Genomic DNA, 94619 nt, shown 5'->3' on the forward strand with positions numbered 1-94619 from the left:
GACGTCGGCGCCATGAGCAACGACCCGGCCCGCCACGACTGGGACGTCACCTCCCTGGCCCAGGGCTGGGTAACCGACCCGGCCACCGGGCACGGTGTCGCCATCCGGACGGCCGACGAGACCGCCGCGCAGGAACGTTCGGTCTTCCTGTCCTCGGAGGCACCCGAGCAGCGGCTTCGGCCCAAGCTCGTCGTCACCTACGTGGACGAGACCCCGGAGTCGACGTACTACGCGCCGGCCACACCGGCCCGGATGACGCCCAACTCCACCTACACCGTCGACGTCACGCTCACCAACACCACCGACCAGCCGTGGACGGTGGCCGGTCACGAGCTGACCTACCGGTGGTCCCTGCCGGACGGCACGGACGCCACGACCGGCGGCAACCAAGTCCGCACCGCGCTGCCGCACGACCTCGCCCCCGGCGCCTCCGTCACCATCCCCGCGCAGGTCAAGACACCGATCAACTCCGACTCCGGCAACAAGCGCACCGAGTACACACTGACCTGGGAGGTCCAGGACGCGGCCGATACGGCGGCGGCGGTCACCGGCCTCACCCAGCACGTGGCCGTGGAGGACCCGACCTCCAACCAGCTCGGCCTGGAGAAGTTCTACTCCTACACCGGCAAGAACACCGGTGGCGGCGGCACGCTGATGAACAACCTGGCGGCCGGCAACAGCGTGTGGCAGTACAACGCGTTCTCCAACCCGGGGCGGGGCCTCACCACGTTCGCACGGTTCGTGTACAACTCGCAGGACACTTCCGACACCGTCCTCGGCCACGGCTGGTCCGCCCAAATCTCCGGGATCACCCGCCTGGGTGCCCCGCTGGACTTCCACCCCAACCCGCACCCCACCGAAGTCCGATTGCCGGACGGTGACGGCACCACACACGTCTTCCGCCTCCAGGACGACGGTACGTGGAAGGCGCCGGCCGGTGTGAACTACCGGCTCACCGCCAAGCCCGGCCTGGACTGCACCCCGGCCAAGGACCCGGTCCCGGACGCCTGGACCATGCTGCGTCCGGACGGCACCCGCTTCCTCTTCGGCTGCGACGGCTACATGACGTCCGCGGTCGACAAGAACGGCAACACGCAGACGTACACGTACGAGGAGCGCAAGTCCAACAACAAGCCGACGAAGTTCCTCCGGTACATCACCGACCCGGCGAGCCGACAGTCGCTGACCATCGCGTACTACAAGAAGGGTGAAACCTCCTACCAGTACATCGACGACGTGCAGAACGTCGCTACCGGCTCCAAGCTGAACAACTCCAAGATCTACGACCACGTCAAGTCGGTCACCGACATCTCCGGTCGCAAGATCTCCTTCCTCTACACCGAGGACGGCCTGCTGGGCCGGCTGACCGACGGTGACGGCTCGGCCCAGCCCAAGATGTTCAAGTTCCGTTACGACGCGGAGCAGGGCAACAAGAACGTCAAGCTGGTCGGGACCACCGACCCGCGGGGCCACAGCACGTCACTGAACTACTACTACCCGAGCGAGGGTGACGATCCCAAGGACCACTGGCGCACCCAGACCATCACCGACCGTCTGGGCGGACTGACCTCCTTCGACTACGTCCCGAACGCGGACAACGACAAGTTCACCGACACCACGGTCACCGATGCCGAGGGCCACGAAAACCTCTACGTCCAAGACGACTTCGGCCGTCCGGTGCGCACTGTCAACGCCAAGGCCCAGACCACGAAGCTGACGTGGGACGCGGACAACAACGTCATCGTGCACGAGGAGGCCAACGGCGCGAAGACCGCATACTGCTATGACCCCGGGACTGGCTACCCGCTCTGGCAGCGCGACGCGGAGAGCAACAAGGCCAGCCTGCCCGCGCAGGACGAGTGCGCGCCCGGCAAGAAGCCGGCGAACGCGGCTGTCTACGAATACCAGACCCGCGCCGACGGCTACACGGCGGACATCTTCCGCAAGACGTCCCCCGAGGGCCGTGTCAACCAGTTCGGGTACGACGAGTTCGGCAATCTGCTGACGGTCACCGACCCCAAGGGCGTAGCCACCGCTACCGAGGGCGACTACACGACGACGTACGAGTACGACGCGTACGGCCAGATGATCCGTACGATCGACGCCAACGGCAACCCGACCGAGAACAGCGACTTCGGTCCCACGGGCTACCCGGCCACCATCACCGACGCGCTCAACGAGTCGTCGTCGTACGTGTACGACGTACGCGGTCAGGTCACCGCGGTGACCGACGCACTGGGCAAGAAGACCACACAGACGTACGACACGTTCGGCCGTCCGCTCGTCTCCACCGTCCCGAAGGACCAATCGAGCGGTGACCTGATCACCACGCCCGCCCCGGTCTACGACGCCAACGACAACGTCACCAAGTCCACCGCGCCCAATGGCGCCGTCTCGACCGCCGTGTACGACGCGGCGGACCAGACAGCCTCCGTGACCGCACCGAAGGACACCGACACGTCGGGCGAGCGGAGGACGACGTACGCCTACGACCGGGTCGGTAACCTGCTCACCACCACGGAGCCCAAAGGCAACCTGACTCCCAGCATCGCCACGGACCACGTCACCACCAACCACTACGACGAGATCTACCAGGTCACCTCGGTGAACAACGCCGAGGGCGACACGATCCGTTACGAGTACGACTCCGTCGGCAACGTGGTCACAGTCGTCGACCCGAGGAAGGACGAGACCTCCGCTACCGACGACTACACCACCAAGAGCACCTACGACCTCAACCACCGTGTCGTCGCCACCAAGGACGCGGCCGGTCACACGTCGCGGCAGACGTACGACAAGGACTCCTTGATCGTCTCCGCCACCGACCCGGCTGGCAGCACCACGCTACTCACCTACGACGAACGCGGCCTGAAGACCGAGGCCAAGGTGCCGCACGACGGCTCCGGCGACTCGATCACCTACCGCACGACCAAGTACGAGTACGACGAGGTCGGCAACACCACCAAGGTGGTCACCCCGCGTGGCGCCGAGACCACCTCCGACAGCGCGGACTTCACCGCCCGCACCGAGTACGACGAACTGAACCGTCCGGTCAGGCAGTACCAGCCCTACGACCCGGACGACACCCGCTACCACGACCCCGACGTCTACACGCAGACCGAGTACGACGCCGTGGGCCGGGTCGTCAGGACGTCACTGCCGCCGTCCGAGGGGCAGTCGGTCCGCAACGCCACCACCGTCGACTACTTCGACAACGGCTGGGTCAAGTCGTCGAAGGACCCGTGGGGCATCGCCACCACCTACGACTACGACGACATGGGCCAGCAGACGGCCCGGACGCTGACGTCGGCCGGCGGTGACAGTAACCGCACCATGACCTGGTCCTACTACCCAGACGGCAAGCTCCGCGCCAAGGCCGACGACGGCGCACCCGTCGGGAAGAACGTGGTCCTGGCGGACAACTCCGACACCCAGAGCACCTCCGCCACCGGCACCTGGACCAAGGCGGACACCGAGGGCCAACAAGGCTACGACCACCATCGCCACGCGGCGGGCACCGGCACCGACGCCTTCACCTGGGTCCTGACCGTTCCCGTGGACGGCACCTACACCGCGTACGTGAAGTACCCGAAGGTGACCGGCGCGGCGACCAATGCCGAATACACCCTCAAGCACGGTACCGAGACCGAGTCTTCGGTGACAAAGAACCAGAACGTCGCCACCGGCACCTGGGTCGGCCTCGGCACCTACACCCTCAAGCAGGGTGAGGCGACCTCGCTGAAACTGGCCCAGAACGGCGACGGTGCCGTCGTCGCCGACGGGGTCAAACTGGTCCGCGACAACTCCGCAGACACCGATGACGAGCAACGCAGCTTCACCTACCGCTACGACGTCAACGGCAATCTCACCGACATCGACGACACCTCCTCCGGGCGCCGGTCCGACGCCTACACCGTCACCTACACCGGCCTGAACCAGGTGCAGCGTGTCGTGGAGTCCCTGGCCGGCGAGGAGCAGAAGGCCACGTCGTACACGTACGACGCCAACGGTCAGCCGCTCACCGTCAGCCATCCCGATCAGTACTCCGCGTACGCCTACGACACGCAGAACCTGCTCGAAAAGGTGACAGTCGGCGACTCCGCGGACGACACCGACCCCAAGGTCACCTCGTTCACCTACACCGACCTCTCGCAGAAGCTGAAGGAGACCAAGGCCAACGGCAACACCGTCGACCACACGTACTACCTTGACGGCCGGCTCAGGACGACTGCGGAGAAGAAGCCAAACGGCACCCTCGTCTCCACGCACACCTACGCCTACGACGCCAACGGCAACAAGGCGAAGGACGCCGCGAAGAAGATGAACGCCGACGACCACTCGGCGTACCTGGAGTCGACCACCACCTACGCCTACGACCCTGTCGACCGGCTCGCCAAGTCGGTCAAGAGCGGCAACGGCGCGGGCACCGACACCTACGTCCACGACGACAACGCCAACGTCGTCAGCCAGACGGTCAAGGGCACCGCCACCACCTACGACTACGACCGTAACCGGCTGCTGTCCGCCACCGCCGGCGGAGTGACAGCGAACTATGTCTATGATCCGTTCGGCCGCCAGGAGTCTGTCACCTCGGGCGGACAGGTCGTCGAACGCAGCACGTACGACGGCTTCGACCACGTCGTCAAGTCCGAGAAGATGGACGACAGCGGTGCGCTGAAGGCGACGACGTACACGTTCGACCCGCTGGACCGCACCGCCTCGAAGACCGCCGACGGCGAGACGACGGACTTCGACTACCTCGGTCTGTCCGAGGAGGTCCTGGGCGAGCAGGTGGCCGGCGAGCTGACCAAGTCGTACCAGTACAGCCCGTGGGGCCAGCGACTCTCCCAGGTCACCCACAAGGACGACGGCAGTGAGGAGGACGGCTACTACGGCTACAACTCCCACACCGACGTCGAAACCCTGACCGACGAGAACGGCGACACCAAGGCCACCTACGGCTACACCGCCTACGGTACCGACGACGAGACCGAGTTCACCGGCATCGACAAGCCGGAGGCCAGCGACCCGACCAAGGAGGAGTACAACCCCTACCGCTTCAACTCAAAGCGGTGGGACGCCAGGTCCGGTACCTACGACATGGGTTTCCGTGACTACAGCCCAGGGCTGAACCGCTTCACCACCCGGGACATGTACAACGGCGCTCTCGCCGACATGGGTCTCGGCAGCGACCCGTACACCGGCAACCGCTACGCCTTCACCAGCGGCAACCCGACCAGCAGTGTCGAGATCGACGGACACTTCGACTTCGGCGGTGGGCTGGGCGCCATCGGCAGCCTCTTCAAGAAGGCCGCCACCTCGGTCGGCACCAAATCGCGTGGCGGCCTTCTCTCGGTGGCGAAAATCTTCGGCGACGCCATAGGCTGGAACACGCCCACCGCGTCCGACGGGATCTCCTACGAGCCGGGGGACACCCCGAACTACGACCGGGGTCTGCTGGTCACTCCAGAGGCCACGAAGGAGTGGCAGCCGCAGGTTGCCATGTACCCGTTCACCAAGGACGACTGCTCCAAGGGGCAGAGCATGGTGTACTACATGCCGCTCGACGACCTGGGCCGCGCACAGGGTGTGGACGCCTGCCTCAGCCCCGGGGGGTACAACTACACGACCGGTACCAAGAAGAACCCTAAGGCGAAGTTCCCGGGAGTCGAGTCCGAGATCTGGGGCACTGGGACCGAGATGCCGCCGCCGTTCGGCACGGACCGCATGCCCCCCGGGTACTACAGCGGTGAGGAAGCCGCCAAGCAGGGCAAGCCAGTCGTGCAACGCGGTCACATGCTGGCGAAGTCGCTCGGCGGCAGCGGAACGGACCGCAGGAATCTCGTCACCCTGTACTCGAAGGTGAACAGCCCGTTCATGAGTACATTCGAGAGCGAGATAGCCAGGCGCGTCGAGTCCGGCGAGACGATATGGTACTCCGTCAGGGCACACCACACCGGCGACAATACGATGCCCGACAGTCTGTCGATATACTGGCAGAGCATGACAACGGGGCAAAGTGGTGCCATGCCCATCCCGAATGATCCAAACGACCCGAGATTGTAAAGATTCTCGGACCGCCCGGTAGAATTTTCCCCTTTTCTGCGCCACCCCGTTCGGGGTGGCGCAGAAAAGGGGTTGTATCGACACACATGAAAGGATTCTTGCGATGACCGACTGGGTGCGGCGCATCACCGATATCACGTCGTGGGAGCCGCTCGACGCACGGATCGACTGGCAACCGATGGAAGAACAACTGGGTTGCGTTCTACCCGAAGATTTTAAGGAGATCGCGGAGACCTTCGGCCTGGGAGAGTTCAGCGGCTACCTGAATCTCCTCACCGGGCAGGAGATGAACGACTTCAGCGTCATCGGAGTACTGACTGGACTGCGCCGTGTGCTGACTCGTGTCCTGCACCGCGACGAAGCCTACTCCCCATACAGGATCTTCGACGGTGATAGTGGAAAGGACAGCCTGATTCCCTGGGCCAGAGGTATGGAAGAAGCCGAGTTCTTCTGGCTGGCGGAGACCGATGACTCGAATCACTGGCCGATTATCGCCAGACTCGACGCTACGGAGGAATGGCACCGATTCGACATGAGTACGGCCGAGTTTGTTTTCCGGATGCTGAACGAGGATGAGGCGGTCGAGCCTTTCACCATCCCGGAGGAGTTCGGGGCGCCTCGTTATCTCGGGTACTGACGGTGTTCCTCCGTGGTCGCGCTTATGGCCGTGGACGCGGTCTATAGCGTCACGACCGTCTCACTGGACTTGAAATTCACCGCCATGGACCGGGCCTGTGCTGTTCTCGCTCGCCAGGAACCGGACCCCGAGCAACTTCTCCATGTTGGCCTCGACGATGCTCTGCACATCGGCCTCGGCATCAGCAAGACGCGGCGCGACCTCCGTCACGCCGCCATTCGTGTTGTAAAGCTTAAGGTCCGGCACCGCCCTTCCCGTGCAGCCAGTGTGACTGACGGTCAACAGCAGGGGCTGTCGAAAATATTTCCGGGTACGCCGCAGCCTGGCCCTGGAGACGTCCGGGACGCTCCAATTAAGACATGTAGGCCATCATGGTACATTTATAGATCACGGGACATACGCGGGACGGCGCGGCTAACATTACGTCAGGTACCCCGTTGACCTGCGAAAACGTGCGGGAAGTCGACGGCCTCCGGAGCCGTGTGCGCAGGTTCGAATCCTGCCGGGGGCACCCTGTATGAGGTGCCCAAAGACCCCGTCACCAGCGGAAACGCTGAGGCCGGGGTCTTCGCGTATGTGCAGCCATACGCCACTCTGAGCGGGCGTATGTCGGGGTCTGTGGACGAGGCGTGGACGGGATCTTTGGGCATCGCCACAGGTGAGGTCCATAAAAGGACGGAAGCCTGCACCAGCACCAGGCGCCGTTCCTTGACGTTCCTTACATGTGGAGGCGACTCGCCCCCACCACGGGACGGCCGGCGCTTCAGTGAGCCTTTCAAAGTAGCCACCGATCCGGTGACGCCAGGGAAGGGAGGGTGGCAGCCGCACGCACGAGACTCGCGCCCCATTAAGGGAGGTGCGAGGTCTCAGCCCATCGGGACAGGAACCTCAATTCACCTGCACCGCCGTCACGACACGGCACACGACGAGGACATACGCCGCCCAGGCGGAGGAAGGCGGGTGGGTGAACGGCCCGGCAACCGTCGGCACGGTACCCTCGGCCGTCAGAACGGCCCACAGTGCGTCCGCGTCCTCCGGGGTGACCAGACCCCTTCGCACGGTGGTGCACGACGCGCTCCGTCAGACCGACAGGCTAACGAGACACCAGTAGGCCGACCGGTCCGGGCGGGACATGGCCTCCTGGTCAGCCGCAGCGGGGGCCGCGTCGGAGCGCCTCGTGTCAGCCTGCCCGCCGGGCAAGCGGACTCGATGCGGCGATGCGCCGGTGACGTGACGGGAGCCGGTGGCGAGTGCCGAGTAGCGGTAGGACGACTGAAAGGCCGTCAACCGATCGGTACGACCGGCACCCCCGCCCGCACACCCGCACCGCCTACTCGCCGTCCCGCGGTCTGCCGGTCTGCCTCCTCTCCGGGCCCCAGCCCTTCGGCCCGCTGGTCCGTCCGGTCGGTCACAGGGCCGGCCCGGCAAGCCGCGCGGCCTCGTCGCGGAGGTCCTCGATCGCCGTCAGCGCCGCCTCACGCTCGGCGTCGATCCTCGCACCCCGCTCCGTGATGCCGTCGAGCGACCGCTCCACCAGGGCGATCCACGCGCTCACGTACCAGGTGCCGGCGTCGGTGAGGGCCTTCCGCTGTGCGCGTGCCTGCTCGGCGAAGTGGTCCCTGATCTCCTGCCGCCGCTTGTTGACCGCCATCCACTCGCCCTGCTCCTGCGCGATGCCCGCCAGGTCCGTCAGCGGCCCCATGACCGCCAGCGCCCACTGCACCTTGCCCGCGGCATCCGCCACCTTTCCGGCCGCCTTGGTCTTGCCCCACGGCTTGAACTTCCCCGCCCCGTCGGTGACTTTGCCACCGGCGTCAAGGATCTTCTGTCCCACCCCGAGCTTGCTGAGCTTGTCCACGACGGCGGCGGCCGCGCTTCCGGGCCCGTGGCCGCCGTCCTTGACCTTCCCGAGCCACTCGCCCGCCTTCGCGGCGCCTGCCTTCGCGCCCTTCTTGGCCGCCTCCTTGACCCCCTGAGCCAGCGGGGACGCTTCCTTCGGCGCCGCGACGGGGTTGGTCCCGATGGCTTCGAGGTCGTTCACCCAGGGATCCGGCTCCGGCACATGGGTTCCGTAGTCGGCGACCAGCGCGTCGAACGCCGTCCGCACCGACGAGGAGAACCGCGCGGCGAAGTCTCCTGCCGTGTCCTCCAGTTCGTCCCGCACGGCACGGGCGACGCGGTCGGGGACGGCGCCGTCCTTGTCCGAGACCCCGGCGGCGGCCCTGCCTCCGGCCGCCGTGATCCTGTCGGCGACGACGCCGCTCTCCCTGTCCAGGGAGCTCAGCACGAGCTCCCTGGCGGCGGTGACCGCCTCCCCGGCCTTCCGCGCGGACCGCGCGGCATCGAGATCCCCACCGGCCAGCTCCCACCGCCGCTCGGCGTCCGCCAGCACACGGAGGAGTTCGAACGCCTGGGCCCGGGGGCGGACACCGCCGACGCCCGGCGCGACGACGCGCCTCAGTTCGACCGCGAGGGCGTCGATGCCACTGTCGGTGACGAGAGCCGCACGATCGGCCGCCGGCAGGGAGGGGTCGTTGACGGCGTCGACGTAGTCGCGTGCGTCGGTCGGGACGACCGGGACGCGGTCGGCAAAGGGCCCGAGCCGTGCCCGGATCTCGTCGAGGACGACGTCGCGGTCGCTGTTCTCCGCGTTCATCTTGTTGACGACGACGACACTCCGGTCGGCGAACCCGTCGGGGCCGAGCGCCTCCAGGATCGCCCCGGTCTCCGCCTCGCCCGGCAGCTCGCTCGTCGTCACGATCATGAGCGCGTCCGCGCCGCGTACTCCGCGCCGGGCCGCCTCGGAGTGTTCGTCGTCGCCGGACAGGGTCCCGGGCAGGTCGACGAGGGTCGCTCCGTCCCACTCGTACGACGTCGCCTCGTGCGTCTTGGGAGCCGCGTCGACGAGTGCCCCGACGTCGGCCGCGGGAAGCCGGAGGAGCGCCGCGACGAGCGTGGACTTCCCCGCGCTGTACGGGCCGAGCAGGGCGATGCGCAGCGGGCTCGTGTCCGCGCGGGGCAGATCCGCGGCCAGCGGGCGGGTGCGCGGGTGGGCGTCCAGGACGTCCTCGGCTCGGGCACTCAGCGCGAGCACCCGCCCGCTGGGGCGGTCCTCGCTCCCGGAGGTGTCCACCAGTGCCGTGTCAGTCCTCACGTGGTCCCTCGTCCCTCTCGTCCCGGTCGCCATGTGGCACCTCGCCCTTCTCGTCCATGGAGTCCGGGCGGATCTCGATCCGCCCGGCGAGTACGTCCACGCAGCGGTCGCGCAGGCGCGCCCGTACGTCGTCGGTGCGGGACGGGTCGGTCCAGAGCCGGAGTTCGGCCCCGGGCGTCCGGCGTGCCCGGCGGACGGCCGCCGGGTCACCGCCCGCGAGGGCGAGGAGCCGGCGTGCCAGGACGAGGTCGATCCCGTCGAGGGCGGACCGCAGGGCCGGCCGCAGTCGGTCGAGCCGTGCGCACCTCTCCCGCGCGGCGGCGATGTCCGCGGACCGCGCTTCGAACCGGGCCTCGGCCTGGTCCGTCACCGCCTCCGTGAACCGATCCGACCACGCCGTCAGCTCGTCGAACAGCTCGTCGAGGCGGGCCGCGGCCTCGGTCGTGCTCACGTCCGCCCACCGGTCCTGCGCCCGCCGTACCCGGAGGATCTCGCCGCTCACCGCCTTCGCCGCTCCGGCCAGGGCCCCCGCCGCGTGGACCACCGCCGTTGCGGGAGGGGGAAGGGCGGACTTGGCGACTCCCTTGGCGGCCACGGACCCCAGGAGGGCCGTCGCCGCCCCCTTGGCAGCCGCCGTGCCGAGAGTCGCGGTCTGCGTCTTGAGGTCGGGACACGGCCGTACCCGCGGGCGCGCGGCGTCCGCGTGATCCCAGACGTCCGCCGCCGTGCGCAGGAGGACGCCCCGTTTCAGCGCCTCCCGCTCGCACGCGTCGGCGAGGCCGGAGAGGAGTTTGTCCACTTCCAGGCCGGTGAGGAAGTCGCTCCACGTGCGCGCGGCGTCCGCGCCGCCCAGGCCCCCGACCACGACCGGCAACCGCTCCCTGGCTCGGTGCCGCGCGGCTTCGAGCCGGTCGCGCGTGTCCCGGCCCGCCGTCCGGAAGGCCGTGAGCATCGCGGTCCGGTCGTCGTCCGTCGAGCGTTCGAGCGCGTCGAGCGCGAGACCGATCCCCCGGAGTTCACGGGCGAGCCGGTCATGGACGGCGGCGACCGGTGCCCGGACCCCGTCGGCCAGCCGGACGGCGCGCAGCGGAAGCGCCCGCTCGGCCAGCAGCCGGGTGAGGGACTGCTCCAGCTCGGGCAGTCGGCTGGCCCGAAGAGCCCGGTCGCCCAGCTCACGATCCGGCGTGGACAGCGCTTCGTGCGCTGCGCCGGAGTGGACGGGGAGAACGGCGGGCAGGGCGGACCCGGCGGCACGGCAGACCTCCTCGATCCGGGCAGTGTGCCCTACGACCTGCTTGAACTCCCTGGCCGGGTCGTCGGCGAAGCGCTTCAGGCGGTGCGGTTCGACGACCCGGCTCTTCACGTTGACGACGACGAGCAGCGGTTTCCCCGAGCGGAGCAGCTGCTGGAGTTCGGCGGACTCCTCGTCGCGCAGGGTGTCGGCGTAGTTCCATATGACCGCGTCGGCGTCGTTGCAGGCGGCCCGGGCGCGCGTGGCGTCGTGGTCGTCGTCCTTGGCCGCGACACCGGGCGTGTCGAGGTACGTGACGGAACCGACTCGGAACGCGGCAATCTCCCGCGTGGTGCGGTGTGCGCCTCGCCCGATGCCGTCCCGGTCCGCGTCGCGGATCAGGGCCTTGCGGAGCGTGGTCTTGCCGGACTTGGTCCGTCCGGCGACGGCGACCCGCAGCCTGCCTCCGGCGGCGGGCATGCTCCGTACGGCGTCGCGCAGTGCGCGTTCGAGTGCTCCGACGCGGCGCATCACCTCCACGAGTCTCCCGCTCTCGACAGCGTGCGGGGAGTACGGCGTCGGCGGCGAAGCACCCTCGGCCTCGGCCCCTGCCCCGGCCCGCAGGGCGGCCTGGATGTCGCGGTAGGCCGGCCGGCTCGGGTCCACCGCGCCGGGCGACGACGCGAGCCGGGCGACCAGGGGCGCGAGGGTCTCGCGGAGAGCCGGTTCGGTCCGCCACAGGTCCATGGCCGCGGCGACGCGGTCGAAGGACGCGAGGTTCTTCCCGTACCAGGTCTCGAAGGCGCGCAGCTCGTCGGTGCCGGTCCGGGAGGCGGATGCCAGGAGCCCCTCCGTGATCCGCGCAGTCGAAGCCGAGGGGGGCGCAGTCCGACCCGGGGCGGGCGCGGCCGAACCCTTGGCGGGCTCCGGAGTTGCGGCCTGGCGTGCGGGCCCCGCGGCGGGCCCGCGCACGAGCACCGCCCGCACGTCGGCGTCCGCGAGCATGTCCAGCGCATTCGCGGAGACGGCGCCGGTGTCCCGGGCCTCGATGACCCGGCGCAGGGCGTCACACCGCTCCGCGTCGAATCCAGTGCGCGCGTCCGGCGCGAGCCAGCGCCACCACCGCGGCCGTCCCGTCAGGAGCGTCTCGTACGCCTCCTCCGCCGCGACCAGGTCGCGCACCTTCTCCAGAAGTGGCACCAGTTCCCGGTTGCGCAGCTCACGGAGTGTGGCGGCACCGTGCCCCAGCACCAGCTCGCGTGCCCTGGTCGCCCGTCGGCTGCCGCGTGGCAGGCTCAGCTCGGCCGTCGCGGACTCGACGTCGATCTCACGGATCGTGGGCCAGACCCCGTCTGGCCACTCCCGCTCCGCGCGACGGCACGGCTCCAGTGCGCCGGGCAGATCCCGTTCCGCGACCGCCAACGCCGCGGCGTCCGACCGGAGCGCCTCCACCGGCACGCCCTCCAGGGCCGGCAGACGGGTCCGCAGTCCGTCGAGCCGTCTCAGCTCCCCGAGGTGTCCGTCCCCGTCCGGTGCCGGGATCCGTCCCCCGGCCGTCGTCAGGCGAATCAGTTCGTGTGCCTCGGCGCAGGTCGCCACCGCGTCGGACACCTGTGGGAGAGTGCTCCCGGACGCCGGCAGGTCGGGGCACCCCCGCGCCCGGGCGACCGCGGCCACGTCCTCGGCGAAGCGCTGGAGCGCGGCCGGGCCCGCCACGGCGTCCGCCCCCAGCGGTTCGAGCAGGAGGGCCAGCGTCCCGGCTCTGAGACCCGTTCCGTCGTGCATTGTCCTGTCGTGCACCGTCCTGCTGTTCGCCGCACCGTCGTTCAGCATGCCGCCGTCCACCGTCCCGTCGTTCCCCGTCCCGTCGTTCCCCGTCCGCGCTTCCCCGCGCTCGCCCGCGCCTCGTGCGGTCCCGCGTCCTTCTCGGGGACCGTACGCGCACGCCACCGGGCGGCGGCCTGCGGCTCGGTCACGGCCTTCTCCGCCGGGCGACGGTCTTCTTGGCCCTCCTCGCCGGGCCCGTCCCGGTCGCGGTCGCGGACCCGGAGTCCGCGGGCTCCGCGTCCAGGACCTGGGAGGCGAGCGCGAGCCAGGCCCGGGCGTCCGCGCCGTCGAGGTCGTCGGTCCACATCAGGGTGCCGTTGGGGCCGCCGCCCTTGTCCCACGGCTCGATGCCGTTCCTCGCGTACCACTCCTTCTTGCGCTCCCACTTGCGCGCGTAGTCGGGCAGGTCGAGCATGCCGGCGTGTTCCCAGAAGACCGTGCGGCCGTCCTCGGCGGCCACGGTGAAGTCGGGGCGGACGACGCGGCCGTCGGCGCCGGTGAGCGGCTCCTCGTAGAGCCACCGCCCCGGCGCCAGGCGATCGAGGAGACCCGCGATGATGACCTCGTTCTTCGAGGCCATCGGCGTCCCCCCGGCGGACACATGCATCAGTTTGCGGTCGAATCGGCGGGTCTGCCCCCGTACGTCGAGGGCGAACGGCTGCGGTGCCTCGAAGAGGTCGGTCAGCCGGCGGGCGGTCTCGGAGTTGCTCGGGTGGGCGAAGGCCCGCAGGTCCGCCAGGGTGCCCTCGTGGAGGATGACGACTCTGTCCTTCTGCCGGGTCAGCGCCGTGTACAGGAGTTCCCTGGGCAGGTTGGCCCTGGCGGGCAGGACCAGGAACGTCGTGCCGAACTCGGAGCCCTGCGACTTGTGCACGGTGACGGCCCAGGCCAGCTCCAGTGGCGCGTCGTCCTTGTCCGACGGCCGGTAGCTGTATTCGTGGCCGGGCTGGGAGGAGAACTCCACACCGAGCTTCAGGGTGTGCTTCTTCCCCTTGGCGGGGGGCGTGGGCCAGGCGAGAGCGACGCCGATCTCCCCGTTGGCGACGTAGTCCATCGCGTTCTCGCGCGGCCACGCCTTCTTGCGTGTGTTGGTCGTCTGCATGACTTTGTCGCCGCGCACGATCTCCTCGGGCCCGATCGGGAAGGGGATGTTCGTACGCCGGTACTTTTTCGCCCACTCGGTGTCGCCGGCCCGGTACACGCGTTTGATGTGGCGGTTCAGTTCGACCGTCCCGAAGGCACGGGACCGGGTGGGCGAGAGGATCTGCCACGCCTCCGCGCGGATACCGGCGCCGCGCTGCCAGTTGAGGTAGTCGCCGTTGACGCTGCCGCCGTAGGTGAGGGCGAACGCCCGCACGGGATCCTCCGCGTCACCGAGACCGAGGACCTGGCCGAGGGCGTCCGTGAGGGCCTGCACGGCGGTGCGCCCGCCCCAGGGGATGTACTGGAGCGTGGGAAGGTCGGGGTTGGCCGCCAGTTCGTCCCAGATGGCCTCGTCGCCGGCGCCGCGCGTGCCCCCGCCGAACCAGGCGGCGAGTTCGAGGTCGTGGCGGGTGCCGTGGCTGCCGTCCGGCAACTGGCGCCGGGGCACCTGCAACTCGACGTATCCGGCGGCGACCCGCACCGCGGTCGGGAAGTCGTCCGGGCGCAGTCTGTCGACCAGGTCGACGAACGGCCGTCCGGCTCCGATCGGGGGCAGCTGGCGGGGGTCGCCCACCAGGATCAGCCGTTTGACGCCGGTGAACGAGTCCAGCGCCGCGGCGAGCATCTCCTCCGTCAGCATGGACGCCTCGTCGATCACTACGAGGCCGTAGCCGCGCCGTGCGCGGGCCTCGCCCCACACCAGGTACCGGCCGCTCTCGGCGTCGTAGCGGCCGGTGGCGCTCAGGTGGGAGGCGAGGGTCTTCGCCGGCCGCCCGACCTTGGTCTCCAGCTGCACCTTCGCCTTGCCCGTGGGGGCGAGGAGCAGGACGTCCCCCGCGGCCACGCCGGGATAGTCGACGAGGGCCCGCAGCAGCGTCGTCTTGCCGGTGCCCGCGGGTCCGATCAGGACGGACAGGCGTGCGTCGTGCAGGGCGGCGAGACCCTCGGCCTTCTCCGTGCGGGCCCGCTCCTCCAGCTCGGCGGCGTGCACGGCGTCTCCTGCGCCATCCTGGTCGCTGTCCCGGTCCCGGTCCCGGTCCCGGTCACCGTCCCGGTCGAGTACGGCGTCGAGTACGGCGCGGGCGTCATCGATGCCGCCCAGCGGCGGGCGTGCCTGTTGCGCCGCCACCCAGTCCCGGACGACGTCCGCCGTCTCCTCCAGCCGGGCCAACTTGTAGGCGGGCGTGCCGTCGGCGAGGCGGACGGCGGTCAGCGGCGACCAGTCCGGGCAGTCGACGACCCCGTCGTGGTGGAGGTCGAGCCCGGTGAGGAGGTCGTGGTTCAGGGCCGGCAGTCCCGTGGGTGCCATGAGCCGGATGTGCTCCAGAGCCTCGCCGACGGGGATCAGAGTGTCTCCCTGGTCGCACTGCCGTTCCAGCACCTCGGTGAGGAGGGCTTCGACCCGCCGGCGGTCCAGGGGGTCGTCGAGGCCCGCCTCGTCCGGGACGGGCGGTCGCCAGGTGACGTGCGCCGGGGGGAACACCGCGCGGTCGACGGCGGTGAACGGGACGTGGAGGGGTTGGCCGTACGTGCAGGTCGCGGCGTAGTACGGGTTCTGCAGGAGTTCCTCGGTGCTCAGCTCGACCTCGGTGTCGCCTTCGAGCAGCATGCGCACCTGGTCCGGGCCGATGTCGAATCCGGACAGCAGGCGCAGAACCGCCTGACGCTCGGCCGGGATCCTGTTCCAGACCCGCGCCTGGATGGGGCCGACATGGGCCCGCAGTGCCCGCGGGGCGCGCGCGGGATCGGCGAAGACGCCGTGCAGCAGGTCCCACGGGTCGGTGGCCTCGCCGGCCTCCGTGAGCGCCGCTCGCGCGGCGACGTAGGGCTGCTGGACCCCGATGAGGGCGAGGACACCGGGCAGGCCGGGGACCGGACCGCGCAGCTGCCAGAGCCGTTCGGTCTGCTCGGTCAGCCAGGTCGTGGCGGACTCGGGGACGTCGAGGCCGAGTTCGCGCATGCCCTCGGCCGCCGACCGCAGCGAGGCCAGGGACTCGATGGCGGCGTCGTCGGAGAGGTGTTCCGTGACGTAGGAGAACTCGACGTCACGGCCCTCGGGCGCCCAGGCCAGTGCCCTGTCGATGTCGGCGCCCCCGTCCAGGAGCGGCACGAGCTCCTGGTAGGGCAGCAGGATGCCCTCCGTCATGCCGGGGCGCAGGGAGTGCTGCACGATCGTCTCCCACATGGAGGAGTCGAACGGCGGTTTCCCGGCCTGGTTCCACATCGGCGGCCGGGTCAGGCCCGTGACGTGTGCGGCCCCCACCAGCAGGCGGTCGGTGCGCTGCTCCTGGAGCGGGGAGTGCTTGAGGTAGACGAACACCAGGCTGTCGCGTGGCGCGACCGACTCGAAGAAGGCCTCGATGACCGCCTGTTGGTTGCCGCCGTCCATCACCCAATGGGCACGGGAGTTCAGGACGCTGTCGGTGTGGTCCTCGGCGAGCTGTTCGTAGGCGGGCACCCTGGCGTGGCCGATCTCGTCGTTCAGGGAGGTGCGGTTCAGCCAGCGGAAGGGGATGGCCTCGAACGCGTACCCGGGAACGCTGAGGGACGTGGGGAGCAGACTGCCGCGCAGCGCCTGGTTGTAACTGTAGGGGTGCTCCTTGACGACGGTGTATCCGACGGGCGACATGAAGGTGGCCCGCTCGCTCAGGCACGGCAGCCGGTCGTGGTCCAGGCTGCCGACGGGGGCGCCCGCGTGTTCCGCCTCGAACTCGTCGTCGCGGCCCTTGCCGATCGCCGCGAGCAGGGTGCACGAGGAGTTGCCCTTCGGGTCGTCGCAGAGGAACTGGTCCCAGGGACGGTCCCGCCACGGGATCCTCATCGACAGATGCTTCACGCCGCTCATGCTGGTGTCCTGTCGGCCGGGTTCGTACGGTTTCGGTTTCGGGTGGCGGAGCGCTCCGCGTGCGGTCGTGCCGGGTGGCCGCCGCCGGTCCGGGGCGCCGTCACGTGTCGCCCGTCCAGCCGGTCTGCCTCAGCGTCGGCATGAGGCGGGTGAGCACGTAGGCGACGACTGGTGTCTCCCGGTCCTCGTCCTCGAACACGATCGCGTGCTGGAACCGCTCGGTGTCCTGCGGGTCCGCCGGATCGAAGGACGGGCTGAGCGACACTCCGGGGCGGGCTACCAGCCGGCACAGGAGCGGCGCCCCGCAGCCCTGCGCCAGCTGCGCCGTGGTCAGGGCGCGCTTCTGCTTCGGCCGCCCGTCCGGCTGGGGCAGGGAGAGGAAGGCCGTGATCCGTCGGCGCTCCTCGGACACCTCGGTGATCCCGGCCCGGTGCCGGCCGTGCAGGTTGGCCAGTCCGGCCGGCATCTCCGGTAACAGCGCGCCCTGTTGCAGGACCACGTCCCGTTCGCCGCCGTCCCACCGCGTGTCGTGGATCGTCAGCCGTGGACGGCCGGCGGCCTCCAGGTGCCATTCGGTGGCGAACCCCGCGTCCTGGGCGCCGGAGGTCGTGGTGCCCTGCTTGGGGACGTAGTCGCGGGCGTGTCTCAGGGTGAGGGTGGAGCCGAGTACGGTCAAAGTGCTTTCTCCTGTGCGGAACCGAGGACCTGGGGACATCGCGGACCTGAGGACGTGCAAGGGCTGTTGACACTCGGAGTGTGTGATGTCGCAGCGCCCTGGGCCCCCGCCGTCGGGACGGAGCGGCCGGTGACCACATCCGTTCGTCCTGCATCGGATATAGCACCTGATGCGGGGAGTTGGCGGGGGAAGTGATGATCCCGTCGACGAAGCGTGACACGGTGACGAAGCGTGGGTCCTGGGGACCCGGCGGATGGCCTTTCCGGCCGGCCGGGCCGCGAGCGGAACCTGACCGGAACCGGCCGATCATGGCTACTACGTCCGTACACTGATCGACACGCTGTGTGCGTGGCCGGCGCGACGCGGCCGTCCGGGAACCGCACGGGCTCCCGAGCCGTTCCTCTGCCGCCGGCCGGATCTGATCCAAGGACGAGGGGCGGGGGGACGCGGAGCGGCATGCAGGCGTTGGACATGGAGAGGGACCCGGCTGTGCTGGGCCCGTTCGAGCTGCTCGCCGTCCTCGGTCAGGGAGGCATGGGCAGGACCTATCTGGCGCGCAGGCTCCGGCTGGAGGACCTCCCGCCGGAGCTGGAGGCGGCCTATCACCTGACGGACGTCGACCAGCGGCCGGACGGCGGTCCTGTGCTCGCCGCGGTCAAAGTGATCAAGCCGGACAAGCTGACGGACGGCAGCGAGCACTCCGAGCAGCAGGCACGTGCCCGCTTCGGGCAGGAGATAGAGACGATGGGGACCGTCGTCAGCGCCCGGGTGCCGTCCCTCCTGGCGTCGGACGCCGACGCGGCACGGCCCTGGCTGGCCATGGACTACGTGCACGGCCCGACGCTCCACCACCTCGTGCACGCCCGCGGTCCTCTGGAGGTCGGCCCGTACGCGGCGGTCGGTCTGGCCCTCGTCGAGGCCCTGCGCGCCATCCACGAGGTGAAGCTGCTGCACCGGGACCTCAAGCCGGGCAACATCGCGATCGGCCCGGACGGCCCGGTGGTGCTCGACTTCGGCCTGGCGGTGCTGACCGAGCGCGACAGCGCCGAGGCCCTGACGAAGACCGGTACGGGCTTCGGGACTCCGGCCTACATGTCCCTGGAGCAGGCGACCGACGCCAAGCACGTCCAGGAGCCGGCCGACGTCTACTCTCTCGGCGCGGTGCTTCACTACGCCGCGACGGGCCGGGTGGCCTTTCCCCACGGCCCCATTCCGGTGGAGCCTGGCTGGGGGCGGGTGCCGTCGCCCTTCGTGCCGCTGCTGTCCCGGATGCTGGTGCACGTCGCGGTCCAGCGGCCCCTGCTCGGTGAGATCGAGCAGGGTCTGGTGCAGCTGCTCGCCCAGCACGGCCTCACTCCGCAGGACGCCGCCGGACAGCTCCGGGCCCTGGTCGACTCGTCCGGGCTCGTGCCGGTCCTTCCCCCCGGCGCGCTCGCCGACGGGCCCGACCCCGAGGTGCGGCCGGCCGCCCAGCGGGCCGTGGACGAGGGCGACCGTCCGGACGCGCCGTGGGCGCCCGCCGACGACCTGTTCGCCGAGTTCCTGGCCGACGAGGACGCGGCGGAGGAGCTTCCGGCGGCGGCCGACCTCGCCGACGCCCCCGCGCCTGCGTCTGCCCCTGCGCCCGACGACGCTCCTCCCGCCGGGTACGTACCGACCGTCGTGGACGAGGAGGCGGGGCGGACACCGGAAGGCGGGGCTGCCGCCGGGGACCCCGCCAAGGTCACCAGCTACCGTCTGGCCCCGCCGAAGCCCGCGCCGCCCCCGGTGCCGGCGGAGCCCGCGGCGTCCGGTCCGCCGCCGGCCGCGCTCAAGGCGGCGGAGTCCCTGCGACGCGCGTACGCGCACAGCGGACGTCTGTGAGCGGGGTACCCACCCGCAACACCGGGGGCCGGTGTCCCCGACGACGACGCTCGCTCACGCCGGTCCCGCCGCCGTGACCGATTCCGGGGTGCCCGCCCGGTCGACGGGCGGCGAACGGTACAAAGGAACACTCACACCGAGACCGTGCCCGCGACCCGGGTGTCGCCCCGCGGCCTCCGTCGAAAGGAACGTCCGTCATGTCCGAGACCGCCTCCGGTCTTCCCTGCGGCGCGCCCCCGGCCGGGACGCTGATCGAGGTCCGGGACGAGGAATGGCTGGTACGCAGCAGCAACGAGCTGCGGGCGGGCGAGTACGCGATCGACGCGATCGGCGCCTCGGAGCTGGTCCGCGGGCACACCGCGCGGTTCCTGACGGCACTCGACGGCATGCCGCGGGTTCTGCTGCCGGAGGACACCAGGCTGGAGGTCGACAGGTCCGACGGGTACCGGGTCGGCCGGCTGTTCCTCGAAGCGGTGCGGCGCAGGCTGCCGCTTCCGCAGGGCGAGCAGGGGCTCGCGCTGACCGAGGGGTTCCTGCTGGACCGGCTTGACTACCAGCTGCGGCCCGCGGTGAAGGCTCTCGCCAACCGTTTCCAGCCGCGGCTGCTGATCGGCGATGTCGTGGGCCTCGGCAAGACCCTGGAGATCGGAATCCTGCTGGGCGAGCTGATCCGGCGCGGCCGTGGTGAGCGCATCCTGGTGGTGACGCCGGCTCCCGTGCTGGAGCAGTTCCAGCACGAGATGTGGACGCGGTTCTCCCTGCCCCTGGTCCGGCTGGACAGCGCGGGCATCTCGCGGATCGAGCGGAAGATCCCGGTGGGGCGCAACCCGTTCACCTACTACAAGCGCGTCATCGTGTCGATGGACACCCTGAAGAACAAGAAGCGCTACGGGCCCTGGCTGCGGGACGTCGAGTGGGACGCCGTGGTGATGGACGAGTCGCACAATCTGCTCAACCGGGGCAGCGACCGCCGGGAGCTCGCCGAGGTGCTGGCCCACCAGACCGACGCGCTGGTGCTGGCGAGCGCCACCCCGCACAACGGCGAGATGCGGGCCTTCACCGGCCTGGTCCGGCTGCTGGACCCGATGGCGGTGCGGGACGCCGCCCGTCCCAGGGCCGAGGAGCTGCACCACCTGATGGTGCGGCGGACCAAGGTGAGCGACGAGGTCGCACGGGTGCTGGAGGACAAGTGGGCACCGCGCGGTGCGTCCCGCCCCCTGCGGGTGAGGGCGAGCGAGCTGGAGGAGGAGGTGTTCGCCGAGCTGGCGGCGGTGTGGCTGGCCGACCCCGGGGCCGGCCGACCCGGCGCCCGGGGCGACGAGCGCCTGTTCCCGTACGTGCTGCTGAAGTCGTTCCTCTCCTCGCACCGGGCGCTGTTCGCGACGGCCCGCGAGAAGCTGGCCACGCTGGGGCACGCGCTGCCCGAGGGCCACAAGCAGGTCACGGACCCTTCCCCGGCCGGTCCGTCGGAGTCCCCGGCGGTGCGCGAGGTGTCGTCCCTGCTGCGGCTCACCGAGCTGGCCCGGCGCATCGAGCGGACGGCGGCGGACGGTACGGGCGCCACGGCCAAGCTCGCCGGACTCGTCGCCGAGCTGCGCGACGAGGTGAGGGTGGGGCCGGGCCGCGCGGCCCGCGCCGTCGTGTTCTCCGAGCGCCGCGAGACCCTCAACTGGCTCGGCACGGTGCTGCCGCCTTTGCTGGGCTGGACGGACCCGAAGGACGGCGAGGCGGCCGTCAAGGTGATGCACAGCGGGGTCTCCGACACGGTCCAGATGGGCTACGTCGACGAGTTCGCCCGCGCGGGCGGGGACATCCGGGTGCTGCTCACCGGTGACGGCGCCTCCGAGGGCGTCAACCTGCACCGCCAGTGTCACCACCTGATCCACTGGGACCTGCCGTGGAGCCTGATCCGGGTCGAGCAGCGCAACGGCCGTATCGACCGCTACGGCCAGACCTGCCGGCCCGAGTTCCGCGCCCTGCTGCTCACCAGCGAGGTCGAGGGGGCGCTCGACGACCGGACCGTCGCGGAGAAGGTGCTGGCCCGCGAGGCCAGGGTGCACGAGGTGCTCGGCGCGGTGGAGGCCGTCACCCGGGAGAACGACGGGGCCCGCGAGGAGCGCAGGGTCATGGAGGCGCTGCTGGGCCGGGCCACGTCCGAGGAGGCCGTGGCGGACCTGGAGGCGGTCCCCGTGGAGGCATTCGCGCCGGGTGAGGGCGAGGGGACACCGGGTACGGACGCCGCCGCGCTTCCGGTCGAGCGGCTGACGATGAGCGAGTTCGGCACCGGTCCCGCGCCCGTCGACTCTCCGGCCCACGTCGCCGCGACGGTGGCCGAGGACGGTACGCCGGACGGGAGCGCCTTCGGCTCCGCCTCCGACCTGGACCTGGACCTGGACATCGACCTGGACGACTTCGGGGACTTCGCCCCGCCGGCGGCCGGGGACGGGATGGAGGAGGACGGCGACGGTACGAGGGCGGGTTCGGGCACAGACTCGGGCGCGGGCTCGTCGGAGGCCCCCGCCTCGGACACCCCCACGATCCCCACAGTCGAGGAGCTGCGTTTCTTCTCCGGATCGCCCGAGCGCAACCGGCGGGAGTTCGTCCTGGCCGGTCTCGCCGAGCTGCCGGATCTCGGCGGGCTGCGGGCCGGGCTCACCGTCGCGGGCACCGACCTGAGCTTCGAGCCGCCGCGGGACCTGGCCGACCTTTTCGACGTCCTGCCGCCCGGCTACGTCCGTGACCAGGGCATCACACGGCGGATCAACCTCACGTTCAGCCGGGAGGACGCCGCGGACTCGCTGCGGCGGGCCCGGGAGGACGCCGGTTCGACGTCGCTGTGGCCGGACGCGCACTACGTGGGCGAGTTGCATCCGGTGGTGGAGTGGATCACCGACAAGGTGCTGATGGAGTACGGACGTCAGCAGGCCCTGGTGCTCCAGGTGGGGCCGGAGAAGGCACCGGACCCGGTGTTCCTGACGCAGGGGGTGTGGTCCAACGCGGAGGGCCGCCCCACCGCCGTGGCCTGGCTGGCGATCGACCGGCTCGGCTCCGCCACGCCCCGCGTCCGCGAGCTGACCCCCGACCTGCTCGCGGCACTCGGGGTGGGCCCCGGGATGCCGGACCACTGGACCCCCTCCGACGCCGCGACGACGCTCCAGCCACTGGTGCGTCCCGCCGTGGAGGAGACCCGGCGGGCGATGAAGCGGGTCAGGGAGGTGGCGGAGGAGCGGGTGGACGCCCCGCTGCGTGACCTCGAACGCGGGATCGGCGAGTGGCGGCAGCAGACGCTGCCGGGCTTCGAGGGCGGCAAGCCCAAGCAGCGGGAGGCGGCGGACCGGCTGGCCCGGATCGCCGCCCGGTCGCAGACGGCCGGCGAGCCCATGGTCCGGGTGCTCGCCGTGCTGGAGGCCGGCTCATGACCGGCTCCGCTCTCCGCCGCGCCGGCCCCATCACGGCCGACGCGCCCCCCTCCCCCGCCCCGGTGGTGTCGCCACCACCACCGTCCCTCCCCGTTCCGAGCAGTCGGCAGGAGCCGCAGGCATGACGTTCGACTCCCTGATCAACGAGAACGAGTACTTCCCCTCGTTCTATCTGGACGACATCCTGCCCAAGGAGCTGGCGAGCGGTCCGCTGAAGGAGTGGGCGGCGCTGGAGCGGCAGGGTGCGACCACGCCCCGGCAGGCGCTGCGCGACCTGACCCGCCCGTACATGGACGTACGGGCCGTGCTCGGTCCGGAGGCGGACAAGTACAACCGGCTGCCGTACGCGCCCGACATGGCCGCGCAGCTCGCGGCGACCGAGGTACTGCGAGCGGCCGGCCCCGACGCCGATCCTCCGGCCTTCCAGCCCGCGGAGCCCGTCACGGACGACTCGGACGACCCGGACGAGCCGTACGTACCGGATGTGGAGGACGAGTGGCGCGAGGCGCTGGACGGCTGGCACCGCCGGCTGCTGTCCGCCCTCGGGTTCACCCCCTCCCCCGGGCACTTCACCGTCCGTACCCCGACCGGGCCCGTCGCCGCCCCCGTCGCCCACCACGAGCCCGGGATCGTCGTCCTGACGGGCGGGTTCGCGGAAGATCTGGACGCCACCCGGGGCGACGGCACCGCGAACCTGCTGCCGGTGCCGGTGCGGGTGTCCGCGTCGAAGACCCTCACCACCGTCCGTGAACTGGCGTCCTGGCTGCTCAACGCCGAGAACGCGCCCCGCTACGCGCTGCTGCTCTTCGGCGGCGTGGTGGTCCTCGCCGACCGGCACGCCTTCTCCCGGGGCCGCTACCTGGCGGTACGGCTGGACACCGCGCTGCCCCGCAAGGCCGCCAAGGGGGCGCGCGCGAACGAGATCGACCTGATCGCGGCGGTCTTCGCGGCCGATTCGCTGCGGCCCGGCGAGGGCGGCGCGGACGACGGCATCGCCCGGCTGGTCGCCGCCTCCCGGGACCACTCGGTGGGGGTCACCGCCGAACTCCGCGTCGGTCTGCAGAAGTCGGTGCAGCTCATCGCCAACGAGGTCCTGGAGCGGGCCCGTACCGAGCACGGCGTGCATCCCGAGGACCTGCCCGAGTGGCTGCCCGACGAGCTGCGTGAGCCGGGCGACCTGCCGCGCCTGCTCACCGAGGAGTCGCTGCGCTACCTGTACCGCATCCTGTTCCTGCTGTACGCGGAGGCTCGGCCGGAGCTGAACATCCTGCCGGTGAAGTCGGAGGCGTACGCCACCGGTTACAGCGTGGCCCGGCTGCGCGAGCTGGCCGTGCCGGACAAGCTGGGCAGCGCCTCCCGCCGCCGCCACCATTTCCACGAGTCGCTCGCCCTGCTCTTCGACCGGGTCTACCACGGCCATCCGCTGGCCGGGACCGTCACCGACCGTGCCTCGGCCTCCGTCCTCGCCGAGGAGGCGCCGGCGCTGGCCGACGACGACGGCCACGACGACGTCCGCGTGGAGGCCCTGCGCTCCCGCCTGTTCGACCCCGAGTCGATAAGGCTGGTCGGCCGCCGCGTCCCCTACCCGGACCGGGTGCGCCCCGACGGCTCTCCCGCCCCGGCGAAGCCGCTGGACCTGCGCCTGCGCAACGAGGTGCTCCACCAGGTGCTGCGCCATCTGACCCTGGTGGAGGGCAAGGGCAACAAGGGACGCGGAGGCTTCATCAGCTACGCCAACCTGAGCATCGACCAACTCGGCGCGGTGTACGAGGGCCTGATGGCGTACTCGGGTTTAGTCGCCACCGAGCCGCTGTACGAGGTCGCCAAGGGCGGCGACCCGGAGGGCGGGAGCTGGCTGATCAATCAGGCGCAGGTGCGTTCCGGACTGTATCCGGACACGCCGGGTGACAGCGTCTTCGTCAAGGCGGACGGCATCAATCCGGAGACCGGCGTACCGGACTCGGTGGTGCACCCGGTGGGTTCGTACGTCTACCGGCTGGCCGGCCGTGAGCGGCAGACGAGCGCCTCCTACTACACCCCGAAGTCTCTCACCGAGGCCACGGTGGAGCAGACCCTGCGCTTCCGGCTCGACGACAAGGGCCGGATCGACCCCCGTGAGCCGGAGAGGTCCCGGGTCACGGCCGCCGAGGTGCTGCGCTGGCGGGTGTGCGAACCGGCCCTGGGCTCGGGCGCGTTCCTCAACGAGGCCGTGAACCAGCTCGCCGAGCTGTACCTGAGGCTGGCCCAGCACGAGCGGGGCGAGCAGATCGACCCGGAGGAGTATCCGCGCGAGCTGCAGAAAGCGAAGGCCTACATCGCCCTGCACAACGCCTACGGCGTCGACCTGAACCGTACGGCGGTGGAGCTGGCGGAGATCTCGCTGTGGCTGAACACCATGTACCCCGGTATGCGGGCCCCTTGGTACGGGCTGCACCTGCACCGGGGCAACTCGCTCGTCGGCGCGTCGCGGAAGGTGTACCCGGGCAAGGGGCTGAGCGAGGGCGGCTGGCTGAAGGCCGGGGACCAGCAGCAGCCGCGTGTGCTGCCGTTCCCGCAGAAGCTGCCGGGGCGGTCGGTGCACCAGTTCCTGCTGCCGGCGCTGGGCTGGGGCTCGGTCGCCGAGTCCGTGTCGGTGCGCAAGCCGAAGAAGCACGCGGCGGACCAGACGCCGGTGAGTGTGGTGGCCGGGGCGGTCGCCCAGTGGCTGGAGCCTGAGCGGATCGAGGCGCTGAAGCGGTGGCGGTCGCGCATCCGGCGGGCGCCGGAGGGCGTGAAGACGTCGAAGCGGGCGGGTTCGGCTGCGGGTGCGAGTACGTCGGCTGCCGCGCAGGTGGTGCGGGCGACGCCGCAGGAACGGGCCGCGAAGTCGGAGGCGCGGTCCGGGCAGGGCGCGTTCGAGCTGGGGCTGGAGATCTGGGAGCAGGCGGGGCTGGACTTCGGCGGTTCCGGGGAGCCGGAGAGTTCCGGTGGCGCGGAGGGTTCCGGGGGCTCCGGTGCGCAGGCCGTCCCGGCCGCTTCCGTGCCATCGGCTCGTGCGGCGCGGGCGGCGCGGTCCCAGGTGTCCGCCCGGACCGCCACCGCCGGCGATGAGGACGACGAAAGGCCCGGCGGGCGGTCCCAGACCGGCCGGCTGATGGCGCTGGCCGAGCGGGTGGAGTACCTGTGGGGCCTGGTACGGCTCCGTCTGGAACTCTCCGAGCGGGAGATCTCGCGGCAGGTTCCGGTGTGGGGCGCGGACGCGCCGTCCGGTGAGACGGGCGCCAGGCCGGTCATGGACCGTGCGGCGGTCGTCGCGGCCCTGCACGCGCCCGGCAGCCCGTACTGGCGGCTGCGGCAGCTCATGGACGCCTGGTGCGCCCTGTGGTTCTGGCCGTTGGAGCAGGTCGCCCTGCTGGACGGCACGGCACCGGACTACTTTCGTGACGGCCGGGACCTGAAGAAGGCTCCTCGGGGTGGCGGTGACCGCCGGGTGGCCCTGCGGTCGCTGGACGACTGGATCGAGTTCGCCGAGGCCCTCGTCGGCCGCGTCGACGCCGACTCCGAGGCGGAGGCCAGGGCCAAGGGGACGACCTCGCTCTTCGAGATGCCGAAGGTGACCGGCCTGCGGGACCTGGACACCTTCGAGCAGGAACTCGACGGGCGGATGACCCGGCTGTCGGCCTGGGTGTCCTTCCTCGACCTGGGCGACCTGTTCCCGTGGCACGGGACGGCCGTGCAGATCGCCCGGGACCGGGGGTTCTTCCACTGGGAGCTGGACTTCGCCCACGTGTTCGCGGAGGGCGGGTTCGACGTGATGGTGGGGAATCCGCCGTGGGTCAAGCAGGAGTGGAAGGAGAGCGAGGTCCTCGCCGAGTTCGAGCCGTGGTTCGAGCTGGCGGAGAAGCCGGGCAACGAGGCGTGGGCCGAGCGGAAGTCGGCGGTGCTGGAGCGGGGGGATGCGCGGGCGGCGTTTCTGGGGGAGCTGGCGGGGGCGGCGGGGACGACCGAGTTTCTGGCTTCGCCGGACACCTGTCCGGAGCTCGTCGGGACGCAGCCGGATGTGTATCGGGGGTTCATGCTGCTCTCGTGGAGGGCGACGGGAGAAAGAGGAGCCGTGGGGCTCATTCACCCGTCCACTCATCTGACGGGGGCAAAAGAAGGCCCCTTGCGGCGCGCCGCCTATCAGCATCTCCGTCTGCACGCCGACTTCGTGAACGAGCTTTACCTCTTCGCCAAGCCGGTCGACCACAGCACGCATTTCAGCGTGAACGTCTACGGCAGGAAGCGGGCCATCGGGTTCCAGCATCTGAGTTGGCTGGTTCACCCATTGGTCTTGTCCGAGTCATTGCGTCACGACGGCAAGGGCGATGCCCCCGGCATCAAGCACGCGGGAAGCTGGGACCAACGGCCCCATCTGAAGCGCGTCGTGTCCGTGAGCACGTCTACGCTCACCGACTGGCAGAAACTGACAGGAGACAAGGAGGGGCCCGCTGAAGAAGCCAAGCTGCTGTTTCCCGTGACGGTGTCCGAGGAGTCGGCCATCTCGGCACTGGCCAGGTGGCCGCACCGGCTCGGGGCGCTCCGGCCGCGCATCAGTCGCGGTTTCGACGAGAAGAACGACCGCACGGCGGGCTACTTCACCTGGGATTCCGGCCCTGCGGAGAACTGGGAGGACGTGATCCTCCAGGGGCCGTTCTTCGGCATCGCCACGCCGTTCGCGAAGCGGCCGGTGGAGGGTGCGCGGACTTCGCTTCAGATGGAGCCCTGGGATGTCGCGGGGCTTGCGGAGGACGCGGTGCCGCGTACCAATTACCGGCGACCGGACAGTTGCACGCGTGGCACCTATTTCGCGGCCCTGGGACGCCGCACGTGGGTGGATGGAGAGCTACAGAAAGAGCTGACGACTGACGACCGCGTAGGCGAACTCCTTGCCGCTCTGGAGACCGAGCAGGAGCGACAGGCGACTCTGCTTGAGTGGTCGTCGCGCCCCTACAGCCGGTTCACACGGCTGGCATGGCGGCGTCAGATCGCTTCAAACACGGAGCGCAGCTTGTTCGCGGGACTCGTTCCGTCTGGCCCGGCGCATGTCAACGCCGTACACAGCATGTCGTTGCCCACCGAACTCGATACGGTGTTGTGCGCCGGTTACTGGTCTGCATTGCCGCTCGACTATTTCCTGCGTGCAACGGGTCGCTCAGACTTGCAGGTAGGGGAAGCGCCAGTCATGCCTGCTCATACTTCTGGCCACCCCCTCACCTCAGCCCTTCTTATCCGAACCCTGCGCCTCAACGCCCAGACGAACGCCTACGCACGGCTCTGGTCCAAGCTGTACGAAGCCTCCTGGGCCGACGACGACTGGGCGGCAAAGGACGAGTGGCCGTCCGCCCGTCCGAGCCTCTCCACAGGCGTCGGTCCCGACTGGACGCGTGACACCCCACTCCGCTCCGAGTTCGACCGGCGTGCCGCTCTGGTCGAGATCGACGCGCTCGTGGCTGTGTGGCTGGGCATCAGCGCGGAGGAGTTGGTCGCGATGTACCGGGCCCGGTTCCCCGTGCTTCAGCAGTATGAGGAGAACATGTGGTTCGACGCCACGGGGCGGAAGATCGCCAAGGCACATCAACAGCACGGCTATGGCCAGCCCAAGGACGCGTGGAAGCAACTCAGTTCACATGACGACTTCCCGTTCGAGGGCAAGGTGCCCGAAGGATACGAAGGCCCGCTGTACCCGGCGAACCGGGTGAAGGAGATGCAGGCCGCGCACGCGGAGTTCACGCGCCGGATGCGGGCCGTCGGGTGGGAGCCGGGCGACACCGAGCCGCCCGGAAGCAGTGGGGAGTAGGACTTCGGCGCCGCATAACGTGAGCCCTGCCACCGAGACGGGTGGCAGGGCTCATGTCCTGCGGTGCGTCACACGCTCAGGTCCGTGACGGCCAAGGCGACCAGCCCGGCCCACGCCTGTGGGGAGACGGTCACGATCGCGTCCGTCGGTCGCTTCGAGTCCCGTACGCGGACCGTTCCGGGGGCGGCTGCGACCTCCACGCACTCGCCGCCTTCTCCACTGCTGTAGCTGCTCTTGATCCACGCCAGATCATTCGTGTTCGTCATGCCGCCGTTCATCCCTCTCCCAACCGCTTCTCGATGAAGGCCATCGAGTCACGTGGCGTCAGTGCCTGCGCTCGCAGGATGCCGTACTGCGCCTCGATGTCTCGGACTGCCTCTCGCTCGGTGTAGAGACGACTGTGACGCTGCACCTCCACATAGGCGATCCTGCGCCCTTCATGCGTTTCGATCAAGGTGAACGGCCCTGCCAAGCCGCTGTGTTCCTCTCGATCGTGCGGCATTACTTGGATGACGACGTTGCGCCGTTGACCGTGGAGGAGGATCTGCTCCAACTGCCCCCGCATGACGCGCTGTCCACCGATCGGCCTCGTGAGCACTGCCTCCTCGATCACGAAGCTCAAGGTCGGCAACGTCTTGCGCGAGAAGATCTCTTGGCGGGCCAGCCGTGCTGAAACACGCTGCTCGATCGTGTCCTCGTCCAACAAGGGACGACGCATCCCGAACACCGCTCGTGCGTACTCCTCGGTCTGCAACAGGCCCGGTACAGCCAGGGCGGCGTAGAGATGCAGCTCAACGGCGACGGCCTCCAACTTCGCCGCATCCCGGAAGAACGCCGGATACTGCGCCCGAGCCACCTCCTCCTTCAACGCCAACAACACCCCACCCGCCCCCAGCACCTCGTCCGCCCGCTCGATGAACCGGGGCGGCGGGATGCGGCGCCCCTGTTCGTAGGAGGCGATGCTGGAGGCCGAGTAGCCCAGCCGGCTGCCCAGTTCCGCGCGCTCCATGCCCGCCGCCGTTCTCAGCAGCTTCAGCTGGCGGCCGAACGCGGCCACCACCCCCGTACCCGGATCGTCCTCCGGCCGGGAGCCCGTCTCCCCCGCCGTGTCGTCCACGTCCGTGCCCAGTTCCGTCGGCTCCATCGGCCCTCACCCGCCCGTCCCGTACGCCCAGCCCCGCCGACAACGTCGCCGACGGCCGCGTACAACCCGCCCGCGTCAGCGCGTCACCACTGGTCACGCTACGCGACCGGGCCGAATCCTGTCCGCATGACGAAGGAAGCCACCTCTCCCACCACTCTCACCGGTGACCCCGAACCCCTCATCCCCGTCCGCCACTTCGGGATGCGGTTCAGCTGCACCCCACGCGGCGCCCGGCTCGCCCGGCGGCTGGCCGGGGTGCGACTGGACGCGTGGGGGTGGGCGTACGGCACGGCCGCGCACGACGACGTGACGCTGATCGTCGCCGAGCTGTGCGCCAACGCCGTGCGGCACGCACGGGTGCCCGGCCGGGACTTCCGGCTGGACCTCGGCGCGCACCCCGCCCCCGACCCCGCCCCCGCCGGGAGGCCCGTCGTCCTCCGCGTCGCCGTCACCGACACCGTCGGCGAGCGGCTCCCCGTCACCCGTCCGGTCCGGCCGCTGGACGACACCGGGCGCGGACTGGCGATCGTGGCGGCGCTCGCCGCCCGTTCGGGATGGCGGCCCCGGGAGGGCGGGGCGCCGGGGAAGACCGTGTGGGCGGAGTACGCGGCACCGGTCCCCTCCTGACGGGCGGGACGCCGGTCGGGTCCGGCAGGCCCCTCACCAGTCCGTTCCGGCTGATTCGTTCCTTACTGTCAGTGCGCGCACGTAAGGTGGTGGAGATCGTGTGCGGGGCGGCGGGGCCGGGGGAACCGTCGGCGGGCGTCCCGTGTCTGGCCGTACGGGAGGGGCGCGACCGCCATGAGACCCACACTCGCCGCGCAGGCGCTGCGCGACACGGCGGTCGAGTACCTGACCACCACGTTCGCGCTGGCCGAACCGGCCACGCAGGAGGCGCTCACCGACTTCCTCACCGATCCGGCCGACGGGCTCTTCCGGGGGCCGTACCTGCGCATCCGGCGGCCGTTCCGGTCCGCGCCCGGCGGCTGGGAGCGGCACCTGGACTGGTGGCAGGACGGTTTCCGGCCGTACGCGCACCAGGCGGAAGCCTTCGCGCGGCTCACCACCAAGGACGGGCATGCTCCCCGGCCCACGCTGGTGACGACCGGTACGGGGTCCGGGAAGACCGAGTCGTTCCTGGTGCCCGTGATCGACCACTGCCGCCGGGAGCGGGCGGCGGGACGGGCCGGCGTCAAGGCGGTGCTGCTGTATCCGATGAACGCGCTCGCCGGGGACCAGGCGGGGCGGCTCGGCAGGCTGCTGGACGAGGACCCGCGGCTCGCCGAAGTGACCGCCGGGTTGTACATCGGCGAGGCGAGCGCCCGGGGGACGGCCTCCCCGTACGGGCGGGTGATGGTGGACCGGTCGGAGATACGCCGTAATCCGCCGGACATCCTGATCACCAACTACAAGATGCTGGACCTGCTCCTCCAGCGGCAGCTCGACGCCCCGCTGTGGGCGGACGCGGACCTCGCGTACGTGGTGATCGACGAGTTCCACACGTACGACGGCGCGCAGGGCACGGACGTGGCGATGCTGCTGCGGCGGCTGGGCTCGGTCGCGGGGGCGGCCGAGGAGGGGCGGCCGCTCGGGTCGGTGTGCCCGGTGGCGACGTCGGCGACCCTCGGCGAGTCCGGTCCGGAGACCGATCCGCAGACCGCGGGGGCCGGCGGGGCGCGGGCCATGCTGGACGTGGCCTCGCGGGTGTTCGGCACGTACTTCCCCGACGACGCGGTGATCGGGGAGGACCGGCGGGAGCCGGGTGCCTCCTGAAGCCGCTGGACGTCTCGCTGCCCGTGCCGCCGCCCGGCGAGGTGGCCGCGCTGCCCGACCCGGCGGCCACGGCCGGCGGGATGGACCGGCTGGCGCGGGCCGTGCTCGGTTGCGACGCGTCCGACGCCCGGGAGCTGGGGCGTCGGCTGCTCGCGCACCCGGTGACCCACGACCTGCTGGCCACGGGGGTGGATCAGCCCCTCACCTTCGAGGAGGTGCTGGGGGGCTTCCCGGCGAGTTCGCCCTGGCGTCTTGCGGTGGAGCGGGACCCGGTGACCGCCGTGGAGGCGCTGGCCCGGTTCGTGGCGCTGGTCTCCGAGGCCCGCGACCCGGACGCCCCGGACGGGGAGCGGCGGCCCCTGCTGCTGGTCGAGAGCCACCTGTGGGTGCGGTCGCTGTCGCGGGTGCTGCGGTTCGTGGCGCCCCGGCCGGTGTTCTCCTGGTCGGACGCCGACCAGGCCGCCGCCTTGGCCGTGGCGTCGGCCGCGCAGGAGGAGCGGCGGCGTTCGGTGCGGCGGTCGGGACGGCTGCCGTCGGCGTACTGCCGGCACTGCGGGCGGTCCGGCTGGAGCGCCGTGTGCCCCGAGCGCAACCCGTCCGAGCTGGTGACCGCCCCCGACGACGTCTACCGGCTGAGCGCGGGCGGCGGCGCCGGGAAGGCCCGGGTGCGGGCGATGATCGCGGCGACGCCCGCCGAGGCGGCCGAGGAGGCCCGCCGGGCCCTCGCGCGGGCCCGGCGGCGGCGCGGTGCGGCCTCGCGGGACGCGAGCGTGCTCGTCCTGGAGGACAACGGGGAGCGGCTGCGGCCCGTCGACCCGGACGAGGTGCTGCTGCCCGGCGACCGGATCGCCGACGCCCCGGACAACGGGGTGTTCGTCAAGATGTGGTATCTCCAGTCGGACGCCGACGAGTTCGCCCGGCAGGACCGCTGCCCGGCCTGCGGTCAGGCGCAGGGCATCCGCTTCCTCGGCGCGGGCGTCGCGCCGCTCGCTTCTGTGGCGGTCACCCAGTTGTTCACCGGTGGCGAGCTGCCCGCGAGGGACACCGACGGGAACGACCGGCGCCGCACCCTGGTCTTCAACGACTCGGTGCAGGACGCGGCGCACCTGGCCGGGTTCGTGGCGAGCCGGGCGTGGAAGTTCTCCCTGCGTTCGCTGGTGCACGAGCAGCTGACCGAACAGGCTGCGGGGAACGCGGAGTTCGCGAAGGACGGTGTGCCGCTGAACGAGCTGATCGCGGCGCTGGTGCGGCGGGCGTCGGTGGACAAGGAGAAGCTGCTGGCCTCCGTCGTCCCGCCGGACCTGCACGACGTGGACGGGGTGCGTCGGCTGCTGGCCGGGCGGAAGCGGCTGCCGAAGGGCACGTGGAATCTGGTCGGGGAGCGTCTGGCCTTCAACACGCTGCTGGAGTTCGGGCTGCACGCCCGGCTCGGCCGCACCCTGGAACTGACCCGGACCGTGGCCGCCGAGGTCCACCTGCCCGACCCGGGGACGGCGGCCAGGACCGCCGAGGCCCTCTACGAGGATGTCCTGCGGCAGCAGCTGCCGTTCGACGAGGCGGCACCGGCCGAGGGAGCTGCTGCCCGCCCGGAAGGCGGGGACGGCGGCCCGGACGCGGGCGTACCGGCCGGGGTGCCCGCGTCCGGGCCCGAACGGCTGCGCCGCTTCGAGGGGTTCGTGCGCGGGCTGCTGGAGCACATCAGGGTCAGCGGCGGGATACGGCACGCCTGGCTGGACACCTTCATCCGCGAGGAGGGCCGCAACCGCTACAGCGTGTGGGGCGGTCGCCCGGAGGGGATGCAGGCGTTCGGGCGGGGCTCCGAGGCCCCGGCGTTCGTCCTCGTCGGCGCACGGGCCGGCCGGAGCGACTTCGAACGGGTCGACACCCGGGAGAGCTGGTACACCGACTTCACGGCCCGCTGCCTGGACCTGGACCGCTCCCTGGCCGGCGACTACCTGGCCAGGCTGCTGCCCCGGCTCGCCGAACCGGGCATCGGCGCGCTGGCGTACCGGCGTACCGGCGAGCAGCGCGCCGGACGCGGCCAGGACCGGGCCGGGGTGTACGGGCTGACCCCCGGGCACGTCCGGGTGCGTCCGCTCGCCGACGACGAGACGGCCGACGCCGCGCTGGTGTGCCGCGAATGCGGCTGGACGCAGACCGTGCCGCCGGAGCGGGTCGGGGTGTGGGCGGGGCTGCCCTGTCCGCTCAAGGGCTGTGCCGGCGCCCTGCGGCGGCCCCCGGCGGCGGACGCGGGGCGGGCCGGACGTGACTTCCGCGGCGACTACTACCGCCGTCTGTACCGGGAGGCCGACCCCTACAGCGTGGTCGCGGCCGAGCACACCGGCGTACTGACCCGCAGGGAACGCGAACAGGTCGAGAAAGGGTTCCGCGAAGGGGTGCGGCACACCGACCCCAACGTGCTGTCCTGCACGCCCACCCTGGAGCTCGGTATCGACATCGGCCAGTTGGAGGCGGTGCTGCTGGCCTCCCTGCCGCCGACGACCGCGGCGTACGTACAGCGGTCCGGCCGGGCGGGGCGCTCCACCGGCAACGCGCTGCTGGTGTCCCTCGCCGACACCAGCCCGCGCTCCCTCTACCACCTGGCCGAGCCCCGGCATCTGATCGCCGGGCGCATCCTTCCGCCGGGCTGCTTCCTGTCCGCCAGCGAGCTGCTGCGCCGTCAGTTCACCGCCCATCTGCTCGACCTCGCGGGGCGGGGCAGACTGGAGGGCGTGCTGCCGCTGCCCGACCGGGCGACGGCGCTGTTCGGTCCGGCGGGCTGGCTGCGCCACTTCGGGCGGGCCGTCGTCGGCCGGACCGACCTGGTGGACGACTTCCTGCGGCTGTTCCCCGAGGTCGAGGGGGTCCCCGACTCGGGAGCCTCCCGTGACGCCCACAAGGAGCTGCGCCGTTACGTGGAGCCGCTGCCCGACGCCGGTGACGCGGCGGCGGCGCGGTCGCCCGAGCGGTGGCTGGCCTGGCGGCTGCGGGACGCCGAGAGGGTCTGGGAGGCGGAGCGGGCGGAGCTGGTGGACCGGCTCGCCGCGATCGCCGAGGCCGCCGAGGCGTTGCACGACACGGTCGAGGACGAGGCCCGCGAGAAGCGGACTCTCGGCCGTGAGGCCGGGGCCGTGCGCGGGCAGTTGCAGACCCTCGCCCAGTCCGGCGCGCAGGCGTTCCTCGTCGAGCGGGGGCTGCTGCCCAACTACACCCTGGTGGAGAACGGCGTCCGGCTGGAGGCGGTCCTCACCCGCAAGGAACCGGCCCGGCGGGCCCGGGGGGCGGACGCGGAGCGCGCGCCGAAGAGCCAGTGGCGCACCGAGACACGCCTGTACCAGCGGCCCGCCGAGGCCGCGCTGACCGAACTGGCGCCGGGCAACTCGTACTACGTACTCGGCTACCGGCACGAGGTCGACGGGTTCGACCTCGGCGTCCGGCCCCGCGGCGGCGAGCAGACCAAGGACGGCACCGGGGAGGAGAGCCGGCCGGCGATCGCGGTGTGGCGGGTGTGCCCGGAGTGCGGTCACGTCCGCACCGGACGGGACGCCGAGGCGGACACCTCGCCGTGCCCGCGCTGCGCCGGACCCGGCATCGGCGGCCGGTCAGCGCGGTTCTCGGTGATCGTGCCGCGCAAGGTCACCTCCCGCGACCGGCGGGACGACGCCCGGATCATCGACGACCAGGAGTCCCGCAGCCGCCGCTACCACTCGACGGTGACGGCGGTCGACGTCGACCCGGCGGCGGTCAAGGAGAGCTGGCGGCACGAGAGCGCCGTCTTCGGGTTCGACCACGTACGGGAGGCGGTCGTACGCCGTTTCAACCTGGGCAGGGCCAGGCCGGGGCGGCGTCCGGACACGTTCTTCGCCGGGCGTGAGGTGAGCGTCAGCCCGTTCACCGTGTGCCCGCTGTGCGGCGGGGCCACCGACCGGGATGCGGGGCATCCGCCCGTGCAGGAGCAGGTGAGCGAGTCGATCGCGGCCCGGCCCGAGCTGGCGCACCACCGGCCCTGGTGTCCCACCCGTCGCCGGGCCCGGCCCGTTCAGGCGGCGGACGCGCGGGTGATCACGTGCGCCGAACACCGCACCGAGGCGCTGCGCGTCCTGCTGCCGGCCGCGACGCTGCAGGTCCCCGAGCGGCTCGCGTCGTTCTCCGCCGCGCTCCACCTCGGCCTCGCCCTGCGCTACGGCGGCGACCCCGCGCACATCCGCTCCGCCCCGACCGGCGAACCGGACCGGGCGACCGGCCTGACCCGCAACCACCTGGTGCTGTACGACTCCCTGCCCGGGGGCACCGGCTACCTCCAGCGGCTCGTCGAACACGACGGCGAGGAGTTCCGGGCCGTACTGGCCCGCGCCCAGGCCTATCTGCGGGACTGCCCCTGTGGGAAGGATTCGCGACGCCGCGCCTGCCACCTGTGTCTGCTCGGCTACGCGCCCGACCGGGACTACCCCCTGCTCGACCGGCGCGAGGCCCTGTGGATGCTGGACGACGTCCTCGGCGTGGACGGGCACAGCCGCTGGGACGTCCGCCGCGCCCGCAAGGAGGCGGACGGACGGGCCCGAGCCGGTGAGGGCGGCGGGGACGTGGACCGCCGACGTTTCGCGAAGCAGGCGCAGAGCGACCTGGAGCGGCGGTTCATCGACTGCCTGGACCGGTGGCTGGAGAGCGCCGCCGACGGCTCCGGGGTCGAGCACGAGGAGACGCCGACCGGTCGCCAGGGCAAGCGGTTCACCCTGCGCGGACGGGACGGTTCACCCGTCCACTGGGAGGTCGTCGCGCAAAAGCCGCTCGACGCCCACGGCACGGTCCCGGACCTGCTGCTGCGCCCCGCGGACGACACGGCCACCGGTGACGGGCCGCGCCCGGTACCGGTGGCCGTGTATCTCGACGGCTACCGCTGGCACGCCTCCGAAGCCGTCAACCGGATCGCCGGCGACGCGGCGAAACGCGCCCGCCTGCGGGCCGACGGCACGCTGGTGTGGCAGATCACCTGGGACGACGTCATCGCCTGGGAGAAGGAACTGCGCGAGCGGTCCGGGCGCGCCGGCGGCGCCGACGCGGACGAGGCGGCGGGAGCGCTCGCCCCCGCGCTGGCCGGGCCGCAGGCACGGGGCGCCTGGCCTCCGTACCCCGTGGACGACGACGACACGCCGGGCGGCAAGGCGCGTGCCCGGTGGGTGCGGCAGCGGCAGGACCCGGCGTACATGGACCGGCTGTTCGCCGGTGCGATCCCCGCACTGCTGGGGTTCCTGACCGACCCGGACCCGCGCCGGTGGCAGGTGCTGGCACGGCTCGCCGTGGCGGGCCTGATGAGCATGGCGCGGCGTGAGGACGTCGTCGACGCCGGGCCCGAGGCGGCGGTGCCGTGGGTGGAGGCCGCGCTGCGGGGCGGGGAACGCCCGGCGGTCGGCGGGGGCTCGGGCGGGCTGCGGCTGTATCCCGTACGCGACGGTTCGGGGCTGCCCCTGCTGCTGATCGGGGACTCCCGCGTCAGACCGCAGGGGCTGAGCGCGCTGGCGGTCCTCGACGACCGTCCGGAGGCCGTCGCCGGTGACGGTGCCGAGCACCGGCGGCGCTGGAAGGCGTGGCTGTGCTGGGGCAACGTCCTGCAGTTCCTGGACCCGTCGGGCGAAGGCCGGGCGGACGGACTGCAACTGGCCCGCACCGCGCTGGACGCCTTCGACGCGGGCCTGCTGGCCGCGACCGCCGGACAGGCGGGCGGGCTCCTGGCCGCCCTGCGCGAGGACCGGCAGGGTACCGGGCTGACCGATACCGGCGCGGTCCCGGCCGGGGGCGACGCGGAGCCCGGGCAGGGCGCCGGGGCGACCGGGGCCGAGACCGAGCCCCGGCGGGGTGCCAGGCCGACCGGGGCCGACACCGAGCCCGAGCAGGGCGCCGGGACGGCCAGGGCCGAGACCGAGCAGGGCGTCGGCGTCCGGCTCACGGGCTCCGGCACCGGTGCCGCGGTCGCTCACGGCGACGCCATCACGCCCACGGCTCTGGAGCGGACGACCGCCTGGCAACTCGTGCTGCGGGAGCTGTCGTACATGGGCGACCCGGCCGTCGAGAAGCTGGCGCTCGCGCTCGCGGAGCGGGGTGACGTACCGCCGCCCGAGGCCGGGTGGGACACGAGTGGAGTCTCCCGGCCGCTGGAACTGGCCTGGCCCGCGGCGAGGATCGCCGTCGTCCTGGCCGAGGACGCGCAGGACACCGGCTATCTGTCCGAGTGCCACGCCGCGGGCTGGCGGGTCGGGGACGCGGGTGCCTGGGACGAGACCGAGCTGGCCGCCCTGGTCCGTCAGGCGCGGTCCGGCGCGACGGACGAGGGAGGCGACGGAGCGTGAACACCCCGGTCAGGACACAGGTCATCCCGACCCCGCAGGCCAACGAGGACATCAAGGGCCTGGCTCCCGGCGACAAGAACGCCGTCGGCGACTTCGTCCGCAGGTTGCGCGACGACCGCTCCAACCGCGCTCTGCGGCTCACCCCGCTGCGGGACACGGGCCGCAACGGCCGGCTATTCCTCGCGAGGGTCGACAGCCGCGGGACGGCTCTGCTGCTGGAGACCGACGAGAACCGCTTCAGCCTCCTCGCCGTGCGGGTCGGCGACACGGCCCGCGACGAACTCGCCCGGATCACCGTGGAGATCAACGAGGTCTCCGGGGGCGTCGAACTCGTGGACCAGAGCGTGGTCAGCCGTGAGGTCGTCGCGCTCCCGCCCCGAGAGGACGCGGGCGACACCGGGGACGGGTTGCCGTCACCGGCCGACGGCACCGCTCATCCGGCCCCCCGGTCGCTGCCGGTGCCCCTGTTCGCCCGGCACGACGACACGGAACTGCTCCGCCTCGGCGTGTCCGCCTCGCTGCTTCCGGCGCTTCGGCGGATCACGGACCGGGCCCAGTTGGACGCGCTGCTGGGCCACAACCTCCCCGCTCTCACCCGCGACGTCCTGCTCGCCCTGAGCGACGGTATGGAGCCCGCCGACGTCCGGGTCCACATCACCGAGGCCTGGCGCGCCGACGACAAGGTGGATCCACACGACTGGGCGATGGCGGCACGCCGTCCGGTGTCCCGGGTCAGCACCGAGGACGCCGCCGTGCTCGACGCGCTCGGCGACGGATTCGAAGCCTGGCGGCTGTTCCTACACCCCGAGCAGCACCGCCTGGCCACCACCTCGTTCAAGGGGTCGGCCAAGGTGACCGGCGGCCCCGGGACCGGCAAGACGGTGGTGGCGCTGCACCGGGTGCGACACCTGGTGGACCGGCTTCCTTCGGGGCACACCAAGCCGGTGCTGCTCACCACGTACAACACCAACCTCGCCAAGGACCTGCGGGACAGGCTGTACCGGCTCGGCGGTGACGAGCTGGTGCGCCGGGTCGACGTGAAGTCGATCGACCGGCTCGCCCGCGAAGTCGTCCAGGAGACGCACCCCGGGTCCCCGCTCCCCCCTCCGCTGAGCGACGAGCAGGCGCTGAGCCTTTGGCACACCGTGTGCGCCGAGGCCGACGAGTACGCGTTCGACGCCGAGTTCCTGGACTGGGAGTTCAAACACGTGATCCTCGCCCTGGGGTGCGGCACCGAACAGATGTACCTCCGGGCCAAACGCGAGGGCAGGGGCGTTCTGCAGCGTCTCCCACGGCACCGGGTGTGGGAGCTGGTCCAGCGCTACCGGGCGCATCTGGACCAGCAACACCGCACCACGCACGCGCTCATCGCCGACGAGGCCGCCCGTGCGGAGGGCCGGCGGATGGCCAAGGTGACGGCGCAGGCCCGCTACAAGGCCGAACACGGTGGCCTCGACCTGATCCACCGCGAGGCCGGGAGCGGTATGTGGCTCAAGCCCCGTTACCGGCACGTGGTCGTGGACGAGGCGCAGGACCTGTCCGCCTCCCACTGGCGCATGCTGCGCGCGATGGTGACTCCCGGCCCTGACGACATCTTCCTGGTCGGTGACGCCCACCAGCGCATCTACGCCCATCAGGTGGTGCTGGGACGGCTGGGCATCAGCACGCCCGGCCGGGCCTCACGCCGGCTGACCCTCAACTACCGGACCACGCGCGAGATCCTGGGCAGCGCGCAGGGGCTGATGACCGGCGCGCGGTTCGACGACCTCGACGACAGCCCGGACACCCTCGACGGTTACCGGTCCGTGCTCACCGGACTGGCACCGCAGTACTGGCGTGCGCCCGACTGGCAGACCGAGATGCGGGCGATCGCCGTGCTTCTCAGGGAACGCCATGACCGTTACGGAACGCCCTACGCGGCGATGGCGGTCGGTGTCCCGTCGCGGGACGCGGCCAGGCAGTTGGCCGTCACCCTGGCGAACGAGCGGTACGGCATCCACGCCTGCGAGATCGGCAGGGACATCCCGGCAGGGGTTGACGCCGTGCGCATCGGCACGCTGCACGGCTTCAAGGGCCTGGAGTTCCAACGGGTTCTCCTCGCCGGGGTGAGCGAGGGCCTGATTCCGCATCAGCGGCTCGAAACCTACCGGCACGAACAGGTGGAACGCTACCGGCAGGAGGAACAGCGGTCCCGTTCGCTACTCTTCGTGGCGGCCACGCGGGCCCGCGACGAACTGGTGATCACATGGAACGGGAAGGCCAGCCGTTTCCTCCCGGAGCACGCCACAAGGAGCGCCGGGCACGCCACGGAACTTCTGGTGGACGACGGCCCGCCATCCGGTTCGGCAGCGGCATAGTCGGCCAGGACAAGCGGCTCGCACGGCCCGGCCGCTGCCGGCCCCTCCCGAACAACACGTAGCGGGGACCACTCCCCGGTTCAGCGTCGACGAGACGCTAGCAGGTGACCGGGGAGTGGTCCACGTTTGGGGGTGGGGCGGGCAGGGGTGTCATGTCACGTGCGTGCCAGGACCGTCCGCACGACTTGGCGCAGCATCGACTCCGGGTCCGGGGCCGGACCCGGGGAGCGCCACGCGACGAAGCCGTCGGGGCGGACGAGGACCGCGCCACCGCAGGTCACTCCGTGGGTCCTCGCCCAGTCGGTTTCGTCGTCGGCCGGGGACAGGTCGGCCTCCGGTGTCCCGCCCACGCGGTACGACTTCAGCGGGACCCGCATGTCGGCCGCCAGGTGTGTCGCCGCCTCGTGCCAACCGGTGGGCTGTGTCGCGTCGCTGAGCAGGACCAGGGAGTCCTCGTAGAGGTCCAGGGTGGAGATGCGGGCGTCGCTGTCGTCGCTGCGGCGGAGCCAGAGGTGGGGGGCCCTGCTGCCGGGGGCGCCGGTGAGGTCCAGGCCTTCCGGGACGACCGGCGTTCCCGGGTCGGCGCCGACCACGGCACCCTGGGGGTAGCGGTAGCCAAGGGCGACGTTGAGGATGCCGCGCTGCGGGCCTCCGCCGGGGCCGCCACCTGGACCGCCCATGGGGCCGCCCGCGTCGCCGCCTCCGGGGCCGCCCCCGGGGTTGCCGCCCGCAGGGCCACCGCCGGGACCACCCGCGGGACCACCAGGGCCGCCCGCGGGGGGACCACCAAGGCCGCCCGCGGGGGGACCACCAGGGCCGCCCACAGGGGGACCGCCAGGGCGGCCCATAGGGGGACCGCCCGCAGGGCCGCCGCCGGGACCGCCCGCAGGGCCGCCGCCGGGGCCGCCCTCGGGGCTGCCGGTCGGCCCCCCGCCCCCCATCCCCGGCGGTGGTGCGAAGCCCGGGTGGCTGTGTTCCACCGAGCGGCCCGCGGCTCGGGCGCTGGTGGCCTCCGCGACCGGGCGGCGTTCCGCGTCGTAGGTGTCCAAGAGGCCGTCGCCCGCCCAGCCCTCCAGGACCGCGGCGAGTTTCCAGGCGAGGTTGTGGGCGTCCTGGATGCCGGTGTTGGAGCCGAAGGCGCCGGTGGGGGACATCTCGTGGGCCGAGTCGCCGGCCAGGAGGACGCGGCCGGAGCGGTAGCTGCGGGCCACGCGCTGGGCGGCGTGCCAGGGGGCCCTGCCGGTGATCTCGATGTCGAGGTCCGGGTCGCCGATCGCGCGGCGGATGTGGGCGACGCAGCGCTCGTCGGTGAAGTCCTCGACGGTTTCGCCCTGTTCGGGGTGCCAGGGGGCGTGGAAGACCCAGTTCTCGCGGTTGTCCACGGGGAGGAGGGCTCCGTCCGCGTCCTCGCTGGTCAGGTAGCAGACGATGAAGCGGCGGTCGCCGACGACGCCGGCGAGGCGGCGGGAGCGGAAGGTGATGCTGACGTTGTGGAAGAGGTCGCCGGGGCCGCTCTGACCGATGCCGAGCTGCTCGCGGACGGGGCTGCGGGGGCCGTCGGCCGCGACCAGGTAGTCCGCGCGGATGGTGGTGTGCTCGCCGGTCTCCCGGCTCTTGACGATGGCCGTGACGCCGTCGGTGTCGGCCTCGAAGGAGAGCAGTTCGGTGCCGAAGCGCAGGTCGCCGCCGAGGTTGGTGGCGTGGGTGAGGAGTTCCGGCTCCAGGTCGTTCTGGGAGCACAGGCACCAGGAGCTGGGGCTGAAGCGGGCCAGTCCGCCCCCTGCGTCCATCTCCTTGAACAGCCACTCCCCCGCGTCACCGACCAGAGTGGGCGTCTGGAAGATGCCGTGGTTCTCGGCCAGGGTGGCGGCGGCCTTCCTGATGTCCGGCTCGGTGCCGGACACGCGGAAGATTTCCATGGTGCGGACGTTGTTGCCGCGTCCGCGGGGGTGGATGGAGGTGCCGGCGTGGCGCTCCACCAGGGTGTGCCGGATGCCCAGCCGCCCCAGGAAGACCGAGGTCGACAGGCCCACCAGGGATCCGCCGACGATGAGGACCGGGACGCGGTGGACCCCGCCCCCGGGGGCGGCTCCGCCGGACCGATCGGCTCTTTCGTTCATTGTTCGTCCTCCGTTGTGACGGACGTCCGTCCCGTGTCGTGACGGACGTCGTCTTCCGTTGTGACGGACGTGGTCCTTCGTCGTGACGTACGTCGTCCTCGGTGCTGACGGACGTGCGCGCTCCGTACATCGGACCGTCGTCGCGTGACTCGCCCCGCGACGGGTGTGCGCCGGGGGTCTTCATGCATGCCCCCTGCGGCCCGCGGCGGCTCAGGCTTCACCCGCTTAACCCTCCTGGTTCGCGGTCCCCGCGGGCACGGCTCACGATCGTGCTTACTGCGACCGCCGCATCACGCCGGAGCAATGGCGCACGCCGCGACGATCGCCCCAGTCCACGAGGAAGTTCCCGGAGAAGAGGTGGGCCGGATGACGGTCTCTCCCGTCGTAGCGACGGATACCGTGTCGGCAGATGCCCTGACCACAGACGCCACGGCGGTATCGGCCGCCGTGGCCGCGGACGCGGTCGGCGTGTCGGTATCCGCGTTCGACGGATCCCGCGTGCGGGTCGTCCTGATGCTGGACATCCACGACGGAATGCAGCAGGAGTTCCTGGACGCCTACGACGGCATCCGCGACCGGGTCGCCGCCGTTCCGGGACATGTGAGTGACCAGCTGTGCCAGTCGGTGGACAATCCCACCCAGTGGCTCCTCACCAGTGAGTGGGAGAGCGCGGAACCCTTTCTGGCCTGGGTCAACAGCGAAGAGCACCTGGACACCGTCGAGCCGCTGCAGGACTACGTCCGCGACACCCACTCCCTGCGCTACAGCGTGCTGCGGGAGACCGCCGGTGAACAGCCCCCGTCCGCCGCGGCCGGTGAGCCGCTGCGGGCCGCTCCACGGATCGGGAGCAACGTCGTACGGCACGCCCTGACCTTCACCGTGCGGTCCGGCAGTGAGGAGGAGGTCGCCCGGCTGCTGGCCGGCTACGCGCCGCCCGACGCCCGCGTCGACGACTCCGGCCGGCTGCTCCGCACCTCGGTCTTCCTGCACGGCAACCGGGTCGTACGAGCCGTGGAGGTGCAGGGCGACCTGCAGACCGCACTGCGCCACGTCGCCCAGCAGCCCGCGGTGCGGGCCGTCGAGGAGGCCCTCAACCCGTACCTGGAGCAGGAGCGGGACCTCCGCGACCCCCGGGCCGCCCGGCGGTTCTTCACCCGGGCCGCCATGCCGGCCGTCCACCACGTGGCGTCCACCGACGAGGCGGACGCGCGTCGCCCGCAACGCGTCGCGCTGCTCTACCCGGTCCGCCCCGGCGCCGGTCCGGAACTGGCCCGGCTGCTGGCCCGCCAGGACGCGGCCGCCGCGCACGCACCGGACAACCCGGTCCTCGCCGTCACCGTGTTCCACCGTGACGACCTGGTCGTACGGCTCGTCGACATGGACGGCGACCCGGACGACGCGCTCGCGTTCGTCCTGGGTCTGCACAAGTCCGCCGACGCGTCCGCCGACGGGTCCCGGGCCGGCGGAGGTGCCGGGGTGGCCGTGGCCGAGCGGCTGCTGGACACGGCCGCCCTCGGCGTCGACGGGCCCCTGACGGAGGCCCGCACGCTGTCGCAGCTGCTCGCACGGGCCCGTATGACGCCGCTGACCGACCGGCGTTCGCCCGCCACCTGAACCACACGGCCGAACCACACGGCGAACCACTCGACCCGACGACCAGGCCGGACCCAGCGGCCGAGCACTCGGCCGAAGCACGCACCCGAAACCACGCTCCCCACGCAGTCGGCCGGGCCCAACGGCGCGCCCGCCGGACCACGCGGCACTCCCCGACCTCCCCGACCTCTCCGACCTTCCCCACCGCCTCCAGTCAGCCCGGAGTGAACGACATGACAGACCAGCAGGTACGCATCGTCTCCCTCGGCGACATCGCGCCGAACCGCCGTCGCGGCGGAGACCTCCGCGCCCTTCTCACGCCCACCACCGCCGAGTCGACCAGTGGCTTCATGGGCGTGGCCATCGTGCAGCCCGGCGACCGCATCGCCGAGCACTACCACCCGTACTCCGAGGAGTTCGTGTACGTCACCGAGGGCGGGCTGGAGGTGGACCTGGACGGGGTGCCGCACTCCCTCGCCACCGGGCAGGGGCTGCTGATCCCGCAGGACATGCGCCACCGCTTCCGCAACGTCGGTGACGTAGAGGCGCGCCTCGTCTTCCACCTGGGGCCGCTGGCCCCGCGGCCGGAGCTCGGCCACGTCGACACCGAGGACGCGGCGGGCAACGCCCTCCCCCAGAGTGACCACGCGGGATGCGCCGGGCACGAGCGCCCCGCCACGGCGGCCGAGGCGGTGTCATGACCCGGCGACGGGTGGCCGTCACGGGCATAGGCGTCGTCGCCCCGGGCGGGATCGGCGTGCCCCAGTTCTGGGGCCTGCTGTCCGACGGCCGTACGGCGACGCGCCGCATATCCCTGTTCGACCCGGCCGGGCTGCGTTCGCAGATCGCCGCCGAGTGCGACTTCGAGCCGCTGGAGCACGGGCTGGACCTCGCCACGGTCCAGCGCAGTGACCGGTACGTGCAGTTCGCGCTCGTCGCCGCCGCCGAGGCGGTGCGGGACGCGAACCTCGACATGGCGCGCGAGGACCCCTGGCGGGCCGGCGCCACGCTCGGCACGGCGGTCGGCGGCACCACCCGGCTGGAGCACGACTACGTACTCGTCAGCGAGCGCGGCTCGCGGTGGGACGTGGACGACCGGCGGGCCGAGCCTCATCTGGAGCGGGCCTTCACCCCGGCGACGCTGTCGTCGGCCGTGGCCGAGGAGTTCGGCGTGCACGGGCCGGTGCAGACGGTGTCCACCGGGTGCACGTCCGGCCTGGACGCGGTGGGGTACGCCTACCACGCCGTCGCCGAGGGACGCGTCGACGTGTGCCTGGCGGGCGCGGCGGACTCGCCGATATCGCCGATCACCATGGCCTGCTTCGACGCGATCAAGGCGACCTCGCCGAACAACGACGACCCCGCGCACGCCTCCCGGCCCTTCGACGCCGACCGCAACGGCTTCGTCATGGGCGAGGGCGCCGCGGTGCTGGTCCTGGAGGACCTGGAGCACGCCCGGGCCCGTGGCGCGGACGTGTACTGCGAGATCTCCGGCTACGCCACGTTCGGCAACGCGTACCACATGACCGGGCTCACCAAGGAGGGCCTGGAGATGGCGCGGGCCATCGACACCGCGCTCGACATGGCGGAGCTGGACGGCTCCGCCATCGACTACGTGAACGCCCACGGCTCCGGCACCCAGCAGAACGACCGGCACGAGACCGCGGCCGTCAAACGCTCGCTGGGCGAGCACGCCTACGCGACGCCGATGAGCTCGATCAAGTCCATGGTCGGCCACTCGCTCGGTGCGATCGGCTCGATCGAGCTGGCCGCGTGCGTGCTGGCGATGGCCCACCAGGTGGTGCCGCCCACGGCCAACTACACGACCCCCGACCCCGAGTGCGACCTGGACTACGTGCCGCGCGAGGCACGGGAGCGGACGCTGCGGCACGTGCTGTCGGTGGGCAGCGGCTTCGGCGGATTCCAGTCCGCCGTCGTACTGAGCGGTTCCGAAGGAGGGCTGCGATGAGCGGACCACAACGGGCCAGGCGCCATCAACAGGACGGAAGCAGGCGTGCCGTCGTCACCGGACTGGGCGTGGTGTCCCCGCACGGGATCGGGGTCGAGGCGTTCTGGAAGGCGGCCGCGGACGGCGCCAGCAGCCTCGGGCCCGTCACCCGGGAGGGCTGCGAGGACATGCCCTTGCGGATCGCGGGCGAGGTGCGCGGCTTCGACGCGGCCGAGACGGTCGAGGGGCGTTACCTCGTCCAGACCGACCGGTTCACGCACTTCGCCCTGACCGCCACCGAACTGGCGCTGGACGACGCGCGTTTCGGCCGCGCCGACGTCGAGTCGCCGTTCTCCGTCGGCGTGGTCACCGCCGCGGGGTCGGGCGGCGGCGAGTTCGGGCAGCGGGAGCTGCAGAACCTGTGGGGCCAGGGGTCGCGGTACGTCGGCCCGTACCAGTCGATCGCCTGGTTCTACGCGGCCAGCACCGGCCAGATCTCCATCCGCAACGACTTCAAGGGCCCCTGCGGGGTCGTCGCCGCCGACGAGGCGGGCGGCCTGGACGCCCTGGCGCATGCCGCGCTGTCCGTACGGAACGGCACCGACACGGTGGTCTGCGGCGCGACGGAGGCGCCGCTCGCCCCGTACTCGATCGTCTGCCAGCTGGGCTACCCGGAGCTGAGCCGGGCCACCGAGGCCGACCGCGCCTACCGCCCGTTCACCGGCGCGGCCTGCGGGTTCGCGCCGGCCGAGGGCGGTGCAGTACTCGTGGTGGAGGAGGCGGCGGCGGCCCGGGACCGCGGGGCGGAGGTGCGGGCGACGGTGGCCGGGCACGCGGCGACCTTCACCGGTCCGTCCCGCTGGGCGGAGTCCCGTCAGGGGCTGGCCCACGCGATCGAGGGCGCGCTGGCCGAGGCGGGCTGCCGGCCCGAGGAGGTCGACGTGGTGTTCGCGGACGCCCTCGGTGTCCCGGAGGCCGACCGGGCCGAGGCCCTGGCCCTGGCCGACGCGCTCGGCCCGCACGCGCGGCGCGTGCCGGTGACCGCGCCCAAGACCGGCACCGGGCGGGCGTACTGCGCGGCGCCGGTGCTGGACGTGGCGACGGCGGTGCTGGCCATGGAGCACGGGCTGATCCCGCCCACGCCGCACGTGTTCGACGTGTGCCACGACCTGGACGTGGTGGCCGGCCGGGCCCGCCCCGCCGAGCCGCGCACGGCCCTGATCCTCGGCCGCGGGCTCATGGGCTCCAACTCGGCGCTCGTCCTGCGGCAGGGCGACGCCGCACCGTCCGCGGACCGATGACCGACCCGACCAACGCCGACCCCGACCGAGCGCCGCTTCCGGGCGAGCGCCGACCCGAGTCAAGGAGGACACCCATGACCGACCAACTGGACTACCAGGTGACCGTCGAGGAGCTGGCCGCGCTGATGAAGCGCACCGCCGGCGTGCACGTCGACCCGGTCGCCCTCCGGCAGCAGGCCGACGCCGGTTTCGACACGTTCGGCCTGGACTCCCTCGGCCTGCTGGGCATCGTGGCCGAGCTGGAGAAGCGCTACGGGCTGGGCCTGCCGGAGCAGGCCGAGCGCTGCAAGACGCCCGCGGATTTCCTCGCGCTGATCAACGGCGCCCTGAAGACGGGAGTGTGACATGGCAGGCCACACCGACAACGAGATCACCATCGCCGCGCCGATGGAGCTGGTCTGGGACATGACCAACGACGTCGACGACTGGCCCCGGCTGTTCAGCGAGTACGCCTCCGTGGACGTGCTCGACCGCGACGGCGACCGCGTCACGTTCCGGCTCACCATGCACCCGGACGCGGACGGCAAGGTGTGGAGCTGGGTCTCCGAGCGCGTCGCCGACCCGACGACCCGCACCGTCCGCGCCCACCGGGTCGAGACCGGCCCCTTCCAGTACATGAACATCGTCTGGGAGTACACCGAGACCGCCGACGGCACGCGGATGCGCTGGACGCAGGACTTCGCGATGAAGCCGGAGGCGCCCGTGGACGACGCCTGGATGACGGACAACATCAACCGCAACTCGCGTACGCAGATGGCCCTGATCCGGGACCGGATCGAGCAGGCCGCGGGCGAGCGGCGGACCGCCTCGGTGCTCGCCGACTGAGACCGCGGACCGAACGGCACCGCGGACCGAACGGCACCGCGGACCGAACGGCAACGCCGGACCGAACGACACCGACGGAGGGCATCTCCCCATGCACCACACCCTGATCGTCGCCCGGATGGCACCGGGCGCGGCGCCGGACATCGCGAAGGTGTTCGCCGAGTCCGACAGCGGCGAGCTGCCGCACCTGGTGGGCGTCAACCGGCGCAGTCTCTTCGAGTTCGGTGACGGCGTGTACCTGCACCTCATCGAGAGCGACGAGGACCCGGCCCCCACCATCGGCAGGCTGACCGGGCATCCGGAGTTCCGCCAGGTCAGCGAGCGGCTCGAACCGTACGTCTCGGCGTACGACCCGGCGACCTGGCGCGGTCCGAAGGACGCGATGGCGCGCTGCTTCTACCGCTGGGAGCGGACCGCCGCCGGCTGACGGCGCGTCGTCCCGCACACCGCGTCGTCCCGCACACCGCGTCGGGGTCGCCCCGCCTCCCTCGGGCGACCCCGACGCACGTGTGTGCGCCTACGACGGGCCCGTGGCTCGCGGACAGCCCAGGACGCCGAAGGGTTGTACACCAGAACCGAACACCTGCGTGAGAAGCCCCACGTGGCGTCCTGTGACGTTTCCGCACGTCCTTCCGCTTTGATCTTGGGGGCACAAAAGCACACAGGAACCCACTGTGCGCGCCCCGCCGACCAGCAGAGAGGACGCACGCCGTGGGCCGATCCACAGCCCGCCGGTCCAGCCGAAGAGCCGTGCCGGACGGTGCCGGGCGCAGGTCCCGCGCCCGGAGACGGAAACGCCGGGGTCCCGCCCGCGTCGTCCTGGTCGGCCTGACGTTCGGGTCCGTACTGCTCGCGGCGGGCGCCGCCGTCGCCTACTGGCGGGACACCCGGCCCCCGGTGACGGACGACCAGGTGGCCGATGTCGCCGACGCCCTGGACGCCGCCGAGCGCACGGCCGGCCCCGGTGCCGCCGGCGGGACGCCGTCCGGGTCGCCGAGCCCTTCCGCGTCGCCGTCGGCGAAGGCCTCGCCCTCGTCCTCGCCGTCCCCCTCCACCATCGCCATTCCCGCGACCGGCCCCGGCACCTTCGTCACCGCCGAGGCCGACGGCTCGACCGTGGGCACCGGCAGCCGCGTACGCCGGTACAAGGTCCTGGTCGAGGAGGGCATCGACATCCGGCCGAGCGCCGCCGCGGCCGAGATATCCGACGTGCTCGCCGACCGCCGCGGCTGGACCACGGACGGGACCAACTCCTTCCGGCTGGTCAGCTCGGGGTCGTACGACTTCGTGGTGAAGATCGCCACGCCGGGCACCGTCGACGAGATCTGCGGCGCCTACGGTCTGCGCACCCGGGGCGAGGTGAACTGCGCGGTCGGCACGGACGTCGTGGTGAACCTGAAGCGCTGGGTCCTGGGCTCCCCCGAGTTCGACGGCCCGATCGGCGACTACCGGGCACTGATCGTCAACCACGAGGTCGGCCACCGCATCGGCCACGGCCACGAGACCTGCCCCGGCCCCGGGCTGCCGGCCCCGGCGATGATGCAGCAGATCAAGGGCCTCAAGGGGTGCGTCGCCAACGCCTGGCCCTACGACCGCGACGGCGAGTACCTGGGCGGGCCCTCGGTCTCCTGAGCACTCGGTCGAGGTTTCTTGGGCGCTCGGTCGGGCGCCCGGCGGGGGCGTTCGGCGGACGGTTCGCGGGACAGCGCGTGGGGCGAGGGGTGATGATCGGTCCATGACCACCACTCCGCGTTTCGACCCCCGCGCCCTGCTGGCGGAGAGCCGGCTCGGCGTGCTCGCGACGATCAAGTCGGACGGCCGCCCGCAGCTCTCCCCCGTCATGCCCGCCTACGACCCGGAGGCCGGCGTCATCCGCGTCTCGACCCGCGAGGGACTGGCCAAGACGGCGAACCTGCGCCGGGACCCGCGGGCCACTCTTGAGGTGACCGCCCCGGACGGCAGGTCCTGGGCCACCGCCGAGGGCGTCGCGACCCTCACCGGGCCGGGCATCGACCCGCACGGACCGGAGGTGGAGGCGCTGGTGGAGTACTACCGCGCCGCCGCCGGAGAGCACCCGGACTGGGACGAGTACCGGATGACGATGGTGTCCGACCGCCGGGTGCTGCTCACGATGACGGTGGAGCGCGTGTACGGGGCCGACATCGGCTGAACGGGCGCGGTGGGGCGGGCCGCAAGATTTGTGCCCCCGCGGTGATAGATCCGCCCGCCGTTTCCGTACCTCCTGGCGAACGAGTACGAGTCGAGACGTCGAGTCAGTCGAGTGCGAGTCGCTCGCGTCGCCCCTGGAGGCATCATGCGCCTGTCCCGCAGCAGGATCGGAGTCGTCGTCCTGTTCGGTGCGATGACCCTGACCCTCACCGCGCTGGCCTTCCCGGCCATGCTCGGTCTGGACAAGGCCGACGGCAACCAGGACCGGGTCATCGCCAGCACCAGGTTCGGGCCGCTCACCGAGGCCGACCGTGACTTCGTGGTCAAGGTCCGGGCCGCCGGGCTGTGGGAGTACCCGCTGGGCGAGATCGTGATGGAGCGCGGTACGTCGAAGGCGATGAAGACGGCCGGCGAGCACCTGGTCGTCGGCCACGCCGGTCTGGACGCGATGTGCCGCGAGATCTCCCCGGAGCTGGGCATCACGCTGCCCAACCGGGCCTCCCCGCAACAGGAGGACTTCGTGGCGACGGTGGACGCCAAGAGCGGCAAGGAGTTCGACTCGTCGGCGGTCAACATCATGCGGGTGACCCACGGTCAGATCTTCCCGGCGATCGCCAAGATCCGGGCCACCACGAAGAACACGCTGGTGCGTCAGCTGGCCGACCTGGCCAACGACACCGTCCTGGACCACATCACGGTGCTGGAGAAGACCGGGCTCGTCGAGTACGACCAGGTCACCTTCCAGCAGACCGGACCGGCGAAGCTGCCCAGGGAGAAGGTCACCCCGCCCCCGCCGCAGCCGGGCGAGCGGGTGCTGGTGCTCAAGCCGCGGCCCGACCTGAACGTGAACACGGCCTCCCCGACGCCCACCCCGTCACCGGCGGCCCCGTGAGCGCCGAACGCGTCAGGCGTCCCGGGCGGCGGTGACGTCCGCGGCCCAGCCGAGCGGATGCGGCTGAGGGTCGTCCGGTGCCGGGTCGAGGGGTTCGCCGCCCGCCTCGCTGAAGGCGGTGAGCGCCTCGACCAGCGCCGCCCGCTGGCCCGGCGCGAGCCGTTCGACGATCGCGGCGACCTCGGAGCGGCGCCGGGCGCTGACGTTCGCGACGGTGCGTCGGCCCTCGTCGGTGAGCCGGAGAAGGGTTTCGCGCCGGTTGTCGGGGTTGGTCTGCCGGTCGGCGAGCCCGGCCGAGATCAGCCGGTCGACCATGCGCATCGCCGTCGACGGGGCGACCTGGAGGTGGTCGGCGAGCGCGACGAGCTTGGTCGCGCCTCTGGTGGAGAGCACCATCAGCATCCGGAACTGGGGCAGCGTCACCCTTTCCTCCACCTCGGCGAGCGACCGTGCGGAGACGGCCACCAGCAGTCGCGACGCGGCCAGCACGGCCCTGGTGACCGCGTCGACATCGTCCAGGCCCCCGACGGGCATCTCACGCTCCGGCATGTGTCCTTTCTACCGTGCCGAAGTCCCTGCTCACTCACCTGATCAGAAGGCGGAAGGCCCGGCCGCCGTCCCGGCCGCCCGGCGACCGGGCCGGCGCGAAAGGAGCAGTGGCCACTGCCCGTCCACCTTTTCCCTGTGCAAAGGTGGAGGCGGAGTCCCGAATCAGGAGGGCGGGAATGGCACGCACGGACCCGACACCCCACCGGCCCCGGCCGCCCGCCGGTCTGCGGCGCACCGCCGCCCGGCTGCCGATCCTCCTCTTCCGCGGGGGGCTCGGTCCCCTTTTCGGCAAGCGGCTGCTTCTGCTGCACCACACCGGCCGGATCAGCGGCCGTGACCGCCGGGTCGTGCTCGAAGTGGTCTCCTACGACTCCGCCGAGCCCGGTGAGTCCACTTGGACCATCGCCTCCGGCTTCGGCCCGGAGGCGGACTGGTACCGGAACCTCCGTCAGCAGCCCAAGACGGTCATCCAGTTCGGCAACCGCCACCACGCCGTCACCGCCCACTTCCTGCCCGCCGAGGAGGGCGCCGGGATCATGGCGGAGTACGCCCGGCGGCACCCGGGAACGGCTCGGCGCCTTTGTGCGTTCATGGGATTGGCGGTGGACGGCGGCGAGGAGTCGTTCCGTGCGGCCGGACGGGCCATCCCGTTCGTGCGGCTCGTCGCGGCCGACGGAGTCCGCCGGGCCCCGGGATCGGTGGCGGGCGGAAGAGGGCGGCAGGACCGGCCGCCGTACGGGCCGACGAAGAGAGGAAGAGCGGGATCATGACCGCTTCCGGGCCGGGCAGCGGCGCGACGCCGGAACAGCCGGATCAGCCGGATCAGCCGGACCAGCCGGACCAGCCCGGCGGTACGCCGTCCGTGCCGGAGTACGTCTGGCGGCAGTTCCTGGAGGACGACGAGCGCGCCATCCGCGCCTGTGCCCTCAGGGAACCCGCCGCGCGGGACCGGACACCCGGTTGGCGCCCCCGGCCCCCGGACGGCGCGGACAGGCACACGCACACGGACGCACCCGCTGCCCGTCCGTCCGGCGTGGTCGGCGAGCTGTGGCACCCGGAGGATCCATGGACCGGCCCGGCCTGGCGTGCGCTGGACGGCCGTGCCCGGGTCCGGCGGGTCGGCCGGGTGATCGGCACGGCCGCCGCGGTCGCCCTCGCCCTGACGGCGTGGTCGCAGCTGTCCACCGGCCCCGGCACCCCGGGCGGCGGACCGGCCGAAACGATCGGGCAGCACCTGGAGGAGAGCCCCGTCCTGGAGAGCCCCGTCCTGCCCACCGCCGCCTCTCTCGCACCGACTGCCTCGGGCGACGCGAGCCCCGCGGTCTTCGAACCCGCCCCGTCCGCCGTTCCCCGGGCGTCCTCCTCCTGGGCCGTCAACTGACTGAAGGGCACACCGAGCGGCACTGTCCTCCACTCGTGCCGGGCGGCGTCAGGCGCTGCGCTTGCGCGGCGGCGTCTTCTTGGCGGTGCTCTTGGCGGGCGCGCTCTTGCCTGCCGGCTTCTTGGCGGTGCTCTTGGCCGCCGTCTTCTTCGCGGACCCCGCGGACTTCGCCGTCGACTTCGCCGTCGACTTCGCCGTCGACTTCCCGGCGGCGGAGGCCGTCGACTTCTTCGCCTCCGTCTTCTTCGCCGCCGTCTTCTTCGCGGCGGTCTTCTTCGCGGCCGTCGAGGTCGACGCCTTGCCGCCGGTCTCCTTGGGGGTCCGGCGGGACGACGTCCCGCGCTGCGGCAGGGTCCTGACGTCGGCCTCCTCGGCCGGCCCGGCGCCTTCCCCGCCCCGGGACTCCCGCGCCGCCCGCACGCTGCTCTCCAGCGCGGCCATCAGGTCCAGCACCTTCCCGGGCGCTGCCTCCTCGCGGGTCTCCGGGGGCGTCTCGCCGGCGGCCTTGGCGGCGATGACCTGCTCCAGCGCCTCGCGGTACTCGTCGTGCAGGTCGTCCAGGTCGATCTCGCCGAGGGTGTCCATCAGGGCGTCCGCGAGGTCCAGCTCCTGGTCGCGGACGGTGACACCGGCGTCCGGGGCGACGCCCTCGGGGGCACGCACCTCGTCCGGCCACAGCAGGCCGTGCATCGCGATGGCGTCGCCGACGACCCGGAGCATGCCGAGGCGCTCACGGCCGCGCAGGGCGAACTTGGCGATGGCGACCCGGTTGCTGCGCCCCAGCGCCTCGCGCAGCAGCGTGTACGGCTTGGCGGCGGGCGCGCCGCTCGCCGCGAGGTAGTACGCGGAGCCCATCTGGAGCGGGTCGATGCGCTCCTCGGGTACGAAGGCCACGATCTCGATCGTCCGTGCGGTCGGGATCGGCAGGTGGGACAGGTCCTCGTCGGTGATCGGGATCATCGAGCCGTCGGCGTCCTCGTAGGCCTTGCCGATCTCGTCCTGGCCGACCTCGCGGTCCTCCAGCTCGCAGACCTTGCGATAGCGGATGCGGCCGCCGTCCTCCGTGTGGATCTGGCGGAAGGAGACCGCGTGGCTCTCGGTCGCGTTCACCAGCTTGATGGGGATGCTGACCAGGCCGAAGGAGATGGCGCCGTTCCAGATGGATCGCACGTGCAGCACCCTTCCTGTCGGTCGACTGCCGAATGACCGCCGGGATGGCCGCCGGGATGACCGTCGGGCGGTTTGTCGCTTTTTCGTGAGATTCTCATGGTATGGCGCCTATCACAGAGGTGGAGGGGCGACGGGTCGCCCTCAGCAACCTGGACAAGGTGCTGTATCCCGCGACCGGCCTCACCAAGGGCGAGCTGCTGCACTACTACGCGACGACCGCCGAGGTGCTGCTGCCGCACCTGCGGGACCGGCCGGTGTCCTTCCTGCGGTATCCGGACGGTCCGGACGGCCAGGTGTTCTTCACCAAGAACGTGCCGCCGGGTACGCCCGACTGGGTCACCACGGCCGAGGTGCCCCGGTCGGAGGGGCCGGCGCGGATGGTGCTGGTGCAGGACCTGGCGTCCCTGATGTGGGCGGCGAACCTGGTGACCGAGTTCCACACGCACCAGTGGACGGCGGACGACCCCGACGAGGCCGACCGGTTGGTGTTCGACCTCGACCCCGGGTCGCCCGCGACCGTCGTGCACTGCTGCGAGGTCGCGCTGTGGCTGCGGGAGCGGCTGGCGGCGGACGGGATCGAGGCGTACGCCAAGACGTCCGGGGCGAAGGGGCTGCATCTGCTGGCGGGGGTGCGGGGGTCGTCGTCGGATCGGGTGTCGGAGTACGCGAAGACGCTGGCGATGGAGGCGGAGCGGGCTCTGCCGCGGCTGGTGGTGCACCGGATGACGCGCAGCCTGCGGCCGGGGAAGGTGTTCGTCGACTGGAGCCAGAACGCGGCCCGCAAGACCACGGCCACTCCGTACACGATGCGGGCGCGGTCCGTGCCGGCGGTCTCCACTCCGGTGACGTGGGACGAGGTGGCCGGGTGCCGGCGGGCGGAGCAGTTCGTCTTCCGGGCGCAGGACGTCGGTCCGCGGGTGCGGGACCACGGCGACCTGCTGGCGCCGCTGTTCGAGCGGCGGCGGGCGGCGGACCTGCCCTGATCCGAACGACAGCCCCTAGACGCGCGTCCAGGTGGCGCGGTCCCGGGCCATGGCGTGCAGGGCTTCCACGTCCGCCGGTTTCAGCATCCCGCCCAGGCGGGCCAGGTCCGGCAGCTCCGCGTCCGTGAGCACGCGGACCGAGCGGGGCGGGGCGGTGACGGTCACGTTCGCCGGGTCGACGAGGACGAGGACGGGGTGCACCTCGGCCGTCAGGGCGTAGGAGGCCCGGTCGGCGTCGGCGCGGACCCGGCGCAGCAGGGGGAACGGCTCGCGGCGGCCCAGCGCGACCAGGGGGTCGGTGATGTGGACCCGCTGCCTGCGGGCGGGCCGCACGTGGAGGGCGAAGAGACCGCCGGGGCCGATCACCAGGTGGTGGACGCGGTCGCCGCCGGGCAGCGGGACGGAGTGCAGGGTGTGCCAGCCGGCGCCGTCGAGGCGGTCGAGGGCCGCCCCCGCCGACTGCTCGGCCGCCAGCGCCCGGCGACGCGGGTCGGGCCGCAGCCGGTGCGCCGGGCCGGGGTCGCGTTCCAGGTCGACCAGGAGCGCCTCGCCGGGCCGGTTGGGGGCGAGGTCGTCGTCCGGGTGGAGGGAGAGCCGGGCCAGCTCGGCGGGGGTCGGGACCGGGGGCGGGCCGACCGTGACCGGGCCGGTGAGGAAGGGACCCAGCGCTTCGAGGACCTCGTCCTCGCGGTCGTCGCTCAGCAGGTTGACCCGGGCCGCCTCACGGTCGTACCAGGCGACGTTCCCGCCGTCCGGGAGGCAGACGTACAGCCGTTCCTGACCGTGCCGCCAGGTCGGTATGACGCGCAGTCCGTTCATGCACCATCACCCCACGACCATGGGAACAGGCGGGGTGCTGCGGGGGCAAGAACCCGGTTACCTTTGGGAGGAGTTGGGCAGGCCCTCGGGTGGGATGGGGAGGCACCGTTGCGTACCCGTGGGAAGGGATCGGACGTCCCGGCTCCGGGCAGGCCGTGGGACGAGATCGTGCCGGGCCTGTGGATGGGCGGGCACGAGTTCCAGGGGCCGGTCGGCAGGCGGGAGTCCGTCGTCGTCCGGGACGAGTTCGATCTGGTGCAGACGCTGCTGCGGCTGCCCGGGCACGGGCCGGACGAAGGTGTCGAGCACCATGTGTGGCCGATCCCCGACGGCCCCCTCGACGGGACGCAGCTCGCGGGGGTGATCCGGCTGGCGGAGGCCGCGGGTGAGGCGCTGGACGAGGGCCGCAAGGTCCTGGTCCGCTGTTACCACGGGTACAACCGCTCCGGTCTCGTCGTCGCCCACACGCTGATGCGCCGGGGCGGCACCGCCGAGGATGCGGTCCGGCTGATCCGGTCCCGGCGCTCGCCGTGGGCGCTGCACAACGACCTGTTCGTGGAGTACCTGCGGGCCGGCCTGGTCACCGCGCGGCTGCTGGAGGAGCTCGCCGAGTAGCCCGGCACGCCTGCGCACGCACAAAATGGACTTCCGTCCGAATAAGGTGTATCGGATCACCGATGCCGATCACCTGATTCGCCTGCTGACCGAAACCCAGGAGTGCAGTGCTCCCGAGCCGCCGCGGACACCCCGTCCGCGTCCCCGCCGCCGTCGCGCTGCTCCTGGCGACAGCGGCGGCCGGGGCGCTGACCGCCTGCGGTGACTCGGGCGGACTGCGCAGCGCGGGCGCGACGCCTGCCGCCCAGAGCCCGGCCCGGCTCTGGCCCGACCTGACGCCGGCGTCGAGTCCGGCCTACGACATCGGCGAGGTGGACAACGAGGTCGTCAAGGGCGTCGCCGTGCCCGGCGGCGACATCCGCGAGGCCAACCCGGTGGCCGCCGTACGGGCCGAGATCACCGCGCACCCGGACGACTACGAGGGCGACGAGGCGCCGTACCGCGAGACGGCCCGCCGGATGGCGGACTGCGACTCGGGCGGCTCGGACGGCACGGACGGTGAGCGCGGCCGGTGCCCGGTGCTCAGGCCGTACTACCGCGACCTGACCGGCGACGGGCGCCCCGAGATGACCCTGGGCTTCCGGCTGCTGCCCGAGAAGCTGACCGCCGTCCGCGTCTACACGGTCGAGAAGGACCGGCTCGTGCGGGTCATGTCCTACGACGACGCGGTGAGCGCGGTCGAGCTGGCCGGGCGGACGGTGATCGTCCGGTCGCCCTCGGAGGTCGCGGGGTACGAGTACCGGCTCCAGTGGACGTGGGACCCCGACCAGCGGGCCATGCTCCTCACGAGCGACGAGATGCTGCGCACGGACGACGGCGGCAAGCACACGAAGCGTCCGTCCGCCTCCCCGTCCACGTCGCCCTCCGCCTCCCCGTCGCCGCCTGGGCCCCCGTCGGCGTCCCGGTCCGCGTCCCCGTCGGCGAGCGCCCGGTGAGACTCGCCCTCCCCCGGTGGACCGGCCCGCTCGCGGTGAAGGCCGCCGTCTTCATCACCGTGATGTGCTGTGCGCTCGCCGCGCTGCTCGGCGTCCTGGTACACGTCTCGGTCACCAACCAGACCGTGGGGCAGGCCCGCGACGTCGCCCTGTCCCGGCTGGGGGAGGCGACGGAGGCCTACGAGGCCGGGGACCCGCTGCGGCGGGGCGCCGGCGTCGATCCGCCGGGGCTGCCGGAGCGGCTGCGGGAACTGGCCGCCTCGGGCCGACGCGGCACCATGGTCGCCGAGCACGACGGGCGCCCCACGATGTGGGCGGCGGGCCCCGCCGACGGCGGCCGGGCGCTCGCGGTGCGGGTCGACCACACCCAGGGACAGCGCACCATCGACGGCCTGGACGGCGCGATCGTGTGGTCGTCGGCGCTGGCGATCGGGGCGACGCTGCTGGTGGGCGCGTTCGCGGTGACGCGGGTGACGCGGCGGCTGCACACGACGGCGCGGGTGGCCCGGCGGATCAGCGCCGGCGACCTCGACGCGCGGGTCGGCGATCCCCGTGCGCAGGATCCGACGCGCCCGCAGGACGAGGTGGCCTCGGTGGCCGCCGCGCTGGACTCCATGGCGTCGTCGCTGCAGGGCAAGCTGCTCGCGGAGCAGCGGTTCACCGCGGACGTGGCGCACGAGCTGCGCACCCCGCTCACCGGCCTGCACGCGGCGGCGGAGCTGCTGCCGCCGGGCCGCCCGACCGAGCTGGTGCGGGACCGGGTGGCCGCCCTGCGGACGCTCACCGAGGACCTGCTGGAGATCTCCCGGCTGGAGAGCGGGCGGGAGCGGCTGGAGGTGGACCCGGAGGCGCTGGGCGCGCTGGCCGGGCGGGTCGTCCGGGGCTCCGGCACCGACACGCGCGTCGACCTCGTACGCGACACGCGGGTGGAGACCGACCGGCGGCGACTGGCGCGGGTGCTCGGCAACCTGGTCGCGAACGCGCACCGGCACGGGCGGGCGCCGGTGGTGCTGACCGTCGACGGGCCGGTGATCACCGTACGGGACCACGGGGACGGCTATCCGGAGTACCTCCTCGCCCACGGACCGCAGCGGTTCCGCACCGAGGGCGGGACGAAGGGCCACGGCCTCGGGCTGACGATCGCCCTGGGGCAGGCGGAGGTGCTCGGCGCACGGCTGGAGTTCACCAACCCGCCGGACGGCGGGGCGCTGGCGACCCTGACCCTGCCTCAGCAGCCCTGACGGGCCCCGGAGGGCCGGCCGGTTCTCCGATGGCTCAGTGCGGCGGGCGGTCCGTACCGGGCGCTCCTAATGTGGCGGTTAGTCACCTGAAGACCCGTTCGCTCCCGGGAGGAACTCCCATGTCCCTGCTGTCCGCACGCTCCCCGCGATCACCACTCCTGCGCGGCCTCGCCACCGCCGTCGCCGCCGGCGCGCTCGCCACCGCCGTCGCCGTCACGCCCGCCGTCGCGAACGACGAATGGGGCGGCGGCGGGGACTCCGGTTCCGGCATCGCCACCGCCAACCCCTCCGGAGGCAACGGCGGCGGGAACGGCGGCGACGCGTGGGGCGGCGGGAACGACGGCCGCCAGGAGCAGGGCAGCTACCGGGGCGTCGTCACCACCGACCGGCTCCCCCTGCGCACCTCGCCGACGCGCGGCGGAGAGGTCATCCGGTACGCCCGCCGGGGCGAGACCGTCCGCATCTACTGCAAGACCCCCGGCGACAAGGTGAAGGGCAACCCCCTCTGGTACCTCCTCACGGACGGCACCTGGGCCTGGGGCCCGGCCCGCTACATCGACAACATCGGCCCCGCGCCGCGCTGGTGCTGATGCGGACGACTCACACACCACACCATTTAGGTAAGTTCCGGACATGACCAAGGCCGGAACCGGAACCGGAATCACCGTGGCACAGGCGGACGCGCCCGCTCCCGTCACCCGTCTTCCCCGGCGCCGTGGCATCGAACTCACGCTGATCCTCATGGCCGTCCTGCTGTCGGTGTTCGGCTACTGCAACGTCGGCCTCGCCCAGCACGGCACCCTCCCGCCCGGCGCCGCCGGTTACGGCGCCGGGCTCGGCGTGCTCGCGCTCCTCGCCCACCTGGCGGTACGGCTGCGCGCGCCCTGGGCCGACCCGCTCCTGCTGCCCATCGGGGTGCTGCTCAACGGCCTCGGCCTGGTGCTGATCTACCGGCTCGACCTGGAGACGCCGGGCGACCGGGCGGCCCCCACCCAGCTGGTGTGGTCGACGCTGGGCGTCGGGCTGTTCATCGTGGTCGTCCTGCTCCTGCGCGACCACCGCGTGCTCCAGCGCTACGCGTACGTCTGCGTCGCCGCCGCGCTCGTCCTGCTCACCGTGCCGATCTTCTTCCCGGCCGTGAACGGCGCCCGCATCTGGATCCGGATCGAGGGCTTCTCCATCCAGCCCGGCGAGTTCGCCAAGGTGCTGCTCGCGGTGTTCTTCGCCGCCTACCTGGCCGCCAACCGCAGCGCGCTGGCGTACGCGGGCCGCCGCGTGTGGCGGCTCCAGCTGCCCACCGGTCGCGTCCTCGGCCCGATCGTGGCGGTGTGGCTGGTCAGCGTCGGCGTCCTGGTCCTGGAGCGCGACCTCGGCACCTCGCTGCTGTTCTTCGGCCTGTTCGTGGTCCTTCTCTACGTCGCCACCGGCCGCACCGGCTGGATCGCCGTCGGCCTGCTGCTGGCCTCGCTGGGCGCGGTCGCCGTGGGCTGGCTGGAGCCGCACGTGCACAGCAGGGTGGAGGACTGGCTGCACCCCTTCGCGTCGATCGAGGCGGGCCGGGGGCCCAACCAGCTGGCCCAGTCGCTGTTCGCCTTCGCGGCGGGCGGGGTGACCGGCACGGGCCTCGGGCTCGGCCACTCCATCCTGATCGGGTTCGCCGTCAAGTCCGACTTCATCCTGGCGACCGCGGGCGAGGAGCTGGGTCTCCTCGGCCTGACCGCGATCTTCCTGCTGTACGCGCTGCTGGTGGAGCGCGGCTACCGGGCGGGCCTCGCCGCACGCGACCCCTTCGGCCGGCTGCTCGCGGTCGGCCTCTCCTCGATCGTGGCGCTCCAGGTGTTCGTCATCGCGGGCGGGGTGACCGGGCTGATTCCGCTGACCGGCATGGCGATGCCCTTCCTGGCCCAGGGCGGCTCCTCGGTCGTCACCAACTGGGCCATCGTCGCGCTGCTGATCCGGGTCAGCCACGCGGCCCGCAGCCAGGCCGGCCAGGCCGGTCCGGCCGACGGGCGGGTGGCGCCGTGAGAGCCGAGCAGCTCCGGTGACCCGGCACATCCGGCACGCCGCCGCCTTCTGCGCCCTGCTGCTGGTCGCCCTGTTGGTGAACGCGGCCCGGGTGCAGATCGTCCAGGCCCCGGAGTACGACGACAACCCGGCCAACCGCCGCCCGGACATCGCCCGCTACCAGCAGCCGCGCGGCGACATCCTGGTCGGCGGCGAGCCGGTCACCGGCTCCCGGGACACCGGCGAACATCTGCGTTTCGAACGGACGTACCAAGAGGGCCCGTTGTACGCGCCGATCACCGGCTTCGCCTCGCAGGCGTACGGGACGACCCTGCTGGAGCACGCCGAGGACGGCCTCCTCTCCGGCGCCGACCCGATGCTCGCGCCGCTCCCCCTCTGGAACGACGTCACCGGGGCCCACAACCCGGGCGGCGACGTCGTGACGACGATCGACGGGGCCGCGCAGCGGGCGGCGTTCGAGGGGCTGGGCCGGCGCAAGGGGGCGGTGGCGGCGATCGAACCGTCGACCGGGCGGATCCTGGCGCTGGTCTCCACGCCGTCGTACGACCCGCAGCTGCTCTCCGGGAACAGCACGGCCGCCACCCGGACCTGGGACCGGCTGAACGGCGACCCGGACAAGCCGATGCTGAACCGGGCCGTGCGCCGGACCTACCCGCCGGGTTCCACCTTCAAGGTGCTCACCGCGGCGGCGGCACTGGACGCGGGCGTGATCCGGGACCTCGACGCGCCGACCCGCTCTCCCGACCCGTACACGCTCCCCGGGACGCGTACCCGGCTGACGAACGAGGCCGACGGCTGCCGGGACGCCTCGCTGCGGGAGGCGTTCGAGTGGTCCTGCAACACGGTGTTCGCCAAGCTCGGCGTGGACGTGGGCGTGCGGGGCATGGCGGCCACGGCGGAGGCCTTCGGCTTCAACGACGACGGGCTGCGCATCCCCTTCGCCGTCTCGCGGAGCACCTTCGACACCTCGGTGGACCGGGCGCAGCTGGGGCTGTCGTCGATCGGGCAGTACAACACGCGGGCGACCCCGCTGCAGATGGCGATGGTGGCGGCGGCGGTGGCCAACGGCGGCCAGGTGCGCTCGCCGTACCTGGTGGAACGGACGATGCGAGCGGGCGGCAGCCTGGTGGCGACCGCCGGTTCGCGGCCCACCCGGGAGGCGATGCGTCCCTCGACGGCGGCGCGGCTCAGGGAGCTGATGACCGGCGTGGTGGAGAAGGGCACCGGCGCGAACGCCGCGATCCGCGGCGCCACCGTCGGCGGCAAGACCGGCACGGCCCAGCACGGCGTCGGCAACTCGGGCACGCCGTACGCGTGGTTCGTCTCCTGGGCGCAGGGCGACGACGACCTGGAGCCGAAGGTCGCGGTCGCGGTGGTGGTGGAGGGCTCGACGGCGGACCGCGAGGACATCAGCGGGGGCGGGCTGGCGGCGCCGATCGCGCGGGCGGTGATGGAGGCGGTGCTCAAATCCTGAGACGGGGGTGACTTCGTGGACGCGCTCGACCCGGTGAACGCGACCGCCGACGCGGCCGAGGGCTTCGTGTGGCGGCTGCAGAGCGAGTCGGGTAACGCGACGGACGTGCCGTTCTTCGGCGACGACTGGCTGATCGTCAACCTGACGGTGTGGCGGGACGCGAACGCCCTGACGGCGTTCATGTACCAGGGACAGCACCGGGAGATGCTGGCGCGGCGCAGGGAGTGGTTCGAGCGGCTCGCGGAGGCGGTCACCACCCTGTGGTGGGTCCCGGCGGGGCACCGGCCGACGGTCGCGGAGGCGGAGTCACGGCTGCTGCACCTGCGGACGCACGGGCCGACGCCGTACGCGTTCACGCTGCGGACGTCGTTCCCGGCGGGGTCGTCGGTGCCCGTGACGGGCGCGATGCCGGAAGGGCTGGGCTGCTCGGTCCAGGGACCTGAGCGCCTCCCACTTCTTTACTCGCGGTCAACAAGTCGCGCGCAGGGGATTGACGAGCTTACTGACACGCAGTCTCATAAGACTCAGCGAATGAGAGTAACCGCGGGTAACCCGAACCGTACGACGAGGTGGGACAGCCATGACGACCCTGACGGAAGCCGACGCGCTCGAGGGCCTGCGCGACGCGCTCGGCCTGCTCAAGGACCGGGAGCAGGTGGCCGAACGGCTGCTCGACTCTTCCGCCAAGCACTCCTTCGACCCGGACAAGGAGCTGGACTGGGACGCGCCCTTCGAGGACGGCAAGTGGTACTGGCCGCCGGAGCTGGTGTCGCTGTACGACACCCCGCTGTGGAAGCGGATGAGCGAGGAGCAGCGCATCGCGCTCTCCCAGCACGAGGCCGCGGCACTCGCCTCGCTCGGCATCTGGTTCGAGCTGATCCTCATGCAGCTGCTGGTGCGGCACATCTACGACAAGGCGGCGACGAGCGCGCACGTGCGCTACGCGCTGACCGAGATCGAGGACGAGTGCCGGCACTCGAAGATGTTCGCCCGGCTGATATCCCGCGGTGAGACGCCGTGGTACCCGGTGAGCCCGGTCCACCAGCACCTGGGGCGCCTGTTCAAGACGATCTCCACCACGCCCGGCTCCTTCACCGCCACGCTGCTCGGCGAGGAGGTCCTGGACTGGATGCAGCGGCTGACCTTCCCCGACGAGCGGGTCCAGCCGCTGATCCGGGGGGTCACGCGCATCCACGTCGTGGAGGAGGCCCGCCATGTGCGCTACGCCCGTGAGGAGCTGCGCCGCCAGATGGTGACGGCCCCGAAGTGGTCGCAGGAGTTCACCCGGATCACCTCCGGCGAGTTCGCCCGCGTCTTCTCCATCGCCTTCATCAACCCCGAGGTGTACACGAACGTCGGCCTGGACAGGCGCGAGGCACTGGCCCAGGTGAAGGCCAGCGGCCACCGCAAGGAGATCATGCAGACCGGCGCGAAGCGCCTCACCGACTTCCTGGACGACATCGGCGTACTGCGCGGGGTCGGACGGAAGCTGTGGAGGTCGTCGGGGCTGCTGGCGTAGTCGGGCCGGTCCGGACCGCTCCGGTCCGCTCGCGTGGGAGGTCCCGGGGGTGTGCGGGTTACGCTGCGGTTCATGACCCCGCAGGCCCCCACCCCCGCCTACCGCCGGCTCAGTGTCGAGGAGCGCCGCGTCCAGTTGCTCGACGCGGCGCTCGCCCTCTTCGCGCACCGGCCGCCGGAGGAGGTCTCCCTGGACGACGTGGCGGAGCAGGCCGGGGTCTCGCGGCCGCTGGTGTACCGGTACTTCCCCGGCGGCAAGCAACAGCTGTACGAGGCCGCGCTCAGGTCGGCCGCCGACGAGCTGCGGATGTGCTTCGACGAGCCCCGCGAGGGCCCGCTGCTGGCCCGGCTCTCCCGCGCCCTGGACCGCTATCTCACCTTCGTCGACCAGCACGACACCGGCTTCAGCGCTCTGCTGCGCGGCGGCAGCGTGGCGGAGACCTCCCGGACCTCCTCCATCGTGGACGGCGTGCGCCGGGCCGCCGCCGACCACATCATGAGCCACCTGGACGTCGCCGAGCCCGGCCCGCGGCTGCGGATGACCGTCCGGATGTGGATCACCGCGGTGGAGGCGGCCTCGCTGATCTGGCTGGACGAGGGCAAGCAGCCGCCCGTCGACGAGCTGCGGGACTGGCTCGTGGAGCAGTTCCTCGCCGTGCTGACCGTCACCGCCCGCCGCGACCCGCAGACCGCGACGCTGGTCGAGGCGCTGGCGGCGGACATCTGACACCGGTGCGCGGATCACTGACACTGGTGCCGTGAAGAGCGAAGAGACCCCCTTCGAGGGCGGCCCGATGGACGGGCGGGTGCTGCCCGTGCTGGTCGGCATGACCGGGCACCCGCCGAAGACGTACCGCATCCCCGTACCGGGCCCGGACGGCGGCCCGCCCACCGTGCTCGTGTACCGGAGGGTGCCCCGGGACGCCCGGGGCGGGCTGCGGTTCGCCCGCTGGAAGTACGTGTACGCCCCCGAGGGGGAGAACGGCGCGGGCGGGAAGGGCTCCGGCCGACGGTGGCCCTGGTCCAAACCGGACGCCGAACCGGACGCCAAGCCGGACGCCGCCGATCCAGACGCCACGCCGGGTGGCAAGCCGGACGACGCCCACGGGTGACCCCGTTGCGCCGAACCGCGCACACTCGGCGCGCGAGCCCCGGAAACACGTCACATGCTCACCGTGCGGAGCGGACCCACCGCCTCGCGACGGAGGTGATGGCGTGTCAGGAAGGCTTCTGCGTCTGGTGTGTACGGCGGCGGTGGCGGCCGGGATCGTCCTGTCGCCGGTACCCGCCGCGGCCGAACCCGAGCCCGGCGCCGGCGGCGAGCGGTCCGTGGCCGAGCTGCTGACGGACCTTCAGAGGCTGTACCGGGAGGCGGAGAAGGCCACCGAGACCTACAACGGCACCGAGGAACGGCTGAAGGAGCAGCGTGCCGAGGTGAAGCGGCTGGACGCCGAGCTGGCCCGGACCCGGCTGTCCCTGCACGACAGCCGCGGCGCGGCCGGACGGCTGGCCCGGCAGCAGTACCGCAACAGCGGCGATCTCTCCCCCTATCTGCGGCTGCTGCTGGCCCGCGACCCGCGGCACGCCCTCGACCAGGGGCACGTGATCGGGCAGCTGGCCCGGGAACGGGCCGACACGGTGGGCCGCCTGACCGGCGTCGAGAAGAGGGCCGACGAGCTGGCGGGGCGGGCGCGCGAGGCCCTGGACGAGCAGGTCGCCCTCGCGAAGCGGCAGGAGAAGGAGCGGAACGACGTCCGCGACCGGCTGCACGCCGTCGAGGAACTCCTCGCCTCGCTCACCCCCGAGGAGCTGGCCGCGCTGGCGGAGTTCGAGACGAGCGGGATCGCCGAGGAACAGGAGCGGTTCATGGCGTCCGGCGCGCTCGGCGACGACGCCAAGCCCTCCGCCGAGGGCGACCGGGCGGTGCGCTTCGCGGTGGAGCAGCTCGGGAAGCCGTACGAGTGGGGCGCGGAGGGCCCCGCGTCGTACGACTGCTCGGGCCTGACCTCGGTGGCCTGGAACCGGGCCGGGACGCCGATCCCGCGGACCAGCCAGGAGCAGTGGGCGCGGCTGGACCACGTCCCGCTGGGCGAGCTGCGCCCCGGTGACCTGGTCGTGTACTTCCCCGAGGCCACCCATGTGGCGATGTACCTCGGCGACGGAATGGTCGTCCAGGCACCGCGCCCCGGCGCCGAGGTCAAGGTGTCGCCGATCGCGGCCAACCCGGTCCTGGGCGCCGTACGGCCCGACCCAGGCGGGGAGCCGCTGCGGCGGTACACGCCGCCGAGGCTCCCCGAGGGGGCGACGGACGGGTCCGACGCGGGGTACGCGGACGCCTACGCGCCGGCCGCGCCCGAGACCTCCATCAGGTAGCCCTCGGTCTTCGCCGGGTCGTAGAAGAAGTTCTCGAAGTCGGCCGGGTCGTTGAAGCCGTTGGCGAAGCGGTCGGCGACCGGCTGGAGCTGGCCGGCGGCGCCGATCAGGGCCAGGATGTGCTCCGGCGGCGGGGCGAGCATGGCGTTGGTCCACTTGGTGACGTGCTGGGCCGTCTCCCAGTAGCGGTCGAAGGTCTGCCGCATCCAGGCCTCGTCGAACTCCTTCTCCCCCTGCTCCAGGATGGAGGCGAGGTAGGAGACGGCGCACTTGGAGGCGGAGTTGGAGCCCTGGCCGGTGATCGGGTCGTTGGCGACGACCACGTCCGCCACGCCGAGGACCAGGCCGCCGCCGGGCAGGCGGCCGATGGGGTTGCGGACGGTGGGGGCGTAGCGGCCGGCGAGCGTGCCGCCGGCGTCGGTCAGTTCGACCTTGGTGGCCCGCGCGTACTCCCAGGGGAGGAATTTCTCCATGAGTTCCAGGGTCAGGGAGAGGTGCTCCGCCGGGTCCTTGACGTCCTTGAAGGCGTCCAGCGGGCCGCCGGGTATGCCCTCCCAGAACAGGATGTCGGCGCGGCCCGAGGTGGTGAACGTCGGCATGACGAACAGCTCGCCGACGCCCGGGACCAGGTTGCAGCGGACGGCCTCGGTCTCCGGGTGCTCCGGGCGCGGGCCCATCCCGTGGACGTAGGCGACGGCGAGGGCGCGCTGCGGCTCGGCGTACGGGGAGCGGGAGGCGTCGCGGCCGAACATCTGGACCAGCTCGCCCTTGCCCGCCGAGACGAGGACGAGGTCGTAGGCGCGGGCGAAGTAGTCCAGGTCGCCGACGGCCGCGCCGTGGATGACCAGCTGGCCGCCGCGCTGGGCGAAGGTCTCCATCCAGCCGGCCATCTTCACCCGCTGGTCGACCGACTGCGCGATGCCGTCGAGGCGCCCCAGCCAGTCGATCGCGCGCTGCGAGGGGCCCGGGTCGAAGGAGCCGGGGGCCGCCACCGAGACGCCGAGTCCCTCGATCTTCGGGGCCTGGGACTCCCAGAAGTTCAGCTGGAGATCGCGCTCGTGCTGGAGTGCCGTGTGGAACATGCACTGCGTCGACATCACCCGGCCGGTGCGGATCTCGTCCGCGGTCCGGTTGGACATCAGGGTGACCTCGTAGCCGTGCGACTGGAGGCCGAGGGCGAGCTGGAGACCGGACTGGCCGGCTCCGACGACGAGTATCTTCCGCATGCGGGGGACGCTCCTAAAGGGACTACTACTCGGGGGTTTCGTCGAGCGCGTGGCCCACGAGGGACAAGAGGGTCTCGATGGCCGAGATCCGGCGGCGCGCATCCATGATCATTACAGGTATGTGCGCGGGGATCGTCAACGCCTCCCGCACGTCGTCCGCCTCGAACAGCTCGCTGCCGTCGAAGTGGTTCACGGCGACGACGTACGGCAGTCCGCAGCTCTCGAAGTAGTCCAGGGCCGGGAAGCAGTCCTTGAGGCGGCGGGTGTCGGCCAGCACGACGGCGCCGATCGCGCCGCGCACCAGGTCGTCCCACATGAACCAGAACCGCTGCTGGCCCGGCGTGCCGAACAGGTAGAGCACCAGGTCGTCGTCGAGCGTGATGCGGCCGAAGTCCATGGCCACGGTGGTGGTGAGCTTGCCCGGGGTGGCGGTGAGGTCGTCGGTCTCCTCGCTCGCCTCGGTCATCAGCGCCTCGGTCTGCAGGGGCGTGATCTCCGAGACGGCGGTGACCAGCGTGGTCTTGCCGACACCGAAACCACCCGCCACCACGATCTTCGTGGCGACGGGCGCGCGGGTGGCGTCCGTCTGCCAGGGCTGCATGGGCTCGTCGGGGTCGACGAGCGGGGAGACGCCGTAGGCGGCGGCGTCAGAGACGACGGAGTCCACTGAGCACCCTTTCGAGCAGAGCGCGGTCCGGGCGGCCCGTGCCGTGGCCGGTTCCGGTGCCGTACACACGGATCTTTCCCTGGTCCGCCAGGTCGCTGAGGAGCACGCGGACCACGCCGAGCGGCATCTTCAGCAGCGCGGCGATCTCGGCCACCGTACGCATACGGCGGCACAATTCGACGATGGCCCGCATCTCCGGCATCACGCGGGAGGTGAGGCTGCCGTTCGTCAGTTCCTTGCGCTCCTCGGCGGCTTCCAGCGCGGCGGTGCCGGCCGTGGCGCCGACGAACGTCTCGACGAGCAGGACGTGGCCGAAGCGGGTGCGGCCACCGGTGAGCGAGTAGGGGCGTACGCGGGCGGGCTTGCGGTCGGCTCCGCGTACGGGGAGGTTCTTCGGGGACTTCCTGGGGCTGCTGCTCATCGGGTACTCCCCGTCGAGGTCGACTCGGTCTCCAGGGATTTCCGCAGCTCGCTGCGGAGTTCGGGGGTCAGGACATGGCCGGCGCGGCCGACGAAGAGCGCCATGTGGTACGCGATGACGCTCATGTCGGCGTCCGCGGAGCCGTGCACGCCGAGCAGCGAGCCGTCGCTGATCGACATCACGAACAGGCTGCCCTCGTCCATGGCGACCATCGTGTGCTTCACGTTGCCGAAGTCCATCAGCCGGGCGGCGCCGATGGTGAGGCTGCCGACGCCGGAGACGACGGTGGCGAGGTCGGCGGCGGAACCGCGCGGGCCGGTACGGCGCACGGCCGCCTGGGCCTCGCGGGCCGCGTCGTTCCTGTCCTGGTCGGAGGAGAGGAGCAGCAGGCCGTCGGAGGAGACCACCGCGACCGAGAGGATGCCGGGCACCTCCTCGACCAGGTTGGTCAGCAGCCAGTGCAGATTGCGGGCTTCACTGCTGAGTCCGAAGGTACTGGGCGCGGTCAACTACTTGCCTCCTCGACAGTGCCCCCCGTGGCTTCTTCGGTTGTCCCTGCTGCGCCGGCCGGCGTCTCGTCCCGACCGGTCCGGTCGGCGATCTCCGCCTCGACGTCGCGGCGACCGGCCTCCGCCCCCCGGCGGAATCCACCCAGGCGGCGGCGGAGCGCGTCGGCGTCGACGGAACCCGCCGTGCGCGGCCGTGGGGCCGCCGCGGGTGTGCTGAGTTTCGGGGTCCGCTTGGGCAGGCCCTTTTCGGTGACGGGCTCGGTGGTCTCGGCCGGCCCGGTGGTCCCGGCGCCCTCGGCCCGCGCGGTGCCCTCGTCCGGGGTGCGGTCGTGGGTGTCGGGGCCGATGGCGTAGGGGTCGGCGGAGCGCTGTCCGGGGAGTTCGGGCGCGGTGGGCTCCTGCGGGGCCGGCTCCGGCGTGGACTCGTCCGGTGCCGGGGTCTGGGCCGGCAGCAGGAGGGCCATCGTGCTGTCGTCGGGGAGGTCGCGGCCAGGGAGGGACGATTCGGTGCCGTCCGTCTCCGGGGCGGACTCCGGGTCCCGGTCCGAGTCCGAGTCGGAGTCGGAGTCGGAGTCGGAGTCCAGGCCGTCTTCCCGTGCCTGCTCCGTCTCTGGAGCCGGGACCGATGCCGGTGCCGGTGCCTGTGCCGGGACCGGTGCTGGACCCGCTTCCGCCTCCGAGCTCTCCGCCGCGTCGGCCCCCGCCTCGTCGGCCTCCGCGCGCCGTACGGCCTGTTCCGCGGAGGCGACCAGCGGGTCGACGCCCTCTCGCGTGCGCTTCTCCGCGCGGCCGTGCAGGACGTTGGAGTTGGCCTCCGCGTCGGCGCCCGGCAGGGAGAAGGAGCCCGTGCCCTCGGTCATCGGCACGGTCGGGGCGAGCGCGGCCGGCGGTGCCGCCGCGAGCAAGGTGCCCGGCAGTACCAGGACGGCCGCGACACCGCCCTGCTTCTGCTCGCGCAGCCGCACGCGCGCCCCGTGCCGGTGGGCGAGCCGGGCCACGACGTACAGGCCGAGCCCGAGACCGTCCTCGCCCTCCTGGTCGTAGGGCGCCTCCGGGTCGAAGTCGGTGAGGCGGGCGTTGAGCCGCTGGAGCCGCTCGGTGGCCATGCCGATGCCCTCGTCCTGGACGGAGAGCATCACCTCACCGTTCTCGAGCAGCCAGCCGGAGACCTCGACGGGCAGGTCCGGCGGCGAGAAGGAGGTGGCGTTCTCCATCAGCTCCGCGAGCAGGTGGGAGAGGTCGTCGGCGGCGAACCCGGCCACGTGCGCGTGCGGCGGCAGCGCGGCGATGCGAACGCGCTCGTACCGCTCGATCTCACTGACCGCGGCCCGGACCACGTCGACCAGCGGCACCGGTCCCGCGCTGTGCTGGACGTGCTCGGTGCCGGCGAGGACGAGGAGGTTCTCGCTGTGCCGGCGCATGACCGTGGCGAAGTGGTCGAGCTTGAAGAGAGTGGAGAGGCGGTCCGGGTCCTGCTCGCGCTCCTCCAGGCTCTCGATGACCGCGAGTTGCCGCTCGACCAGGCCGAGGGTGCGCAGCGCGAGGTTGACGAAGGTGGAGCCGATGCTCTTGCGCACGACCTCCAGCTGGGCGGCGGACTCGGCGAGTTCGGCGCGCAGTCCCTCGCGGGCGTCGGCCATCTTCTGCCGCTGGCCGACGAGGTGCTTGCGGTCGGCCTCCAGCGTGTTGACACGGTCGGCGAGCGTGGCGGCGTGCGTGTGCAGGGCGTTGACCGAGCGGACGACCTGGGCGAACTCGTCGTTGCGGCCGGTGAAGGCGACGGGCTCTTCGGCCGTCGGGTCCTCCGCGCCGGCCAGCCGGGCCGAGCCGCGGCGCAGCACCGAGAGCGGGCGGGTGAGGGTACGGGCCATGGCGGTGGCGACGCCGACGGCCAGCAGGATCAGGGCGCCGAGGGCGGCGATCCGGATCTCCAGCGCGGTGACGTCGTCGTCGCGCAGCTCCTCCAGGGCCGTGGTGCGCTTCTCGTAGAGGGCGGACTCGGCGCCCCGCATGGCGTCGACGCGGGCGGAGAGCGCGGCGTCCAGCCTCTTGGTGCTGGTGCCGAGGTCGTCGTCGGAGAGCGTCGGCTCGTCCGTGAGACCGGCGAGGTACTTGTCGGCGGAGTTGACCTCGGGGCCGGCGACGGTGGCGTCGAAGCTGCCGCGCGCCTCCTTGGGCGCGCCCTCGCGGAAGTCGGCGAGGGCGGCGTCCGAGCGCACCCGGGCCTGCTGGGCGGCGGCGGCGAGTTCGTCGCGCTGCTTGGCGTCGGCGTCCGAGGACGTGGTCGTCTCGGTCGGCAGGCCCGTGATCGGGTCGATGACGGTCTGGGTGCTGCTCGGCACGTTCAGGGCCGCGAGCAGCAGGCCCCGGGTGGCGGCGGCCTGCTGGACGGCGGTGTCCAGTTCGGCCAGGGCGTACGCGCCGGCGCCCGCGCGGGGCGGCATCTGCTCGGCCAGTTCCTCGGCGAGGGCGTGGAGTTCGCTGATCGCCTCCGAGTACGCCTCGTGCGCCTGGAGAGCGGTGCTCTTGCCGGTGAGCGCCGCACGGCGCAGTGCCGCGACGGCGTCGAGGTCCTCGCGCAGGGAGGCCGGCGTGTCGGTGTCGGCGCGCAGTTCCTCCACCTGTCGGTCGACACGGGCGCTGCGCTGCTCGGAGGGCGCCTTGGACTTGGGGCGGCCGGCGGCGATGTAAGGGGTGACCTCGTCCCGCTCGTCGGCGAGGGAGTGGGCGAGGGTCAGCGCGCCCTGGGTCTGCTCGGCGAGCGTCACCAGTTCCTGGGCGTCGTGCAGTTGCCCGGAGGCGGCCACGACCGACGGAGCTCCGGCCCCGGCGATGGCGGCGGCCACGACCGCCACGGCGGCGATGAGGCGGTTGCGTACGTGGGTCGGACGGCCCTTGCCGACGGGGGCCTGGGGCGGCGCCGGGGTGGAGGTGCCGGGGGTGCGCTCCGCGCTCCCCACGGGGGCCGTCTGCTTGCCCGCCTGCTTGCCTGTGCGACGAGGCCGCGTCTTCTGCACCGGTGCTCGCATTCCTGACTCGTGTACCCGTGGGCCCGGGTGGCGCTCCGTCAACTGGCCGGTCGGCGCGTGCACCCTCCGCCACGCTCTGGGCTGCTCCTCGGCCGCCGACTGCGCATCGGACGGGGAGACCGCGTGAGCAGGGCAGGCACCCCACCGGATCCCGACCCTCCCAGTGCCAGTGGGCGGTGGGCGTGCATCATCCGACCCGCCACCCGAAGGAGTGAACCCCGGACGGGAGTTGGGGAGCAAGTTCCCCCGGCTCGTGCGACGCGCCTGCGCGGCGCGCCGGTTGGACGTCTGCGACGGGCGGTGGCACTATGTGCCGCCACGCCTCGCCGGAGTGCCGAATTCCACCCCAAATCCGGCGTCTGACCTGCGCCCCTGCGTCGATCCCGGGAAGTTGCCAGCCTTTTGCGGATGGCGTGAAGAGGTCGTGCAGACTGGCCGGATGCGCACGGAACTCGTCTCGGAACCCGGCCTCACCGACCACCCCAACGAGGACTTCGCGAGCGTCGGACTACCGGCCTCGGGACAGGGTGGTTCACTCGTCGTACTGGACGGCGTGACACCGCCGCGGAGCGCGACGGGGTGTCGGCATTCCGTGCCCTGGTTCACCGCGCGCCTCGGTGGCGCGCTGACCGAACTGACCGTTTCACTGCCGGATATCCCCCTCACCGAAGCCCTGTCCCGCGCCATCGCTCGCACCTCGGCGGCACACGCGGAAACCTGTGACCTTTCTCACCCGCGGACCCCACAGGCAACCGTGGTCCTGGCCCGCTGGTCCCCCGCCGCCGTCGAGTACCTGGTCCTGTCGGACTCGGCCCTGCTGGTGGAGGCCCCCGACGGCACGGTCACGGCGGTCCTGGACGACCGGCTGGACCGGCTGCCCCGCTCGGCCCTGGCCACGGACGCACTGGTCGACGCCAACCTCCGCAACAAGGAGGGCGGCTTCTTCACGGCCGCGGCCGACCCGGCGGTGGCGGCACGGGCGGTGACGGGCGTGCTGCCGCGCGGCGAGGTGCGGACGCTGGCGGCGCTGACGGACGGGGCGGCGCGGTGGGTGGAGAAGTTCCGGGAGGGCGACTGGACGGACTGCCTCGCGCTGGTGCGGAAGCAGGGCGCGCAGGCGCTGGTGGACCGGGTGCGGGAGTTGGAGCGGGCGGACGCGGCAGGGGCTCGGGCCTTCCTGGGGCGCGCCAAGGCGCACGACGACGCGACGGTGGTGTACGCGGAGCTCTGAACGCCGGTGCGCATGGAGCCCTGAAAGCCGGTGCGCATGAAACCCGGACACCGGTGCGCGGGGCGCCCTGACACCGGTGCAGCGGAGTTCTGAACGCCGTAAGCCGCGGCCCTACTTCTCCATCCCCCGGTTCAGTTGCTGCAGCAGCCGGGCCAGTTCCGTGACCTCGCGCGGGTCCCAGTCGGCGAGCCGGCCGGCGTACCGTGCGCGGCGCGCCTCCCGCACCCGACTGACGCGCGTCTGGCCCTCCGGGGTCAGGGTGACCAGCCAGGCGCGGCCGTCGGCGGGGTCGGGTTCGCGGGCGATGAGGCCGAGCTCCTCCAGGGCGCGCAGCTGGCGGGACATCGTCGCCTTGCCGACGCCGATGTACGCGGCGAGCTCCGTGGCCCGCTGCCCGCCGCACTCGCCGAGCCGTACGAGAAGGCCGTACGCCGACGACTCCAGGTCGGGGTGGACCTCGCGGGCCATCTCGCCCTGGTTGGCCCGCGCCCGTCGGAGCAGGACCGTCAACTCCCGCTCCAGCGCCAGGAACTCCGGTTGGTTCACACCACTGCCGGACGCGTCGAATCCGACTCCGCGACCGCCGCCGTTCCCGCCTTCGTGCACGTCAGCCCCTGCCTCGTTCTTCCCGGTTTTCCCGGTCCTGAAAGTTTCCGCCACGGGCCGTCATCACCGCAGCTCGGCAAGTATTTCGCAGGCTTAGACCAACGGCAGCTTCCGGCCCCTCTTCCCACCCCCCGTTCTACGTGCGTAGCGTCTTCACCGGACCCGCGAATGGCATGCCCACGCCACCCACGGATCCTCCCCACTCGCGCATCCCCCACCGAGCACCACCGAGCCATCGGAGGCACGTCATGCTCGTGCACAGATCCGGATCGGCCCGCAAGCGGCGCTTCGCCGTCACCGGGATCCTGCTCGCCGCGTTCTCCCTGGTAGCCACCCTCCCCGCCCACGCGTCGTCGGCCGCCGACATCCCACCGCGCGGCTCCGCCCACATGGGTATGGGCGTCGTCGAGCACGACGGGCGACACGGCACCCCCGTCCCGGGCGACGCCACCCAGACGGAGGGCGTCGACGTCTCCAGCCACCAGGGCAACGTCGCCTGGTCGACCCTGTGGAACAGCGGGGTCAAGTGGGCCTACGTCAAGGCCACCGAGGGGACGTACTACACCAACCCCTACTTCGCCCAGCAGTACAACGGCTCGTACAACGTCGGCATGATCCGCGGCGCCTATCACTTCGCCACCCCGGACACGACGAGCGGCGCCGCCCAGGCCAACTACTTCGTCGACCACGGCGGCGGCTGGTCCCGAGACGGCAGGACGCTGCCGGGCGCGCTGGACATCGAGTGGAACCCGTACGGGGCGACCTGCTACGGCAAGACGCAGAGCCAGATGGTCTCCTGGGTCCGCGACTTCCTGAACACCTACAAGGCGCGCACCGGCCGCGACGCCGTGATCTACACGGCCACCAGCTGGTGGACCCAGTGCACCGGCAACTACGGCGGCTTCGCGGCGAACAACCCGCTGTGGATCGCCCGGTACGCCTCGACGGTGGGCACGCTGCCGGCGGGCTGGGGCTTCTACACGATGTGGCAGTACACCTCGTCCGGGCCGACGGTCGGGGACCACAACAAGTTCAACGGCGCGCTGGACCGCGTCCGGGCGCTCGCGAACGGCTGACGGTCGCTCTCCACGGGGTGAAGGCCCGGGCCTCCCTCACGGGACCCGGGCCTTCACCTCATCCGGTCACGTCCCGTCACGCCGCGACCGGAACCCCCGACCCCACACCGCTCGTCGCCGGTGCGAGCGCCAGTTCCAGGACCTGGCGGACGTCGGTGACGGCGTGGACGTCGAGCTTGTCCAGTACCTCCGCCGGTACGTCGTCCAGGTCGGCCTCGTTGCGCTTGGGGATGATCACCGTGGTGACGCCCGCCCGGTGCGCCGCGAGCAGCTTCTGCTTGACCCCGCCGATCGGCAGCACGCGGCCGGTCAGCGAGACCTCGCCGGTCATCGCCACGTCCGTGCGGACCAGCCGCCCGGAGAGCAGGGAGGCCAGCGCCGTGGTCATCGTGATGCCGGCGCTCGGGCCGTCCTTGGGGACCGCGCCCGCCGGGAAGTGGATGTGCACGCCCCGGTCCTTCAGGTCGGCCACCGGCAGCTCCAGCTCGGCGCCGCGGCTGCGCAGGAAGCTCAGCGCGATCTGCGCCGACTCCTTCATCACGTCGCCCAGCTGACCGGTCAGGGTCAGTCCCGCCGCGCCCGTCTCCGGGTCGGCCAGCGACGCCTCGACGTACAGGACGTCGCCGCCCGCGCCGGTGACCGCGAGACCCGTGGCCACGCCCGGCACCGAGGTGCGCCGCTCGGCCGGGTCCTGGGCGGACTCGGGCACGTGGTGCGGCCGGCCGATCAGGGCGCGCAGGTCGCCGTCGGTGACGGTGAAGGGCAGCTTCCGTTCGCCCAGTTCGTGCTGGGCCGCCACCTTGCGCAGCAGCCGGGCGATCGACCGCTCCAGGGTGCGCACGCCCGCCTCGCGGGTGTACTCGCCGGCCAGCTTGCGCAGCGCGCCCTCGTCGACCGTGACCTCGTCCTCGCCGAGTCCGGCCCGCTCCAGCTGGCGCGGGAGCAGGTGGTCACGGGCGATGACGATCTTCTCGTCCTCGGTGTAGCCGTCGAGGCGGACCAGCTCCATGCGGTCGAGCAGGGCCTCCGGGATGGCTTCCAGGACGTTGGCCGTCGCGAGGAACACGACGTCGGACAGGTCGAGCTCGACCTCCAGGTAGTGGTCCCGGAAGGTGTGGTTCTGCGCCGGGTCGAGGACTTCGAGCAGGGCCGCGGCGGGGTCGCCGCGGAAGTCGGATCCGACCTTGTCGATCTCGTCGAGGAGGACGACCGGGTTCATGGAACCGGCCTCCTTGACGGCGCGCACGATCCGGCCGGGCAGCGCGCCGACGTACGTACGCCGGTGGCCGCGGATCTCGGCCTCGTCGCGGACGCCGCCGAGGGCGACGCGGACGAACTTCCGGCCCATCGCGTGGGCGACGGACTCGCCGAGGCTGGTCTTGCCGACGCCGGGCGGGCCCACCAGGGCCAGTACGGCACCGCCGCGCCGGCCGCCGACGACGCCGAGGCCCCGGTCGCCGCGACGCTTGCGCACCGCCAGGTACTCGGTGATCCGCTCCTTGACGTCCTCCAGGCCCGCGTGTTCGTCGTCGAGGACGGCCCGGGCGCCCTGGATGTCGTAGGCGTCCTCGGTGCGGACGTTCCACGGCAGTTCGAGGACGGTGTCGAGCCAGGTGCGGATCCAGGAGCCCTCGGGCGACTGGTCGGAGGACCGCTCCAGCTTGTCGACCTCCTTGAGGGCGGCCTCGCGGACCTTCTCGGGCAGGTCGGCGGCCTCGACGCGGGCGCGGTAGTCGTCGGACTCCTCACCCTCCTGTTCGCCGTTCAGCTCGCGCAGCTCCTTGCGCACCGCTTCGAGCTGGCGGCGCAGCAGGAACTCCCGCTGCTGCTTGTCGACGCCCTCCTGGACGTCCTTGGCGATGGTCTCGGCGACGTCCTGCTCGGCGAGGTGGTCGCGCAGCTGCTGGGTAGCGAGCTTGAGGCGGGCGACCGCGTCGGCGGTCTCCAGCAGCTCGACCTTCTGCTCGGTGGTGAGGAAGGGCGAGTAGCCGGAGTTGTCGGCGAGCGCGGAGACGTCGTCGATGGCCTGGACGCGGTCGACGACCTGCCAGGCGCCGCGCTTGCGCAGCCAGGCGGTGGCCAGCGCCTTGTACTCCTTCACCAGCTCGGCCACCTGGCCGGGCAGCGGCTCGGGCACCGTGTCGTCGACGCGCGTGCCCTCGACCCACAGTGCGGCGCCGGGGCCGGTGGTGCCGGCGCCGATCCTCACGCGGCCGACGCCTCGGAGCAGGGCGCCCGGGTCGCCGTCGGCCAGCCTGCCGACCTGCTCGACCGTGCCCAGGACGCCGGTCCTGGCGTAGGTGCCGTCGACGCGCGGGACGAGGAGGACCCGGGGCTTGCCGGGCTCGGACCTGGCGGCGGCCTGGGCGGCCTCCACGGCGGCGCGCACCTCGGCGTCGCTCAGGTCCAGGGGGACGACCATGCCGGGCAGGACCACTTCGTCGTCGAGCGGCAGCACGGGCAGGGTGAGCGGTGTGAAGGCTTCGGACTCAGCAGCCATGATCTCCCCTTCGGCAGTCAAGTTGAGTTACATCGACTCAATGAAAGGGAGTCCCCGATTGTTCCCCCAGCGTGTTCGCTCTGAGCGATCAAGGGGCTGGAGTGCCGCGGCCACGAAGGCCCTGGGTGCCACTGCCACCTATGCGGGAGCACGGCAGGACGCTCCGGCATTCCCTGCCAGGATGGGCCGATGCCCACCACTTCGCACGACTCCTACGACATCCCCGAAGTGCTGGACCGTCGCGAGGGCCCGCACGGTGAGGTCGTCCTGCGGCGGCACGGGGCGCTGCTGCAGATCATCGCGAACGGCTGCTTCCTGATGGACACCTCCGACGGGCGTTCGGAGCGGCGGCTGGTCGACGCGGCGGCCGACGCGCTCACCGCCTCCGGCGGGCGGAGTGCACCCCACCTCCTCATCGGGGGGCTCGGCGTCGGTTTCTCGCTCGCGCACGCGGCCGCCGACCCCCGCTGGGGCCGGATCGCGGTCGTCGAGCGCGAGCGCGCCGTCATCGACTGGCACCGGGACGGACCGCTGGCCGCACTGTCCGACGGAGCGCTGGCCGATCCGCGCACGAAGATCGTGGAAGCGGATCTCCTGGAATACGTCAATGAGACATCCGACACGTACGACGCGCTCTGCCTCGACATCGACAACGGCCCCGGCTGGACCGTAACCGAGGGCAACGACGGGCTGTACTCACCGGCCGGACTGACGCGCTGCGCACGGCTGTTGAGGCCCTGCGGGGTGCTTGCCGTATGGTCTGCGCAGCCCTCTCCGGAATTCGAAGAAACCTTGCGTAATGCCGGGTTCCAGCAGGTGCGTACCGAAGAGATCCCCGTTGCCCGGGGCGTTCCGGACGTCATCCACCTCGGCGTCGGGCCTGGATAGCAAAGCCGCGGTGACTCCCCGTACGCTGCTGCTCTGACGCGGATCATTCAAGCGTCAAGCGCAGTCATGGGATCACCCCACGGATTCCGGAAAGCACACCTCAGGGGCGGGCGATGGAGCAGACACAGACCTCCCACAACGGCACGGCGACGGCGACTCCGGGCGCGCAGCGCCGGGTGCTGGTGGTCGAGGACGACCAGACGATCGTGGACGCCATCGCGACCCGCCTGCGCGCCGAGGGGTTCCTGGTGCAGACGGCGGGCGACGGTCCGTCCGCCGTCGACACGGCCGAGGCATGGCAGCCGGACCTGCTGATCCTCGACATCATGCTGCCGGGCTTCGACGGCTTGGAGGTCTGCCGACGCGTGCAGGCCCAGCGGCCGGTGCCGGTGATGATGCTCACCGCGCGCGACGACGAGACGGACATGCTGGTCGGGCTCGGCGTGGGCGCCGACGACTACATGACCAAGCCGTTCTCCATGCGCGAGCTGGCGGCGCGCGTGCACGTACTGCTGCGCCGGGTGGAGCGGGCCGTGGTGGCCGCCTCGACGCCGCGCAGCGGCATCCTGCGCCTCGGCGAACTGGAGATCGACCACGCGCAGCGCCGGGTGCGGGTGCGCAGCGAGGACGTGCACCTCACCCCCACCGAGTTCGACCTGCTGGTCTGCCTGGCGAACACCCCGCGCGCGGTGCTCTCCCGTGAGCAGCTGCTGGCCGAGGTGTGGGACTGGGCGGACGCCTCCGGCACCCGGACCGTGGACAGCCACATCAAGGCGCTGCGCCGCAAGATCGGGGCCGAGCGCATCCGCACGGTGCACGGCGTGGGCTACGCGCTGGAGACCCCGACGCCATGAGCCGAGGGCGGGAGGCCGCACGGAGGAGCCCCGGCCCCCGGAGTACCGGGGAACCCTGGGGCGGCGTACGCCCGTTCTCGATCAAGACCAAGCTGGGCGCGCTGGTCGTCACGTCGGTACTGATCACCACCGGTCTCTCGGTGATAGCGGTGCACACCAAGACGGAGCTGCGCTTCATCACGGTCTTCTCGATGATCGCCACGCTGCTGATCACGCAGTTCGTGGCGCACTCGCTGACCGCCCCGCTGGACGAGATGAACGCGGTGGCCCGGTCCATCTCGCACGGCGACTACACGCGCCGGGTGCGCGAGAACCGCCGCGACGAGCTGGGCGACCTGGCCGTCACCATCAACCGCATGGCGGACGATCTGGAGGCCCAGGACCTCCAGCGCAAGGAGTTGGTGGCGAACGTCTCGCACGAGCTGCGCACCCCGATCGCGGGCCTGCGCGCGGTGCTGGAGAACATCGTCGACGGCGTCACCGAGGCCGACCCGGAGACCATGCGCACGGCGCTCGGGCAGACGGAGCGGCTCGGCCGGCTGGTGGAGACGCTCCTTGACCTCTCCCGCCTGGACAACGGCGTCATACCGCTGCGCAAGCGGCGCTTCGAGGTGTGGCCGTACCTGTCCGGCGTGCTCAAGGAGGCCAACATGGTCGCTTCGGCACGGGCGGGACTCGCGTCCGGCTCCGGCAGCCACACCCGTACCGACGTGCATCTGGCCCTCGACGTCTTCCCGCCGGAGCTGACCGCGCACGCCGACCCCGAGCGCATCCACCAGGTCGTCGCCAACCTCATCGACAACGCGGTCAAGCACAGCCCGCCGCACGGCCGGGTGACGGTCAGGGCGCGGCGCGGGGAGCTGCCGGAGTCGCTGGAGCTGGAGGTTCTCGACGAGGGCCCCGGCATTCCGCGCTCGGAGTGGCGCCGGGTGTTCGAGCGGTTCAACCGGGGTTCGGTGTCCCGGCCGCACGGTCCGGGCAGCGACGGCGGCACCGGGCTCGGCCTGGCGATCGCGCGCTGGGCGGTGGATCTGCACGGCGGCCGGATCGGCGTGGCCGAATCCGAGCGGGGCTGCCGAATCCTCATCACTCTTCCGGGCCTGCCGTCGACGTCGAGTTGACGTAGGGTTCGAAGCGGAGCGTCAAGATCCACTGACGTCCGCGCTGGCGGACACGTGTGATCAGGCACAGACCCGCGTTTTCTCGGCGCCGGGTCCCGGTCTCCCCTTCCCACGCGCAGCAGAACCTCGCTTGTTTCCCGCCATTTCCAGCGCCGAAACACGGTCTGCGATGTGACTTACGCGACGATGAACGGGCCCGGTCTGACCTTCCGGGTCCGGGAGGCGTAGCCTTGATTCCCGCTGTCCACCATCTTGTGAAGAAGCGGAAGAGGGCGGTTCTCGCCGTGTCGCCACAGTCCCCCAGTAACTCGAGCATCTCGACCGACGCCGACCAAGCCGGCAACGCGGGAAAGAACCCCGCAGCCGCGTTCGGTGCCAATGAGTGGCTCGTCGACGAGATCTATCAGCAGTACCTCCAGGATCCGAATTCCGTGGACCGAGCCTGGTGGGACTTCTTCGCCGACTACAAGCCAGGAGCGGCCGCGGCCCAGTCCGCCTCCGGTGCCGCGAGCACGGACTCCGGCAGCGCGCCCCAGGCCGCCCCCGCGCCACAGGCGCAGCAGCAGCCGCAGGCTCCCGCCCCGGCCCAGGCCCAGTCGGCTCCCCAGCAGGCCGCCGCACCCGCGAAGCCGGCCGCGCAGCCCGCCGCTGCCGCCCCGGCGGCTCCCGCCGCTCCGGCCGCGAAGCCGGCTCCGGCCAAGCCCGCCGCCAAGCCGCAGGCGAAGGCCGCCGCGCCCGCCAAGGACGCCACCGCCACCGAAGGGCCCGCGGGCCCCGAGATGGTGACGCTGCGCGGCCCCGCCGCCGCGGTCGCGAAGAACATGAACGCCTCGCTGGAGCTGCCCACGGCCACGTCCGTGCGCGCGGTCCCGGTGAAGCTGCTGTTCGACAACCGCATCGTCATCAACAACCACCTCAAGCGCGCCCGGGGCGGGAAGATCTCCTTCACGCACCTGATCGGCTACGCGATGGTGCAGGCCATCAAGGCCATGCCGACGATGAACCACTCGTTCGGCGAGAAGGACGGCAAGCCGACGCTCATCAAGCCGGCGCACGTCAACCTCGGCCTCGCCATCGACCTGGTCAAGCCCAACGGCGACCGCCAGCTGGTCGTCGCGGCGATCAAGAAGGCCGAGACGCTGAACTTCTTCGAGTTCTGGCAGGCCTACGAGGACATCGTCCGCCGCGCCCGCGACGGCAAGCTGACGATGGACGACTTCTCCGGCGTCACGGTCTCCCTGACCAACCCCGGCGGCCTCGGCACCGTCCACTCGGTGCCGCGCCTGATGCCCGGCCAGGCCGTCATCATGGGCGTCGGCTCGATGGACTACCCGGCGGAGTTCCAGGGCACCAGCCAGGACACCCTGAACAAGCTCGGCATCTCGAAGGTCATGACGCTCACGTCGACCTACGACCACCGGGTCATCCAGGGCGCCGCCTCCGGCGAGTTCCTGCGCCAGGTCGCCAACCTGCTCCTCGGCGAGAACGGCTTCTACGACGAGATCTTCGAGGCGCTGCGCATCCCCTACGAGCCGGTCCGCTGGCTCAAGGACATCGACGCGTCGCACGACGACGACGTCACCAAGGCCGCCCGCGTCTTCGAGCTGATCCACTCCTACCGGGTCCGCGGCCACGTCATGGCCGACACCGACCCGCTGGAGTACCAGCAGCGCAAGCACCCCGACCTGGACATCACCGAGCACGGGCTCACCCTCTGGGACCTGGAGCGCGAGTTCGCGGTCGGCGGCTTCGCCGGCAAGTCCCTGATGAAGCTGCGCGACATCCTCGGCGTGCTGCGCGACTCGTACTGCCGCACCACCGGCGTCGAGTTCATGCACATCCAGGACCCGAAGCAGCGCAAGTGGATCCAGGACCGCATCGAGCGCTCGCACACCAAGCCGGAGCGCGAGGAGCAGCTGCGCATCCTGCGCCGGCTGAACGCCGCCGAGGCGTTCGAGACGTTCCTCCAGACCAAGTACGTCGGTCAGAAGCGCTTCTCCCTGGAGGGCGGCGAGTCCGTCATCCCGCTGCTCGACGCGGTCATCGACTCGGCGGCCGAGTCCCGCCTGGACGAGGTCGTCGTCGGCATGGCCCACCGCGGCCGGCTGAACGTGCTGGCCAACGTCGTCGGCAAGTCGTACGCGCAGATCTTCCGCGAGTTCGAGGGCAACCTCGACCCGAAGTCGATGCACGGCTCCGGTGACGTGAAGTACCACCTGGGCGCCGAGGGCACCTTCACCGGCCTGGACGGCGAGCAGATCAAGGTCTCGCTGGTGGCGAACCCCTCGCACCTGGAGGCGGTCGACCCGATCGTCGAGGGCGTCGCCCGCGCCAAGCAGGACATCATCAACAAGGGCGGCACGGACTTCACCGTCCTGCCGGTGGCGATCCACGGCGACGCGGCCTTCGCGGGCCAGGGCGTGGTGGCCGAGACCCTGAACATGTCGCAGCTGCGCGGTTACCGCACCGGCGGCACGGTCCACGTCGTCATCAACAACCAGGTCGGCTTCACCGCCGCCCCGGAGTCGTCGCGTTCCTCGATGTACGCGACGGACGTGGCCCGCATGATCGAGGCCCCGATCTTCCACGTGAACGGCGACGACCCGGAGGCCTGCGTCCGCGTGGCGCGGCTGGCCTTCGAGTTCCGCCAGGCGTTCAACAAGGACGTGGTGATCGACCTCATCTGCTACCGCCGCCGCGGTCACAACGAGACCGACAACCCGGCCTTCACCCAGCCGCTGATGTACGACCTGATCGACAAGAAGCGCTCGGTGCGCAAGCTGTACACCGAGTCCCTCATCGGTCGCGGCGACATCACCCTGGAAGAGGCCGAGCAGGCGCTGCAGGACTACCAGGGCCAGCTGGAGAAGGTCTTCACCGAGGTCCGCGAGGCCGCCTCCCAGCCGGCCGCCGCGGAGCCCTCGGACCCGCAGGCCGAGTTCCCGGTCTCCGTGAACACCGCGGTCACCGCCGAGACCGTCAAGCGGATCGCCGAGTCCCAGGTCAACATCCCCGACCACGTCACCGTGCACCCGCGGCTGCTGCCGCAGCTGCAGCGCCGGGCGGCGATGGTCGAGGACGGCACGATCGACTGGGGCATGGGCGAGACCCTCGCCGTCGGCTCACTGCTGCTGGAGAACGTCCCGGTCCGGCTGTCCGGCCAGGACTCGCAGCGCGGCACCTTCGGCCAGCGGCACGCGGTGCTCATCAACCGCGAGACCGGCGACGAGTTCACGCCGCTGCTGTACCTGTCCGAGGACCAGGCCCGGTACAACGTCTACAACTCCCTGCTCTCCGAGTACGCGGTGATGGGCTTCGAGTACGGCTACTCGCTGGCCCGCCCCGACGCGCTGGTGATGTGGGAGGCGCAGTTCGGCGACTTCGTCAACGGCGCCCAGACGGTCGTGGACGAGTTCATCTCGTCCGCCGAGCAGAAGTGGAACCAGACCTCCGGCGTCACCCTCCTGCTGCCGCACGGCTACGAAGGCCAGGGCCCGGACCACTCCTCGGCCCGCCCGGAGCGCTTCCTGCAGCTCTGCGCGCAGAACAACATGACGGTCGCGATGCCGACCCTGCCGTCGAACTACTTCCACCTCCTGCGGTGGCAGGTGCACAACCCGCACCACAAGCCGCTGGTCGTCTTCACCCCGAAGTCGATGCTGCGCCTCAAGGCCGCGGCGTCCAAGGCGGAGGAGTTCACGACGGGCCAGTTCCGCCCGGTCATCGGCGACGACTCGGTCGACGCGGCCGCGGTCAAGAAGGTCGTCTTCTGCGCCGGCAAGGTCTACTACGACCTCGACGCCGAGCGGAAGAAGCGCGGCATCACGGACACGGCCATCATCCGCATCGAGCGCCTGTACCCGCTGCCGGGTGCCGAGCTCCAGGCGGAGATCGCCAAGTACCCGAACGCCGAGAAGTACCTGTGGACCCAGGAGGAGCCGGCGAACCAGGGTTTCTGGCCGTTCATCGCGCTCAACCTGATCGACCACCTGGACCTGGCGGTCGGCGCCGACGTCCCGCACGGCGAGCGCCTGCGTCGCATCTCGCGTCCGCACGGCTCGTCCCCGGCCGTCGGTTCCGCCAAGCGGCACCAGGCCGAGCAGGAGCAGTTGGTGCGTGAGGTGTTCGAGGCGTAGCTCTTCGGCGGCGGCGCACACCGCCGCGCAGCGCGTCCGGGCCGGGCCGCATCCCCTCTTCGGGGGTGCGGCCCGGCCCTTTGCCTGCACTTATCCTTGACGGCATGTACTTCACCGACCGTGGCATCGAGGAGCTGGAGAAGCGGCGCGGCGAGGAGGAGGTCACCTTCGAGTGGCTCGCCGAGCAGCTGCGGACCTTCGTCGACCTGAACCCGGACTTCGAGGTTCCGGTGGAGCGGCTGGCGACGTGGCTGGCGCGGCTGGACGACGAGGACGACGAGGACGAGTAGTTCCACCGGGGGCGCGCCGCCGGTGGAAAGTAGTTTCCCCAGGGGCACGCCGCCGCGGCTTCGGCACCGTCACGGGCGCCGTGCCTGCCCGTACGCCACCCCCAGCGCGCCGTGCGCGACCAGCAGCGCCCCCGCCGTGGTCCAGCCGCCGGCGCGGTGTCGCAGACCCCAGGCGGTGAGCGGCAGGCCGGCCGCCATCTGGGCCACGGCCAGGGCACGGGCGCCGGGGCCGCCCACCCAGGGCATCCAGGGGGCGAGTCGGCTCTCGTCGGCGGTGGGGCGGCGTCCGGCCGCCTCGGTCCGCCGGGTGTCGGGCAGGGCGCGGGCGGCCTCACCGAGGCGGTCGGCGGGTTCGCCGGGGTCGAGTCCGGCGGGGAGCGCGACTCCCGCGCGCGTGAGGACGGCGAGCAGTCCGCGCAGCCTGGTACGGGCGTCGGCCTCGGGGTCCGGTCTCGTCAGCCGGTCCAGCGACTGGACGTCCAGGACGGGGTCCAGGCCCAGCCGGACCGCGAAGGTCCGCATCGCCTCGTCCTCGCCGGCCGGAGTGCCGCCCGCGAGCCACACGTAGCCGACGGGGCGGCGGAATCCGGACGCGAGGGTGTAGCCGGCCCGGTCGGCGTCCCACCACAGGGCGAGTACGGGCCACGGGGCGCCGACGGCGAGGGCCGCGGCCCAGCCGGTGAGCACGCGGTCGACCGGTTCGTCGCCGTGCCGCCAGGGCCTGCCCTCCGGAACGAGCACGCTCCACTCCTCGCCGGCGCGCACCAGCGGCATGCGTTCGCCCAGCAGCGGGGCGACGGCGGCGACGGAGTCCGGCTCCGCGCGGCACAGCAGCAGCGCACCGGGAGCGGAATCGGACACGGACTCTTCCGTCGACATGGTCTCAAGCTAGGGCAATTCAGCACCTTCGGCCGGTCATGGATCACCAGAACGGGTGTCTTGACTTTCCGTGCCCGCGATATATCGTGAATGGCGGTGGACGCGATATGGCGCGTTCGGTCGAGGAGGTCTCACCATGTCCGAGTGGTCCGTCGCGGAGCCCAGGAAACTCACCTTCGACGAGTCCGTGAGCGAGCTCCACGTACGCATCGTCAATGGAACAGTGAACGTCGTGGGCACGGACGAGGGTTCCCCCCGGCTGGAGGTCTCCGAGATCGAGGGACCACCCCTGGCCGTGACCCACCAGGACGGCGTGCTCACGGTGGCCTACGAGGACCTGCCCTGGAAGGGCTTCCTCAAGTGGCTCGACCGCAAGGGCTGGCGCCGCAGCGCGGTGGTCTCCCTGGCCGTGCCGACGGGCACCCGCGTGGAGGTGGGCGTGGTCAGCGCCGCGGCCGTGATCTCGGGGCTCGACGGGCGCGCCGAGGTGAAGGGCGTCTCCGGAGACACCACACTGGTGGGCCTCGCGGGCCCGGTCCGCGCCGACACCGTCTCCGGGAACGTGGAGGCGCAGGCTCTCACCGGCGACCTGCGCTTCAACAGCGTCTCCGGCGACCTGACGGTGGTCGAGGCGGGCTCCTCCGTCCGGGCCGACTCGGTGAGCGGTTCGATGATCGTCGACCTGGACACCGCCGGCGGGCCCACCGACATCAGCCTGACCAGCGTCTCGGGCGAGATCGCCATCCGGCTGCCCCAGCCCGCCGACGCGGAGGTGGAGGCGAACACGGCCAGCGGCACCGTCTCCAGCGCCTTCGAGGACCTCCGGGTGGGCGGCCAGTGGGGCGCCAAGCGGATCACCGGCCGGCTCGGCGCGGGCAACGGCCGCCTGAAGGCCACGACGGTCTCCGGCTCGATCGCCCTGCTGCGCCGTCCGGCGGCGGAGGACACACCGTGGGATCGGGAGCCGCGGGAGCGGGAGCCGCGGGGCACCGGCCCGGCGGGCGACGCCCAGGACGACTCGGGGGACAATTCCGCTTCCGGCCGGGACCACGGCGCCGCCGGCGCCCCGGCCGACGGCACGACCGACAAGAAGGTGCTCTGACATGTCCCCCGTCTTCGCCCACGGCCGCCTCCGCCTCTACCTCCTCAAGCTCCTGGACGAGGCCCCGCGCCACGGCTACGAGGTGATCCGGCTCCTCGAAGAGCGCTTCCAGGGCCTGTACGCGCCGTCGGCGGGCACGGTGTACCCGCGCCTGGCCAAGCTTGAGGCCGAGGGCCTGGTCACCCACACCACGGAAGGCGGCCGCAAGGTGTACGCCATCACGGACGCCGGCCGCGCCGAGCTGTCCGACCGCAGTGGTGAACTGGCCGACCTGGAGCTGGAGATCCGGGAGTCGGTCGCCGAACTCGCCGCCGAGATCCGGGCCGACGTGCGCGGCGCCGCGGGCGATCTGCGCCGGGAGATGCGGGCCGCGGCCGGCGCGGCCCACCTGGGCACCGGCTCGGGAGCGCACGACGAGGGCAGCGGCTCCGCCACCGGCACCGCTGACACCGACGACAAGGAGGCCTGGCGCGCCGCCAAGGAGGAGATGCGGCGCGTCAAGCAGGAGTGGAAGGAGCAGGCCCGCCGCGCCAAGGACGAGAGCCGCCGCGCCCGCGACGAGGCCCAGCGGGCCCGGCGCCAGGCCAAGGAGGCCCAGGAGCGGGCCCGGGTGCAGGCACAGGAGGAGGTGCAGCGCATCGCCCAGCGGGTCCAGGAACAGGTGCAGGACCACTTCGCGCGGGGCGACTGGCCGACGGGTCTGCGCGAGGGCCTGAGCGAACTGGCCAAGGAGGTCGGCGACTTCGGAAAGGACTTCGGGAAGGAGTTCGGCAAGGACTGGGGCTTCGGCCGCACCGACGCCGAGAAGTCCGCCCACCGGCCCGAGTACTCCGCCACCCCCGAGGATTTCCCGGCCGGTTACGCCCCGGCCTGGGCCCATGAGGACGCCGCGGAGGCCACCGGCGATCCGGCGCGAGACCTGGACCGGCTGCTCGACCGCTTCCGGGACGACATCCGCGACGCGGCCCGGGACCACGGCGTCACCGCCGACCAGCTCCGCGACGCCCGCCTCCAGCTGTCGACCGCGGCGGCGCACATCGGGGCGATACTGCGGACCCCGAAGGCCTGAGCCCCCGGGCGCGGCGCCCCCGGCCCAGCGCCGCAAACGCCTGGCCGGGGCCCCGCAGGTCAGGCGCAGGCCTCCCCCGCGCCGCCGCCCAGCACCCTGGTCAGCGACTCGTGGGTCACCCCGTGGTCGGCGAGCACCTCGGCGGGCACACCGGGGCGGGCGGTCAGGGCGAGCAGGATGTGCTCGTCCCCGATACTCCGGTCCCGCCGGGCGACGGCCGCCCGCAGCGCCTGCTCCAGCACCTCCTTGGCGCCCTTGCTGAAGCTGCGGTGCTGCCCGGACCACCAACGCCTGCCGGTCCGTTCGCCGGACATCGCGCCGACGCCATGGGCCTCCTCCACCCGGGCGACGATCTCGGAGACGTCGATCCCCAGCCCGGCGAGGGCGTCGGTCTCGGCCCGCGTCAGTCCGGCACGGCGCCGCGCCTCCGCCAGTGCCTGCCGCACCGCGTCCTTGCGTTTCCCGGCCCCGAGCGCCGACAGCGCGAAGGAGGCGCGGCTGCCCTCACGGTCCAGCAGGGCGAGCAGCAGGTGCTCGGCGTCGACGGTCTGCGCCCGCGCCCCTTCGGCGTGCTCGACCGCCCCCTGCACCACGGCCCGGGCGTCCTTCGTGAATCGCTCGAACATCAATGCCTCCCGTACTTCTTGTGCACGGCCTGCCTGCTGACCCCGAGTTCCGTGGCGATCTCCTGCCACGACCAACCCTGATTGCGCGCACTGCGCACCTGCACCGCCTCCAGCTGCTCCAGCAGCATCCGCAGGGCGGCGACGGCCCGCAGCCCGACCCGTGGGTCGCGATCACCGGCACGCGCGGCGAGATCGGTTGCTTCGCTCATGGCGTCAACATAGGTTGACACCCCGGAGCGCGTCAACCGTAGTTGACACGCCCCGGGGTGTCGGAGGCGCGGAGAACGCGTCAGGAACCGCTGAGCACGATCTTGCCGAACTGCCCTCCGGAGGCCATCCGCTCGAAGCCCTCGCGGGCCCGGTCCATCGGAAGCACCTCGTCGATGACGGGACGCACGCCGGTCGCCGCACAGAAGGACAGCAGGTCCTCCAGCTCGTCCTTGGTGCCCATCGTGGAGCCGACGATCTTGAGCTCCAGGAAGAAGACCCGGGTCAGCTCCGCGTGAGAGGGCCGGTCGCCGCTGGTGGCGCCGGAGATGACGAGCGTGCCGCCCGGCCGCAGCGACTTCACCGAGTGGGACCAGGTCGCGGCGCCCACGGTCTCGATGACGGCGTCGACCCGCTGCGGCAGCCGCGCGCCCGGCTCGACGGCCTCCACGGCGCCCAGCTCCAGGGCGCGCTTCCGCTTGGCCTCGTCCCGGCTGGTGGCGAAGACCCGCAGCCCCGCCGCCTTGCCGAGCACGATCGCGGCCGTGGCGACCCCACCGCCGGCGCCCTGCACCAGCACCGAGTCCCCCGGACGCACCCCGGCGTTGGTGAACAGCATCCGGTACGCCGTCAGCCAGGCGGTCGGCAGACAGGCCGCCTCCTCGAAGGACAGTTCCTTCGGCTTGGGCAGGATGTTCCAGGTCGGCACGGCGACCTGCTCGGCGAACGTCCCCGGGTAGCGCTCGGTGAGGATGGAACGGGGCTCCTTGGGGCCGACCCCGTGGCCGGTCTGACCGATCACGGAGTGCAGGACGACCTCGTTGCCGTCCTCGTCGACACCGGCGGCGTCGCAGCCGAGGATCATCGGCAGCCGGTCCTCCGGGAGGCCGACGCCGCGCAGGGACCACAGGTCGTGGTGGTTGAGGGAGGCGGCCCTGACATCGACGACACTCCAGCCGGGGCGGGCCTGGGGAGCCGGACGCTCTCCCAACTCCAGGCCGGTCAGCGGCTGGTCGCGGTCGATTCGGGCGGCGTAGACAGCGAACATGACCTTGACGATAGATTCCCGACCCGCCAACCGGAACCACGACGCCCTGTGACACACGCCCTCTTGCCCCCGCCGCGCAGCTGCGGGCAATCGTGCCGCTGGGGCGGCACGGGTGGGCGCAGCGGCACCCCGCAACGCCGGGCCGCGACACCCACCCCCGCCCAGCACCGACGCCGCCCACCCGAAAAGCGAACGGCCCCGCCCACCAGGGACGAGGCCGCACACCACACACCGCATCACACCGTCACCGGCGCGACGATCACACCGTCACCGGCGCGCAACCCCCTCCGCCCGAGCCGCCGCCGCCACCGCCGCCGTAACGGCCGGCGCGACGCGCTCGTCGAAGGGCGACGGAATGACATAGTCCGCGGCGAGGTCGTCCCCCACCACGGAGGCCAGCGCCTCCGCCGCCGCGAGCTTCATGCCCTCGGTGATCCGGGACGCCCGCACCTGCAGCGCGCCCGCGAAGATGCCCGGGAACGCCAGCACGTTGTTGATCTGGTTCGGGAAGTCCGAGCGCCCCGTCGCGACGACCGCCGCGTACTTGTGGGCGACCTCCGGATGCACCTCGGGGTTCGGGTTGGCCATGGCGAAGACGAACGCGCCCTTCGCCATCGAGGCGACCGCCGGCTCCGGCACCGTACCGCCGGAGACGCCGATGAAGACGTCGGCGCCGGACAGGGCCGCCTCCAGCGAGCCGGACAGCCCCGCCTTGTTGGTGAAGGAGGCCACTTCCCGCTTGACCGGGGTCAGGTCGTCCCGGTCGGCCGAGACGACGCCCTTGCGGTCGGCGACCGCGACGTCCCCGATGCCGGCCTCCACCAGCATCTTGGCGATGGCGACACCGGCCGCGCCCGCGCCCGAGATCACCGCACGCAGCTCACCCAGCGTCCGCCCGCTCAGCCGCGCGGCGTTCCGCAGGGCCGCGAGCGTCACGACCGCCGTGCCGTGCTGGTCGTCGTGGAAGACCGGGATGTCCAGGCGCTCCTGGAGCTTGCGCTCGATCTCGAAGCACCGCGGCGCCGAGATGTCCTCCAGGTTCACGCCGCCGAAGGAGGGCGCGAGCCGCACCACCGTCTCGACGATCTCGTCGGCGTCCGTGCAGTCGAGCGCGATGGGGACCGCGTCCACGCCGCCGAACTGCTTGAACAGGATCGCCTTCCCTTCCATCACCGGAAGAGAGGCTTCGGGCCCGATGTCACCGAGTCCCAGAACGGCCGTACCGTCCGTCACGACCGCCACGACCGACGACTTCCATGTGTAGTCGTGCACGAGGTCGGGCTGCTCGGCGATCGCGCTGCACACTTTCGCGACGCCGGGCGTGTACGCCAGGGACAGGTCGTCCTTGTCACGGACCGGCACGGTGGCCTGCACGGCCATCTTGCCGCCGCGGTGCAGCGCGAACGCGGGGTCGAAGGAGTCGAGGGGCTCCGCGCCCGCCTCCTGCTCCGTACTGGCGTCGCTGTCGCTGCGAGGATTGACGATCTCCGCTGCCACTTTGTCTTACCCCTTAAGAGTTCATGGTTTGAGGGTTTGTCCACTCCTGGTGAGGAATGGGCGGGCACCGCGCAGGAGGATGGCCGTTGGGACCACGTGGGCCCTGCGCGACGGGCGCGCCGCACACGCGCCCTGAGCCCCTGATGAGGGGTGTAAAGAACCTTCTTACCCGACGGACACCCACCGCGACGAGTCCGATAAGGGCAAGCTCACATGTCGGACCTCGGACGCCGCATGCCGGTGACATGGCTCATAGCCAGTGATCCGGACAACTTCTCGCCACCTCTTGACAGGCGCGGAGAAGAAGCTTTCAGCAGCTGCGCACGCCGCCGAACCATGCCCGTATATCGAGGAATGCCGAAGATCTTTCGGCCGGAAGGGCAGATTCCCGGAAAGGTTCGGTCGTGATGTACCGACCTGGTGCGGTTCGGGGGGTCACCCGTTATCCGATTTTGACATGACGTCCCCCCTGAATGGCCGAGTCCGAATGGCAAGATGCCGTAATCACACGAGGTCGCGACACTCGAAGGCGTGTGCTCTCGTCGACCCACCGCGCCTGCCGGTCCCCCGGCCGGCGTCCCGTCTTACCGGAACTCCACCGTCCCCATCGGCATCTCCTTTCATCCGCCGGAGGAACCACCATGACCGCAAGCTCCACCCGTCGTACGACCGCCGCGCACTCCCGGCTAGCAGCGGTCGGTGCGATCGCGGTCGCAGGCGCTCTGCTGCTCACCGGATGCGGCGACCAGACCGAGAACAGCGACTCCGGCAGCGACAACCAGTCCGCGGCGGGGGCCCCGCTGGCCGACAAGCTGCCGCAGGCCATCCGCGACAAGGGCGTCATCAAGGTCGGCTCCGACATCGCCTACGCCCCGGTCGAGTTCAAGGACAAGTCCGGCGAGACGGTCGGCATCGACCCGGACCTCGCGGACGCCATGGGCAAGCAGCTCGGCGTGAAGTTCGAGTTCGAGAACGGCACCTTCGACACCCTGATCACCGGTCTGCGCTCCAAGCGGTACGACATCGCCATGTCCGCGATGACCGACACCAAGGACCGCCAAGAGGGCATCGACTCGGACACCGGCAAGAAGGTCGGCCAGGGCGTCGACTTCGTGGACTACTTCACCGCCGGTGTCTCGATCTACACCAAGAAGGGCGACGACCAAGGCATCAAGACCTGGTCCGACCTGTGCGGCAAGAAGCTGGTGCTGCAGCGCGGCACCGTCTCCGAGGACCTCGCCAAGGCCGAGAACGAGAAGTGCCCGGCCGGCAAGAAGATCTCCATGGAGGCCTTCGACAACGACCAGCAGGCCCAGACCCGCCTGCGCGCGGGCGGCGCCGACGCCGGTTCGTCCGACTTCCCGGTCGCGGCGTACGCGGTGAAGACCTCCGGCGGCGGCAAGGACTTCCAGATCGTCGGCGAGCAGGTCGAGGCCGCCCCGTACGGCATCGCGGTCGCCAAGGACAACACGCAGCTGCGGGACGCCCTGAAGGCGGCGCTGGACGCGGTGATCGCCAACGGCGAGTACAAGAAGGTCCTCGACAAGTGGGGCGTGGCGGAAGGTGCCGTCACGGAGGCCACCATCAACGGCGGCAAGTGACCGCGCGGCGGGCACTGAAAGGCAACATCCGTGACTGTTGACATCGACAAGACGGCGGGCGGCCCGGCCGACACCCCGCCGGCCGGACCGGAGGCCATCAAGGCCATCCCGGTCCGGCACTACGGGCGGTACGTCTCCGCGGTCGTCGCGATCGCGCTACTGGCCGCCGTCGTCTACGCGTTCTCCCAGGGCAAGATCAACTGGGCTGCGATCCCGGACTACTTCTTCGACGACCGCATCCTGACGGGCATGGGCAAGACGCTCCTGATCACCGTCCTGGCGATGCTGATCGGCGTCTTCGGCGGCATCATGCTCGCCGTGATGCGGCTGTCGAAGAACCCGGTGACCTCGTCCATCGCGTGGTTCTACATCTGGTTCTTCCGCGGCACGCCCGTGCTGGTGCAGCTGGTCGTCTGGTTCAACCTGGGCCTGGTCTTCGAGTACATCAACCTGGGCCCGTTCTACCGCGACGAGTGGTCGGACTTCATGACGCCGTTCCTGACGGCGCTGCTCGGCCTCGGTCTGAACGAGGCCGCGTACATGGCGGAGATCTGCCGCGCCGGTCTGCTCGCGGTCGACGAGGGCCAGACCGAGGCGGCGCACGCGCTCGGCATGAGCCACACCAAGACACTGCGCCGGATCGTGGTGCCGCAGGCGATGCGCGTGATCGTGCCGCCGACCGGCAACGAGGTCATCAACATGCTGAAGACGACCTCACTGGTGTCGGTCGTCCAGTACGCCGAGTTGTTCAGGGTCGCCCAGGACATCGGCCAGACCTCCGGCGCCCCGGCCGAGATGCTGTTCCTGGCCGCGGCCTGGTACCTGCTGCTGACCTCGGTCTTCAGCGTCGGCCAGTACTACCTGGAGCGCTACTACGCGCGGGGCTCCAGCCGCAGCCTGCCGGCGACCCCGATGCAGAAGATCAGGGCGAACCTGCTGTCCCTGTCGAACCGCTCCAAGACGACGGGAGGTGCGGCATGACCGCCATGGTCAAGGCCGAGGGCGTCCACAAGTCCTTCGGCGCCGTCGAGGTCCTCAAGGGCATCGACCTGGAGGTGAAGCAGGGCGAGGTGTTCTGCCTCATCGGCCCCTCGGGCTCGGGCAAGTCGACGTTCCTGCGCTGCATCAACCACCTGGAGAAGATCAACGCCGGGCGGCTGTACGTCGACGGCCAGCTGGTCGGCTACCGCCAGAAGGGCGACAAGCTCTACGAGCTCAAGGACAGCGAGGTCGCGGTCAAGCGCCGGGACATCGGCATGGTCTTCCAGCGCTTCAACCTGTTCCCGCACATGACGGCCCTGGAGAACGTCATGGAGGCGCCGGTCCAGGTCAAGGGCGTGAGCAAGGCGCAGGCCAGGGACCGCGCGCGGCAGCTCCTGGAGCGCGTGGGCCTGGGCGACAAGGCCGGCAACTATCCCTCGCAGCTCTCCGGCGGCCAGCAGCAGCGCGTCGCCATCGCGCGGGCCCTCGCCATGGACCCGAAGCTGATGCTGTTCGACGAGCCGACCTCGGCTCTCGACCCCGAGCTGGTCGGCGACGTCCTCGACGTCATGCGCGACCTCGCCGAGTCCGGTATGACGATGGTCGTCGTCACCCACGAGATGGGCTTCGCCCGCGAGGTCGGCGACAGCCTGGTCTTCATGGACGACGGCGTGGTGGTCGAGTCGGGCAACCCGCGCGACGTCCTGACCGACCCGCAGCACGAGCGGACGAAGGCGTTCCTGTCCAAGGTCCTCTGACAAAGGTTCTCTGACAAAGGTTCACTGACCCGGTTGGTCGCGGGGAGGGGCGGTGCGGGTGTCCCGCAC

Annotated in this window: 67 protein-coding genes and 1 pseudogene; 45 read left to right on the forward strand and 23 right to left on the reverse strand. The window is 71.8% G+C overall.

Translation table 11 applies throughout. From position 1 onward, the window contains the following. The first annotated feature begins 12 nt into the window (after nt 1-12). Both ACFCZF_RS14180 and ACFCZF_RS14185 read left to right on the forward strand, forming a co-directional pair. The gene (locus tag ACFCZF_RS14180; protein WP_376671884.1) at nt 13-6066 is read left to right on the forward strand and encodes a DNA/RNA non-specific endonuclease; all 6054 of its coding nucleotides are present in this window, start codon (nt 13-15) and stop codon (nt 6064-6066) included. A gap of 103 nt (nt 6067-6169) precedes the next feature. Further along, nucleotides 6170-6703: a hypothetical protein gene (locus ACFCZF_RS14185; RefSeq protein ID WP_376671885.1), complete on the forward strand. Its 534-nt coding sequence runs from the start codon at nt 6170-6172 to the stop codon at nt 6701-6703. A gap of 60 nt (nt 6704-6763) precedes the next feature. On the opposite strand, the gene ACFCZF_RS14190 is transcribed toward ACFCZF_RS14185, so the two are convergent. The 5 genes from ACFCZF_RS14190 to ACFCZF_RS14210 form a co-directional block, all read right to left on the reverse strand. Then, entirely contained in the window at nt 6764-6949 is a 186-nt protein-coding gene (locus ACFCZF_RS14190; protein WP_375910666.1) for a hypothetical protein, read from the reverse strand. Between the two features lie 1162 nt (nt 6950-8111). Then, complete coding sequence (locus ACFCZF_RS14195; protein WP_376671886.1) at nt 8112-9857, reverse strand: GTPase; 1746 nt, start codon at nt 9855-9857, stop codon at nt 8112-8114. Further along, entirely contained in the window at nt 9847-12921 is a 3075-nt protein-coding gene (locus ACFCZF_RS14200; protein ID WP_376671887.1) for a GTPase, read from the reverse strand. The genes ACFCZF_RS14195 and ACFCZF_RS14200 overlap by 11 nt, the downstream gene beginning before the upstream one ends. 139 nt (nt 12922-13060) lie before the next feature. Further along, the gene (locus ACFCZF_RS14205) at nt 13061-16903 is read right to left on the reverse strand and encodes an AAA family ATPase (RefSeq protein ID WP_376671888.1); all 3843 of its coding nucleotides are present in this window, start codon (nt 16901-16903) and stop codon (nt 13061-13063) included. Between the two features lie 100 nt (nt 16904-17003). Continuing rightward, a complete protein-coding gene (locus ACFCZF_RS14210; RefSeq protein WP_375910678.1) occupies nt 17004-17579 on the reverse strand; it encodes a hypothetical protein in 576 nt (191 codons plus the stop codon). A gap of 456 nt (nt 17580-18035) precedes the next feature. Here ACFCZF_RS14210 and ACFCZF_RS14215 point away from each other — a divergent pair, with 456 nt between their 5' ends. The 3 genes from ACFCZF_RS14215 (at nt 18036) to ACFCZF_RS14225 (ending at nt 28679) form a co-directional block, all read left to right on the forward strand. Beyond that, complete coding sequence (locus ACFCZF_RS14215) at nt 18036-19442, forward strand: serine/threonine-protein kinase (RefSeq protein ID WP_376671889.1); 1407 nt, start codon at nt 18036-18038, stop codon at nt 19440-19442. A 197-nt stretch (nt 19443-19639) separates the two neighbouring features. Further along, a complete protein-coding gene (locus ACFCZF_RS14220) occupies nt 19640-22861 on the forward strand; it encodes an SNF2-related protein (protein ID WP_376671890.1) in 3222 nt (1073 codons plus the stop codon). A gap of 121 nt (nt 22862-22982) precedes the next feature. Next, nucleotides 22983-28679, forward strand: coding sequence for an Eco57I restriction-modification methylase domain-containing protein (locus ACFCZF_RS14225; protein WP_376671891.1), 5697 nt, complete (start codon nt 22983-22985; stop codon nt 28677-28679). A gap of 68 nt (nt 28680-28747) precedes the next feature. Here the strand turns inward: ACFCZF_RS14225 and ACFCZF_RS14230 are convergent, their stop codons facing one another. Beyond that, nucleotides 28748-28945: a DUF397 domain-containing protein gene (locus ACFCZF_RS14230; RefSeq protein ID WP_376671892.1), complete on the reverse strand. Its 198-nt coding sequence runs from the start codon at nt 28943-28945 to the stop codon at nt 28748-28750. Nucleotides 28946-28953: 8 nt separating this feature from the next. Beyond that, entirely contained in the window at nt 28954-29823 is an 870-nt protein-coding gene (locus tag ACFCZF_RS14235) for a helix-turn-helix domain-containing protein (protein WP_376671893.1), read from the reverse strand. Between the two features lie 126 nt (nt 29824-29949). On the opposite strand from ACFCZF_RS14235, the gene ACFCZF_RS14240 reads away from it, so the two are divergent. The 4 genes from ACFCZF_RS14240 (at nt 29950) to ACFCZF_RS14255 (ending at nt 40297) form a co-directional block, all read left to right on the forward strand. Beyond that, entirely contained in the window at nt 29950-30450 is a 501-nt protein-coding gene (locus ACFCZF_RS14240; RefSeq protein WP_376671894.1) for an ATP-binding protein, read from the forward strand. A 174-nt stretch (nt 30451-30624) separates the two neighbouring features. Beyond that, complete coding sequence (locus ACFCZF_RS14245; protein ID WP_376671895.1) at nt 30625-31596, forward strand: DEAD/DEAH box helicase; 972 nt, start codon at nt 30625-30627, stop codon at nt 31594-31596. A gap of 23 nt (nt 31597-31619) precedes the next feature. Continuing rightward, nucleotides 31620-37940 (forward strand): Zn-binding domain-containing protein, encoded by a 6321-nt coding sequence (locus ACFCZF_RS14250; protein WP_376671896.1) that lies wholly within the window; start codon nt 31620-31622, stop codon nt 37938-37940. Continuing rightward, on the forward strand, nt 37937-40297 hold the full coding sequence (locus tag ACFCZF_RS14255) for a UvrD-helicase domain-containing protein (RefSeq protein WP_376671897.1): 2361 nt from the start codon (nt 37937-37939) through the stop codon (nt 40295-40297). Before ACFCZF_RS14250 ends, ACFCZF_RS14255 begins: the two co-directional genes overlap by 4 nt. A 155-nt stretch (nt 40298-40452) precedes the next feature. Here the strand turns inward: ACFCZF_RS14255 and ACFCZF_RS14260 are convergent, their stop codons facing one another. Beyond that, entirely contained in the window at nt 40453-42417 is a 1965-nt protein-coding gene (locus ACFCZF_RS14260; RefSeq protein WP_376671898.1) for an FAD-dependent oxidoreductase, read from the reverse strand. Nucleotides 42418-42783: 366 nt separating this feature from the next. On the opposite strand from ACFCZF_RS14260, the gene ACFCZF_RS14265 reads away from it, so the two are divergent. The 10 genes from ACFCZF_RS14265 to ACFCZF_RS14310 all read left to right on the forward strand — a co-directional run bounded on the left by ACFCZF_RS14265 (nt 42784) and on the right by ACFCZF_RS14310 (nt 51145). After that, complete coding sequence (locus ACFCZF_RS14265; protein ID WP_376671899.1) at nt 42784-44031, forward strand: SchA/CurD-like domain-containing protein; 1248 nt, start codon at nt 42784-42786, stop codon at nt 44029-44031. A 212-nt stretch (nt 44032-44243) separates the two neighbouring features. Further along, complete coding sequence (locus ACFCZF_RS14270) at nt 44244-44711, forward strand: cupin domain-containing protein (RefSeq protein ID WP_376671900.1); 468 nt, start codon at nt 44244-44246, stop codon at nt 44709-44711. Further along, nucleotides 44708-45979 carry a beta-ketoacyl-[acyl-carrier-protein] synthase family protein gene (locus tag ACFCZF_RS14275; protein WP_376671901.1) on the forward strand — a complete coding sequence of 424 codons (1272 nt, stop codon included), beginning with the start codon at nt 44708-44710 and terminating at the stop codon, nt 45977-45979. Before ACFCZF_RS14270 ends, ACFCZF_RS14275 begins: the two co-directional genes overlap by 4 nt. Continuing rightward, on the forward strand, nt 45976-47259 hold the full coding sequence (locus ACFCZF_RS14280) for a ketosynthase chain-length factor (protein WP_375910716.1): 1284 nt from the start codon (nt 45976-45978) through the stop codon (nt 47257-47259). The genes ACFCZF_RS14275 and ACFCZF_RS14280 overlap by 4 nt, the downstream gene beginning before the upstream one ends. A gap of 74 nt (nt 47260-47333) precedes the next feature. Continuing rightward, a complete protein-coding gene (locus ACFCZF_RS14285) occupies nt 47334-47603 on the forward strand; it encodes an acyl carrier protein (RefSeq protein WP_376671902.1) in 270 nt (89 codons plus the stop codon). A 1-nt stretch (nt 47604) separates the two neighbouring features. After that, on the forward strand, nt 47605-48084 hold the full coding sequence (locus ACFCZF_RS14290) for an SRPBCC family protein (RefSeq protein WP_375910719.1): 480 nt from the start codon (nt 47605-47607) through the stop codon (nt 48082-48084). 91 nt (nt 48085-48175) lie between these two features. Continuing rightward, on the forward strand, nt 48176-48511 hold the full coding sequence (locus tag ACFCZF_RS14295) for a TcmI family type II polyketide cyclase (protein ID WP_055417864.1): 336 nt from the start codon (nt 48176-48178) through the stop codon (nt 48509-48511). A gap of 284 nt (nt 48512-48795) precedes the next feature. After that, on the forward strand, nt 48796-49716 hold the full coding sequence (locus ACFCZF_RS14300) for a DUF3152 domain-containing protein (RefSeq protein WP_375910722.1): 921 nt from the start codon (nt 48796-48798) through the stop codon (nt 49714-49716). Nucleotides 49717-49819: 103 nt separating this feature from the next. Beyond that, on the forward strand, nt 49820-50254 hold the full coding sequence (locus ACFCZF_RS14305) for a PPOX class F420-dependent oxidoreductase (RefSeq protein ID WP_376671903.1): 435 nt from the start codon (nt 49820-49822) through the stop codon (nt 50252-50254). A 144-nt stretch (nt 50255-50398) separates the two neighbouring features. Further along, nucleotides 50399-51145 (forward strand): DUF4142 domain-containing protein, encoded by a 747-nt coding sequence (locus tag ACFCZF_RS14310; protein ID WP_375910728.1) that lies wholly within the window; start codon nt 50399-50401, stop codon nt 51143-51145. Between the two features lie 12 nt (nt 51146-51157). On the opposite strand, the gene ACFCZF_RS14315 is transcribed toward ACFCZF_RS14310, so the two are convergent. Beyond that, nucleotides 51158-51694, reverse strand: coding sequence for a MarR family winged helix-turn-helix transcriptional regulator (locus ACFCZF_RS14315; RefSeq protein WP_375910731.1), 537 nt, complete (start codon nt 51692-51694; stop codon nt 51158-51160). A gap of 176 nt (nt 51695-51870) precedes the next feature. On the opposite strand from ACFCZF_RS14315, the gene ACFCZF_RS14320 reads away from it, so the two are divergent. Both ACFCZF_RS14320 and ACFCZF_RS14325 read left to right on the forward strand, forming a co-directional pair. Then, nucleotides 51871-52464 carry a nitroreductase family deazaflavin-dependent oxidoreductase gene (locus ACFCZF_RS14320; protein WP_376671904.1) on the forward strand — a complete coding sequence of 198 codons (594 nt, stop codon included), beginning with the start codon at nt 51871-51873 and terminating at the stop codon, nt 52462-52464. Continuing rightward, nucleotides 52461-53075, forward strand: a complete 615-nt coding sequence (locus ACFCZF_RS14325; RefSeq protein WP_376671905.1) for a hypothetical protein — start codon at nt 52461-52463, stop codon at nt 53073-53075. The genes ACFCZF_RS14320 and ACFCZF_RS14325 overlap by 4 nt, the downstream gene beginning before the upstream one ends. 48 nt (nt 53076-53123) lie before the next feature. Here ACFCZF_RS14325 and ACFCZF_RS14330 read toward each other — a convergent pair whose 3' ends face one another. Beyond that, nucleotides 53124-54245 (reverse strand): Ku protein, encoded by a 1122-nt coding sequence (locus ACFCZF_RS14330; RefSeq protein WP_376671906.1) that lies wholly within the window; start codon nt 54243-54245, stop codon nt 53124-53126. 101 nt (nt 54246-54346) lie between these two features. Here ACFCZF_RS14330 and ligD point away from each other — a divergent pair, with 101 nt between their 5' ends. After that, the gene (ligD, locus tag ACFCZF_RS14335) at nt 54347-55228 is read left to right on the forward strand and encodes a non-homologous end-joining DNA ligase (protein ID WP_376671907.1); all 882 of its coding nucleotides are present in this window, start codon (nt 54347-54349) and stop codon (nt 55226-55228) included. A 15-nt stretch (nt 55229-55243) separates the two neighbouring features. On the opposite strand, the gene ACFCZF_RS14340 is transcribed toward ligD, so the two are convergent. Then, nucleotides 55244-56047 (reverse strand): nuclease-related domain-containing protein, encoded by an 804-nt coding sequence (locus tag ACFCZF_RS14340; protein WP_376671908.1) that lies wholly within the window; start codon nt 56045-56047, stop codon nt 55244-55246. Between the two features lie 108 nt (nt 56048-56155). On the opposite strand from ACFCZF_RS14340, the gene ACFCZF_RS14345 reads away from it, so the two are divergent. The 11 genes and pseudogenes from ACFCZF_RS14345 (at nt 56156) to ACFCZF_RS14395 (ending at nt 66228) form a co-directional block, all read left to right on the forward strand. Beyond that, entirely contained in the window at nt 56156-56662 is a 507-nt protein-coding gene (locus tag ACFCZF_RS14345; RefSeq protein ID WP_376671909.1) for a dual specificity protein phosphatase family protein, read from the forward strand. Nucleotides 56663-56769: 107 nt separating this feature from the next. Next, a complete protein-coding gene (locus ACFCZF_RS14350; RefSeq protein WP_376671910.1) occupies nt 56770-57597 on the forward strand; it encodes a hypothetical protein in 828 nt (275 codons plus the stop codon). Beyond that, nucleotides 57594-58838 (forward strand): ATP-binding protein, encoded by a 1245-nt coding sequence (locus ACFCZF_RS14355; protein ID WP_376671911.1) that lies wholly within the window; start codon nt 57594-57596, stop codon nt 58836-58838. Before ACFCZF_RS14350 ends, ACFCZF_RS14355 begins: the two co-directional genes overlap by 4 nt. 119 nt (nt 58839-58957) lie before the next feature. After that, on the forward strand, nt 58958-59428 hold the full coding sequence (locus tag ACFCZF_RS14360) for an SH3 domain-containing protein (RefSeq protein WP_376671912.1): 471 nt from the start codon (nt 58958-58960) through the stop codon (nt 59426-59428). A 43-nt stretch (nt 59429-59471) separates the two neighbouring features. Then, nucleotides 59472-60863 (forward strand): FtsW/RodA/SpoVE family cell cycle protein, encoded by a 1392-nt coding sequence (locus ACFCZF_RS14365; RefSeq protein WP_376671913.1) that lies wholly within the window; start codon nt 59472-59474, stop codon nt 60861-60863. A gap of 16 nt (nt 60864-60879) precedes the next feature. Further along, nucleotides 60880-62337, forward strand: coding sequence for a penicillin-binding transpeptidase domain-containing protein (locus ACFCZF_RS14370; RefSeq protein ID WP_376671914.1), 1458 nt, complete (start codon nt 60880-60882; stop codon nt 62335-62337). Between the two features lie 15 nt (nt 62338-62352). Then, nucleotides 62353-62769: pseudogene (locus tag ACFCZF_RS14375) on the forward strand (DUF3291 domain-containing protein); the annotation flags it as partial. Between the two features lie 148 nt (nt 62770-62917). Continuing rightward, on the forward strand, nt 62918-63856 hold the full coding sequence (locus ACFCZF_RS14380; protein WP_376671915.1) for a diiron oxygenase: 939 nt from the start codon (nt 62918-62920) through the stop codon (nt 63854-63856). 72 nt (nt 63857-63928) lie between these two features. Further along, nucleotides 63929-64582, forward strand: coding sequence for a TetR/AcrR family transcriptional regulator (locus ACFCZF_RS14385; RefSeq protein ID WP_376671916.1), 654 nt, complete (start codon nt 63929-63931; stop codon nt 64580-64582). Between the two features lie 31 nt (nt 64583-64613). Further along, entirely contained in the window at nt 64614-64967 is a 354-nt protein-coding gene (locus ACFCZF_RS14390) for a hypothetical protein (protein WP_376671917.1), read from the forward strand. Nucleotides 64968-65070: 103 nt separating this feature from the next. Next, entirely contained in the window at nt 65071-66228 is a 1158-nt protein-coding gene (locus ACFCZF_RS14395; RefSeq protein WP_376671918.1) for an NlpC/P60 family protein, read from the forward strand. Here ACFCZF_RS14395 and ACFCZF_RS14400 read toward each other — a convergent pair. Genes ACFCZF_RS14400 through ACFCZF_RS14420 form a run of 5 tightly spaced genes read right to left on the reverse strand, consistent with a single transcriptional unit; the run spans nt 66192 to nt 72080 of the window. Next, nucleotides 66192-67454 (reverse strand): styrene monooxygenase/indole monooxygenase family protein, encoded by a 1263-nt coding sequence (locus tag ACFCZF_RS14400; RefSeq protein ID WP_376671919.1) that lies wholly within the window; start codon nt 67452-67454, stop codon nt 66192-66194. The genes ACFCZF_RS14395 and ACFCZF_RS14400 overlap by 37 nt on opposite strands. A 25-nt stretch (nt 67455-67479) precedes the next feature. Beyond that, nucleotides 67480-68121, reverse strand: coding sequence for an ATP/GTP-binding protein (locus ACFCZF_RS14405; protein ID WP_375910781.1), 642 nt, complete (start codon nt 68119-68121; stop codon nt 67480-67482). After that, the gene (locus ACFCZF_RS14410) at nt 68102-68542 is read right to left on the reverse strand and encodes a DUF742 domain-containing protein (RefSeq protein ID WP_375910784.1); all 441 of its coding nucleotides are present in this window, start codon (nt 68540-68542) and stop codon (nt 68102-68104) included. Before ACFCZF_RS14410 ends, ACFCZF_RS14405 begins: the two co-directional genes overlap by 20 nt. Then, the gene (locus tag ACFCZF_RS14415; RefSeq protein WP_375910787.1) at nt 68539-69051 is read right to left on the reverse strand and encodes a roadblock/LC7 domain-containing protein; all 513 of its coding nucleotides are present in this window, start codon (nt 69049-69051) and stop codon (nt 68539-68541) included. Before ACFCZF_RS14415 ends, ACFCZF_RS14410 begins: the two co-directional genes overlap by 4 nt. Beyond that, the gene (locus tag ACFCZF_RS14420; RefSeq protein ID WP_376671920.1) at nt 69048-72080 is read right to left on the reverse strand and encodes a nitrate- and nitrite sensing domain-containing protein; all 3033 of its coding nucleotides are present in this window, start codon (nt 72078-72080) and stop codon (nt 69048-69050) included. Before ACFCZF_RS14420 ends, ACFCZF_RS14415 begins: the two co-directional genes overlap by 4 nt. Nucleotides 72081-72519: 439 nt before the next feature. On the opposite strand from ACFCZF_RS14420, the gene ACFCZF_RS14425 reads away from it, so the two are divergent. Next, nucleotides 72520-73311, forward strand: a complete 792-nt coding sequence (locus ACFCZF_RS14425) for a protein phosphatase 2C domain-containing protein (RefSeq protein WP_376671921.1) — start codon at nt 72520-72522, stop codon at nt 73309-73311. A gap of 111 nt (nt 73312-73422) precedes the next feature. Here the strand turns inward: ACFCZF_RS14425 and ACFCZF_RS14430 are convergent, their stop codons facing one another. Beyond that, a complete protein-coding gene (locus ACFCZF_RS14430; RefSeq protein ID WP_375910796.1) occupies nt 73423-73917 on the reverse strand; it encodes a MarR family winged helix-turn-helix transcriptional regulator in 495 nt (164 codons plus the stop codon). A gap of 248 nt (nt 73918-74165) precedes the next feature. Here ACFCZF_RS14430 and ACFCZF_RS14435 point away from each other — a divergent pair, with 248 nt between their 5' ends. After that, nucleotides 74166-74993: a lysozyme gene (locus tag ACFCZF_RS14435; protein ID WP_376671922.1), complete on the forward strand. Its 828-nt coding sequence runs from the start codon at nt 74166-74168 to the stop codon at nt 74991-74993. Between the two features lie 76 nt (nt 74994-75069). Here the strand turns inward: ACFCZF_RS14435 and lon are convergent, their stop codons facing one another. Then, nucleotides 75070-77493 (reverse strand): endopeptidase La, encoded by a 2424-nt coding sequence (gene lon, locus ACFCZF_RS14440; protein ID WP_376671923.1) that lies wholly within the window; start codon nt 77491-77493, stop codon nt 75070-75072. A gap of 189 nt (nt 77494-77682) precedes the next feature. Here lon and ACFCZF_RS14445 point away from each other — a divergent pair, with 189 nt between their 5' ends. The 5 genes from ACFCZF_RS14445 (at nt 77683) to ACFCZF_RS14465 (ending at nt 84782) form a co-directional block, all read left to right on the forward strand. Next, nucleotides 77683-78381, forward strand: coding sequence for a spermidine synthase (locus tag ACFCZF_RS14445; protein ID WP_376671924.1), 699 nt, complete (start codon nt 77683-77685; stop codon nt 78379-78381). Between the two features lie 113 nt (nt 78382-78494). Then, nucleotides 78495-79235 carry a response regulator transcription factor gene (locus ACFCZF_RS14450; protein ID WP_375910807.1) on the forward strand — a complete coding sequence of 247 codons (741 nt, stop codon included), beginning with the start codon at nt 78495-78497 and terminating at the stop codon, nt 79233-79235. After that, the gene (locus ACFCZF_RS14455; protein WP_376671925.1) at nt 79232-80356 is read left to right on the forward strand and encodes a sensor histidine kinase; all 1125 of its coding nucleotides are present in this window, start codon (nt 79232-79234) and stop codon (nt 80354-80356) included. Before ACFCZF_RS14450 ends, ACFCZF_RS14455 begins: the two co-directional genes overlap by 4 nt. A gap of 284 nt (nt 80357-80640) precedes the next feature. Beyond that, nucleotides 80641-84492, forward strand: a complete 3852-nt coding sequence (locus ACFCZF_RS14460) for a multifunctional oxoglutarate decarboxylase/oxoglutarate dehydrogenase thiamine pyrophosphate-binding subunit/dihydrolipoyllysine-residue succinyltransferase subunit (protein WP_376671926.1) — start codon at nt 80641-80643, stop codon at nt 84490-84492. A gap of 104 nt (nt 84493-84596) precedes the next feature. Then, nucleotides 84597-84782, forward strand: a complete 186-nt coding sequence (locus tag ACFCZF_RS14465) for a DUF6104 family protein (protein ID WP_010061466.1) — start codon at nt 84597-84599, stop codon at nt 84780-84782. 69 nt (nt 84783-84851) lie between these two features. On the opposite strand, the gene ACFCZF_RS14470 is transcribed toward ACFCZF_RS14465, so the two are convergent. Next, nucleotides 84852-85661: a hypothetical protein gene (locus ACFCZF_RS14470; RefSeq protein WP_376671927.1), complete on the reverse strand. Its 810-nt coding sequence runs from the start codon at nt 85659-85661 to the stop codon at nt 84852-84854. A gap of 136 nt (nt 85662-85797) precedes the next feature. Here ACFCZF_RS14470 and ACFCZF_RS14475 point away from each other — a divergent pair, with 136 nt between their 5' ends. Continuing rightward, nucleotides 85798-86763, forward strand: coding sequence for a DUF4097 domain-containing protein (locus ACFCZF_RS14475; protein WP_376671928.1), 966 nt, complete (start codon nt 85798-85800; stop codon nt 86761-86763). A gap of 1 nt (nt 86764) precedes the next feature. After that, complete coding sequence (locus ACFCZF_RS14480; RefSeq protein WP_376671929.1) at nt 86765-87832, forward strand: helix-turn-helix transcriptional regulator; 1068 nt, start codon at nt 86765-86767, stop codon at nt 87830-87832. Between the two features lie 59 nt (nt 87833-87891). Here ACFCZF_RS14480 and ACFCZF_RS14485 read toward each other — a convergent pair whose 3' ends face one another. The 4 genes from ACFCZF_RS14485 to ACFCZF_RS14500 all read right to left on the reverse strand — a co-directional run bounded on the left by ACFCZF_RS14485 (nt 87892) and on the right by ACFCZF_RS14500 (nt 91210). Beyond that, on the reverse strand, nt 87892-88458 hold the full coding sequence (locus ACFCZF_RS14485; RefSeq protein WP_375910820.1) for a Clp protease N-terminal domain-containing protein: 567 nt from the start codon (nt 88456-88458) through the stop codon (nt 87892-87894). Continuing rightward, entirely contained in the window at nt 88458-88667 is a 210-nt protein-coding gene (locus ACFCZF_RS14490) for a helix-turn-helix domain-containing protein (RefSeq protein WP_121749540.1), read from the reverse strand. The genes ACFCZF_RS14485 and ACFCZF_RS14490 overlap by 1 nt, the downstream gene beginning before the upstream one ends. Before the next feature lie 80 nt (nt 88668-88747). Further along, nucleotides 88748-89713: a zinc-binding dehydrogenase gene (locus ACFCZF_RS14495; protein ID WP_376671930.1), complete on the reverse strand. Its 966-nt coding sequence runs from the start codon at nt 89711-89713 to the stop codon at nt 88748-88750. A 267-nt stretch (nt 89714-89980) separates the two neighbouring features. Beyond that, nucleotides 89981-91210 carry an NADP-dependent malic enzyme gene (locus tag ACFCZF_RS14500; protein WP_121749164.1) on the reverse strand — a complete coding sequence of 410 codons (1230 nt, stop codon included), beginning with the start codon at nt 91208-91210 and terminating at the stop codon, nt 89981-89983. A gap of 641 nt (nt 91211-91851) precedes the next feature. Between ACFCZF_RS14500 and ACFCZF_RS14505 the strand changes: the two genes are divergently transcribed. From ACFCZF_RS14505 to ACFCZF_RS14515, 3 genes are read left to right on the forward strand one after another with little or no spacing between them, the layout of a single operon-like run. Next, a complete protein-coding gene (locus ACFCZF_RS14505) occupies nt 91852-92811 on the forward strand; it encodes an ABC transporter substrate-binding protein (protein ID WP_376671931.1) in 960 nt (319 codons plus the stop codon). Nucleotides 92812-92841: 30 nt separating this feature from the next. Further along, on the forward strand, nt 92842-93792 hold the full coding sequence (locus ACFCZF_RS14510) for an amino acid ABC transporter permease (RefSeq protein WP_376671932.1): 951 nt from the start codon (nt 92842-92844) through the stop codon (nt 93790-93792). Further along, nucleotides 93789-94550 (forward strand): amino acid ABC transporter ATP-binding protein, encoded by a 762-nt coding sequence (locus ACFCZF_RS14515; RefSeq protein ID WP_121749160.1) that lies wholly within the window; start codon nt 93789-93791, stop codon nt 94548-94550. Before ACFCZF_RS14510 ends, ACFCZF_RS14515 begins: the two co-directional genes overlap by 4 nt. Nucleotides 94551-94619: the final 69 nt, after the last annotated feature.

Source organism: Streptomyces sp. NPDC056296, assembly GCF_042268605.1.
Taxonomy (GTDB): domain Bacteria; phylum Actinomycetota; class Actinomycetes; order Streptomycetales; family Streptomycetaceae; genus Streptomyces.

What these genes read in the sequence shown, in the direction of transcription:
- ACFCZF_RS14400 (WP_376671919.1), bottom strand. Translation starts at nt 67,454, where the DNA reads ATGCGGAAGATACTCGTCGTCGGAGCCGGCCAGTCCGGTCTCCAGCTC.
- ACFCZF_RS14325 (WP_376671905.1), top strand. Translation starts at nt 52,461, where the DNA reads ATGACCGCTTCCGGGCCGGGCAGCGGCGCGACGCCGGAACAGCCGGAT.
- ACFCZF_RS14480 (WP_376671929.1), top strand. Translation starts at nt 86,765, where the DNA reads ATGTCCCCCGTCTTCGCCCACGGCCGCCTCCGCCTCTACCTCCTCAAG.
- ACFCZF_RS14310 (WP_375910728.1), top strand. Translation starts at nt 50,399, where the DNA reads ATGCGCCTGTCCCGCAGCAGGATCGGAGTCGTCGTCCTGTTCGGTGCG.
- ACFCZF_RS14515 (WP_121749160.1), top strand. Translation starts at nt 93,789, where the DNA reads ATGACCGCCATGGTCAAGGCCGAGGGCGTCCACAAGTCCTTCGGCGCC.
- ACFCZF_RS14245 (WP_376671895.1), top strand. Translation starts at nt 30,625, where the DNA reads ATGAGACCCACACTCGCCGCGCAGGCGCTGCGCGACACGGCGGTCGAG.
- ACFCZF_RS14180 (WP_376671884.1), top strand. Translation starts at nt 13, where the DNA reads ATGAGCAACGACCCGGCCCGCCACGACTGGGACGTCACCTCCCTGGCC.
- ACFCZF_RS14265 (WP_376671899.1), top strand. Translation starts at nt 42,784, where the DNA reads ATGACGGTCTCTCCCGTCGTAGCGACGGATACCGTGTCGGCAGATGCC.
- ACFCZF_RS14445 (WP_376671924.1), top strand. Translation starts at nt 77,683, where the DNA reads ATGCCCACCACTTCGCACGACTCCTACGACATCCCCGAAGTGCTGGAC.
- ACFCZF_RS14365 (WP_376671913.1), top strand. Translation starts at nt 59,472, where the DNA reads ATGACCAAGGCCGGAACCGGAACCGGAATCACCGTGGCACAGGCGGAC.
- ACFCZF_RS14340 (WP_376671908.1), bottom strand. Translation starts at nt 56,047, where the DNA reads ATGAACGGACTGCGCGTCATACCGACCTGGCGGCACGGTCAGGAACGG.
- ACFCZF_RS14305 (WP_376671903.1), top strand. Translation starts at nt 49,820, where the DNA reads ATGACCACCACTCCGCGTTTCGACCCCCGCGCCCTGCTGGCGGAGAGC.
- ACFCZF_RS14185 (WP_376671885.1), top strand. Translation starts at nt 6,170, where the DNA reads ATGACCGACTGGGTGCGGCGCATCACCGATATCACGTCGTGGGAGCCG.
- ACFCZF_RS14475 (WP_376671928.1), top strand. Translation starts at nt 85,798, where the DNA reads ATGTCCGAGTGGTCCGTCGCGGAGCCCAGGAAACTCACCTTCGACGAG.
- ACFCZF_RS14485 (WP_375910820.1), bottom strand. Translation starts at nt 88,458, where the DNA reads ATGTTCGAGCGATTCACGAAGGACGCCCGGGCCGTGGTGCAGGGGGCG.
- ACFCZF_RS14385 (WP_376671916.1), top strand. Translation starts at nt 63,929, where the DNA reads ATGACCCCGCAGGCCCCCACCCCCGCCTACCGCCGGCTCAGTGTCGAG.
- ACFCZF_RS14495 (WP_376671930.1), bottom strand. Translation starts at nt 89,713, where the DNA reads ATGTTCGCTGTCTACGCCGCCCGAATCGACCGCGACCAGCCGCTGACC.
- ACFCZF_RS14240 (WP_376671894.1), top strand. Translation starts at nt 29,950, where the DNA reads ATGACGAAGGAAGCCACCTCTCCCACCACTCTCACCGGTGACCCCGAA.
- ACFCZF_RS14380 (WP_376671915.1), top strand. Translation starts at nt 62,918, where the DNA reads ATGACGACCCTGACGGAAGCCGACGCGCTCGAGGGCCTGCGCGACGCG.
- ACFCZF_RS14285 (WP_376671902.1), top strand. Translation starts at nt 47,334, where the DNA reads ATGACCGACCAACTGGACTACCAGGTGACCGTCGAGGAGCTGGCCGCG.
- ACFCZF_RS14270 (WP_376671900.1), top strand. Translation starts at nt 44,244, where the DNA reads ATGACAGACCAGCAGGTACGCATCGTCTCCCTCGGCGACATCGCGCCG.
- ACFCZF_RS14280 (WP_375910716.1), top strand. Translation starts at nt 45,976, where the DNA reads ATGAGCGGACCACAACGGGCCAGGCGCCATCAACAGGACGGAAGCAGG.
- ACFCZF_RS14490 (WP_121749540.1), bottom strand. Translation starts at nt 88,667, where the DNA reads ATGAGCGAAGCAACCGATCTCGCCGCGCGTGCCGGTGATCGCGACCCA.
- ACFCZF_RS14320 (WP_376671904.1), top strand. Translation starts at nt 51,871, where the DNA reads ATGGCACGCACGGACCCGACACCCCACCGGCCCCGGCCGCCCGCCGGT.
- ligD (WP_376671907.1), top strand. Translation starts at nt 54,347, where the DNA reads ATGGCGCCTATCACAGAGGTGGAGGGGCGACGGGTCGCCCTCAGCAAC.
- ACFCZF_RS14235 (WP_376671893.1), bottom strand. Translation starts at nt 29,823, where the DNA reads ATGGAGCCGACGGAACTGGGCACGGACGTGGACGACACGGCGGGGGAG.
- ACFCZF_RS14455 (WP_376671925.1), top strand. Translation starts at nt 79,232, where the DNA reads ATGAGCCGAGGGCGGGAGGCCGCACGGAGGAGCCCCGGCCCCCGGAGT.
- ACFCZF_RS14230 (WP_376671892.1), bottom strand. Translation starts at nt 28,945, where the DNA reads ATGACGAACACGAATGATCTGGCGTGGATCAAGAGCAGCTACAGCAGT.
- ACFCZF_RS14225 (WP_376671891.1), top strand. Translation starts at nt 22,983, where the DNA reads ATGACGTTCGACTCCCTGATCAACGAGAACGAGTACTTCCCCTCGTTC.
- ACFCZF_RS14505 (WP_376671931.1), top strand. Translation starts at nt 91,852, where the DNA reads ATGACCGCAAGCTCCACCCGTCGTACGACCGCCGCGCACTCCCGGCTA.
- ACFCZF_RS14315 (WP_375910731.1), bottom strand. Translation starts at nt 51,694, where the DNA reads ATGCCGGAGCGTGAGATGCCCGTCGGGGGCCTGGACGATGTCGACGCG.
- ACFCZF_RS14260 (WP_376671898.1), bottom strand. Translation starts at nt 42,417, where the DNA reads ATGAACGAAAGAGCCGATCGGTCCGGCGGAGCCGCCCCCGGGGGCGGG.
- ACFCZF_RS14200 (WP_376671887.1), bottom strand. Translation starts at nt 12,921, where the DNA reads ATGCTGAACGACGGTGCGGCGAACAGCAGGACGGTGCACGACAGGACA.
- ACFCZF_RS14295 (WP_055417864.1), top strand. Translation starts at nt 48,176, where the DNA reads ATGCACCACACCCTGATCGTCGCCCGGATGGCACCGGGCGCGGCGCCG.
- ACFCZF_RS14420 (WP_376671920.1), bottom strand. Translation starts at nt 72,080, where the DNA reads ATGCGAGCACCGGTGCAGAAGACGCGGCCTCGTCGCACAGGCAAGCAG.
- ACFCZF_RS14205 (WP_376671888.1), bottom strand. Translation starts at nt 16,903, where the DNA reads ATGAGCGGCGTGAAGCATCTGTCGATGAGGATCCCGTGGCGGGACCGT.
- ACFCZF_RS14275 (WP_376671901.1), top strand. Translation starts at nt 44,708, where the DNA reads ATGACCCGGCGACGGGTGGCCGTCACGGGCATAGGCGTCGTCGCCCCG.
- ACFCZF_RS14360 (WP_376671912.1), top strand. Translation starts at nt 58,958, where the DNA reads ATGTCCCTGCTGTCCGCACGCTCCCCGCGATCACCACTCCTGCGCGGC.
- ACFCZF_RS14290 (WP_375910719.1), top strand. Translation starts at nt 47,605, where the DNA reads ATGGCAGGCCACACCGACAACGAGATCACCATCGCCGCGCCGATGGAG.
- ACFCZF_RS14215 (WP_376671889.1), top strand. Translation starts at nt 18,036, where the DNA reads ATGCAGGCGTTGGACATGGAGAGGGACCCGGCTGTGCTGGGCCCGTTC.
- ACFCZF_RS14220 (WP_376671890.1), top strand. Translation starts at nt 19,640, where the DNA reads ATGTCCGAGACCGCCTCCGGTCTTCCCTGCGGCGCGCCCCCGGCCGGG.
- ACFCZF_RS14410 (WP_375910784.1), bottom strand. Translation starts at nt 68,542, where the DNA reads ATGAGCAGCAGCCCCAGGAAGTCCCCGAAGAACCTCCCCGTACGCGGA.
- ACFCZF_RS14435 (WP_376671922.1), top strand. Translation starts at nt 74,166, where the DNA reads ATGCTCGTGCACAGATCCGGATCGGCCCGCAAGCGGCGCTTCGCCGTC.
- lon (WP_376671923.1), bottom strand. Translation starts at nt 77,493, where the DNA reads ATGGCTGCTGAGTCCGAAGCCTTCACACCGCTCACCCTGCCCGTGCTG.
- ACFCZF_RS14450 (WP_375910807.1), top strand. Translation starts at nt 78,495, where the DNA reads ATGGAGCAGACACAGACCTCCCACAACGGCACGGCGACGGCGACTCCG.
- ACFCZF_RS14470 (WP_376671927.1), bottom strand. Translation starts at nt 85,661, where the DNA reads ATGTCGACGGAAGAGTCCGTGTCCGATTCCGCTCCCGGTGCGCTGCTG.
- ACFCZF_RS14465 (WP_010061466.1), top strand. Translation starts at nt 84,597, where the DNA reads ATGTACTTCACCGACCGTGGCATCGAGGAGCTGGAGAAGCGGCGCGGC.
- ACFCZF_RS14425 (WP_376671921.1), top strand. Translation starts at nt 72,520, where the DNA reads ATGCGCACGGAACTCGTCTCGGAACCCGGCCTCACCGACCACCCCAAC.